The organism is Terasakiella sp. SH-1 (assembly GCF_004564135.1).
GTDB lineage: Bacteria > Pseudomonadota > Alphaproteobacteria > Rhodospirillales > Terasakiellaceae > Terasakiella.
In genome coordinates, this window is sequence record NZ_CP038255.1 from 32,501 (window position 1) to 146,955 (window position 114,455).

The following is a 114,455-nucleotide window of genomic DNA, read 5'->3' on the forward strand; positions in this document are numbered from 1 at the left end:
GAACAGATAATAACCTAAACACAATCGTTACAAAAAAGCCGCCCAGATGGACGGCTTTTGCGTTTATATACCAACGCGGGGTGGAGCAGCCCGGTAGCTCGTCAGGCTCATAACCTGAAGGTCGTCAGTTCAAATCTGGCCCCCGCAACCAACAAGACCCTGTTACTTCATTGAAGTAGCAGGGTTTTTTAATGCCTACGGCGCTAAGTTTGACAGCGTGAATCTACCCTGATACAAAATGAGGCAAGGAGTTATTCAATGTCCAAATCCTATTTCACCGATGAATTTAAAATTGATGCTGTACAGCAGATTACGGAACGGGGCTATTCAGTGGCAGAAGTTTCCCGGCGTTTAATTCATCATTCTGATCGTGGCGTGCAATATGCTTGTAAGGATTACCGCAAAACCCTTAAGCGGCACCGCATGAAAGCCTCTATGAGCCGCAAAGGAAATTGCTGGGATAATGCTCCCATGGAGAGCTTCTTCAACTCCCTGAAGACAGAATGTGTCCACCGAAATCACTTCAAAACGCGAAAGCAGGCAAAAGCGGCCTTGTTTGAATATATTGAAATCTTCTACAATCGACAGAGGCTACATTCAGCCATCGGATATAAAACGCCTCTACAAGCTTGCATGGAAATGACCATGAAAGCAGCCTAACAAAAGACCATACTGGTCCGGGATTCTCGAAACAGGTCAGTTTCTGTTTATCATAAAGTATAGGTCAAAAGGGGGCTTTTACTTCTTTCGTCTAGTCGAAAGTTGGCAGGATATATGCTAAACTGTTGTTATAATTAAATATTGAAATAATATTACATTTTTTGGCGAAAAATTTTACATTTATGTTGCTAAATGATGTGTATTTGGTTACAAAAATAGCAACTAAAACGAATGCTATAAGAAATGAAGCGTCTAGGAGATCAAAATGGACCCGCAAATGGTATGGGACATGATGGACGAAAGCGAAGCAGAGGTGGATACCCACACAACGCTGTGTCAGTCTATTGAGCCTGAAGTTGAGCGAGAGAGTTTTGAAGAAAAGTCGGCAAGAAAGGTAAGTGCGGGCTGGATGGGGTTCCCTATGTATGGGTTGAACCGCTAGGCATTTATTGATTGAATTGATGAAAACCCCGTGCTGTTTGGTCTGGCGCGGGGTTTTCTGTTGAAAGAGGTTGAGTATGGAACCATCGCTATGGATTAAACGTTTTTCTTCTCTTGTCGAATCTGGAGGGAAAGTTCTGGATGTCGCTTGCGGTGGGGGACGCCATGGTCGTTTGTTTTTGCAACAGGGCCATTCAGTGGTATTCATTGATAAGAATATTGAAAAGCTTCATGACCTCGCGCAGCATGAACGTGCAGACATCAGGGAAATGGACCTTGAAGATGGCAAAATATGGCCGTTTGAGAGTCGGGCATATGATGCGATTATTGTCACAAATTACCTGTATCGCCCCCATTTAAACGCAATGGTAGGGAGCTTGAAAGAAGGTGGCATACTGCTTTATGAGACCTTCGCTGTCGGCAATGAACAGTTTGGTCGCCCTCGCAGTCCTGACTTTTTATTACAGGCAGGCGAGCTTTTGGAACTGGTTCAAGGCCGTTTGCAGGTTGTGGCCTATGAACATGGTATTGACGGTGAAAAAGTGGTGCAGCGCCTGTGCGCTGTTCATAGCGCTGCACCTGAGATGCTTAATCCGGTTTTAGCGTAAGAAGGGATTGCTGCGTTTTTCATCACCGATGGTGGAAAGAGGGCCATGACCAGGGATAAAGACCACATCGTCACCGAGCGGGAAAAGTTTGCTTTTAATGGCATTGATCAGGTCGTCATGATTGCCTTGGGGGAAATCGGTGCGCCCGATTGAGCCCTGAAACAAAACATCGCCCACAATGGCAACGCGTGTTTCTTGGTCAAAAAAGACCACGTGACCGGGGGTATGGCCGGGGCAGTGCAAGACATCAAGGCTGACATTGCCAAATGTGATGCTGTCCCCATCTTCCAGCCAACGGGTTGGGGTAAAGGTTTCAGTTTCAGGAAAACCAAATTGAACACATTGGTCTTTGAGTTGGTTTAACCAAAAACTGTCCCCTTTATGAGGGCCTTCAATGGGTAAATCTTGATAGACAGCCAGTTCTGCAACACCACCCACATGATCAAGATGACCATGGGTACAAAGAATCTTTTCCAGTGTGATGCCTTCCTTTTTCACGGCTTCCAGAATCGTTTCTACATCGCCGCCTGGATCAACCAGACAACCTTTCATGGTGTCTTCACACCAGATGAGAGAACAGTTTTGGGCAAAAGGTGTAACCGGGATTAATGTTGCTTTCATGGGATTAAAATCATTTCCAAATAATATCGTTGCGCTGCAGTATGAAAAGAGGGTTGATGAAAGTCAACGAAACTAGGGGCAGGACCTGTTCATTTATTGAATTTGGTTTGTAAAAAATGTCGCAAGGCAAGGAAAGGGCTTGCAGGAAGAGTATTTCTCTTTCAAAAGTCATTGATGTGGCTTTTGCGTCATTTTCTACAAATCCTGAAGGGACGGGTTAAAAATAAATAGGTCCTGACCCTAAGGCCGTAATTTGGATTATGGCCCAAAATCATATTAATTGGATGAGCAACGATTATGACACGTATTTTTCTGGATGTTGATGAACCCACGCAGGACTATCAAGGTCCGGCCCTTTTTGCATCCGGTCATCGGGTGTTTTTTCTTTTTGCCGCACTGAGCGCTGTTGTCTTTTTGGATTTATGGCTTCTGGCTTACATTGATTATATTGACCTTTCTTCGGCCTGGCATGGTCACGAGATGGTTTTTGGGTTTGCTTCTGCTGCGATTACAGGTTTTTTGATGGCAGCGGTACCAACATGGACCAATAGTGCAAAGTTTTTGGGGACAAAGGTCATTTTTATGGCCGCAATCTGGCTTTTGGGGCGTATCGCAATTGGCCTGGGGGAACTGGATGAAGCTTATGAAATGGTCTCCTGGCTTGATTTGCTCTATCTCCCTCTTCTCGCGTTTGAAATTATTAAACGTCTTGTTGGGGCTGGCAATAAGCGCAACTATATTGTTGGGGTGATTCTGGTTTCCCTGTGTATCTGTAATGTGATGTGGCATTTCGGAGACCAAGGCGCTGCGGTGCGTGGTGGTGTCTATGTGATTATTGCCATTGCTGCCTTGATCAGTGCGCGTGTCATTCCGGCGTTTACCCAAAATGCCTTGCGTATGAAACTGCAAACAGAAATCACCTGCTCTACCCCGCAATGGACACATATGGCCGCTGTGATTTTGGTCTTGTTAACGGCTTTATGTACCCTTGTGTCTGTTCCAGAAGACATTGCGGGCGCCATTGCTGCACTAACGTGTCTCCTCTTGTTTTATCGCATGTTGGGTTGGCATAGTTTTCGGACATGGGATAACCCGATTGTGTGGGTTTTACACGCAGCTTATGTCTGGCTACCAATTGGGTTTGGCTTGAAAGCACTGGCAGATTTTGGCCTGTGGCAGGATGCCAATGCTGCCTTGCACGCCTTGACAACAGGGGGAATTGGCGTGTTGATCCTGGCCGTTGCGTCTCGTGCGGCCTTGGGGCATTCAGGGCGTAAGCTGGAAGCATCCAAGACAACGGTGTGTGCCTATATTCTGGTTATTCTTGCTGCGATTACCCGAACCTTTGCGTTGGATGAAAACTGGGTCATGCTCTCAGGTACGCTTTGGGTTATTGGCTTTTTGTTATTTACCATTGTCTATACCCCAATCTTGGTTAAGCCCCGGATTGACGGTTTACCGGGTTAAATTCTTACAAGTTGATTAATTCGCTTGTTTGTAAATGTTATTGTTGTAAAAAGTAAGGCATCTGTTTCTCGGAGAGCCATGCAAACTGTATGTGTTCTGCCATTATTCGAGGTTTTGGATGCCCAAACGCCTGTTTATCTACCCGATCATTACGTTTGTCGGCATTTTGATACTATGCAGTTCTATCGTACAACTTTTTAATGAGATAAATAAACAGTCTCGTGAACAAGCTTTGTCATTTGCCAGTTCTGCCATTGCACAGGCTCTGCAACAGCAAATCGTTGTCGGAATTGCCTCAACCAGTATGCTTGAGGCAACATTACGGCTGGCAGATTTTGATACATCTGATTTTGAGAGCTGGGGGGCTGAAATTTTATCGACGAACCCCTCTGTCAGTACGGTGCAATTAGCCCCAAAAGGGGTGGTGAGGCAAATTTACCCGATGTCAGGGCATGAAAAAGCGGTTGGTCATGATCTGCTGGCTGATCCCCGGCGTTTGCGTGCGGCAATGGATGCCATTCAGGAACAGCGTTTGACAATGGTGGGGCCGCTACGATTGATCCAAAACAATCGCATGGCCATTATTGCGCGTAAGCCCGTTATGCAAAAAGTCGGGGGACAAGAGGTCTTTTGGGGCTTTTCCATTGCGTTGATCTATATTGAGGATTTGGTGGGCAAGGCGATGCATCGCCTTGATCCAGTAAAATGGAGCTATCGGCTAGAAGGGGATAACCCGGATACACCGGAACTTAAGCTGATCGCAAAATCAGAAACGAATGTGGGCCCCAATGCCAAGGAATTTCCCGTTCATGTTCCCAACGGTGTTTGGAAACTAACCGTTGATATGGTGGATGATACTGTCGTGTTTATGAACCAGTATCTGCTGTATCTCATGGTTTTTATTGTAGCCTGTTTTGCCACAGCTTTTGTTTTTTATCTGGAAAAGAAATCCTATCGTCAATCACTGGCCTTACGCCAATTAAATGCTGAGCTTCAAGAGGCAAGAGATGAATTATCCCGTGATAATATTTTAAAGGATAAGTTTTTCTCCATTCTGGCTCATGACATGAGAAATCCGTTCCAGTCCATGATGTTGGTGACGGAATTGATTAATCAGCATGCGGATAAAATGAGCAAAGAAGAAATCATCACCAAGGTCGGACGCATCCATTTGATCGGGGAGCGTATGGTCGAGCTGTTGGAAAACCTGCTGGAATGGGCTGGGGGACAGTTGGGAACGCAGGATTTACAGATAGAACAACTGGACTTGAATGAAATGATTCAGGGAAATGTCGAACTTGTCCGCCCCTTAGTGGAAAGAAAAGGCGTGATGTTGAAAACAGACCAGCAAACCTCAGTGGCTTATGGCAATCCCCATGCCGTCCAAACGGCCCTGCGCAATCTGATGAATAATGCCATCAAGTTTACCCCAGAAAAAGGACAGATCGAGGTAAAAACCCGGCCTTACGATGGTGGGGTTGCGATTATCGTGGGTGATAATGGTGTGGGGATGACGCCTGATCAGATGAAAAATATTTTTGCCCTGGATGAGAAAACATCAACAGCAGGGACAAGTGGGGAAAAGGGCACAGGGCTTGGCTTGCCGTTAAGCTGTGAGCTGCTGGAAAAAAGCGGGGCTAAAATGGTTGTGGAAAGTGAGGCTGGCAAGGGGAGTATCTTCCGGATTATCCTGCCACAGGGACCCAAGGCAGAGTATTGAGTCTAACCCTACGTATTTGTTGCGATTGAAACAGATGGATAAGCACGTCATAGTTCCAAAGCTTGAATGATGGGAGTTTGATGTGACACATAGCCCTTTGACCATGGTGTTTCGGGTGTTTCTACCCTTTGCCTTTGGTTACTTTTTGTCTTACCTCTACCGTGTTGTAAATGCGGTGATTGCACCTGATCTGGTTTCTGATTTGGGACTGGGGGCTGATGTGTTGGGGTTTCTAACAGCCTCTTACTTCCTGACCTTTGCGGCCTTTCAAATTCCCTTGGGGGTGTTACTGGATAAACACGGTCCACGCACTGTTGAGGCCGTGTTGTTGCTTTTTGCCGCAGCGGGTGCAGCCCTGTTTGCCATGGCGGAAGATAGTTTGTCTCTTATTGGCGGTCGTGCCTTGATCGGTTTTGGGGTCTCGGCTTGTCTGATGGCTTCTTTCAAGGCTTTTACATTGTTTTATGAAAGCTCGAAGTTACCTCTGGTCAATGGGTTTATTATGGCAGCTGGTGGGCTCGGCGCGGTGGCTGGAACAGCACCGACGGAGCTGGTCGTACAGGAATTTGGCTGGCGTGGTGGCTTTTGGGGCTTGGCTGGGTTGACGCTTCTTTGTGCATTATGTGTCTATCTTTTGGTTCCCCCCAGTGGACGGGTGGCTCAGAACACAAGCCTTCGAGATCAGATGGTCGGGGTCAAAGAAATTTTTACCAGCCGTTTTTTCTGGCGTGTGGCTCCCATTACCATGATGTCTCAGGCGAGTTTTATTTCCATCCAAAGCTTGTGGGTTGGCCCCTGGCATCGTGATATTGCCGGGTTGGAACGCGGTGATGTCGCCAATATGTTATTCTGGCTGGCCCTTTGTATGGTCGCAGGTTTTCTGGGCCTTGGGGTTTTAAGTGAACGTTTGGCCCGACGCGGGATCAGCACATCTTTTATTTCGGGCTTGTGCATGTTGATTTTTATGGTCTGTCAGCTGGCCGTTATTCTGGAATGGGCCGTGGATTACTCCCTGTTCTGGCTGGGCTTCGGCTTCTTTGGAACAGCCGGTATTTTGCAATATGCCATCCTTTCCCAACATTTTTCAGCTCATCTGGCCGGGCGGGTCAATACGGCAATTAACTTGCTGGTTTTCATCGCCATCTTCATCTTGCAATCCGTAAGCGGCTGGGTGATCAACCTGTGGGAACCAACCGCTGAGGGAACTTATGTAAGTGAAGCCTATCAGGGTGCCTTTGTGATGTTTTTGTTGCTACAGGTGGGTAGTTATATCTGGTATGTTTTACCGAAGAAATAGGTTTTGGCCCTAGGGTATTAATTCACTTGGCATGATGGTATTTGCGTTACTTGCGTCACCCAGAATGTTTCCCACCCTTTTGTATGGCTTGTGTTTGCAGTATGGATCACTTCGATGCAAGAGATATCGGAGAAACGTTTTGCAAACCCATCAGCCACCCATGGGGGAATGGTTCTGTCAGCTTTTCCTGCATAATGAATTTGGGGTATATTTTCTAAAGCTACAATATAATCAACCGGGTTCAGCGAATGCGAGATTGGTGATACGTTATGGTGGGTATTTATAGCCTCATGATCCAAATTTCCCGCAATGGTTCTAAGGGAGAGAACATCGCTTCGCGTTGCAGCAAGCAAGCTTGCAATGGCCCCACCACCAGAAAAACCAACAAGGTGATACTGCCCCTTAAGGTGATCCAAAATTTCCTGATAGCTGCTTAGGACTTCTTTTGAAAAACGGTGTGAGGTCCAAATCTTACGGGTGCAGTTTTTTTGTTGAGTAAGGTCCACATATTGGCACGGTCTTGCCAGGTATAGGAGGTTAGGAACAGCATCTAGGGCGCTAAGCTTCATCCCTATAGGGTTTAAGGGGGTAGGATTGGAAGAGATTGTGCGGCGATTGACCCAGGCGAAACCATCGCCTTCAATATAGACGGTCCATACAGGTAAAACAGAATGATGACGTTTTAAGCTGAAAATATCAAAAGAGGTCGTTTTGAAAGTTTGCGAAACCAAGTTTGTCTGCTGAGCAATTTTATCTGCAATATGAACACGATGTTCAAGAGAGACCGTTTGACAGGCTGATAAAATCACAAGCAGACACAGTAGCGTGAATGGTTTTACCCTTCTCATTTCAGCTTTTTAAATTGTTTGGTAAACCCCTTGAGGGAAACTTTAACCACGGCTGTTTTTGCACTGTTCCAAGGACGGAAGCCAATTTTCATAACCTCTCCATCCTTGAGAAAATCATGCAGAGCATTACCCGTGATTTTGAGCCCTGCATCACAGCCTTGTTGAAGGCATCGCAAAAAGGTGAGTTTGTGTTCTTTGCGGTTGTCAATTTTCAAGACAGCACCGGAACGAAGATCAATACCTAAAGGAAAACGAATACTGATAAAGGGTTTACGCCTTTTCGTCTTTTGATCTTCCGCATATTGCACGACAAGGCCAAGTAATTTGGAAACCTTTTCTTTGCCGTCTTTGACAAAGATGTTTTGGACCAATTGACATTTCTTTGGGTCAGGGTCACTACAATTCATGGCCCAATTGCTCTTGGTTTCTTCTGCGAAAACCGACAGAGGAAGCAGCAAACAAAAAGAGATCAGGATAAGTTTTATTTTCATCTTAGAAATTATAGCGGAGTTCCAAACGGGCACCATGGCTGATGTAATCAGACTTTTTGCGGCCATCATAGTCTGCTGTCAATTCCCACAAACCGTCCGCAGAATGCCATGTTACACCCGCCCCGTAAAGGATGCTGAATTGAGCGACGTCTGCCCCTTTGACCTGAAACGCATCGCCCCCACCAACAAACTGCTGATTTGACACCGCCCGATCTCCAGCGAAATCATAGGCTGCCATCAGTTTAAATTCAGGTGTCAGGGTGCCATTGTCAATTTGTGCCTGGAAAGCGTATTTGGCCCCCAAGACCAGTTCCGCAATGGTCGTGTCTTCATCATCAACGTTAAGATTAAGAGACTCTGCCCCAGTCTCAGTGTAGTGCATGAACAAAATGGAAATAGCCGTTGGGCGTCAGTTGATGGCCGTTTTCCAACAGCAAACGCGAACCGCCACCTAAGCGAATGCCGGCTTCATAACCGTATGTCTTACCTGTGGCAATACGGTCCAGACCGTTAAAGTTCATTCGCCGTGAAGACGAAATATCGTTATACGCAAAATTGGCTTGCCCTTCGAGGTAATAAGCCCCCATATCCACATCGCTATAAAGTCCGACACGATAGCTATCAAAATCTGTTTGGTTATTCCCACTACCTTTGCCATCGACATTCGTTCTGGAATAGGCAAAGCTTACTCCATAACGCCAGTCATCATGGGTCAGGCGATCCATCCCAATCATGAAACCAATGGTATTGGCATCAAAACCGGCAATGCCACCGCGATAGCCCTGATCAACTGTGGTGCCGAAGATACGCCCCCATGCCCCGCGATCACCCCAGCCCAATGTTTCATCACCTGTGGCAATCCCGGTATGGGAACGAAGAGAACCATCACGTAAAGAAGCCAAACGTTCACTAACCAGGTTAAAGCCTGTCACTGTATTAGCTGCTGCTGTTTGGTTGCCTGATGCCCCACCTGTTGGATCATTAAGTAGCATTTCACCAACCGTGTTGGCTTGTGCCACCGTTACCCCTTGGATCGCCGATTGGGCTGTTGGGTCACTCCCCGTTGCCCCCAAGGCTTGGGACAAGGAGTTTGTTGCATTGCCTGTCGTTCCTTGTGGAGAAGACAGGCTGACGATCTTGATTTTCAAATCTTGGGCATCGGAACTATCATCTTGTACATCGTAAAGCGCATAATCCTGTAAGATGATAGACCCGTTGCTCATCAGGGTTGCATAGCTGGTTGTCGCATTCTGGTCTGAATTGATAACCGTAATCGTATCCCCATCACTCCATGATTGACCTGCCGCTGTATCAAGCCCGATAGTTAGGGTTCCTGTGAGGGTAACAGTATCACCAGCAGCATTAATGACTGTTGTCGTATTGGGGTCAAATGTAGACGTTTTTTTGATCGTCAAAGTATTGGAACGGCTTGCTGCCCCAATAGTAATGTTATTGTTGGTGACAATTTGGTTACCAAGAGTGAAAGAACTATCTGATGTAGCGCCAAGGGTAATGGCATTCGTCCCTGCAAGAGTTAATGTTTTCGAAGCAGCGGTTAATTCTGTGGTGAACGTCCCATTAATCGTCAAATCACCTGTTGCCGTCATGGTCAGGCTATTAGACCCAGCAATGCTGCTTGTCCCGGCAATGATAATATCATCACCAGCGGTAATAGAGGCATTATCCGTTGCATTGGAGTTGATGGTGCCGTTGAGTAAAACATCTTGGGCCGCACTTAAGGTTGGATCGTTTCCACCCGTGAAAGTGACAGTCCCGTCAATATCCATGCCGCCATTGGTGTCTTGAACTGTTACAGCACCGTTGGTCGTATCAATAACCATGGTGCCATCAATGTCATAACCGTAATAACCTCGGCTGGCATTATTATCACTATGCGTGGTAACATTGGATTTAAATGTTGCTGTCGCTCCACTTGTAATGTTGATCTGATCTAAACGGCCCGTACCACCAATTACACTGTTAAACGTCACATTGGTTGCCCCACCCTCACCAATGGTCAAAATACCTGTACCGTTTCGAGCCGTGCCAGCACTAATGTCCATGGCATCAATGGTACCGGTAACCGTTTGGGCTGATGTTCCGTAAAATAGCAACGTCACGGTATCTGTTTCATCAAAGTCAGACTCAATCCAGATAGAACCTGCCCCAATATCAATATCCCCTTGAATCCCAACGACTACATCGCCATCGCCATCAATTGTCGAGCCACCGTTGTTTGTTCCGTATGTGCCATTACCTGAGTCGATATAGATATCGAGATCGTTTGCGTCGGTCCCCACATCACCACTGATGTCACCTGTTACATTGAAACGAAAAGTCGTGCCTCCATCGGCCCCACCATCAGTCGCATCCCCAAAGATTAATCGGTTGGTGCCATTATTATCCAAAACAGTGACAGATCCAATTTCACCGACATTGTTGGCATCAGTCCCATCAGCATCAATAAAAATAGAATCCGCACCTGTGGTGGCATCGTTGCTGATTGTGATAGAGGTTGCTTGCCCTTCACCATCATTGGTCGCGTCAATGGTAATGGTATCAGCGCCATCAACGTTAACCGCAGCCCCAGACTCAATTGACGTGCTCACATCAGCGGCTACCGTGTCGGTCGAAACGAGAGTAGCCAGAGCCGCCGCAGAAACACCTGCGAAAAGAACTTTACGGAAATTAAATATCAACTTCATTGCAATGAGTACTATTCTAATTGAAAGGACTGACGTTAACCTGAAAACGGATAACACCCTAAACTGTAGATTGCAATATGTACATTTCCCTGCTCTTAAAAGGATTCAGCGCTTGCTTGGTCTGTTAAAAAAGTTGGATGCCGGTTAAAAACTTATGGAACAGGAAGGCAATCAACTGATCCTGCCGTGTCTGATAAACAAGACCACTTAGACAAACTTGCTCGGACTGGACCTGTACGGAACAAGTGGAGTGCGTCTCCTGCTGACTACAGGAGAATATGATGAGTCGCAAACGCACCCCAGAATTTAGAGAAGAAGCCGCCTGTGTTGCTTTAAACAGTAACCAATCCCGCAAAGTGGTCGCCGCCGATTTCGGCATTAGTGTCGGCTCTTCGCCGTGAAGTACGAGAACTGCGGGAGGAGAGGGCTCGCGAAGCGGACGGAACGGCACATTCTAAAAAAGGCGGCTCGTTACTTTGCGAGCCAAAAGCCGTGAAGTTTCAGTTTGTTCACCAGCACCGTGATATCTACAGTATTGCAGGTCTGTGTCGTGCCATGAATATTTCTCAGAGCGGCTATTTTGCTTGGCGAAAGCATCCTGCCAGTAAACGCTAACGTAAAGGTATGGTTCTGCTTGCCCGCATCAAATCCATTCACTACGCTAATTATCAATCCTATGGACGAGGCCGCATGACAGATGAATTGCAGGAAGAAGGAATTTGCGTCGGTGAACACCGCGTTGCCCGGATCATGAAGCAGAACAATCTGCGGATCGTGCAAAGCCAGAAATTCAAACGCACAACCGATAGCGATCACAAACATAATATCTCGCCTAATCTGTTGGATGGTAATTTTGCTGCGACAGCACCGGATCAAAAATGGGCGGGAGATATCACCTACCTGTGAACGGGTGAAGGTTGGCTCTATTTGGCGGTTGTTATCGACCTTTATCTGGGGTCGCAAGACACCTTCTATGTCGGCACGTTAAAAGGTGTGGGACGGGTTTATCAGCAGACTTATGTGGACACCTATTCCAAGATTGCCTTTGCCAAGCTTTACAGCACCAAAACACCGATTACGGCGGCTGACACCCTGAATGACAAAGTCCTGCCGTTCTATGAGGAAAATGATTTGCCTGTCTTGCGTATCTTAACAGATCGCGGCACTGAGTTTTGCGGAAAAGCGGATCAGCATGATTACCAACTCTTCTTGGCAATCAACGATATTGAGCACACTAAAACCAAAGTCAAACACCCGCAGACAAACGGCATTTGTGAACGCTTCCATAAGACCATTTTACAGGAGTTTTATCAGGTCACATTCCGCAAGAAAATTTATGAAACCATCGAGCAATTACAAAATGATCTGGACGAATGGCTGGATTATTATAACAATGAACGCACCCACCAAGGAAAAATTTGCTGTGGACGTACACCCATGGAGACCTTGTTGGATGGAAAGCAAATCTGGCAGGACAAGTTTATAGGCTAAACTCGACCTGACAGTCACCGCATCAAAGCGGGTAAGTGTCAGATCACATCGGGACTACTACACATAAAAAAAACCGACCCACTTAGGATCGGTTTTTTTTTATGTCCAAGAAACCTCTGGGGCTCTTAGTTCAAAGAACATTCCTGCTCTTCTTCGATCACACCGGAATCAACGATTTCGATGATACGGCGGCTTTGTGCATCGGCAGGACAGCCACAAGAGTAGTCACCACTTGCTTCGTGCAAATCAGCTTGTTTCAGGTGCCACTTAGCTACTTTTCTGTGATCATCAGCTTTCATAATCTTACCTTAAAGTTCTTTTTTAAAATCGTTCTACCTTTAGAACATTGTCCAAAGGAAATCAACATGGTGTTCACCAAGTTTCACAAAAAACTTTAGGGGCTGCCCCAGATAACTACGCTAGCTCCTGTTTAACCCATTGTTTCAAAATATGTAATTGGCATTTAGGGTTCGGATTGTTAAAACGCCACTCACATTCCTCTAAAAATAGCGGAAAATGCTCCTTTGGGACACCATTGAATTTCCGCATATGTCGCTTCGCCTGATTCCAAAAGTTCTCAATGCCATTGATGTGATTTTGTTGTCTGCAAAGCGTTCTGAATGGTTGATACGGTAGTGTCTGAATTCGGACACATACAGCATGTTGTAACCGTGCCAACTGTCAGAATAAACGATGCTGTCAGGCACAACTTTTTGCTCAATAATCGGTAACGATCATAGATACGCTTGATCCATTTACTTTCGTCTTGGTTTTCAACCAGCATTCCATCTTGGATACGGTACCCAAAGGGTGGCGGTCCTCCGTGCAATAGCCACTTTGAACCTTCTTCAACTTACCGATCTGACTTCTTTCACGACGTAAAGCATTGTCGTACTGGCTGATCTCACTGAGTATGCCAAGCACTAAGTCATCCATTGGACTACTGAGTGAAATCACTCCCGATGGCGTATATAATCGAACATCGTTCTGTTTTAACTTCCACCTAATACCACCCCATGTCTTTTGGTTCCTACTTAAACGATCAGTATTGAAGACGAATAAGTGCGCGACCTTCCCTTCTTCAATTTCAAGCATCAGTTTGCGAAGCACTGGACGATTGTGGAGGTCTTCAAAGCGTGACGACCTTCCCCCTTCGTTCCAAAGTTTGTATTCGAAACCAAGTTCATTCGCCTTGGCGATACCCAGTTCTTCTTGTGACTGTAATGATGTTCCCTGCGCTTCCTGAACTGCCGATGAAACGCGGGTGTATATGTGAAGTATATCTGTCATAAAGCCCAGAATACCGGGCTTTTCAGATTTTCCGGAGAGAATTTTACGTGTCGCAGGCTATACCCATACATCATTTTGTGCAGTTAAATCGCCTCCACTCTCTCCTGTATTTACAACACCCCGTGGTTCAACAAGAAGGACGTGGCATTCCTGCTCTGCAACAGGCTTATGTTTAACCCCTTTAGGAACGACGAACATTTCGCCTTCGTTCAATTCAACGGTTTTATCTGTAAACTCAATAGACATCGAACCGTGAATAACCAAAAAAACTTCATCAGTATCTTGATGATCGTGCCATACAAACTCATCTTTGAACTTTGCCAACTTGAATTGATAATCATTCATCTCAGCAATTACACGCGGCGACCAGTGTTCTGAGAATTTGGTCAGTTTGTCTTTCAGATTAATAACGTTGCCGTCCATAGTGCTTGCTCCTATTAATTAATTCGAATGAAAAAGTAGTTTCAAACCAAGCCCTAAAAGGCAGGCTCCTGTGACTTTTTCTATCACTCGTTTGCTTTTAAGAATAACCGTTTCAAGACGATTGTGGGTCAAAAGTAAGGCTACGACCGCGAACCACATTAAATGTACCAATGCTATAAAAAGTCCCAAAAACAGTTGGTAGGATAATGTTGTCGTTGGTGAGACGACTTGTGTGAAAAGCGCAATGAAAAATAAGGCTGTTTTGGGATTTAATGCGTTACTCAAGAAGCCATTTCTAAATGCTGCCATTTTACTGAAATACTCACTTTGACCGACTTCGGCAGCACTCTTTTCTTCTTGTTTATTCGGAAGGAAAGACGAAATACCAATCCATGCAAGATAACATGCTCCCATAACTTTCATCGTTTCTAAAAGCCATGAATTTTCCAAGAGAATGTATGCCAACCCGAACACTGTATACGTGACATGAACTGAAATGCCACATGCGATACCAAGTGCAGTAAGCAAACCAGATGTGCGCCCATAACGAATGCTATTTCTAAGCGTCATCGCAAAGTCAGGACCGGGGCTAATGACTGCAAGGCATGTGATTGCAAGAATAGATATGACTTGAGCATCCATCTTTTATGTTCCCATTACTCATAATTCGGTTTCTTCATCTCTATTGAAACACTGATTTATGTGGGATAAAATTCATTATTTGTACGATTTATTGTGAGTTTTATTCACAGGTATGAAACCGCTACCTTCATTATCTTCACTTCAAAGTTTCAGCGTTGCCGCAAAACACCAAAGTTTTACAAAAGCAGCCAATGAACTGAACCAAACACATGGAGCCGTTAGCCGTGCTGTAAAGCAACTGGAAGACTATTTTGGCGTTTTGCTTTTCGAACGTCGAAATCGTCGTTTGTATATTACAAGCAAAGGCAAAAAGTTTGCTGAACAGATCACAATACTTCTGGAACAAATCGAAGATGCTTGCGAAGAACTCACGTCTTCACCATCGGACCACAAGTTAGCCATATCCTGTGAACCTTCGCTTGCCATGCGGTGGTTAATGCCCCGCCTTGAAGAATTTCGAACAATACACGCTGGATTGGATATTCACCTTTCAACTGCTGGCGGACCTATTGACCTCGCTGAAAACGGTATAGACATTGCGATCCGTCGATCAGATTTCAAATGGGCAGAAGATTATTGGGTTACTGATTTAGGTAATGAAGCGATTGGTCCCGTATGTAGCCCTTCATATATCGAAAAACATCCAGATTTAAACTGGACCCTACTACATACAAGAACCCGCACAGAAGCATGGCATGACTGGAAACAGTTATCTAATCAAGACATTCAATGTGATAATGAAAAGTTCTTTGACCATTTTTATTTCAGTTTACAAGCAGCCGTCGCAGGAATGGGGGTAGCGATTGGTCCAAAGATACTTGTTGAAGATGATTTGAAAAACGACCTCTTGATAGCACCGTTTGGCTTCAAAGAAACATCTGTCAATTACGTCGCTTTGTCATTAAAGAATCCCACTTCAAATGAAAAGGTTCATGCTTTCATCAACTGGATGCAAAACGCATCTACGACCGTGTTTCTGACAATCTAAACACTGAACGACAATCGGTACTGGAACAGTTGGAACAGGCTTCAATACGCTACGAACACCAAAGCAACGAGGACGGTTGGTTGTTGAATTTGCAAAGTCTGGTGGTTGATTTTGACCATTTAAACGCCTTCAACAAACGTATAAAACAAAAATGGCTGTCACAGGTTGGACCTGTACGGAAAAAGTGGAGTGTGTCTCCTGAGTTAACTATGCTGACTACAGGAGAATATGATGAGTTGCAAACGTACCCCAGAATTTAGAGAAGAAGCCGCCCGTGTTGCTTTAAGCAGTAATCAGCCGCGTAAAGTGGTCGCCGCCGATTTTGGTGTCAGTGTCGGCAGTTTGAACCGTTGGGTTTCCCAATATCGTGAACGAGAAGGTTCATCCCCTAACGATGATGCTCAAAAGGAGTTAGCCCGTCTTCGCCGTGAAGTACGAGAACTGCGGGAGGAGAGGGCTCGCGAAGCGGACGGAACGGCACATTCTAAAAAAGGCGGCTCGTTACTTTGCGAGCCAAAAGCCGTGAAGTTCCAGTTTGTCCACCTGCAACGTGAGAACCATAGCATTGCTGGTCTGTGTCGTGCGATGAGCGTTTCTGAGAGTGGCTATTTTGCTTGGCGTAATCGTCCTACCAGCAAACGCCAACGAGAAGATATGGTACTGCTGGCCCATATCAAGTCCATCCATTATGCCAATTACCAATCCTATGGGCGAGGCCGTATGAAAGATGAATTGCAGGAAGAGGGAATTTGTGTCGGTGAACACCGCGTTGCCCGTATTATGAAGCAAAACAATTTGCGGATCGTGCGAAGTCAGAAATTCAAACGCACCACTGACAGCGATCACAAACATAATATTTCGCCTAATCTGTTGGATGGTGACTTTGCCGCGACAGCACCGGATCAAAAATGGGCGGGTGTCGGAATTGTACCGTCGATATATGGATGATCCTGCAAGGCAACGGTCTCGCAAAACAGTGATGACTTATGAAAGCGTCTTTAAGGTTCTCGTCGAGGTGTTGGGCGAAGACAAGGATATTGGTGAGATTAATCGTGATGATTGTCGGTACGTGCTGGATGTGATCCGGTATCTGCCAGCAAATGCGAAAAAGAAGTTTCCAAAGAAAACGCTGGTGCAAATTTCTGAGATCGCACGGAAGCGGAAGATGTCACCGATGGCACCACTGACCATTAACAAATACATATCGAAGTTAGCAGCCATGTTGAGTTGGGCTGTAGAAGAAGAATTGCTGGATCATAATCCTGCGAAGAATTTGTCGGTGGCTGATCCAATTCATCAGCAGGGCAAGCGATTACCATTTTCGGATTGGCAATTGAAGAAGATATTCACTGCATTGGAAGGCAAGTCAGGGGCTGAATATTGGGTGCCTTACATCGGGTTTTACAATGGTATGCGGCTAAATGAAATCTGCCAGTTGAATGTTGAAGATGTGCAGCAGCATGACGGTATTTGGTGCTTTGCTATTACTCGTGATCGCACAATTGGTGTCGATGATAAAATTCTTAAAACGAAAGCATCAGAGCGAACAATTCCAATCCACCCACGGCTTATTGAAATGGGCTTTATGAAATATCTGAAACGATTTGAGCGAAAACCACGTTCAAAGTTATTTCCTGATATTCCTGCGGGTACCACGGGTTATCGTTCAGATACATTCTCAAAAAACTTCCGTCGCTTCTTACGATCTATTGAAGCAGATGCAGACCGGACTTCTTTTCATTCATTTCGCCACAATTTTCGTGATGCACTTCGCGAGGGTAATGTTAGGCATGAAATCGCAATGCTGCTTGGTGGCTGGTCAGACCGATCAAGATCACAGGCCACACAGATGTTTTATGGGCGAGGGTTTTCAATAGAAACAATTTACGAAGAATTGGCGAAAGTAGTTTATACAGAACTAGATAACTAATAACTAAGCAACATTTTTTATGAGTTACAAGATGTTGTAATTTCTCCAGTAGTAAGAATTTGGGAAGATTAAGACTTCTTGCGTTCAATCAAGGTCATTATTCAATCTGAGTCTCTAATTATTGTTAATATTTTCAATTATGCAATTAAAGGAGGTTGGCTCATTGCTATGCAATAAATCTTATGGCAGCATGGCGGCGAACAATGATATTAGGAGAAGTAATATGCCCCTTGATCAAAGCACAAATAAACAATCCGCTCGTGTATGGTCTGAACGTTTAAACGACTGGATCGAAATTTCCAATATTCAGGCTAAAGAAGCAGTCGATGAATTACTGTTAACTGGTGTTGGCACTCGGATGCTCGTTCCAGATTGGGATACTCCTAATACAGTAAAAGACTAAAGTTAACAGGTGAACTCGTACCTCTCGCTATTAACTGGGTGTGAAATGAATATAAAAAGCTTAAACTTCTTGCCTGATAATGGGCCTCGTCAAGTATATTTCACCCCCAGTTATTACTGTAACAGCGATTGCATTATGTGTGGTGTAGCTAAATGGAAGAGAGAGCAAAAACAAGGGTTCCCTATTGAAAAAGCAAAATTACTAATTGATAACATGAAGCTTTGCGAAGAGGATGCTGTAGAACTTTCTGGTGGAGAACCTACTGTTTACAAAGGCTTCAAGGAACTGGTTGAATATATAAAGCACAATTATGGATCACGTGTTGTTGTGCTCTCACATGGCAGAAGTTTAAAAAATAAGAAATTCGTTGAAAGCATTGCAAATTGTGGGATTGACCGTTTTGTTATTCCATTATTTAGTCATTTAAGCGATGTACATGATCAAATCACACAAGTTAAGGGAAGTTTTGAAGAAACGGTTTCGGGTTTTCGTGCGTTAGAAGAATTTAATATACCTTTTTCTCTAAAATTCATCACGATGAAACCTAATTTCCAACATGCGTTAAAAACTTACGAGTTTAAAAACCAAAACTTTCCAAATGCTCGATTTATCATTTCTGGGTATCAGTTAATGGGAGAAGCCATCACCAATGATAATGAAGTTTCAATTATGCATTCTCAGGCTGGCCCAGAGATTGAGAAAGTTTTGGAACAAGCTGAAAATAATGGAGAAGTCGTACCTGTTTTCATGTTCCCTATGTGCCACATTGACCCTTCTTTTTGGAAATTTTATGGAGTTGGTGTCTGGCATGAGGAGGTTGTTGCTCCAGATGCGGAAAATATCAATCTAAGTAGTGAACTGAATTATGAAGAGAAACACCCTAAATGCACAGATTGTTTAGTGAGCCAGAAGTGTGTATGGGCATGGAAAAAATACACTCAGCGTTTTGGTAGCAATGAATTGAAACCGTATGCGAGTTGATCCAAAAGTTAGTAGGAAGCAAAAAATTGAATATGTAATTTCCGTTATTATTATGGAAATTCGAAGACACACAGAAACCTCGGTAATGCCTAAGATTATTTCAACAAGAGGAAGAGGGGTGGTTCATTTATACCCTTTTGATCTTGTAGCCAAAATAAGCTTTCTTGATGAGTTTTGTGACTTAGGGGCCATATATAACGAAAATGCGATTTTCAACAAATTATATAAAACAGTCTCTTCCTTCCCTCAGCTTAAACCTATTCAAATAGACGAATGTCTAGTAACGTTTTCAAAATTTATACATGGTCGAACAGCTACAGAAGATGATCATTACATTATTTCAGCATCCTTAAAATGCATGCACAGATCATTAAATGAAATAAAATTTGAAAAACTCAATTATTTCTATTTTGAGGTTGAGCAACTCATACAGTTGATCAAACAATTTCACCCAGAAAAATTACCGTCTCTTCGTGAGCAGTTGAAACAATTATGTGAACGCATAATTTGTGAAACAGAAAGACACATTATTTGCCATGGAGACACCAATTTAGGGAATCTCCTAATTTCAAAGAATAAAGGCAATTGGATTGATTTTGAATGTGTGTGTAAAGCTCCTATCGAATGGGACCTCTGTATTCTAATCATCCACGGCCTTCCGGTATTGGTTTGAGACCAGAAGGTTACATCATTCATTTTTACAATGATGAACAGGATCAAAATCCTGCCAGCTACATGGCCGGAGATCATGATCGTTTGGTATTGCAAGGTACTATTCGGAGCAATATGCAGGATTATTTCTTGCCCATATCCGTGAATGAGTTGGTGGAGAATTTCCTGATTAATGACCGTCTTGTATTAGACGACGAAGATCAGGAAATACCACGATGGGCAGAACGCCTGTTTGATAAGGTCGTTAGTAGCCCACAAGACGTGCGTGACCATTTGGGGGAATATGCTTTATTTGCGGCTCGTTCTCAGACCAGTTGTATCTTTGGCGGAGAAGGTGCAGGCAAAACGACTTCGATAATGAAGGCCATTCCCCAATTTGACGAACCTCACGAGGGGCACATTATCATCGCATGCCAAAGCTACGATCAAGCTGAACAGAAGTGTCGTGAGTATAATGAACTGAACGACGGCGATGATTATCAAGGCATTTTTCTGCTTTCCTTGAGCCAGTATATCACAGACGGATGTCAGGTTTTGGATATTAAGAAGCCAACTTCCGCCATTATTGCCGAAGCCGGTTTTAGCAATATGCTGGACTACATCTACTGCCAAGGCGGTGCATTGGTTGATTACCTTGAGGATCGTAAGAAGGAATTGTGGGACTCTTTACGTATCGACGAAACCAGAAAGAAGCGACCTGTCTGGTTCACCGTACATAGTGTTGTTCAGAGATGGCACCTTCACGGTGGTACACGCCTGTGGCTACATCATGAATTTGCAAATGAATATGCCAAGGGAAAGAAAGATCGGGATACGGCCCGTTTATATAATGCCATGGCGGCACAATGGGTCATCCATGATGAAGTCCGTATGTCTGATCTTATGGTTCAGTATCCGGCACCGGAAGTGGATCGTGTCCGTGAACTTGGTGATGATTACCTAAAAATGAGGAATAGAGAACGACTTGCTCTTTGCCGTCAATTCGGTTTCAAAGACGAAGAATTTGATGATGTAAGGAAGGTTGCCGAATATCAGTTTACTGACGATGACATCATCACCATTGAACCTGATTGTGAAACCATCGGTGTCAAAACAGCAATCTCGCCATATGAAACGGTTAAGGGCAATACACATTACGCAAAGCTCAAGAATTGGTGGAATGAGAACCCGGCTCGCATCACGTTTCTAACGACAGAGCATCGTATTGCGAATGCCATGGACCATATGGATAACGGACCCGTCGTGTTTAATTTTGATCGACCTGAATTGTTCGGTGAAGAAGAAACCACTGTTAATCTCATTCTTGATAAAAACGCCCGGAAAGCTGATGTGAAGAAGCTAGTGAAGGAAATTCAACAGCAGCACCCGAATGGGTTAGTCATCTCAAATATGACAAATGGTTTGGCGAGCACACACGATAAAGCGAAAGGCTCAAATAATTTCAATCAGGGCAATGTTGATTGTGTCACATCCGTTTTTACCATGCTGGCTCCACAGCAGTATGAACAGTTACTGGTCGAGAATGCACTATTTGGAACCGAGAACATGGTTCAACTTTTCTACTTGGATCAGTTCAATCAGTCGTGTGGTCGCACACTTGGGTACCGCTATAAATCGAATATCAAAACTCAAGCTGTCATGTCCAAGCGTTTGTGGAAGGAAATAGCACTCGAAATTTACGCGAACAGTCGCTACCGGGTGCGATTATCTCCATAACGATTGCATCTTCAAAAATATATTATATTATAGTATAGTAATTTTTAGCACAGAAGGTTTTGATGCGGGTCTTTACATCACGGCAGTTCGATAAATGGTGCAAGCAAACCGATATCACTGATGCAAAGCTGGTTAAAGCTGCTTTAGAGGTCAATGAAGGACAATATGAGGCAAGTTTGGGCGGTATGGTCTTCAAGAAGCGGATCGCTGCTGTCGGTCAGGGTAAAAGCGGCTCGTACAGAACCATTATCGCATTGAAGATTGATGATAAGGCTTTCTTTATCCACGGCTTCAAGAAGAACCAAAAGGCAAATATTTCGAGTGGTGAAAAGCAAGACCTGAAAGCTGCCGCCAAGGTCATCATGCAATTGGATGAAAGCGGTTTGAAAGTGTTTCGGGAATTGGAGGTTATACAATGAGTGTTTATAAATCTGATCTATCAAAATCATTGCACGGCATGATGTCTGATCTTCATGCTGCCGGTGCCATTCCAAAAACAACCATGCGGGAGTTTGATGAACGCTGCTTGCACCAAGCTGACTTTGATCGAAAAAAAATCAAGGAACTGCGAGAACGTGAGCATATCAGCCAAGCTGTACTGGCAAAACTCATCGGTGTTTCTACGAAAACAGTTGTAAAGTGGGAGGCCAAAGACGGCACCCCGCCCAAGGGGGCTGCCGCCCGTCTACTTGATCTGATTGACCGTAAAGGGTTGGAAGTTCTGGCCTAACCTTTTTCATCCAAGCTCGATATGAAGTCATTGAGGCTGTCCGGGGTTACTTCTTCATAACGCCCGGCGGCAACATCATCCAGCCCTGCTTGAATACCACGCTCAATAACATCACGTTGTACCCGGCTCATTTCACGAATGTTATCAAACACAGTGACACCATTAACGCCATGACCAGCACCACAGTATGACCACGACGGTCTAAAAACGTTAATCAAAACGATCGTTGAAGAGGTTTTAGAACGTCATGCACCCAAGAAGGCATCCATTACGCTGGACGACCTCTACCATCGTTATATGGATGATCCGGCACGACAGCGATCACGCAAAACGGTTATGACATACCAATCTGTTTATAACGTGCTGATGGATATATTCGGTAAAGATCGATTGATTGAGGAGATTAAACGGGATGATTGTCGCCAATTCATGGATGTTGTGCGTCACCTCCCTGCGAATGCTAAGAAAAGGTTTCCACGGAAATCATTGTTGGAAATATCTACGTTGGCACGGGAACGTGGAATAAAACCGATGGCTCCGCTGACCATCAACAAATACGTAAACAAATTGTCGGCGATGTTAAATTGGGCGGTCGAAGAAGAATTGTTGGACCATAACCCTGCAAAGAATTTATCCGTCGCCGATCCCGTGCATGCTCAGGATAAACGATTGCCGTTCTCGGACCATCAATTACAGAAGATATTTTCGGCATTATCCGATAAATCAGGTGCTGAATATTGGGTGCCGCATATCGGTCTATATAACGGTCTTCGGCTCAATGAAATCTGCCAACTGAATGTCGAAGATGTAATCGTTCGAGATGAGGTCTGGTGCTTCAACATCACCCGTGAATCGGACCGTGGAATTGACGATAAAGTTCTCAAAACGAAATCATCGGAACGTGTGGTTCCCATTCATCCGCAATTATTGGAACTCGGCTTCATGCGGTATCTGAAACAGTTTCAACGTAAGCCAAGAGGGAAATTATTTCCTGACATTCGTGCTGGTACCACGGGCTACCGATCTGACCAATTCTCAAAGTGGTTCAGTAGGTTCCTCAAATCCATTGATGCCGATTCTGACCGTACGTCGTACCATAGTTTCCGACATAACTTCCGTGATGCATTGCGTGAAGCGGATGTTCGTCATGAAATTGCTATGTTGCTTGGGGGGTGGGCAGATGGTTCACGGGGAAAGTCGGCCCAGTTATATTACGGCAGAGGCTATTCATTGGACATCATTCTAAAGGAATTAACATTTATAAAGTTTTCCCTATAGAGAATAAGCTATCAAAAATAACAATTTTAAATTGCCAATAGAATCAAACTTACATAATCTATTCTATAATAGAAACTGAGAAGCAAATAAACTATAAGCTGTATATGGAGAGAGAGCGAGAATGGATTTAAGACACTCTTATAAAGATGAAAATATATTACCTGATCGCAAATTAGATGTGCTTTTTATCGCAGCACCATCTTTCTATAGAGACGCATCAATCCAGCACTACATCAAAGAAAAAGAAAGCAATATAACATCCAGAAGCGGTGCTTTATTAATGGGAGATCAAGACCATGAACCAAGTCATGGTATTTTTTGTTTGAAATCTAGTTGCGATCAGGCAGGTCTATCAACTTTCGCAATAGATATGAATTTGTTATACTTCTTGAAAACGATAAACGAAGATTTTTCGCCGAATCAATTTCTAGAAAATTGCATAAAAGCAGGTCAGCCCGATTTTATCGCTTTAACTTCGATGCGGTCAAATTATCAAGAGGCAGTCAAAATATTCTCGCTTATTAAGGAGTTGAATCACGAAATTCCAGTCATATTTGGAGGAAGTGCAGCAGTTGATACCACGCTTCCTTTTTCGGAAAAGTTTGATTACATCATTCGCGATCAGCTACATATGACTGTTGTAGCTAAAATATTTTCCATCGTTAACTCGTCTAATGGAAAGAATAATATTCTGAGTGAGTTAACCAAGGACACATTTCCAACGTATATAAATATACCTAAAGAAATAGATTTAATCCCAAGATTATTTCAAGCTACAGGGTGTCCTACTGGTTGTGACTTTTGTTTTCCTGCGGCATCCAAAAATTTCAAGGTATTTATGCATAAAAATGAGACTATAGAAACTAACATAAACAAATTGCATAAAGAATATGACTTTAGCTATTTTCTAATTGGTGATTTAACTTATTTTATAAATTCAAAGCCTTCAAAATTATTAAATGAATATATTGCAGCGAATAACTTCAAGCCTTGGTGGTGTCAAACACAAGCAAAGATGTTGAATGAAACTTCGATAAAGAGGTTGAAATCGGCAAATTGTCGTCAAATAGCTTTTGCTGTGGAGGATTTGGAAACATCAAATTCCTCTATCCGTTTAAAAAATAAAAGCTTTCGAGAAACAGAGAGAATACTTACAGATTTGAGAAGTGCTCAAATTGATAGCCAAATGTATTGGATATTTGGTTTACCTGACGACACTCATGCGTCTTGTATGAAAAAAATTGAAGATATTTCATACTTTGTATCAAGTGGCTTGGTCAGTTCGATGCATCTTTCATATCTGATGCCATATCCCGGAACGAGCTATGGTGACCAACCAGAACAATATGGCATCAGAATGATTAATACTCTTGATCACCATTTTGCAGGTGTCAAAACTGATTTCTATGATGTTCTTCCAATCTATGAAACAAAACACTTAAAGTGCCATGAAATTTTCCACTATTTCAACGAGGCTAGGCGTATTTGCTCAAGAAAATTGAGTGAACCTGCTTGATTTTTAAAAATACCCAGTGACGATTAATGCAGGTAAGGCACTCGCTTTTAATTATGGAAAAAACATGCTAATACAATCTAAGAGATGTTGAGGAGTGTCAGTTCGATAAGCTGCCGATTTTCAATTGGTTTTATTTTTTGAAGAACTATCGATTGTCAATAATAGCGAGTGGCAAATGCCGCCCCTCCAATATTGGCTATAGTAATTTCTGATTCCTTAGTACAATGGATTCAGTGTGTGGGAGGCATTGAGAGAGGCTATATGGAACTATCTTTTTTGCACGTCTCAGACGTTCATTTTGGTGTCACTGACAACGACGGTGAACACGAGAGAATCACAAAGGCCATTGTTACCGCAGTAAAAAACAATTCACTTTCTTATGACTACATATTGTTCACAGGTGACCTTGCACAAAAAGCGACTGCTACAGAATTCCAACAAGGACTTCACTGGCTAGAACAATTATCGGAATTTGCGAAAAAGGGTATAGTTCTGTGTCCGGGACATCATGACACCAATCGGACAAAAGTAGATTCAAAATGTTTACGATTGGCATACGGACAAGCTGAAAATTTCAATTTAAGTAAAAATACGATTGAGAACAGCCATGCTCATATGGAAGATTTCTTAAACTGGTGTAAAGATACTCACGATGAAAGAAGTTTCTTCCTAAACACATGGAATGATAACCCATTCATTGATCACGTAACCCATAGCACTGAATGTGGAACTGTACATTTCATTTGCTTAAATTCAGCAGTGTTATCCTGTGATAATGAGGATCATCAGAAATTATGCGTTGATATTAAAAGTTTAAATGAAGCATTAAATAAAACGAATACTAAAGAAGAACTTGTGGTTGTCTTAAGCCACCATCCGTCTGATTGGTTAGTGGAATGGAACAAAACGAAATTTAACACTTTGCTGGGGCAAGAAACAGGCCCACATATTTTTTGTCATGGCCATGTCCATGAAATTGATGTGATTTCATCTTCGAATTCGCAAGGGCAATCACTGTTTGTCTCAGGAGCAGGTGCTGCTTATCAAGGAAGTAAGTGGCCTCAGTTTTTCACGCATTTAAAGGTCGATTTTACAGCAAACCAAACTCATCCCACAGTTTTTAAATATTCGACAGAAAGTGGTCAATGGTTAAAGAACGATGAGAAATCTCGACCTGTAATGGTTCAGTTGCCAAAGATTAAGGCAACAAAACAAGAGGATGTTGATGGCATCAATGTCACAGAAGCGAACTATTCCCTTTTAATTAATCAACTTATCGAATTATACCCTAATGATTTGAAAGATTTTTTTTACAAAACAAGTAACAAGAGGCGTTTACCGTTTTACTTATCTGAATTTAAACCGTCTTTTCCATTTAATGTAGATCATCAGCAAAAGTGTTCTTCGCCTGATAGAGGAGAGACATCCTTAGCAGAACAGAGGAGGCAAGAAGCTCTAGCAAAGAAACGGGTGTTTTATCCGGGAAATATCTTTCGATTAGTAAGTATTAACAATGAAAAAACCATCATAGCACCGTCAAGATACGATCACATCCTTGATGATTGTGATTATTTACGAGAGAATATTTTTAAGGGATGGGGTGTTTGTAAAGATGAGACTGCTCAGAAATCTTTTTTAAAAAATGCACCTATAATTCAAGAGTGGTTAGAAAAAATTAAAAACATAAAGAAAGGTGATTTTTCAATTTATGAAGCCGGAATCGCCTTCACAATCCCAATCATAAGTCACGAAAACACAGGTAAACTTAAGCTTTTACGGGCAAAAAGTTCTGATGCCAAATCCGCAGGAGCTAAGAAATTCCACTGTTGTCCAGCAGGAATGCTGGAATTCAGTTCAATGGATCATTTTAAAGAAATTAACTTTAATAATTTTAAACAATATATCTTAAAAGAAGTTTTGGAAGAAACTCAAGGTCACAACGAACTAGAAAAGGAGACACGCTCACTTTTGGCTTTAAAAAGGCGAATCGATCAGATCGTATATAATAATAGTGAGCAAATTAACCCGGTTGAAATAATTGAAAAAGTTGTAGACCTTAAACAGTTGGACGAGGTCTACTTCATCGTTGATGCGTTTCGTCTAAGACCTGAATTTATTATACCAATAGACCTTATGGGGGGATTCGACGTTAATACTAATTGGGAATATCAAGAGCTTGAGGCAAACCCAGTGATAATTAATAGTGAAAATGATTTAGATATTTTGGCCAACGAATTTAACTTTTGGGCAGAACCCGGCATAGCTGCCGCTTATTTAAGTTTAGCGGAAAGACTTAAGCCGGAAGGTGACGCACAACATCCATGAATTGGCGACAATCATCCCGTTTAATCTCCTCAATCAATCGATCTTTACCGAATATATCCATCAGCACGTTATAAACAGATTGGTATGTCATAACCGTTTTGCGTGATCGCTGTCGTGCCGGATCATCCATATAACGATGGTACAGGTCGTCCAGCGTAATGGATGGTTTCTTCGGTGAATGCTTTTCCAGAACCTCTTCTACGACCGTTTTGATTAGCGTTCTGAGACCGTCTTGGTCGGATGTTGGTGGAGCTTTGACTGTAGCAAATTCCTGTAGCAAACCGGAGCAGTCGTAATCGTCGTTCAGACGTTGTTCTGATGCTTGTTGAAGTAACTGGTCAACATGGTCAATGACGGTTCGATAACGTTGTTTGGCGGTGCTGTAATCGGCAGTGTGTAAGGACTTGGTGATTTCGGTACGACCGACACGTTCACGCAGATGCAGCGGCACCCAACGACGATAATGCCAGATGTCACCACGACGATGTAGACCAGAGAACCTACGCATGGCGACCTCCACTGTAGCAGTCGCCTGTAGCAAATTCACGATTCTGACCTGAATTTGTCGTCAAATTACGCTGTGAAATACCGTCACAACCACCGTCGCCGACCGTCATATTCAGCAGCATTCTGCGGGTGATAACAAAAAACCACGCTGCGTCACCGCATGCGTGGTTTTGTATATTGGTGGAGCTATGCGGGAACATGAATGCAAGGCGTACAGTGGCTTTGCGAACTTCCGACGCAATCACACCACAGACGTTTTCAGCACCGTTCACACGCCATTTCTGACGATCTGACGGATATGTCATCGGGGTAAAAACAAAACAGCCACAGCACGTCACCGTGTCTATGGCTGATTGTATAATGGTGGAGCCTAGCGGGAACATTTCTGGATTGGGCCGGATTAATTCAACGGGGCCAAGAAAAACCAGAAGGCTTTGTTTTGAACGCCTTTCAATCTAACGGAATGAGTTCTGAACCAAATTCGTCCATAAAGAATTCACTACAGTTTTTATGGGAGACAAACACATTGCGGGTACATCCAATTGCCCAATCATCATCCACTGACAAAATGACATACTCATCGTCGCCAAAATCAACGTAGTAGTCACCAAACCCATTCTGCTTGGTCTTCATTAATTCCATCGAGATTGGTGGTTCCAAATCGTAGTAAGTAGACATTTTACTGTCCTTTCATTTTTTTTTGGGGGGGAACGAAGCCCTATCAGTTTTAATGTCCATCGACATACAGATCGAGAAGACGGTTTTGGTCATCCAGATAACGGACTGCCACACCAAGATCGCCGTATTCTTCTACGATCTCTTCGGCAACCATTTTAAGGTCAGCTTCTTCATCACTGAACGGACGTAAGAAGATACGTCCCGTGAGATAGGCGATGTCGTCATCACCTTCCTGAACACGGTAATTGGCCTGAATATCGAACTGACTATAACTCTTGCGGATTTGATATGACAGATCACTGAACGTGCGTTCTGTCGGCACAAAAGTAATGCGACGATCTGCACCATTCACATGTAAGTGTGGTGTTGCCGCCAATCGCACAGCATCACCATCAGATTGAACTGCGATCCGACCATATTCTTCTTCGATGCAAAATGGTCCTTTACAGATTTCTTGAAGCGCATCATGCCAATTGCCCAAGTTTTCTGGATCATCTGCAACAAAGAACTGATGCCAGCGATTGGTCGCGAGGGCATGGTTAAAAGGGTAATCTTGTCCCATGTGTTTCATCCTTCTTATTGGGAGGTTTATAACTGAGACAATGGTACGGCCGTGTTTAATCAAAAGTCATAAAAAATCGACCAAGTAAAAAAACATACCCCGGGATTAGACTGCTGCCTTGAGAGCGTTGTAATAAGTTGATTTACTGATGTTCAGATGACGGCATGTATCCATCATTGTTGTTGAGGGATCATCATGAGCGATCTGAATCTGACGAGCCAACGCGGTCGTTAGTTTCTTTGGGCGACCGAAGGTTTTACCATTCTCACGGGCGACTGCCTGTCCGGCTTTGGTGCGCTCAATTAAGAGGTTCTTTTCGAACTCTGCGACCTATACGATACACAAGGTGCAATCTTCGACGTTTCTGCCGTAGATACTCTTATTGAGCAACTTCATGATGCGTGGCAGACAACTTATGCGAAGAAGAAAGATAACCATCTGGTGTCATCAGCGGTGTTTAATCCAGCCCTTTCTGAAAAGACAGATCGTGGGTTAAAAAACGTCGAGAATACATGGGGTGTCTGGCTGGATAACGACGATCCAAACGGCATTGCATGGCAAGACTTCAAGAAGGTGTTTGCGCACTTGAAAATGGTCGGTTGCAATTCCCATTCTGGCAATGGTCGCTATCGGGTGTTTCTGCCAACGACAACGGCTATGACTGCCGAAGTCCACCAAATCGCCGTTGACCACATCTTCCAGATATTGACCGATCATGGGTTTAGGCATCACGGCTTTGATTTATCCAAACGTCATGCGGCATCACTTTTCTACCTCCCGTGTCAGGCAAAAGACGGTGATAGTTTCTTTGATGTTTGCGATGGTGATCTACTGGACCCGATTGCAGTTCTGAACGTGGTGGAATTTTCTGATAAACCAATGCAAAAACCGTCAGTGGGAAAAGCCGTGTCACCCCAATCCATCCAAGCTTCTATCGACCACTATCGGAATGTTCAGGCTGGAAGTGGACAGCGTAATGAAGAATTTTTCAAGCTTGGTTTTGTTCTTTTAAGGAAAGGTTGTGACCTCGCTACTATTGAGGAAGCGTTGGAAGCTGCTGACTACGATAACAGCCGTCGTGCAAAAGGACAGATTGTCAGCGTGATCAAAAGCCTTGAAACTGGCAAATATGGATACGTTGCTGCCATTTAAAACAACACGATCCAGTCTGCATAAATAGGTGTATCTAAAGAGGAGATACACCTATGCGATTAACTGAATTTGACTATCAGATTGATGAACCCAAGGGACCAAAATCAATTGATGTCTGGGCCGGACAGCAGACACGGATATACTGCATGTTCCTTCGTATCACGGGCGTAATTAATCTATCGTACCAGCCAGAACTTACCGAAATATGGATTGATCAATATCCAATCCATGAAACAGGTAGCAGCATCTCAATTAACTGTTTGGGAGGCAAAGACGGTTACACAGTTATATGCGACTGTTTTGGACTTTATCCGATGGTGATTGAACCGCCACGAGACTTCAAAACTGTGGAACTAAATTGTCGGGCCTTAGCCCCTGAATTGGTGACCGAACGTGACCGCTACAAAATCCCGGAAGCGGAAATCATTCTTGGTAGCTGCAATATGGTCGATTTTGATAACCGCTGCTCCATGACTTTGATCCGTAGTGCCGACAAGCGTGAAATCGATGGAGGCGAGTATGCGAATGTATGAATTTCTTCCCGAAGTCGCTTCAACGTTCATTTATGCTATCGAGTTTATGGAAGTCCCGGTGGATTTAAAGGACATAGATGATGAAGAGTGGCCTGTGGCACAAATTAACGGTTCAGATTGTGTGACTATCAGCAAACGGATTGATCACAAACAGCCCCACGGCTTTATGGTGAGGGTTTGCACATTTGGGAGCGATATTTCAGAAATTCAAAAGCACGTTCGCGCATCTGAGCTTCGTTGGGGCAAACAGCACTTTGACGGTGTTCGCTGTAATCCAACCTTGGCAAGTGATGTGATGGAGGTCAAGCGTATGGATTGGCACTCGACCGAGGTTGTTTACCATGACTTACGTCGCCAAATTGAGGAATTGGTGGATAAATTGTAAGCGAAGGCTGTAAGAAATGACAGATATTGAAGTTCCTGAATTCTTTGATCCTGCTAATGGGGCAAACAGGAGCTTCTCTCCTGCGTTGCCAGAGATTATGGGTCACGCCAAAGAATATGTGGCATCACACAACATTCAGAAGGCTCAAGCTGACAAAATACGCATTGAACTATTGCTTATTGATTGTCAGAAAGACTTTTGTTTCCCATCGGCATTTATTCCAGAAGAACGTGAAGTAAGCGAGAAAACCGTTCGCATTGTAGAATTTATCTACAGAAACCTGCCGCACATTTCCTACATCACCACAATGATGCGGAGCCATTTCCCTTATCAAATATTCCTGCCTTTATGGTGGATGGATAAGTGCGGTAGAAATGTCGAAGCTGCGACAGTTATTACCAGCGAAGATGTTTGGTCTGAAAAATACAAGCCTTCCCCCGAAGTTTCTCAGTTCGCGGGTGGTACTTACAATTGGGTGTGTAAACAATCTGAATATTACGCCAAATCAATTGAAAGTATGGGGCATCAACTTCATATCAAGCCTTTCCATTGTCTAATGGGAAGTGATGGTTGGAATTTGGCAGGTGTTATCCAAGAAGCCTGTTGGTTTCATGCCGTAACGCGAGGCATTCAGCCCGGTCTGCAATTGTATGACACGAACCCGTGGACCGAATGCTATTCCATATTTGGTCCCGATTGTTTGACTCGATGGGATGGTAAGGGAGCTTTAGATCAAAGAAACACCGCACTCTTCCAAAAATTACGGCATAACGATTTTCTTGTTTTTGCAGGTGGTTCGACCTTTCATTCGATTATTCCTACAGTCGATGATTTGATAAATGAAATCTTTTCAACGGACCCAATGCTGGCAAGAAAGGTCTACCTGTTAAAGGATTGCATAGGTTACGGGGAAGAAGAGAAAGGCAAGATATGCGAAAAGTATGAAACCGCTGGTATCAACGTTGTAAAATCGGCGGTATTCATAGAAATGTGTAATAAGAAATAAATCCCAGAACAATATGTTTTGTTCTTGTTCATTTCATTGACAACTACAACCTTTAGAGACTAATTTGCGAACTGGAGAAGTTGTCCAGTTTGGAGATTTAGAAGTAGTGTCTATCGACGATTTAAGTTCGGTTCAGTTTTCAGGTCATGAAACCTTTCCGTTGCGACACGGTTGGCTGACTAAAGCCACGACAGAGATTTATAAGAAAGAAACCGACAATCGCGGCATTTTTGCGGATGCCGACGCAATCGTGAGATTTGGCGTTGGTAAGAATATGGTGAGTTCAATTCGCCATTGGGCTACCGCTACTCAAATCATTGAAACACAGAATAATACTTGGAAAGTAACAGAGTTAGGTGATTTCCTGTTCGGTGAAGATGGTGTCGATGTTTACGCTGAAACCCACTCTACTCTTTGGTTGTTGCATTGGAAGCTTTGTTCCACACCAAATAAAAGCACAACGTGGTATTGGGTTTTTAATTTACTTTTAGATGATAAATTTGAAAAACATGATCTAATTTCTTCATTGCTGACATTTTGTTCTGATAAGAATATTTCCCGGACTTCTGAATCCACAATCAAGAATGATGTTGATTGCTTTATTGGTTGTTATGCCAAAAAGCGTGGGAAAACGGCAGGGGATGATCTCGAATCAGCACTCGGGGATTTGAATATTATTCAGCCTATTAAGCATGGGACGCGATACGTCCTACAAAAAGGTGATAAACCGACACTCCACTCTGCAATATTTAACTTCTGTTTGTTCGAGTATATGAAGTCAGCAGGTACATCGAATACAATTTCGGTTGATAAAATTGTTTATGGAGAAGGTTCTCCCGGTCGTGTCTTTAAGCTTGATGAACAATCAACAGTAAGACGTTTAGTAGATATTGCGGATAGTTCAAACGGTGTCTTCGAATGGTCTGAAACCGCCGGGTTAAGGCAAGTTGCTTTGGTGAATGAACCTTCCTCTCCAATCGAATTATTACGCCCTGCGTTTGAGATTTAAAATGCCAAAAGATCAATTAAGTCATAGCGTTAAAGTCGTTTCTCGGTTCCAGAGATCAATCCGTGTAGATACGGATATGTATGATACAGAAGCTTTGGAAGGTTATGTATGTCCTCCATCTGCTTCCAACGCATTAATCTCTATATCCAAACAAGTCGCTTCCGGCCCACAAAGAGCCTTTACACTCACGGGTCCATTTGGGGGCGGTAAATCAAGTTTGGCAGTCGTATTGGGAAGCTTGTTAGGCAAACGACAAGAAAATCATGACAAAGCTTGTTCCGTTTTGGGAGAGCAAACCACCACTCCTCTATTGAATAACTTACCCCGAGGAGAAGATGGATGGATCGTTCTTCCAATCGTAGGCTCCCAACAAACACCTGATGAAGCTATTGTAAATGCCCTAATCAAGTCTGAACTGATTTCAGAAAAAGACAGAAAGAAAGGTGCGCTTACATTATTGGAAGAAATCGCAAATAAAACCTCAGATCAAAATGGTGTAATCCTACTGATCGATGAAATGGGTAAGTTTCTTGAATATGCGGCAACGAATTCAGGTGATCTTTTCTTCTTTCAAGAACTTGCAGAACGTTCTGCTCGACATGAAAAGAAAATAGTTACTGTTGGTTTCTTGCACCAAGCATTTGATCAATATGCCAGCAAGTTAAGTCAAACTGCACGGGATGAATGGGCAAAAATCCAAGGTCGTTTCATCGATATTCCGTTCATTCAAACCCATGATGAAACGGTTGATCTCATTAGTCGCGCAATTGAAGCTGATGAAGTACCTACGAAGTTTCAAAATGTTACCGATGATGTTGCTAATGAAATCATAAAACGTCGACCGGGAACTACAGCCGATCTTTCAAACCGATTATGTGGGGCATGGCCGCTCCATCCTGTGGTTACAGCGTTACTTGGTCCAATCTCACGAAGACGCTTTGGTCAAAACCAACGTAGCACATTTGGTTTTCTCACCTCTGGAGAACCGGGTGCGTTCCAAGAGTTTCTAAGTAAATTCAGTCTTGAAGATAATCAATCCTTCAATCCTGCAAGGCTCTGGGACTACCTCCAACTTAACCTTGAACCACTGATCATTTCTTCACCGGATGGACACAGATGGGCAACGGCAAGTGATGCGATCTCACGGGTGAATAGTTTAGGTAGTGACCTCCATATTTCTTTGGCGAAATCAATTGGCCTAATCGAAGTGTTTCGTGGCCAAACAGGGCTTGTCGCCTCTTCTGAGATTTTGTCTGCATGTCATCCAAACGTTTCTATAAAAGAAGTCGAACAAGCACTTGAAGACCTTCGCAAATGGTCTGCTGCGGTTTATCGAAAACACTTAGGAGCTTTCGCTCTTTTCGAAGGTAGCGATTTCGATATTGAAGCTGCTATTGAAGAAGAAATTTTAAGTGGCTTATCAATTGAATTTGATGACCTTGAAGCTCGGGCTAACTTGCGTCCTGCCGTAGCTAAGAAGCACTATATCAACACGGGTTCATTGCGATGGTTCCGAGTGGAGCTTTGTGAATTCTATGAATTGAAAAAACGTGTTTCAGAATTCAAACCATCAGCCGGAGAAATGGGACTATTCTTATTGGCTCTAACGACTGATGATATTGAGCAAGAAAAGGTTTTTGCAGAAATAACCAAACTCACCAAAACACGAGCTAATTCATCCATTTCGATTGCTGGCCTTCCAAATGCAGATCAAATTCGTTCGTTATCACGCGAAAAGAATGCCTTGGAAAGCATTCTGGAGAACCACCCCGCACTACATGGTGACAGCATTGCACGAAACGAAGTAGACACTCGCATTGGTCAAACTGAACAAGCCCTTGCAGAAGCGTTAAACAATTCGATTTTGCAGGCTGACTGGTATTGGAGAGGTAAATCCCAAGGTATCAAACGTTTAGATACTTTGAGTCAGTTTGCTTCCGAAATTGCTGAAAGCTACTATAGTCAAACTCCAATCATCAGTAGTGAGCTATTAAACCGAGGAAAACCTTCTTCAAGTGCAGCGTCAGCACGACGTTCTCTTATGGAGGTCATGCTGGAACGAGAGCATGAAGAAAACCTTGGATACGAAGGCTTCCCTGCTGATGCTGGTTTGTATTATACGGTTCTCAAGGCTACAGGCTTACATTCCCAAACATCTGATAAACAATGGGAATTCACAGAAAAGAAATGTTCTGACAAGAACCTTCAAAAGCTATTCAAAAAGACTGATGAACTTTTGGATGACGGTCAACTGACAGACCTCACAGAACTATATAATTTGTGGTCATTGCCTCCTTTTGGTTTGGCAAATGGCGTTCTTCCTGTTCTTGCTCTCACATACATGCTTTCAAGACGTTCTGAACTTGCCATTCACTTGCACGGTAAGTTTAGGCCCCGCTGGGAAACGATCATTGTCCATGACATGCTGGCTGATCCTAAGCTTCTGACAGTCCGTAAAACCAAGCTGAGTGGTTTCCGTGAAAAGGTTCTTATAAACCTCCACGAAACAATGGAGCGTTTGCTCAACAAGAAAATCAAGCGAGAAGCTTTTGATGTTGCAAAAGCAATGGTGACTTTCTTCATGCGTTTACCTGAATGGGTCCATGCAACAAATGATTTGTCTGAAGATGCTAAAACTATTCGCGCAATATTAAAATTGGCATCAGACCCGAACAAACTCTTGTTTGAAGACTTAGCGTCAGCGTTTGAAAATGTTGCCGCTGATAACGAAGACATGGGCGCACAGTTGATTGCGCAAAAGGTTGGTGAAGCTCTTTCTGAAATGTCACAAGCTTATCCAACTATGATTCAAGGTCTTAAACAACATTTACTCATTGAAGTTGGTGCCGAAGGTGATGGTTTAACGAACCTTGCAGACCTACAAAATCGGGCAAAAGGCGTTGAAGAAGAAACAGGCGACTTCCGCCTCAAGAGCTTCGCCTCTCGTCTGTCTAATTTCTCAGGTGACAATAATCAGGTTGAAAGCATTGCAGGTCTGGTTGGTGAAGCGATCCCTAAGAAGTGGCGTGATGGCGATTTAAAGAAAGCGAAGATGGAACTGACTGCCATTGCAACCCAGTTCCGCCGTGAAGAAGCTTTAGCCCATGTCAAAACAGACATGTCAGAAGGTCATCAGGCAATCGCTGTAGTGGTTGGAACGGGTAAAGAAGCAGAAACCCATATGGAGTCAGCAAACCTTACTAAGCAGCAAGCCAAAGACGTTCAAATGTATGCTGAACAGTTGAATGATTTGCTTGGTAAACTATCTGATAACAGAACCATCCAGATTGCCACGTTGGCCGAGGCTGGATTAAAGATTATTTCGAGTAAGTAAGTTATGTCAGAAAAAAAAGAAGTGCATGTATTAGGTCTATCTGGTGGTCGTGATTCAGCGGCTCTCGCCATCTACATGCGCGATAACTACCCTGACATCCTGTTACAGTATTTCTTTACTGACACAGGAAGTGAACTCCCGGAAGTGCATTCCTATCTTCATAAACTGAGTGGTTATTTAGGTCAGGAAGTCAAACAACTAAACCCGGATCACGACTTTGATCATTGGTTGCGCCGCTACAATCACTTCTTACCTTCCGCACAAACCCGCTGGTGTACACGCCAGTTAAAACTCAAGCCTTTTGAAGAGTGGGTCAAAAGTGAATATCTGGAAAAAGGATATACGGTATATTCGTATGTCGCCATTCGAGGCGATGAAGATTATCGTGAGGGATACGCTGCGACCGATCCTAACTTGAAAGTGGTTCTACCGTTTCGTGATGATGACATCGACAAGGCTGGTGTTATTGATATTCTTGATTCATCCGGTTTGGGTTTGCCCGATTATTATCGCTGGCGTTCAAGAAGTGGCTGTACATTCTGCTTCTTCCAGCAGAAAATCGAATGGGTTCGTTTGATGCGTGAACACCCAGAAGCTTTTGAACATGCAAAAAGCCTCGAAAAAAATGCCGCTGATCACGGGTGCCCATTTACTTGGACCCAAGGTGAGCCCCTGACAGACCTTGAAAAACCCGAACGTATTCAAGCTATCGAAGATGATTTTGCCAAACGTGTAGAGCGTGAAAAGAAATTGCGCGAACGCTACCCCAACCCTCTTCTGGAAGACTTGGACCCTGAGTTAGAAATTGACGAACTCTACGGTGTCGATGAAGGGGCTGGAGCGTGCGTTGTGTGTCATAAATAGTTTTTTTAGTTGAGCCAAGGCCAAACGTGATCCCAACATAATTCTGCTATATTGCGCCCACGATTTACAACAATACTTTTATTCCACTCTTCAACATTTTCCAAAGGTTGTAACAGCGTTAATCGCGTTCCTTCTCGCATCAATTTTAAAGTAGAGTTTTTAAACACGATACCAGCAGCTTTTGCTTCTTCAACTCTTTGCCGTTGCTCTTCAAGGGTTGCTGCTGAAAAAGCTGAATAGAACTTTTTCTTCTTTTCCCAACTATCATTACCAATAGCAGAATTCTCTTTTGCAGGTAGTAATGCTAAATTTCCAAGGGAGTGGCGTAGAATATTATCAGAATATAACTCATCTGTATTCCATCCTCTCTCAGGCATAGTATCTGGCGCAATATGCTCGACTGTTGCATATGTGTTTGCACACCAAGTCTCATAATTCAAAAAGTTGTTTGCATTTGCATCGTGCCTAACCCCCTCTTTGCTCCATAAACCCGCGTTGATTGGGTCGGGGATTGCTTGGTGTGACGCCGTTAGCACCATGAATCTTACAAGTTCACGAGATTGTTCATATAATGGATTTGCAATCGCTTGGCTTACCCATGTTTCTTTGCTTAGAGATTTAATCTTATGCTCCAATAAAGTTCTAAACGCTGCTTTTAGGTCGTTTGGAGACAGAAGGGGGGTTGAATGATCAACTCCAGCATAGAGACCGTACTTACGCGTTGCTCCTCTACCCGTTTTAGGTGCCATAATGGCTCTAAAATCACTGTCAATGCCTGCGGTTCCCCCAGTAGCCGCCCTTCTTAATACTAAAAAAGCAGTCAAAGATTTCAGAACTCGTACAAAATCATTTTCACCATTTTCTTTTAAATCGGGGTTCCAGTACCTGAACAAAATTGGCAGGGCCAAGCTCGTCTTCATATCACGTATTAAAGACATAAGGAGTTGAACTTCATCAAGGGAAGAAGCCTGATGATACCGGCTCAGTTCTTCGATACCGTTTGGTTCCCAATAGTATCGTCTAAATAATGCTGATTGGGCTACGGCATGAACGAACTTACGAGCGGAGTTAGTTCCGTTTCTTGTAGCTCCGTCATAACTTGTTCTTAGAAAATTTCGTTGTGCTGCAAGGTCCTTTGGGAGTTTTTTACCTTCAAGGTATAGAGCAAATGTTACAATCAAATCTTTTGTTTCATTTTGTTTTTTCGAGGTTTCAGCAAAGCGTTTATCAATATATTTATCAATTATTTTGAAAGCTTCTTCTGATGGAGACCCCGCATATGCCCCATCTTTATTTTCATAGTTAATAACCCGAGGCTTTAGGGTTTCTAAGGCTGTCAGCGGTTCGCCTGTTGTATTAAGAGCATCAAAAATATCAAAGGCAGCAGACTCGTCCTCGGTTATCACTCGCGTTAATACAATACATTTACAGAAATACGCCGAGTAGAGTAATGTTCGAACCAATGGGTGTAATTTATTATTTGAGATGAGTTCTTCAATGGCTCTGCTAGCCTCAGCATCACCTTTCATAAAATCGGTTAAACGTCCCAGAAGTGTCCGACATTGACTGCGACGGAGCCAATCAATATCGAACTGTTCACATTCGCTGTCGTCTGAATACCAAGTGGGATTGTTTAACTGACTGATTAAATTTTGGATGATACTATAATTTACAGCGAGTTTTTCCGCATCAGTCCCTGTCCCTAATGCAGGCGGAGTGTAGATGGTCTTGTCACTATCAAAGTAGTCTGCAAAACCTTCGAGAAATTTTCCAAGAGGGGATGTATATTCTGAATTCGCTGTACTTTTACCTCGTGTATCGCATTTTCGAACCATTCGGGGGAAAGGAAACGATTGTGTTGAGCTTACTCGCTGTGCACCTATTGAGCATTCATATAAATCGTACAGCCTTGTATTGATTTCTTCATTGAGCCAGTCGTTAAGCTCAGCAGGTTCAATTATAGCTTTTTGGTGTCTTATTTCAGCAATCAAAGCACATGCAAAGAGCATTAAAGTAGTCAATCGTTGTTGACCATCAATTACGGCGACCGAAACACCGGAGAAATCGCTTTCTTGGTTTTGTTCTTCCACTAAAATCAAGGTGCCGAGAAATGTAAAAGCATTAGCATCTCCACTTTCAGAGAGCCTGTGGAAACCATTCAGTGAATCAAAATATAAACGTCTAATATTTTCTTCCGACCAATCATACTGACGTTGATATTCAGGAATCACAAAACCTACGCTTCCGTTATATAACATAGCGGTCTCTAACGGACTTGAAGCTTGAGCTTTGAATAAATCTCCTACTTTTTTCATTAATTTGCCCCCACTCATATTCAACACCTTTGTTTAATTTGACCAAAGAGAATTATCATACCCGCAAGAGTAAGGCCAGATAATACACGCTGTGATAGGTGTAAAAGATATTATGTGACTACCTACGTTTCTCCAACGCATCAACCAGCTCAGCAAGAACTTCAAGGTCACCATCAGGAAAGGTTTTGAGGGCATATTGAATTTTTTGTGCAGCTTTTGTGAGTTCTCTTTCCTCAGTCGGAAGTTCACAATCATCGAAAAAAGCCGAAATAGGACATTCGAGCTTCCTTGCAATTTCTTCCAGCGTTCCAATAGATGGGGAAACATGACCGTTTTCTATCTTGGAGATTGTCTCGACTGTTTTCAATGTAGCACGGGCGAGTTTCGCCTGTGTGAAGCCTTTTTGCTTTCGTAGTGCCTTTATGCGGCGACCAATCTGTTTTGTTAGTGAATCCATCATGTGATGGATATTGCTCTAATTATTCAACTTTAACTATTGACGCAATAAGTCATTATTTTTTATTGTCGCAAATATTCAACTTTTCTGATTGCTGAATTTATTCAAGTTCAGATAGGCAGGAGATGAAACTTCAAAAGACCCTCACGGTCATCACGGGGCCAATAATGAGTAATGTGCTACATTTTAAAAATCCAAACACCGGTGAAGTCAAAGTCTTGAAACCCGGTTTCAATTGGTTGGCTTTTGTGTCGCCGCTTCTTTTGGGAATTCCTTTGTTCATACGCCGTCAGTGGATGTTTGCGGTGTTGGCATTGCTGATTTTCCCGGTGACGCTTATCATGGGGGCTATGGCAGGTTTCAAACCAAGCCCGGCTATTACGATTGCTCTACTGTGCAGTGTAGGATTGGGAACGGCATTTGGTTTTCTTGCCCATGAAAATTACATCAAATCACTTATCGGGCGCGGCTTTAAACAAGTAAAACAAGATCAAGAAGATCATTCTCAAATTCAGCAGGAAACGACTGAAAAGCCAAAACGAAGACCCAAAATGGTCATGATCGGCGGGGCATTGACTGGTGTGGTGTTGATAGCTGTAGTGGTCTTTTCGCAAATGAATGACTCGGGTTCATCCTCAATGAAAGTTGATCCAAGCACGGGATTAATCGAACCAAGCCAATATACCATTGATAATCATTACCTCCCGCTTTGCCAGACCAAAATCGCAAACCTCATGCTTAACCCAGAAACGGCTGAGTTTTATGAAGCTGAATACCGCTATTGGGATAAGCCAAGACGCACCAGTATGCGCGGCGATATCACATTAACGGCTTTTGAAAACCTTCCTTCTGATGAACAGGATGAACGTCAGAAAAAAGAAATGGAGAGAGGCGGCTTGGTTTTTGCTCAAAACCTTTCAAACCTGCCCTTGGTGAACTTGAAAGTGCGGGTCAAAGGTCACAACCGCTACGGTCAGATGATTACGAGTTACGGCACCTGTAAGTTCAGGGAACGTGGGCAGCCAACTGCGGAATTGGAGGAATAGAAATATGATGAAATCAATAATGACTGCTATCGCATTTATGACCTTGGCATCAACCGCAAACGCATTTGAATGGTCATCTCAAGCACGAAAAGACTTTGCAGACCTGTGCCATGTACAAGGGTTCGAGAAAAATGTTTGTTCCTGCACGGCATCCGCGATGAAAGCCTACATCCCCGAAGATGGCATCCAAAAATGGATGGCGGATTACAACAGCAATGCCCTGCTTCCAAAGGGGCAAATTCCTTACATTTTCACGGCTTTGGCGTGTCGTAATGGGGATGACTGGCTGCAACGCGCAGGACGCACGGAATAAGAAAAAAGGAAATTTGAAATGAAAACATTACTGATAGCCTTTGCCTTCATACTGGCAACATATAATGCCAATGCAGAAGAAGTACGTGCGGGATGGATCATTGCAGAATTAGAAGACAAATGTATGAAACAACCCGGGGCAACAAGCTCCTTCTGTGGCTGTGCAATCAACAAAATCTTTGATGCAGGATACACAGACAAGCAACTTGAAATTTACCTTGGAGAATTTGACGATAATCAGCGTCATTTGATCAGGAAAATCAATGAATACTTCAAAGCGACGGCTAAGAATTCTTGTGCTTCAAAAAGAGGTTTTGTTCACACCAAGATGTACAATGTATGCAGCGGTTCTTTGGCAGACCAAATGTTTGAGCATGATAAATTCGATTTAAACACTGAGCAGATTTGTAACTGCCGTGCAGAAGAAGGCTTTGAACTCAGCATCACTGATATTCTCTACGATTACTTTACCTCAGATCGAAAACAAACCTTTGCAGGGCATGAAGGTTTAATCGCCATGCTTGAAGGTAAAGATGCTTCGGTGAATAAAAGATGCGGTGGCTTTTGATATGGCTGATTGCGTGGACGACCTTCCCCGTTCATGCAACCAGCGAACAAGAACTACTGGACCCTGACTATTGGCTTGAGCAACAGCGTCAAGCCAACGGTGGGGATCATGATGGTGAACATATCCGCCATCGGGCATTTTACTGTGATGAAGTGAAAAACCAGATCAGCGATACCTTTACGCGAAATGCAAACCGTGTCTGGTCTTTCTCGCAGTTCAAACCGAACGGCTTTATGACAATGACTGATATTCAGAAGTTTGAACGTAAAATGCGCTATGCCTCTGAGTACGCATATAAACAAATCAATAAAATCATGCACAACGGTTCAACCAAATCTGAGTGCGATGCACAGAGTGATGATGCAGTAAAGACAATGGCATGTATTATGAATATCCTGCCGCGTTTTCAGCCTGTTGGCATTAGTATGAAAGAATTCCAAGCTGCTGATTGCGCTTGGCAATTGAACCCAAACCGCCCTTAGCTTGCCAATTCCACAACATGCTGCCACACCCGGGTTTGCAATTTACGAAGCTCTTCCAACCCTGCAAAATATTCACTGCGTTCTTCATTAAGTGCGGTTTTAATAGCCGATTTGGTATCATTAGCAATCTCATTCAGAGCAAACCAGAAGCGAACCCATGCCCCTAAATCTGGTGAAATCCCTTTCGCGAATTGGGAACGAATTGTACTATCTCCATATCCGAATAAATTACTGAAACTATCGGCGTTATCGACAGTTCCAAGGTTACGTAAAACTTCATACAGTTCACGGGTGTCCATCATTTCATCTCCTTGATTTCTAAATATTTATCACCTCAGAACCGTTGTGCTGCCTCGGGAGCAGAAATTGATAAATAAAATCAGATAATTTTTTGAGGAGAAAAAAATGCACCATGAAGACTATGCTTCCAGCATCACTGACAAATACCCATATAGCTTCCACCTAGCCAATGCGCCTAAATTCCCCAAAAAGTCCAAAGCACAAATGGATAAAATGTGGGAGCAGGTTGCTGAGAATAAAAAGGCAAAAACCACACAGGAAGCCTTGCAAGGTTTGATGAAGAACCCGCTTTATCAGAAGAAGGATCAGGCTTATGTCAAGCATGTGCAAGATGAATTCAAACGCGCTTATCCCGGCAATGTACAATATGACGAAACTGGTAAAATGGTTGAGGTAGAATCCGCGATTGGTCCCCATGAGGTTCGTGCCTTCGCTCAGCCGCAACAGGTAAGTGCGGGGCATCCAACTCACTATTCTGAACAAACAGAAAAGGCAATTCGTGAGAAACGATATAGCGGCAATGAAGAAGAAGCCTTTGCCGATATGCAAAATATTCTGATGAAAGACCCGGATGGTTTCAAAAACTTCTCACAAGAAGATCGTGCGGCTTATCAAGCCTACCAGAAGAAACGTCGCCAACATTGGCGACCAGATCGCAAACCTCATGAAGAAGAACAGGTGAAGCGTAACGCCATTGAAGCATCACGGGATGCGGGTGCAGGGACACATATTGTTCCAGAGGCAAAACGCGAGTTCTGGAATAACGCTGCTGATGCTGCACATGGTGCTGTCGTTGTCTCTGGTGGCGGTCAGGATCAACTTGATGCCATTGAGAAGACACGTCAGCGTAAGATGGAAGAAAATCCACTGCCTGACATCTATAAAGGTCGTACACCGGGTCGTTTTGCTGATGATGTTGCCAATCTCAATCCATTGCAGGGAGCGTTAAGTGCTGCTGGTAAAGCGGCAAAGGATTTAGAGAAGATGGGTATTTCAAAGGATGGTCAGCAAATTGGCGGTGCCATTATGGGACTTGTTGGTCTTGGTGGTACTGGTGGAGCCAAACTTGGTGCGGGTGAGATTAAGGATTATCTCGCTAAACGGTTTGGCAAAAACTGGTCAAAACGTCTCACACCTAAAGATGTGGAGGTATTGAACGATCAATTGATCGGTCAAGGGCTTCAAGTTGGGACAAGTGCTAGCATACGTGCTGCTGGAAAAGATGACACGTTTGAGAACTAATCATCACAAGTTAGCCAGTCTTTATCCAATATCATGTTGTTAAAAAATACACATGCGATTTCGCTGAATTTAACAGGAGGAATATTATCATCCAAATTTGACATCCAAAGTGAAACTCTGGCTGTTGCATTATTTTGTGCAGCAGCCTTTTCCCCCCATAGCTGGGCTAACTTCTTATTGGTATCCATGTACCAAAACATTAGGCGAAGTTGGGCACGTAAGTGTGACTGTTCACCTGCTTTTGTAAGCCAATTAAGATGTTCTTTGATGTTCTCCTTACGGCCACCTAATTCATGAAAGCAATTGGCAAAGTTATATTGAGAAGGAACATACCCTGCCTTGGCTGCTTTCTCTAACCAGTCACATGCTTTTTTCCTACTTTTTTCAACAATAATGCCTTCATGGTGCCATTTCCCCATCGCGTTCATGGCTATTGGATCGCCTTGTTCTGCCAGTGAAGGTATGATGGCTTTAGCTTTTTCATAATCACCAGCATCATAGGCTTTGTAGCCATCTATAGCGGTTTGCGCAAAAGTGGTTGGAGCAATTAAAATCGTAAAAATGAAAAGCACAAAACGCATCTTATAGAACCTTTAAATATCCTGAACGGAACTATGGCAGGTTTAGGTGCTTTTTTACAAGAAAACTACTCCACTACCTTCAAATGCGGAACATGGCTGGGTTTGAGACGTGTCTTTTTCTGACCCTATATTTTTCAAACTCATCCTGAATAAATTTTCCGGTCACGATCCCACAATTGAATAACACTTATGACAATGATTTCTAATCATAATCTGTTTTGGCAAAAACAATGATCACCACCGCATTCGGTGGGCAGCATTCCGTATCAAAAGTTGGACTATCTGGAATAGCTAAATCCAGCCCATATTCAAAGGTAGAGCTATCTTTCGGAATTTCTTTCATAATTCGCGAAAAGTTATCGACCTTTTCCAATAACTCTTCCGAGGGAGTTCCGTTTTTTGCCTCAGCATTGAAACGTTTAAGGTCTCCATCCAGAAGGTCTAATTCAATGTACACCCAACCGATTTTGTCACTGCCATAAGGAGAGCTGTCATGCAGGTTAAAGTAAAAGCTTTCTTCATAGCTGACCTTGTTTTTAGGGAACTTTTTGCGCATTTGGTCAGCAAGGTCTTTAAGTACATTCTGGTCTTCGAAACGATGAAGGATGTATTGTTTCCTATCAAATGCGATCTTCTTTTGGTCCAGCATACGTTCCGCATCATTTTCTTGCAGCATTACGCGATTTTGGTTCACATAAAATCCTTCTTCGCAAAAAACTTCCAAGGCATCACAAACATTCATATCATTCCACTCACGGCCCGTGATCGTAAAGGCGATCCAAGACGAGTCATATTTTGTAGTTTGTTTAGTTTCTCGTACTGTCATATCAAGCACCCTTCTGACCAGATGGGGCATTACAATCGCTTTTAACCCGGCGGAAGATGGCCTTAACGAACCGTGGCTTGGCATATTTCTTCTGTTTGCCTGCGAGTGGACGAGAAATCATCTGCTGAAAAGTCAAAATAAGATTGGGGTCAGCATCAATCGAAACCTTGCCTTCCTCGACAAGTTCTTCAATCGCGTAAATCCCTTCGAGTGACATGAGCCAAATCAGGCGGTTCGACCCCACTTGTTGTTCGAACGGAAAAATCCCATCAGTTTCAGGAACCTCTTTCACTAGATTAGCTGGTAAAACTTCATCATGTTCTTGTAGATATTCCCATACTGCTCTTTTGATTTCTTCCTTTAAAGCGTCATCAATTTGAACACTCATAATCCAATTATCCTCATAAATCATAACACCCATCGAGGGCGTTTTCTGACTATGACGTTACCTGTGCAAACCAGTCCGTGCCAATATCTATTTAATTTGAAAAATCAATTGGTTATGATCAAAATAAAACGACAACTACACTTCAAAAAAACACTTGCATGCCTTTTTGAAATATAGATGTCTTCATTTGAAATGTAGTTGGGGAAACCCGGGGGAAATTATGAGGGCAATGACTTGAAGTGAGGTCCGTGTAATCGGTTATTTCGTGCCATTGGTGCCACAGTGATCTTAGAAAATAATGGTCAGTGAAATACAGGTAAAATGAAAATGTTTCCGCAAGTGAAATTCCACCAAGAATATCCTGATCTGATCATCACAGCAGAAATCCCGGTAATTCCGATTGATGATTGTCCGTTGCTTCTTGTGATCAGATATGGCGAAGAACGAGAGGTGGTGACATCGCCCGTGGAAATCACTACGGAATCATTCCCACTGATTTGTGGTGCGATTTGGGATAGGTATCACACAGATCCAAGTCATTTCTGGATAATGGAAGCTTTAGGTCAGTTATCACTGAAAATAAAGGCGTAGCTGGTTAGAAACTCACGCCTATATATTTGAATTATCTAATGCGTTACGAAAATACTATAGTAAGGGAATAACGTAACGTTTTTGTTCTGACAGACACCAATGCCCCCATCCATCTGCGTGAGCTTCTATTCATGATGTCATTTAAAAGGACAAAACCTTTCTTGCCGTGTCATTTAAAACAACACGCCCTTCTTTATGGGAACATCCCCCTTGTTCCCATAAATAGGTATTCCAAAAAATGAACACTTCTTGGAACCCGGCTTGGCCCCAGTGAAAATCGGCCGTACCATGTACAAAAAGTATGTCTGAAAAGTCATTGCTGATTTTTCTTTTTGGAAACGTTTTTTGGAAATGGGGTGTGTTATGTCCAGACTATTCGGTTATTCACGGGTCAGTACAAGCGATCAAGATTGGTCATTGCAAAAAGAAGCACTCTTGAAACACGGGTGTGATGAGCGCGATATTTTTTGTGAGAAAGCTTCCGGTACAAATGTTGATCGCATTGAACTGAACAAGGTTTTGGAGTTATTGCGCTCTGGTGACAAATTGGTGGTTTGGAGGTTGGATCGTCTGTGCCGCAGTCAGATGCAGCTTTTAAAAGTCTCAGAACAGATTGAAGCAAAGGGTGCTGAACTTGTATCCATCATGGATAATATTGATACATCCACTGCAACTGGAAAGTTGTTGTTCTCGATGTTGGGTGCGTTAGCAGAGTTCGAAAAGAACCTCTTAATTGAGCGCACCAAAGCCGGACAGGCAGTCGCCCGTGAGAATGGTAAAACCTTCGGTCGCCCAAAGAAACTAACGACCGCGTTGGCTCGTCAGATTCAGATCGCTCATGATGATCCCTCAACAACAATGATGGATACATGCCGTCATCTGAACATCAGTAAATCAACTTATTACAACGCTCTCAAGGCAGCAGTCTAATCCCGGGGTATGTTTTTTTACTTGGTCGATTTTTTATGACTTTTGATTAAACACGGCCGTACCATTGTCTCAGTTATAAACCTCCCAATAAGAAGGATGAAACACATGGGACAAGATTACCCTTTTAACCATGCCCTCGCGACCAATCGCTGGCATCAGTTCTTTGTTGCAGATGATCCAGAAAACTTGGGCAATTGGCATGATGCGCTTCAAGAAATCTGTAAAGGACCATTTTGCATCGAAGAAGAATATGGTCGGATCGCAGTTCAATCTGATGGTGATGCTGTGCGATTGGCGGCAACACCACACTTACATGTGAATGGTGCAGATCGTCGCATTACTTTTGTGCCGACAGAACGCACGTTCAGTGATCTGTCATATCAAATCCGCAAGAGTTATAGTCAGTTCGATATTCAGGCCAATTACCGTGTTCAGGAAGGTGATGACGACATCGCCTATCTCACGGGACGTATCTTCTTACGTCCGTTCAGTGATGAAGAAGCTGACCTTAAAATGGTTGCCGAAGAGATCGTAGAAGAATACGGCGATCTTGGTGTGGCAGTCCGTTATCTGGATGACCAAAACCGTCTTCTCGATCTGTATGTCGATGGACATTAAAACTGATAGGGCTTCGTTCCCCCCAAAAAAAAATGAAAGGACAGTAAAATGTCTACTTACTACGATTTGGAACCACCAATCTCGATGGAATTAATGAAGACCAAGCAGAATGGGTTTGGTGACTACTACGTTGATTTTGGCGACGATGAGTATGTCATTTTGTCAGTGGATGATGATTGGGCAATTGGATGTACCCGCAATGTGTTTGTCTCCCATAAAAACTGTAGTGAATTCTTTATGGACGAATTTGGTTCAGAACTCATTCCGTTAGATTGAAAGGCGTTCAAAACAAAGCCTTCTGGTTTTTCTTGGCCCCGTTGAATTAATCCGGCCCAATCCAGAAATGTTCCCGCTAGGCTCCACCATTATACAATCAGCCATAGACACGGTGACGTGCTGTGGCTGTTTTGTTTTTACCCCGATGACATATCCGTCAGATCGTCAGAAATGGCGTGTGAACGGTGCTGAAAACGTCTGTGGTGTGATTGCGTCGGAAGTTCGCAAAGCCACTGTACGCCTTGCATTCATGTTCCCGCATAGCTCCACCAAAATTCACAGGTACCGATGCTGCAACGCTCGGTACCTGTTTTACTTTTACCCTTATATTCTGCTGATTACAGACCGTTACAATGACGGTGTATGGACGATTCTTGATGCCGGTTTGAAGGCTATTTTCAATCAGAATCGGCAAAGTGATACACAAAACTGGTACACACCGTGTATCGGGAATGGTCATTATGGCTAATCTCCCCAACCTATATCGGCGTGGAAATATCTGGCGATACCGTCGTCGGGTGCCCCATGATATTCAAGATAATATTGGTCGCAAAGAGTTCCTTAAATCGCTGAATACTGCCGATTACAGTACCGCTGTGCGACGTTATCGAACCGTATGCAATAATGTTGAGCAGATCATCGCCGAAGCCCGTGGAGTGGTTTTAAATGACACAACTGAACGATACACGGTGATACACAAAAGTGATACACACGAACCACAAATCAAAGCTCCACCAACATCCGACGATGACGGTCTCAGAACGTTAATTCAAACGGTCGTAGAGGAAGTATTATCGGTATCTGCACCACGGAAGCCATCCCTCACTCTGGATGAACTGTACCACCGTTATATGGACGATCCGGCACGTTCCAGAAGCAGAAAGACCATCATGACGTATCAATCTGTTTATAACGTGTTGATGGAAATATTTGGTGACGATAAACCGATTGGAGATATTGATCGCGAAGACTGCCGTCAATTCATGAATGTTGTTCGTCACCTGCCTGCAAATGCGAAGAAACGCTTTCCACGGAAATCACTGGTGGAAATATCTGAATTGGCGAAAGAGCGTCGCATGAAACCGATGGCACCACTTACCATCAACAAATATGTCAACAAGTTGTCGGCGATGTTGAATTGGGCTGTGGAAGAAGAATTGTTGGACCATAACCCAGCGATTGGATTGAAAGTCGCCGACCCTATTCATGCCCAGGATAAACGATTGCCGTTCTCAGATCATCAATTGATTAAAATATTTGAAGGGCTAGCTGATAAATTTGGTGCCGAATACTGGGTTCCACACATCGGACTTTATAATGGTCTTCGTTTGAACGAAATCTGTCAGTTGAATGTCGAAGATGTTGTTCAGAAGGATGAAACCTGGTGCTTTAATATTACCTGCGAAACGGATCGTGGGATTGATGACAAAATCTTGAAGACCAAAGCATCGGAACGAGTCATTCCCATTCACCCGCAGTTATTGGAATTGGGTTTTATGCGATATCTGAAACAGTTTGAGAAAAATACCCGTTTAAAATTATTTCCTGATATCAAACTCGGGACCACAGGGTATAGATCAGATACATTCTCCAAGCGGTTCGCCCGATTTCTTAAATCAATTGATGCCGATGCCCCAAAAACATCGTTCCATTCGTTCCGCCACAACTTCCGGGATGCTCTGCGGGAAGCCGATGTGCGGCATGAAATTGCAATGCAATTGGGAGGATGGGCAGACGGATCACGCGGAAAGTCTGCCCAACTGTTTTATGGTAAAGGCTTTACCATAAAGGCTGTTCTGACTGAGCTGAATAAAGTCAGATATGTGATGTTAAATGACATTCGGCCATAACACATCAATGCCTTCAATGACATCATACCCCTTCTCCTTGAGGATTTCTGTCATCTCTTGAGCATGCTGATCGCTCTTGGCCAATAAAGCCATATGATGCCATGTAGGGTCATGACGACAGTCCAGGGAACAGTCGTTGTAAGCTGTTGTAGTGAATTCATCTACTGCCATTTCCAACTTAAGGGATTCGCCTTTACTGACAGAGCACGTCTGAAACGTACCCCAACATGTTTCATGAACATCTGAATGGACGAAAACATATTGGTTCTCGCCATCGTGGGGAAGATGGCTGCGATAAGGGGCTTCTTCGTGATGAATGATTTCTACCATCGGATTTACTCCTTGTTATTTTTTGTGTAACTCGATGGTATTTTGACGCAGCAATGCAAAGAAAGTCGATAAACTTATCTTCAAGTATAGATCGTCAAATACATGGAATTGGATTTTCTTGACGCAGGGATTTTAGTTTTGCGGCTTCTGTATTTTGTCGAGCACCCGCTGTCGGTTTTTCACCCTCTATTAAAATTCCGACAACGGTACAGGCTCTGAATGCATCTGAGTAGCTTGTGTGCTTGATCATAAAATTTCCATTCCAGTGATGAAATAGTTTATCAACTGGTCCCGGATGCGCGAAACAGGTCAATCTTTGGGTTTTTGTGATTTCTAAACCAAGCTCGTCTTTTCCCTTAAAGCCAATCTTTGATGTTGAAACTGGGAAAATCATAAAACCTGCGAATTGATTTCGTCGATTATCTGTCCTTCACGCCCTTCCATTAAAGCGCAGACCTTTCCTGTCGCTTTATAAGGTGCTTTCGTGGCAAGGCTTTTCGCTTTATCAACAAGATCGCTCATCTCGACTACTGGTAAATTTGCCGTTATCAAACGCTCTTTGAGGTTCTCACGCTTTGGATTAACAGCGATCCCATGATCTGTTACCAAAACATCTACTGTATCTCCAGGCGTTGTAATACAGCCTACTTTATCGGCAACTTTCGGATAGCCCCCACCTGTCAGGCGCGTCGTAACCACAGCCAAGCGGGATCCCGCAGCAGTATCTGGATGGCCACCAGGACCACCAATAATCCGTCCGTCACCACCTGTTGTAACATTCACATTGAATTCATGATCAATTTCAGCTGCCCCAAGCAACATAACCCCCAACTGATCCACAATTGCTTCAGAGTTTGCAGGACTCGCATATTTTGAAGCGGACATTGTTTCATGCCAACTGTCTATTTTATATGATTTAACGGCATCTTGGTCAAAGCTTTGAACATTGACGACTCTTTTAAAAATGCCCTTTTTAACGAGATCAATTTGCGATTTTGTTATACCACCAGCGATAAAGTCGCCTTTAATTCCACGCTCTTTCATCATTTCACCAATCTGTTTGGTGACTGCAAGTGAGATCCCACCTGCACCTGTCTGAAAAGAAAAACCCTCTGTCATTACGCCTGCGGCTGCAATTACTTCTGCTGCTTGTTCGGCAACTTTGACACTAACAGGATCGGTAGCAACTTGAGTTGCACCCGATTTGATTCCAGATGCATCGCCGATACTATCAACTTTAACAACATAATCCACTCGACTAGCAGGAATATCGACAACATCCAGAGCTGAAGTTTTCACTTCCTCTGTAATCACGACAACCTTATCGGCATAATCAACATCAACTTTTGGATATCCTAAAGGGCCACAAGCATTTTTACCAATTGCGCCTGAAATATTACCAAACATATCTGCACACGGCGCACCGACAAAAGCAATATCAATTGTATATTCACCAGTTTCAAGAGCCCGAGCTCGACCACCATGTGATTGAAATAGGGCGGGCTCTTTTAACGTTCCATTACAGATTTCATCTGCTACAGGCCCTAGAGCATAATCAGTTCGAATACGTGCGATCACTCCTGATCGAATAAGTTGAACCATAGGTTCATGTACGGGAAAGATTGAACTAATTGCGATGCAAAGGTCTTTAAGTCCTCTATTTTCTGCAACATGCAGAACCTGATTAACAACAGCATCGCCATTTCGTAAATGATGATGAAAAGAAAGTGTCATACCATCAGTTATTTTACATGCATCAAATGCATTTTCTATGCTTCCAAGGACTTTTCTTTCAAAAGCACGATCTGGCGTTTTGTCTATGAGATGAAACAAAACTTCTCTCCAAATTTTATTTGGGTGTTAACAAACGCAGGTATCATCGTTTGTGTTCCTTCGTCTATAATATTCAAGAACCTGCTCCCAAAAAAGCAGTCTATTCAGATTAAAACCTCATAGATGGTTTCTAAATTTGATAGATGCAATTTTGGAAGCAACAGCTCAAGAAGAGTCGTCTTACTTGTACCCTCGCATTTGATCGAAGAATTCCGGCAGGAAGAGGGAAATCTGCGGGATGTAGGTGATCAGAATGAGGAAGAACAGCAGCAGCGACAGCCATGGTAGGGCGGCTTTTACAGCCCAGCCGATGGAATGGCCCGTAATACCAGCGGTGACGAACAGGTTGAGCCCCACGGGTGGCGTGATCATACCGATTTCCATGTTTACCACCATGATGATACCGAGGTGGATCGGATCGATACCCAGCTGGACAGCAATCGGAAACAGGATCGGGGCCATGATCAGGATGATAGCAGACGGTTCCATGAAGTTACCGGCAGCCAGCAGCAGCAGGTTGACCACGATCAGGAAGCCCCACCAGGGCAGACCCCAGCCGACAATATATTCAGCAATAGTGTGCGGGATACGCTCTGTTGTCAGTACATGGGCAAACAGCATGGCATTGGCGATGATGAACAAAAGCATGATAGAAACTTTTGTGGCATCAATCAGGACCTTGCGAATATCCGGATCATTGAAACATTTCGGTAGAGCGATAATGGATTGAACGACGGAGCGCCCAAATGCACTGACAGCATTTTCTCCTTTATGAGACCAGTTCTTGTCTTTAAGAGGTCCCATGTCACGATAGACAAAACAGGATACCCAGAATGCATAAACAGCAGAGACAGCCGCAGCTTCGGTTGGGGATGCGATGCCGCCATAAATGGAACCAAGAACGATCACAATTAACATGATCCCGCCCAAGGCGGACAACAAAGAATTGAATAGTTCCTTGACACCGGGGAAAGGCTCAGACGGTAATTTCATGACGCGTGCAGCGATATAGATGGCAATCATTAGGATCAACCCCATCATGATACCCGGAATAAAACCAGCCATGAACATTTTGGAGGCAGAGACTTCGGTTGCTGCGGAATAAACCAGCATCACGATGGATGGCGGGATCAGGATACCGAGTGTACCGGCGTTGGCGATAACACCGGCACCGAACTTTTCCGGATAGCCGGATTTCACCATACCGGCAATAACGATGGACCCAATAGCGGCCACAGTGGCCGGGCTTGAGCCGGAAACTGCTGCGAACAGCATACAGGCGAGAACCGACGCCATCGCCAAGCCCCCTTTAATATGACCGACAAGCGCAACGGCAAAACGGATAAGACGTTTCGCCACACCACCTGTAGACAGAAAGGCAGACGACAAAATAAAGAAGGGGATTGCCAAGAGGGTATAGTGCTCAGACAGGGCTTCAAATAATTTGAGGGCAACAGAAGCCAACGAGTCACTGGAGAACAACAAAATTGTGCTGACAGAGGATAGGCCGAGTGCAACAGCAATCGGCATGCCTAGGAACATACAGCCGAACAGGGCGATAAACAGGAATGCGATGGTCATTATTTGGCTCCCTCTTTCATTCTATTTTCGTCTTCTTCATCGGAAATGATTTCAGCATCAATCCCGGCTTCTTCCAAAGCTTCTTTGGCTTCATCTGCCATATGCATGGAATGCCATTCACCGGTAGCCAGTTTCTTAAAAACTTCAAGAAAGCGATAACCCAACAGGATAAAACCGATCAGTAGTGGGCCATGAGCAAACCACATGGGCAGGAGCGGTTCTTCCGGGTCAATTTTAAACAAGTCCCACTGCAAGTCTTCCGGGATAAGCCAGAGAAAAACAGCTGGTGTCGGGGTGTCTTCCATGAAGAGACCGATTTTATAGACCTTGGCCAGATAGACCCAAGCGCCCATCAAGATCAGCGCGCAGTAAGCTAAGCAAAGAAGGACGGCAACGATACTGACAATACGTTTTACTTTCGGTGTCAGCAAACGGATGACGGCATCAACACCAATATGGGCCCCGACTTTGACCCCGTAGGACGCACCAAACAGAACAAACCAGGCTGACGCATGAAGGGTAACTTCCTGTGCCCAGTGGATACCGGTGTTAAAGCCAAAACGTAAGACAACTTCGATAAAGACGAGAAGGGTCATGAAAACGAGTAGAAAACTCAGAACACCTTCTTCTAACTGGCGTGTATAATTTGCAACCATCACAGTGCCCTTGAAAAAGTTTGTAAGTTATTTTGGATAAAAAACACCCCTTAGGCGAGTTCGCTCTTCCTAAGGGGTGTTTTAACTGGCAGCTTAGTTATTGGCTGCAATAGCGGCGTCTAAAAGATCTTTACCTACGGCACCTTCAAATTGAGACCAAACCGGCTTCATGGCATCTACCCATTGCTGACGTTCAGCATCAGACAGGTCGAGGATTTTAGAGCGTCCAGATTTTTCAATTGCTTTACGATCACCTGTTGCTTTTTGCGCAGCGATCATATTGCCATGTTCAATTGCTTCATCCAGTGCTTGTTTAACGTCACCACGGATGTCACTTGGCAGGCTGTCCCAGAATTCAGTAGAAGTCACAACCAGATAATCAATCAAGCCGTGATCGGATGCTGTGATGTAGTCCTGAACTTCGAAGAATTTCTTGGAGTAAATGTTAGACCAGGTGTTTTCCTGACCATCGATGGCTTTGGTTTGTAGCAGCGTGAAGACTTCTGAGAATGGCTTTTTAAGTGGAACAGCGTCTACGGCTTCAAACTGTGCAGACAGAACGTCAGAGCTCATGATGCGGAATTTCAGACCGGAAGCATCAGCAGGTACACGCAATGGTTTGGAAGCTGAAATCTGCTTCATACCGTTGTGCAGGTAACCCAGGCCAAGGATGCCTTTTTTCTTCATGGAGCTGAGAAGTTTCTGACCAGCTGGACCTTGTTGGAAACGCTCAGCAGCCGCCATATCTTTAAACAGGAACGGCAGATCGAACAGTTGCAGTTTCTTTGTGTACTTTTTGAATTTCGACAAAGACGGTGCAGCGATCTGAACGTCACCCAACAGCATCGCTTCCAGAACTTTGTTATCACCGTAGAGCTGAGAGCTTGGATAAACCTCAACCTCGACTTTACCGCCAAGACGTTCCGAAACAAGATCACGAAACTTATTGGCCATTTGACCTTTAGGTGTGTTCTCAGCAACAACGTGAGACAGTTTAATTACGATTGGATCAGCAGCTAATGCTACAGTTGAAGTCATCATGGCAGCCGCCATGAAAAGGCCAGCAGTAAGTTTACGCATATTTTTTCCTCCCAATTATGGAAAAGCACCGTATTTTATGACTGATTAAAAAGAACAGGTTATTCATCAATACGACGTTAGAATTACATTAAAGAATGAGATATTCATTCTCTGTTTCATACTGCATAAAGTTACGTTTTAGTGACTGCTGAAACAATAATCATTATTGTCTAACAGCTATATCCAGATTATATACCAAGCATGCAAGGTATGTATTTTTGAAAGAGGCAAAGAGGGGGATGCCTTAAAAGATCAGGCAGCTGATAAGAGAGGTTCTCTAGTTTTTTTGTTGCATACGATCTTAAAATCCCCATCAAAAAGTTCTATACCTTTTTAAGGATATTAACCCTCATCGGCTGTGAAAATTCATAACCTTTAAAGGTTTTTTGAGCGTGCTCATCAAATAAAGCCCTTATTTCTTTGTCTTTAGATTCAAAAATTCTTTTACGATCCTCATTCGGCGCAATAATCGCGCTTCTGAAGCTTTCATATGATTTATAAAAGACAGTATGTATGTACAAAATTTCCTGGTCTTCGCGGAGACCAATTTCTGCACAGCGTTTTATTTGCCGATAGGCATCAGCACGTACTTCTGTTTCGTCTTCGATGAGCTTCATCGTTTCAAAGTAGCTGCCTTGAGCTAAAGGCTCACTAATGTAGATAAGGCCAGTTTCATTGATGATTTCGGAAACGTTTTTCAAGGATGTAAAGCGAATATCTTCAGGAATATGATGAAGACTGTTAAAAAAGATTACGCTGTCGAAGTTACCTTTTTCAAAATCCAGATTTTCAGCACCACCGCAGATATAAGATGCACCGGGCACAGCTTCTGCGGCGTGAGCTTTTTCAAGTTGTAGGGGGGATGGCTCCAAGCCTGTTACAGTTGCCCCAAGCCGGGCCATAAAACGAGTTAATCCTCCATTGCCAGAGCCAATATCGAGGATCTTTTTCCCAGCAAAAACGATGTTTTCTTTGAGAACTTCACTATTCTGTTTTCTATCCATCCTGACATTGTAACAAGATTAATAAGCGAGCTGTCAATTGAGAATTCTATATAATTTATCTATATTTGATATTGAAAAATTATATACTTTTAAAGATGAAATATGTCGTAATTTTATACGTTTGATCGCATGATGGTTGTGGCGATAGCAAAAAATGGAAGACAGTTATGGATGTTAATCAGTTAAAAACATTAATCCATGTGGCGGAGTTGGGAAGCCTGAGTAAAACGGCAGATCGTTTAAATATTGCCCAACCCGCATTGAGCCGACAAATTCGACTTCTTGAAGAGGAGTTGGGTGTACAGGTATTTGAACGACATGGTCGTGGGATGGTGCTAACAAGTATGGGCGCAGAAATACTTGAACATGCAACCCATATCATGAGTGAGATGGATGCTATTAGGAATACGGCCCTGGATGGCAAGTCATCTTTTCGTGGTATTGTGAAAATCGGTGTAACCCCGACAGTCTCTCAAGTCTTAAGCGTGCCACTCGTTCAGAAGATTAGAGAAGCACACCCTCAATTAAAAGTGCGCATCATCCCTGTATTGAGTGGCTTTCTGATTGATTGGCTCAAACGTGGTGATCTGGATGTCATTGTTTCCTACAATCCGCCAGCTCAGCGATCTCTGCGGACCATTCCTATTATGATGGAGAATTTATTTCTCGTTGGTGGCGCAAGCAGTGGCTTAAGTCAGGATAAGGCGGTGCAATTCACTGAGCTTGCTGACAAAGAACTCATTCTGCCTTGTCCGCGTCATGGATTAAGAACTCTGATGGATGAATATGCACGACGGGCGGGAATTGAATTAAATATAAATGTTGAAGTTGATTCATTTTCTGCACTGGTAGGCTTGGCTCAGAATGAACTGGGTGTGACAGTCTTGCCGATTGCCTCTATTCACTCCTTAATTGATCAGGGTGAATTGCGTGTTGCGCCCCTGGTTGATCCAGCACCGGAAAGAAAACTTGTTCTCGCCTTTGCTGCGGATCATTCCATCAACCCTGCTGCACGCTTTGCCGGGGAAGTGATAATTGAGACTGCACGCGATCTTGTGAGGCGAAACCTTTGGTCAGGTCATATGTTAGACGACCCCAAAGGTATATAATTTCCTTATAGCTCCTTTTCAAAATAGATATTTGTTGTATCGATTTATCCTCCATATACTTACCGACAGATACACAAGATTAACAGGATAAGAGGCCTAGTCGAGAAAGCATAATTACTCGACAACATCGTCTCCTTATTCCCATCATGCTTCCGTTTCAAAGCAATGCAACATTGCTCATGTGTCAGGAAAGCATTTTTTGAGAAAGGTGAAAAAATGCAGTCTACTATTGGTGAAGGTTTTGACGATATTCGCGACGCAGTGCGTGCCCTTTGTGCAGATTTCCCTGCAGAATACCATCGCAAAATTGATGAAGATAAAGCGTACCCAGAAGAGTTTGTGGATGCACTAACCCGTGACGGCTGGATGGCAGCTCTTATCCCTGAAGAATATGGGGGGGCAGGTCTCGGTTTGACAGAAGCCTCTGTCATTATGGAAGAAATCAACCGTGCAGGCGGCAATTCAGGTGCCTGCCATGGTCAAATGTACAACATGAACACTTTGGTCCGTCATGGGTCTGAGGCTCAGAAAAACCTGTATCTGCCAAAAATTGCCAGTGGTGAACTTCGTTTACAGTCCATGGGCGTGACAGAACCGACAACAGGTACTGATACCACCAAGATCAAAACTACAGCTGTAAAAAAAGACGGTCGCTATGTTGTGAACGGACAGAAAGTTTGGATTTCACGTGTACAGCATTCAGACCTTATGATCCTTTTGGCCCGTACGACCCCGCTGAAAGATGTAAAGAAAAAATCTGAAGGCCTGTCCATTTTCCTTGTCGATATCAAAGAGGCGATGAAAAAAGGCATGGTGGTTCAACCCATTCCGAACATGGTCAATCATGAAACAAATGAACTGTTCTTTGATGACCTGGAGATCCCTGAAGAAAATCTGATCGGTGAAGAAGGTCAAGGTTTCAAATACATTCTAACCGGTCTGAATGCAGAACGGACCTTGATTGCTGCGGAATGTATCGGGGATGGCTATTGGTTCGTTGATAAGGTCAGCCAGTATGTTACAGATCGCGTTGTATTTGGCCGTCCCATTGGTCAGAACCAGGGTGTACAGTTCCCCATCGCCGAAAGCTTCATTGAAGTCGAGGCTGCAAATCTCATGCGCTATGAAGCCTGTCGTCTCTACGACAATGGCGAAGCATGTGGTGCGCAAGCCAATATGGCAAAATATCTGGCCGCAAAAGCATCATGGGAAGCAGCGAACGCATGTTTGCAATTCCACGGCGGTTTCGGTTTTGCCAATGAATACGATGTAGAGCGTAAATTCCGCGAAACTCGCCTCTATCAGGTTGCGCCAATTTCTACAAATTTGATTTTAAGCTATGTCGCAGAACATATTCTGGGTATGCCGAGGTCCTTCTAATGTCAGCAAATACACATCTTCCTTTAAAAGGCTTAAACGTTGTAGCTATTGAGCAGGCTGTAGCAGCACCATATTGTTCAGCTCGACTGGCTGATGCGGGGGCAAGCGTCATCAAAATTGAACGACCCGAAGGTGATTTTGCACGTGGTTATGATGATGCCGCCTCCGGCCAAAGCAGCTACTTTGTCTGGCTTAATCGTGGCAAAAAATCTGTTATTGTCGATTTGGCATCCGCTGAAGGGAAAGCCTCTCTTCGCGACTTGTTGGAAAATGCAGACGTCCTTCTGCAAAATCTCAAGCCCGGCGCGTTGGAGCGTTTAGGCTTCGGTTTTGAAGAACTCAGAAAAACCCATCCCGGTTTGATTATCTGCTCTATTAGCGGTTACGGTGAAACGGGCCCGATGGTGAACCGTAAGGCTTATGACCTTTTGATACAGGCCGAAGCCGGACTATGTTCATTAACAGGCAATGCTGATGCCCCTGCCAGAGTCGGGATCTCAATCGTTGATATTGCAACCGGCGCAGTCGCTTACTCTGCCATTTTGGAAGCCTTACTTGCACGTGGTATCAGTGGTGAAGGTGCCAATATCAGTGTCTCCATGTTTGATGTAATGGCTGATTGGCTGACGGTTCCATTGATGCAGTATGAAGGAACGGGTAAGCTACCGCCACGCATTGGCATGGCACACCCATCCATTGCCCCTTATGGCGTCTTTAAAACAAAAGATGATCAATTGATTTTAATCGCGATCCAAAGTGATCGGGAATGGGTCATTCTGTGTAAAGATTTTTTACACAATGAAAGCGCTGCGACAGACCCTCAGTTTAATACGAACGTGGCACGAGTTAAAAATCGTGAAGCTACGGATGTATTGGTACGAACGGCTTTTGCGAATATTGACATTGCTGAAGCACGAAATCTTTTGGATAAATCCAAAATTGCCTATGCATCGGTCAATGATATGGACGGTCTGTCCAACCACCCCCATTTACGCAAGGTTGAAGTTGAAACGCCAAATGGTCCTGTTTCCTATCCTGCACCGGCGCCTGTGTTTACAAATCAAACAAGAAGTTACGGTTCTGTTCCCGCCCTTGGGGCTGATAACTCCATTTTAAACAAAGGAGAGTAACGGTCGATGGTATCGCAAAATAAATCTATAAATATAGACCATTTAAGCAGCTGGATTGGCCGTGAGGAAAATGTGTCAGATGTTATTTCTCTGGATTTGGTAAACAAGTTCCGGGCAACAATAGGCTTACCAATGCAAGATACTGCTGTGGGGCAAGCGGTACCGAGACTTCTGCATTTTTGCTTGGCTCAACCCGTTCTTCCCGCAGATATGTTGGGGGGAGATGGTCATCCGAAAAAAGGCGGTTTTCTACCTCCCGTTCCTCTGCCACGTCGTATGTGGGCGGGGGGTAGTTTGGAATTCAATGGAGACCTCCGTGTGGGTGATACGGTTACACGTAAATCCACAATAGCCGACCTTAAAGTCAAGGAAGGCCGCACGGGAACGCTTTGTTTTGTGACAGTTGACCATAATGTTATGGTCGGTGAACAATCTATTCTTAGCGAACGTCAAAATATCGTCTATCGCGAAGAAGATACAGGCACATCTGCGAAAAAGGAATTACCTGTAGCAGAAAACGGCCAGCATCAACGCATGATAGTCCCGACATCAACGCTTCTCTTTCGCTATTCAGCGCTAACATTTAATGGCCATAGAATTCATTATGATCGCCCTTATGCCATTGAAGTTGAAGGCTATGATGGATTGGTCGTTCATGGCCCTCTTCAAGCAACCATGATGTTGCATTTTGCCGCTGAGCTGTATGGCAAGGAGCCTGATAAATTCACTTTTCGTGGTGCTACGCCGCTGGTTGATAATGAACCATTTTATCTTCATGCCCGTGAGGAGAATGGAAAAATGCAACTCTGGACAGCTCGTAAAAATGGTCCGATTGCCATGATGGGAGAAGCCGAATGGCACTGATCAAAATTGGTCTGTGGATTGAAGCTATACTAGCTTTTCTTCACCAGTATAGTACTGACGCGCCATCTGATTCATTTCTTGAACCCATCTTGACTATAGACTGCAATAACACCTTCATTTTGCGAATTGAAGAATAATAACTTTATGGGGAAGGACATGTCATGACACAGACTCATGATTTAGATTTTGTTGCTCCACTTTTTGTCCCAGCGAGCCGACCAGAAATTTTCGATAAAGCTGCGACTTCCGGGGCTGATGCAATTATTTTGGATTTGGAAGATGCTGTGGCAGATGAGGCAAAAGAAGAGGCACGCAAGTCCTTATCCAGTGATTTCACAAGTTTGCCGGTTCTTGTACGTGTCAACAGCATTTCCTCGCCTTGGCATGAGGAAGATATCAAAGCTGTATCCAAGTTATCTCTTAGTGCAATTGTTGTTCCTAAAGCCGAGCTAAGCCCTGAATTTGAACAGCTTTGTTCTTCGTTGGCAGAGGTGTCTCTACCAGTTATCGCCCTTGTTGAAACGGCAAAAGGGTTAGCCGATACGCGTCAACTGTCCGCCTTGGAAAACGTGAAGCGATTGATATTCGGTTCAATTGATTTTTGTGCTGATTTAGGTTGCGCCCATACACGTGAAACTCTGTTGTTTGCGAGAAACGAACTGGTTTTGGCATCGCGGTTAAACAACATCTTAAAACCAGTAGATGGGGTCACCACCTCACTCCAAGACGTTCAAGGAATCACAGATGATGCTCGTTATTCTTGTGATTTGGGTTTCGGTGGCAAACTGTGCATTCATCCAAAACATGTCTCCCCTACGCTCAATGGTTTTAAACCAAGTGAAGCTGAAATTGAGTGGGCGAATAGAGTACTTGAAGCAGGAGAAGGTGCCGTAACAGTAGATGGTGCCATGGTTGATAAACCTGTTCGCATACGAGCACGTAACATCTTAAAACGTAAATGAGGTAAAAAGTGATGAAGATCCTCGTCGCAGTAAAGCGCGTCATTGATTATAACGTGAAAATCCGCGTTAAATCAGACAACACAGGTGTAGAAACCGCCAACGTCAAAATGTCTATGAACCCGTTTGACGAAATCGCGGTTGAAGAAGCCATTCGTCTCAAAGAAGCAGGTGCCGCTGAAGAAGTTGTGGTTGTTTCCATGGGTGAGAAAAAATGTCAGGAAACCATCCGAACCGCTCTGGCTATGGGCGCTGATCGTGGTATTTTGGTTGAAATTGACGAAGACCTACAGCCGCTGGCCGTTGCCAAGCTGCTCAAAGGCATCGTTGAAAAAGAAAACCCGGATATGATCATCCTGGGTAAACAGGCAATTGATGACGACAATGGTCAAACCGGTCAGATGCTCGGCGCTTTGCTGGGTTGGCCGCAAGGCACATTTGCTTCCAAAGTCGAAATGGCCGACGGTTCCGTCAATGTCACCCGTGAAGTTGACGGTGGCCTGCAGACTGTGAAACTGGCCCTGCCTGCAATTGTGACAACTGACCTGCGCCTCAATGAGCCTCGTTTTGCATCATTGCCCAATATTATGAAGGCCAAGAAGAAACCGCTTGAAACAGTCACTCCAGCTGACTTTGGTGTGAATACAACACCAGGCCTGAAAACTCTGAAAGTTGAAGAACCTGCGACACGTTCTGCTGGCGTAAAAGTGGAAACAGTCGCCGAATTGGTCGACAAACTGAAAAACGAAGCGAAGGTGATCTAAGATGAGCATTCTTGTTATTGCGGAACACGATAATGCGTCCATCAAAGACGCAACGTTAAACACAGTTACGGCTGCAAAAGAGCTCGGTGACGTAACAGTTCTGGTTGCCGGTAACGGTTGTGCTGCTGCCGGTGAAGTCGCTGCAAAAATCGACGGTGTCGCCAAAGTATTGCTGGCGGATGACGCCGCTTACGATCATGAAATCGCTGAAAACATGGGTACCCTTGTTGTATCTTTGGCAGGCGATTACACACATATTCTGGCACCGGCGACAACAAACGGCAAAAACTTCATGCCGCGCGTTGCGGCCCTTCTTGATGTTGCTCAAATTTCTGACATCACCAAGATTGAGTCTGCTGACACATTTGTGCGTCCGATCTATGCCGGTAACGCCATGGCGACCGTTCAGTCTTCGGACGAAAAGAAGGTCATCACGGTTCGTACCACAGCCTTTGATGCGGCCGCAAGCGAAGGTGGTTCTGCGGCTGTTGAAGCTGTGGCATCCCAAGGTGACTCCGGCAAGTCTTCCTTCGTTGGTGAAGAACTGTCTGTTTCTGAACGCCCTGAACTGACATCCGCCAAGATTGTGATTTCAGGTGGTCGTGGTATGGGCAGCGGTGAAAACTTCAAGATCCTTGAAGCTGTTGCAGACAAGCTTGGTGCGGCCATTGGTGCATCACGTGCTGCTGTTGATGCAGGTTTTGTCCCGAACGACCTTCAGGTTGGTCAAACAGGTAAGATTGTTGCCCCTGAGCTCTACATCGCAGTTGGTATCTCCGGTGCGATCCAGCACCTGGCAGGTATGAAAGACTCCAAAGTGATTGTTGCGATCAACAAAGACGAAGAAGCCCCTATCTTCCAGGTGGCAGACTACGGCCTAGTTGCGGACCTCTTCGACGCGGTACCTGAACTGGAAAAAGAGCTGGGTTAAATTTGACAATTTCACCTGCGGCGCTCCCTAGACGCAGGAAACTACCGTATCTAGTCCTCGGGTTAGATACGGGATTTTCATAGAGTTGTACCTTTAAAGCAACTTATAGTACTGCACACGTTTTAAACTTTCTGAAAGCATGTGCCTGACTTACCCAAAGGCTAAAAGGTCGGTTCCCGTACTTCTTTTAGCCTTTGGACACCTTTTCAATTTCTAGAAGAAAAATGAATGTGCCTAAAGTCATTCTGACATGCAGGAAATGAGCCTTTAAAATGATCAATCGTCCCAAAAAAATTCGCCGTTTATTGGCAGCCAATCGTGGTGAAATTGCCATTCGTATTTGCCGTGCTGCTTCAGAGCTTGGCATTGAAACGGTGGCGATTTATTCCAACGAAGACCGATTTGCCCTGCATCGATTTAAAGCAGATGAGTCTTACCTCATCGGTGAAGGCAAAGGGCCAGTTGAAGCCTACCTAGATATCGAAACTATCGTACACATTGCCAAAGAAACCAATGTAGATGCCATTCATCCTGGCTATGGTCTGCTGTCTGAAAACCCGACCTTTGCGCGTCGTTGCCGTGAAGAAGGTATTATCTTTGTTGGGCCAAGCCCGGAAGTTATGGAAGGTCTGGGCAACAAGGTTTCTGCACGCGAGCTGGCGGTCAAAGCCGGTGCCCCGGTTGTACCTGCAACCAATGCCTTGCCGGAAGATGAAGAAATCATCAAAGCAGAAGCAGCTAAAGTGGGCTACCCGATGATCACCAAAGCGTCTTGGGGTGGTGGTGGCCGTGGCATGCGTGAAATCACGTGTGAAAAAGATCTGTTGCGCGAAGTCGATGCTGCCAAACGTGAAGCTAAGGCGGCCTTTGGTAATGACGAGATCTATCTGGAAAAATTGGTACGTCGTGCCCGTCATGTGGAAGTCCAGATCATGGGGGATGCCCATGGAAATATCGTCCATTTGTTTGAACGCGACTGTTCTGTTCAGCGCCGTAATCAAAAAGTCGTGGAACGCGCCCCGGCTCCTTATTTCTCAGATGAAAAACGCAAAGAATTGTGTGAGGCTGCGTTGAAAATTGCGCGCACGGCGGGGTATAGCTGTGCGGGTATTATGATAGTTTGCTTGAAAAAGTAACTGCCTGGGGCAAAACGCCGAACGAAGCGGTGGCCCGTATGGACCGTGCCTTGCGGGAGTTCCGCATTCGTGGTGTAGCGACCAACCTGTCGTTCCTTGAAAATGTCCTGTCTCATGAAAAATTCCTCACAGGCAGCTATACGACCAAATTCATCGACACAAGCCCTGAATTGTTTGATATGCCCAAACGTCAAGACCGGGCATCCAAACTGCTGAATTTCCTTGGTGAAGTTATGGTCAATGGCAATCCGGAAGTGGCAGGGCGCAAACATCCGGATTATATTCATCATCCCGTGGCCGAAAATTACAATGTATCATCCAAGTCGGGTCTGAAACAAAAACTTGCTAAAGAAGGTCCAAAAGCGGTGGCAGACTGGATACTGACCCAGGACCGCCTGCTTTTAACCGATACCACCATGCGAGATGCGCATCAGTCCTTGCTGGCAACCCGTGTACGTACTGATGACTTGGTTAAAATTGCTCCAACTTATGCAAAACGATTGCCCGAATTATTTTCGGTTGAATGTTGGGGCGGGGCGACTTTCGATGTGGCGATGCGTTTCCTCAAGGAATGCCCATGGGATCGTCTGGAACGCTTGTCTGCGGCTATGCCGAACCATCTAACACAAATGTTGCTGCGCGCTTCCAACGGTGTCGGTTACACCAACTATCCGGATAATGCAGTGAAGTTCCTGGTGAAACGTTCTGCTGAAGCAGGTATGGATGTCTTTCGTGTGTTTGATAGTTTGAACTGGGTGGATAACATGCGCGTTGCCATGGATGCAGTTAATGAAACCGGTAAAATCTGTGAAGCCGCAGTTTGTTACACAGGTGATATTCTGGACCCGAACCGGGACAAATACAGCCTGAAATATTATGTTGATATGGCGAAAGAGCTAGAAGCCGCCGGTGCCCATATTCTAGCGATCAAAGATATGGCGGGTTTGCTGAAACCGGCCGCGGCGACGCAGCTCTTTACCGCTTTGAAAAACGAAATATCCATTCCTCTTCATTTCCATACCCACGACACATCTGGCATTGCCGCAGCATCTGTTTTGGCGGCAAGTGAGGCTGGTGTCGACGTGGTCGATGGTGCGCTGGACTCCATGAGTGGTTTGACCTCACAAGCCAATCTGGGCTCTATCGTGGCAGCATTGCGTAATACCCCGCGCGACACCAGTATTAATCAGGGCGCGATGCGTAAAGTATCTGATTACTGGGAAGATGTCCGTGCCAACTATGTCGGTTTCGAAAGTGACATTCGTTGTGGCACATCTGATGTTTATAACCACGAAATGCCGGGTGGTCAGTATACCAACCTGCGCCAGCAGGCACGTAGCCTGGGGATTGAAGAGCATTGGTCAGAAGTGTCTGATGCCTATGCCGATGTCAACCAGATGTTTGGCGATATTATCAAGGTGACACCGTCTTCCAAAGTAGTTGGCGATATGGCTCTGATGATGGTGACGTCTTCTTTGACCCGTGATGATGTGGAAAAACCAGACAAGGAAATTGCCTTTCCAGAATCCGTTGTCAGCTTCTTCCGCGGGGAATTGGGCCAACCGACAGGGGGATTTCCCAAAGAACTGCAGAAAAAGGTTCTGAAAGGTGAAGAACCTATCACTGTCCGTCCGGGTTCTGCCATGGAACCACTTGACCTTGATCTGGCGCGCAAGACGGCTGAAGAGATGGCCGGACGTGACATCAGTGACAATGAACTGGCTTCTTACATCATGTATCCGCAGGTCTTCCGTGATTATGTCGCGCATCAAAACCAATATGGTGATGTGACAGTCCTGCCGACCAGCGCTTTCTTCTATGGTATGGAGCTGGGCGAAGAGTTGGTGGTGGATATTGAAAAAGGTAAAACGCTCTTCATTAGTTTCCGTGCGATTTCAGATGGCGATGACGAAGGTCGCCGCACCGTCTTTTTCGAACTAAACGGTCAGCCACGCAACGTCAAAATTACTGACACCTCACAGACGCCCAAAAAAGAAAGTGCGCCCAAAGCCGAAGATGGCAATGAAAACCATGTCGGTGCGCCAATGCCAGGACTTGTAGTATCTGTTTCTGTAAAAGAGGGAGACAAAGTCAAACGCGGCGATGTCCTACTGTCCATTGAAGCGATGAAAATGGAGACATCTGTTTTGGCAGAACGAGACGGGGTGATCGACAAAATCATTACAGGACCAGGATCTCAAATAGATATGAAGGATCTCCTTGTTGTGTTTACCTAGAATTTGGCTTTTACCATTTCACCCAATTTTCCATTGTGGATCAATTAGTCTCTCATTGTGTATTCCATCCTCAGGAATTGAATGCACCGAAAATTCCCAATTAGATCTTGGTTGTGCTGAAAGAGAGCTTTTGCGTTGCCCAACTCATCTCTACTCAAAAATGAGGAGTAATAAAGTGATAGATCTGAAAAAGGCTAACGGAAATGACCGGATTAGTCATGCTCCTTGCGTAAAACATAGAGCTGAAAAAGCTGCACATAATGAGAAAAACAAAAGAAAAGAGTGGTTAATGCTTCAAGGCTACGAAGGTGTTGCAAGTTTGTTCGATTGTTTCATTGAAACTCAGAAGAATGTTTAATTGTGGATCTTAAGATCACAAAAACCCAAAGATTGACCTGTTTCGCGCATCCGGGACCAGTTGATAAACTATTTCATCACTGGAATGGAAATTTTATGATCAAGCACACAAGCTACTCAGATGCATTCAGAGCCTGTACCGTTGTCGGAATTTTAATAGAGGGTGAAAAACCGACAGCGGGTGCTCGACAAAATACAGAAGCCGCAAAACTAAAATCCCTGCGTCAAGAAAATCCAATTCCATGTATTTGACGATCTATACTTGAAGATAAGTTTATCGACTTTCTTTGCATTGCTGCGTCAAAATACCATCGAGTTACACAAAAAATAACAAGGAGTAAATCCGATGGTAGAAATCATTCATCACGAAGAAGCCCCTTATCGCAGCCATCTTCCCCACGATGGCGAGAACCAATATGTTTTCGTCCGTTCAGATGTTCATGAAACATGTTGGGGTACGTTTCAGACGTGCTCTGTCAGTAAAGGCGAATCCCTTAAGTTGGAAATGGCAGTAGATGAATTCACTACAACAGCTTACAACGACTGTTCCCTGGACTGTCGTCATGACCCTACATGGCATCATATGGCTTTATTGGCCAAGAGCGATCAGCATGCTCAAGAGATGACAGAAATCCTCAAGGAGAAGGGGTATGATGTCATTGAAGGCATTGATGTGTTATGGCCGAATGTCATTTAACATCACATATCTGACTTTATTCAGCTCAGTCAGAACAGCCTTTATGGTAAAGCCTTTACCATAAAACAGTTGGGCAGACTTTCCGCGTGATCCGTCTGCCCATCCTCCCAATTGCATTGCAATTTCATGCCGCACATCGGCTTCCCGCAGAGCATCCCGGAAGTTGTGGCGGAACGAATGGAACGATGTTTTTGGGGCATCGGCATCAATTGATTTAAGAAATCGGGCGAACCGCTTGGAGAATGTATCTGATCTATACCCTGTGGTCCCGAGTTTGATATCAGGAAATAATTTTAAACGGGTATTTTTCTCAAACTGTTTCAGATATCGCATAAAACCCAATTCCAATAACTGCGGGTGAATGGGAATGACTCGTTCCGATGCTTTGGTCTTCAAGATTTTGTCATCAATCCCACGATCCGTTTCGCAGGTAATATTAAAGCACCAGGTTTCATCCTTCTGAACAACATCTTCGACATTCAACTGACAGATTTCGTTCAAACGAAGACCATTATAAAGTCCGATGTGTGGAACCCAGTATTCGGCACCAAATTTATCAGCTAGCCCTTCAAATATTTTAATCAATTGATGATCTGAGAACGGCAATCGTTTATCCTGGGCATGAATAGGGTCGGCGACTTTCAATCCAATCGCTGGGTTATGGTCCAACAATTCTTCTTCCACAGCCCAATTCAACATCGCCGACAACTTGTTGACATATTTGTTGATGGTAAGTGGTGCCATCGGTTTCATGCGACGCTCTTTCGCCAATTCAGATATTTCCACCAGTGATTTCCGTGGAAAGCGTTTCTTCGCATTTGCAGGCAGGTGACGAACAACATTCATGAATTGACGGCAGTCTTCGCGATCAATATCTCCAATCGGTTTATCGTCACCAAATATTTCCATCAACACGTTATAAACAGATTGATACGTCATGATGGTCTTTCTGCTTCTGGAACGTGCCGGATCGTCCATATAACGGTGGTACAGTTCATCCAGAGTGAGGGATGGCTTCCGTGGTGCAGATACCGATAATACTTCCTCTACGACCGTTTGAATTAACGTTCTGAGACCGTCATCGTCGGATGTTGGTGGAGCTTTGATTTGTGGTTCGTGTGTATCACTTTTGTGTATCACCGTGTATCGTTCAGTTGTGTCATTTAAAACCACTCCACGGGCTTCGGCGATGATCTGCTCAACATTATTGCATACGGTTCGATAACGTCGCACAGCGGTACTGTAATCGGCAGTATTCAGCGATTTAAGGAACTCTTTGCGACCAATATTATCTTGAATATCATGGGGCACCCGACGACGGTATCGCCAGATATTTCCACGCCGATATAGGTTGGGGAGATTAGCCATAATGACCATTCCCGATACACGGTGTGTACCAGTTTTGTGTATCACTTTGCCGATTCTGATTGAAAATAGCCTTCAAACCGGCATCAAGAATCGTCCATACACCGTCATTGTAACGGTCTGTAATCAGCAGAATATAAGGGTAAAAGTAAAACAGGTACCGAGCGTTGCAGCATCGGTACCTGTGAATTTTGGTGGAGCTATGCGGGATCGAACCGCAGACCTCTACAATGCCATTGTAGCGCTCTCCCAGCTGAGCTATAGCCCCATAAGTTGGTGGCGCAGAAGATAGCTGATTTTTATGGGGTTGCAAGATAAAAATGTGTCTTTGAGCAAAAAACTTTACAGGTTTTGGTCAGCAACCCCTTCGTCGATATGTTCCATGACTTCTGACATATCCATTTCATCACTGCCCACCAGATCGTCGGCATCTTCGATGAAGTCATCTTCACCTTCACGGGGCTCTAGATCTGTTTCAACATCTTCAAATTCAGCGAGGATGTCTTTGTTTTCTTCTTTGGGTGGGGGCGTGCTGTCATAGTCACTGGTTTTGGCCAGCAAGGCGGCTTCGTCATTGACGGGGGCATTGCATTTGGGACAGGTGGCATCCGGTTTGCGCATATCATAAAAGTGTGCGCCACAACCAGGGCATTCGTGTTTTTGTCCCCATTCCGGTTTCATGTTCAGCCCTCCTTCGCAAATCCTGACAAAGGCTGGTGAAGCGCGCAGATAAATATCTGTATGAGCCACCAGATTCAGGACATTTGCCCTTTAAAAAAACTGTTTGAAGCGGTTTGTTCGCCCGCTCCAATGACACGTACACATCTAATTCTCCAATACTGTAAAACGAAAATGACAAAAAGTCTCGTTTAGAGTGATCCTAATTTAAATTTTTCTGATTTTTCTTTAATTGACTTACGCGTCACACTGTACGAAAGTGCGCTGAATTTCTGACTTTATGTAAAGGCCCAAGCTGTGAAAACCGTTGCATCTCATCAAACTGAAAATCTTGCGGGCACAATCCGTGTCCCTGGTGATAAATCCATTTCGCACCGTTCTTTAATGTTTGGCGCGATGGCGGCCGGGCAAACGAAAGTGACGGGCCTGCTGGAAGGCGAAGATGTGCTGTGTACAGCCGCAGCCATGCAAAGCCTTGGGGCACAGGTTGAGCGTCAGGATGATGGCACATGGGTTATTCAGGGGCGTGGTGTTGGTGGCTTTTCTGAACCGACTGGGGTGCTGGATATGGGCAATTCCGGTACGGCTGCGCGTTTGTTGATGGGCGTGTTGGCGACGCAATCTTTCACCACTTTCATGACAGGCGATGCCTCCTTGTGTTCGCGCCCAATGGAACGGGTGATGAAGCCGTTGCGCCTGATTGGTGTTAATTTCGTGTCGCGTGAAAATGGCCGCATGCCGATTGCCATTCAGGGGACAGACAGCCCCATGCCGATTTCTTATGAATTGCCGGTGGCCTCAGCACAAGTCAAATCGGCTGTTTTGTTGGCCGGGCTCAATGCACCGGGCAAAACAACAGTGATTGAACCCAATCCCAGCCGTGACCATACCGAAAAAATGTTGCAGCATTTCGGTGCTGAGGTTGAGGTGGAAGAAACGGATAAGGGCGGACGTGTCATCACCTTGACTGGTCAGCCGGAGCTTGTTGCCCGTGATGTGGTTGTGCCGACGGACCCAAGTTCAGCAGCTTTTCCTGTTGTTGCTGCCTTGATCACACCGGGCTCTAAAGTCACGGTGGAAGCTGTCGGGATGAACCCGTTGCGCACAGGTCTCTTTACAACCCTGAAAGAGATGGGCGGTAAGATCACCGAAGTGAATACCCGCATTGAGGCAGGGGAAGAAGTTGCTGATTTGGTGGTGGAATATTCCGAACTTACAGGCGTGACGGTTCCAGCCTCACGTGCTCCTTCCATGATTGATGAATATCCAGTATTGGCCGTGGCAGCCTCTTTTGCCAAAGGCACAACCCATATGGAAGGGCTGGAAGAGTTGCGTGTGAAGGAAAGTGATCGTCTGGCCGTGGTGGTGGAAAGCCTGAAAGCCTGTGGTGTTGATGTGGAAGAAGGCGAAGACTTCATGATCGTTAAGGCCGATGGTCAGCCTGCCTTGGGTGGGGGCGAGATTAAATCGCGCTTGGATCACCGTATTGCCATGTCTTTCATCGTCTTTGGTTTGGCGTCTCAAAAGCCTGTAACTATTGATGATGCGTCACCGATTGACACCAGCTTCCCGGGCTTTATTGATCTGATGAACGGGCTGGGTGCGAAAATCAGTTAATTTACGTCATCCTCGCGGATGCGGGGATCTCTTTCAGTATGGATAAAGGCCCCCGCTTTCGCGAGGACGACGGAGAGTTTATATGGGCATTGTTGTTGCAATTGATGGTCCGGCCGCGGCAGGCAAGGGCACATTGGCGCGCCGAGTCGCAGCGGATTTGAATTTGGCTTATCTGGATACGGGGCTTTTGTACCGTGCCACGGGGTTTGCCGTTGTGCAGGCAGGTGGCGATCTGGAGAATGAAGCTGATGCGCTGAAAGCGGCACAAAACTTGAAGGCTGATGACCTGACAAACGAGAAATTACGCCATGACGAAGCCGCGCAAGCAGCCTCAAAAGTTGCTGTAATTCAATCGGTTAGAGACGAGCTGTTGGAGTTTCAGCGTCGCTTTGCCAAGGAACCACCACAGGGCAAGGTTGGGTCTGTTCTGGATGGGCGCGATATTGGCACAGTGGTTTGCCCGGATGCGGATGTGAAGCTGTTTGTGACAGCCTCAACAGAGGTACGTGCTCAACGTCGACTAAAAGAGTTGCAAGAGCGTGGCCTTGAAGCTATATACACGCAGGTTTTACAGGATATGAAAGACCGCGATGCGCGCGACAGCCAACGCAGCTCCGCGCCATTAAAGGCAGCTGATGATGCGGTGATTTTGGATACCTCTGATCTGGGGATTGAAGAAGTTATTGCACAGGCTAAATCAATCATTTCTGAAAAAGCCTGAATAGATACGTCTGTGAACTGACTTTTGACGCTTTCTTTTAGAAGGAAGTGCTGAGGGTCTTTTTCACTTTCATGAAGGTGGATCGGCAGTTAGTCACTGCGCTGTCTGGTCCTGATACCTTTGACGCAATTGCGGGTGACAGACCAACGGAACCAACCGTTTGGCATGAAACAACATTATTATAGGACTTATATATTATGACTGAAGCAGCTCCAGTAGTTGAAGATTTTGAAGCGCTTTTTAACGAAGCGTTCGGTGAAGAAGCCCTTTTTGAAGGTCAAGTACTGACAGGTACAATCATTCGCGTTGATAATGATTTCGCAATGGTTGACGTCGGTTTGAAATCTGAAGGCCGTATCCCCCTTAAAGAATTCGGTTTCGGCGAAGAAGCACAGAAACTGTCTGCCGGTGACAATGTTGACGTATTCGTAGAGCGCTACGAAAACAAAGACGGCACAGTTGTTCTGTCTCGTGAAAAAGCGAAACGTGAAGAAGCATGGAAAAACCTCGAGAAGCAGTTCGAAGCTCAAGAGCGTGTTAACGGTGTTATCTTCGGTCGTGTTAAAGGCGGCTTCACAGTTGACCTTAACGGTGCTGTTGCCTTCCTGCCGGGCTCTCAGGTTGATATCCGTCCGGTACGTGACGTAACACCGCTGATGGGCAATGCTCAGCCGTTCCAAATCCTGAAAATGGACCGCCAGCGTGGCAACATCGTTGTTTCTCGTCGTGCTGTTCTTGAAGAAGCACGCGCTGAAGCACGTGGCGATCTCATCAAAGGTCTGGAAGAAGGTCAGGTTCTTGACGGTGTTGTTAAAAACATCACTGATTACGGTGCGTTCATCGACCTTGGTGGCATCGACGGCCTGCTGCACGTTACTGACATTGCATGGCGCCGCATTGCTCACCCGTCTGAAGCACTGCAAATTGGCGAAACTGTTAAAGTACAGGTTATCCGCTTCAACTCTGAAACTCAGCGTATCTCCCTTGGTATGAAGCAGCTTGAAGCTGACCCTTGGGAAGGCGTTGACGGCAAATATCCGGTTGATGGCAAGTTCTCTGGTCGCGTTACAAACATCACTGACTACGGTGCGTTTGTTGAGCTGGAGCCGGGCGTTGAAGGTCTGGTACACGTTTCTGAAATGTCCTGGACGAAGAAAAACGTACACCCGGGCAAAATCGTTTCTACTTCTCAAGAAGTTGAAGTTATGGTTCTGGATGTGGATCCGGTTAAACGCCGTATCTCCCTTGGCCTGAAACAGTGTCTGGCAAACCCATGGGATGCGTTCCTGGCTGAACACCCGCAGGGTTCTGAAGTTGAAGGCGAGATTAAGAACATCACTGAATTCGGTCTGTTCATCGGCCTTAACGGCGAAATCGACGGTATGGTTCACATGTCTGATCTGGCATGGGAAGGCACACCTGAAGAAGCACTGGCTTCCTTCAACAAAGGTGATGTTGTGAAAGCGAAAGTTCTCGACGTTGACGTTGAGAAAGAACGTATTTCTCTGGGCATCAAGCAACTGTCTGAAGATCCTTTTGAATCTGCGTCTTCTGACATCAAGAAAAACCAAATCGTGACTTGTACAGTTCTTGCTGTTGAAGAAAATGGTCTGGAAGTTGAAGTTGACGGCGGCCTGACTGGCTACATCCGTCGTGGTGATCTGGCGCGTGATCGTGGTGATCAGCGCACAGACCGCTTCAACGAAGGTGACAAGATTGACGCCAAGGTAACTCAGTTTGACAAGAAAAACCGTAAGGTTTCCCTGTCTGTGAAAGCTCTGGAAGTTGAAGAAGAGAAGAAAGCAATGGCTGAATACGGCTCTTCTGACTCCGGCGCGTCTCTGGGTGACATCCTGGGTGCAGCACTGGAACAAAAGAAAGGCTAATTCGTTAGTTCCTTCTTTTTGAAGTTTAAGATCGACCCCTTCCTGTTCTTGCAGGAAGGGGTTTTTCTTTTATATTAGGGCGTAAACTCATAAAATAGACTTGTTTGGCGGAGATGTATTTGAGGATAGACAAGGCATGAAACCCGCAGAAGTGCAAGCACTTTAAGGGTTTTATAACGCAGTTCTATCCTCAAATACATCCCGTCCCTTACGGGATTTCCCAGAAATATAGGCATTACTGCGTTAAAGTCTTTTGAAAGTACAAGTACTTCCTGCAAGCCTTTGCCTTGTCTTGCCTATATTTCTGGGAAACCAAAGCAAGTCTATTTTATGGGTTTACGCCCTAATCATGTAGGTGTCTTGGTATGTCACCATGGAAAAAGGTCCCCGCCTTCGCGAGGACGACGAAGGAGAATTAAATGACCTTTTCAGCTGACTATCTTTTGGACCGTATTCGCCTTAAACGCCGCCTGCGCATTTGGCAGGGGATTGGTATTCTTGCTATTTGCGCAGCACTTTTGGCTTTGGCAGCACGTTTTGATGTGTTTGGTCATGGGGATCATATTGCACGGCTGTGGGTTGAGGGCATTATTCGCGATGATGTTGCTCGAGATGAGATGATTGCAGAACTCAAGCGCGACCCCAAGGTCAAGGCTGTGATCGTGCGCATTAATAGTCCGGGCGGGTCCGTTGTTGGAGGAGAGGCTCTTTATAGGAACTTGCGCGACTTGGCGAACGAAAAGCCCGTCGTTGCTGTCATGGGGGAAGTTGCGGCAAGCGCAGGCTATATGACTGCATTGGCTGCGGATTATATTGTGGCGCGTGAAGGGACGATTACCGGTTCCATCGGGGTGTTGATGCAATCAGCCAATGTGAAAGGTTTGATGGAAAAAATCGGGGTCAAGCCTGTGATTATCAAGAGTGCTCCACTTAAGGCTGCACCGAATCCTATGGAAGATTTGACACCGCAATCCAGAAAAGCGACAGAAGCGGTGATTTTGGATATGTTTGATATGTTCCAGTCCATGGTTATGGAACGACGCAATCTGAGCAAGGCCGAAGTCAGCAGGCTTGCCGATGGGCGTATTTATACGGGCAGGCAGGCCAAAAATGCACGCCTTATAGATGAAACAGGCAGTGAAGCTGCGGCTTTGGCGTGGTTGAAACGGGAAAAAAAGGTGCCCTCTACACTGGAGGTTATTGATGCCATTTATGGGGAAGAAGACTTGTGGGCAGGTGCACAAAGTGCAATTGCGAAAAGCTTTTTCGATAAAACATTGATTTCTAAGGGACTTAGTCTTGACGGCTTGATTTCTGTCTGGCAACCTGAATTGAAGTAATGAGCATTGTGTTAGGTCGATAAACCTACTTTGAAAGAAAGGGAGCAGGTGCCCATGACAAAATCGGAACTGATTGCACGTTTGGCTGAAGCTAATCCTCACCTTTTTCAGCGTGATGTAGAACGGATCGTGACAACGATTTTTGATGAAATCACGCAAGCCTTGGCTGAGGGCAATCGCGTCGAGCTACGTGGTTTTGGGGCTTTTTCGGTGAAAACACGAGGGTCCCGTGTAGGACGCAACCCGCGCACAGGTGAGTCTGTGGATGTGGGGGAAAAAGCTGTGCCTTATTTTAAAACAGGCAAAAAATTGAGAGAGCGCCTGAATACCGCCTAAAAGGAAAACGCCTTCTTCCCATTGTGGTAAGGGGGAATCTGGTGTAAACGACGTATGCTATTGTATGTCGTTGGTCATTGGTGTTGTGTTGAAAGTAGGCGCTTATGAAAATCTTATCTTGGCTGATCTTTATTCCCTTTGCTGCGGTTGTGGTCTTTTTTGCCATTTCAAACCGCGAAGAGATTGCTGTGAATTTCTGGCCCTTACCCTTTAGTCAGGATATCCCCCTTTACTTGTTGAGCTTGGGCACTTTGGCCTTTGGTTTTTTCTTTGGTGCACTGCTGACCTGGATGTCGGTGGCAAAGTGGCGTGTGATTGCCATGAGCCGAAGAAAAGACACGAAATATGCCGAAGCCGAAGTCGCACGCCTGCAAAAACAATTGCAGGAAGTTGAGAAAAAACAGCAGCCAAATCAGGAGGTTTTGCCTGCTGTTAAGCCAGATGTGGCATAAAAGGGAAAGGTCTTTGCATACGATGGAATGCATTGTGAGGCAGGGGTTTTAAAAGGATCATAAACCCGTAAGAAACCTTATTGACAGATGAACAACTGTGGGTCATATGGAATAGATATTGTGTCGTTATATCAGGAGTAACGAAATTGTCTTTAGTTTGGCAAGAAAGCATGTCCGTCGGCATTTCTGTCGTTGATGATGATCATAAAAAACTGTTGTTAATGATTGAACAGTTTCGCGGCCTTGTAGAGACGCTGAACGAAAAAGACCCTGATGAAGCCGCCATCGAATTGGATCAGGTTTTTTATCTTCTTCATGATTTCACCAAGACACATTTCCGCCGTGAGGAAATGATTATGAAGGCCCTTAAATTTCCAGATATTAAACGCCATATCATCTTGCATCAGGAATTGATTAAGCAGTTGATGGGGGCTTATGCCAAATTCAAGGAAGAACGAAAGAAAGGGCTTTTGGATAAGCCGATCAATGAATTGGCAACTCTTTTAAATCAATGGGTTGTGAATCATATTCTGCAAGAGGATTTGCAGTTGAAGCGTATGAGAAAATTTGCATCTTGATTGGGCTAAATCAATTTAAGGTTGATTATTTTCTCTGAAAACCGCAAAAAAATATTAGTATTCAACCAACCCATAGTGTATTAGACTTCCCTGTGGAAGAGTAGTGGTTATGACGTTGGTATAATTATGTTTATTGTAGCTGTTCTTAAGAACTCTGGACAAAAAAATTTCGAAGCTTTTTGGAATAAACAAGAAGCGGCTACATTTTGGTCAAATATTATTTCGAGTCGACGCAAGCTTGAAGGCGATGCTGTTCGCGAGGTGGTGCTTTATGAAAGTGAAACCTCTTCTATTGAACATGGTATCAAAGAAGCGCGTCAAAATCGGCTTCAGCCGATCAAAACCCATAAAATGAATGAGAACGTCCCGTTTTATGAAAAGATAAAACGTACAGGACCGGGGTGTGTCACACCTGAAACCATTATGGAAGCCGAACGCCAGATTAAGGCGGAAGGGGCCCGTTTTGTTGAAGTTACCAAAGAAACGGTTCAAAGCTTCCAGAAAAAGGTTGAAGCGCTGGCCTCTGCCAAGGAGGTCCATCCCCATCACAAGGTCGTGATGGACGAGATTTGCTATAACCTCAAGGCCCAAGGCGGGGGATATAGCTACACACTGATTACATTCGTCGCCGGCCATTTGGAAAAATACCTTAAGCGCGCCCAGGATGAAGATATGGTCAGTGAACGCGGGGTGAATATCCTGCGTGCCTATGTCACTACATTTGAATTTATCCTGAATAACCGGATCACAGGTACAGGCGGGGATTTGGGCCGCACGTTGATCAAGAAATTGGATGAAGTCATTAAAGGTGTGAACGCCGATATTGATGTGGCCGCTGTACGTGCGGCTGCCAAGCCAAAGCCGAAACCAAAACCGCAGCCCAAACCAGAGGTCAAGCCGGAAGTCAAGCCAGAGGTCAAGCCGACGCCAGAAGTCGCACCCACTGTCGAAAAACCGATCGAAGAAGAAATGCCTGCTGCACCTGTTCAGCCGAAGCCGGAACCTGGTGTTATTTCGCAGGAGTCTTTGGCAGAACTTTTCGAACAGAAGAAAGCCGAGCCTGAACCTGAAAATGCAGGCAAGGCCAATGAGGTCAATGAAAAGACCTTTGACTGGTCAGAGAAATATTCGGTTGGTATTCCAGAACTGGATGAAGACCATCGTTATCTCTTCCATTTGATGAAGCACTTCTATCTCACCAGCGAACGTGATGGCGGTTTGTATGAAGTGGATATTATTTTCTCCATCTTGAAAGCTTTTGCCCGTGTCCACTTTGGCCGCGAAGAAGCTGCCATGGCCATCGCAGGGTATGACAAGACGGTCGAACATGTGAAGCAGCATGAAAAGCTGATGGTCGAACTGGAAGAAATGCGTGACTATTATGTGATGTTGACGGATGAAGAAGCCGGTAAGAAAGTCAGTAATATGTTTGTGAAATGGTTAAGCGGCCATATTCAGGAAGAAGATTCAGGCTATCAGAATAGTATGCAGGCAAAATCTGAAAAGATTTCCAGCTTCTTACAGGAAATGGATATGCCCAAGGCGTGGATTGGGGAAGAAGAATAATGAAAAAATTCCAAAGCTACGGTTTTACGGATTTAACATTTTTGATTGTCGATGTAGACCGTTGGGCGGCGAATCTGACCGAAACCACTTTGCGGACATTCGGGGTGAAGAAATGTGTTTTTGCCACCAATGAATTCGATATGATGGAATCGCTGTTGCGTGACCGTCCAGATATCATTTTCATGGAATGGAAGCTCAAGTCAGATAGCGGTATTGATTTGGTGCGAAAGATCAGAACAGCATCTTTTGAAACCTATCAACATACGCCGATCATTATGGCAACGGCGATGACCGATATGGAAAATGTCGCAGAAGCCCGCGATGCCGGGGTCAACGAATTTATTGCGCGGCCATTTTCACCGGGAAATCTCTATAGCCGGATTTGTGCGATGGTTGCCAATCCACGCCCCTTTGTGGATTGTTCGACCTATAAGGGGCCGGACCGCCGCCGCCGCCGGATGCCCGTACCGATTGATCGCCGCCGCAAGTAAGCGTGATAAAGGGGGAGGGGAAGATGCATGTTATCGCAATTTTGGCACAAGCCGGTGATGATGAGTTTCTAGCCTTTGAAAAAAAGGGCCGGGCTTCCCAATATTGGTCAAACGCGGTTGATCAGGCAAAACGCGGTGAGGCATCCGTACAGGGAAAGCGGGCTTTCAAGCTGTTTGTTATTGATGGTGATGATGAAGAAGCCGCTCTTAGCCTTGCCAGAAAGGGGGAGGTTGAGGCCGTTAAGACCTTTGATGTTGAAAACTACGTCCCCTTGTCAGAAAAGGCTGCCGCAGATGAAACCATGCTGGCGATTGATTTTAACGATATCGCTGCCGCAGAAAAAGATGTTGAAGAGCTGACGGATACCTATCAAAGCTGGGTTAAATCCGATGTGAAACTTTTACAGGACCGGATTAATCTGATCAAAAGTACCGGCGACTTTGACGAAAACGATTACCGCACCATGCATGATATTGCCTATAACCTGACCGGGATGGGCGGGACGTTTAATTATCCGATGGTGTCATTTCTAGGGGTGCGGTTGATGTATTTCATCGAAACCCTGGAAAACAAGCCATTAACCAACGCACATCTCCAAATTCTCTCAGCCTATTTATCAGCCCTTAAAATCGTTGTGGCCAAAGGGATCAAGGGCAATGGCGGGGCGCTGGGTCGTAAGTTGCTGGATAATCTCAATAGCGTAATTCTAAAATTTTCTGGTCGGGAAAAAGCAAAAGCGAAACCAAAGCCTGAGCCAAAATCGGCGACGAAAACCCCTCAGGTCATACAAGATATTATTCAGAGTGAAAAAAACCTTGAAGAAAATAAGGTTAAGGTAGTAAAAAATAAACCAGAAGCCGCGCAGACCCGAAAGTCAGATGGGGTTGAGGTTGAAAAGCGGTCACAGGAAAAAACAGCGCCGAATGCTATGTCACAGGAAGAGCTTTCACGAATTCTTAACGACAAAAAGTGATATTTTCTCTGTATGAATGATGTAACTGGAAATACGCAAAATAATACGACTGGCTTAAATTTCCGCGATCTTTCTTTTTTGATTGTGGATAAGGATCGCCGCGCAGCCACGGTATTGCGCACCATTTTGCGGAACTTTTATGCCCGTGATATTGATTTTGCGCCCAGTACCATTCAGGCATATGCCCATTTACATGAAAAACATACAGATATCATTCTGGTTGAAAGTGATTTGGGCGGGGATGATACGGGTTTTGATCTGGTTAAGAAAATTCGAGCCTCTTCTTTTGAAGATTACCAGCATATCCCGATTATCATGATGACGGCGGACGCCAGTGAAAAAAATGTCAGCATGGCACGTGATATTGGTGTGAATGAATTTATGGTTAAGCCGGTTTCACCAAAAGAAACCTTTGACCATATCTCATCGGTTATCACCCATCCGCGTCCCTTCATCGAAGTTGAAAACTATGCCGGCCCGGATCGCAGGCGCAAAAAGGAATTTTTTGAGCAAGAACGCCGCAAAGAGAACCTTCAAAAGCAGGCACGCGAAGAGTCTGAAACCCTTGCTGAGACTCAGGTTGAGACTCAAGGTTAACTCTTTTTTAATCCCAAAATGGCACAATAAACTCGATCAGGAGACTCTGTGCGATTCTAGAATCGGATAGGTCTGTTGGGCAAGTTTAATGAACGCGTAAGACTGTGATGAGGCTTAGAATGGCTTTGTCCAGGGTAATGCGCATGTGTAAGGATTATGGTCTGATGCCAAATGTATACCACCTACAGAATTTAGGGATGGGCTCATCGGAATGGAATGCGTGGCGTGAATCCGAAAAAGGGATGACCCCGGACCTGTCCAATGCGGAGATCAGAGCAGTTAATCTGGCTCGCATTGACCTACAGGGCGCTGTCCTGACCAAAGCCAACCTTAAACGAACCAACCTGAACGGGGCCAATCTTTCAGGCGCCAATATGGCCGGATCCAACATGGAAGGGATCAACTTGGCCGGGGCCAACCTGGAAAGGGCCAACTGTGCAGGGGCTTACTTAATGAAAGCCAACTTGTCTGGCTGTAAGTTACGCTGGACCAACCTGTCAGGGGCTGCTCTTGTGGGCAAAACCAATATGACGGGGGCGGATTTAACCGGGGCGAACCTTTGTGGGGCGCGTTTGACCGGGGTTAATTTGTCCGGTGCAAATTTAACCCGTGCGAATTTGGCAGGGGCGGATTTCCGCGATGCTGATTTGACCGGGGCAAATTTTGAAAATACCGATACCAGCGGTGCCTTTTTTGGTGGGGCCGATCTTCGTGGGACGTTATTGGAACATTCCATTGATTTATACCTGCCAGAAGAAGACGAACCAGAGGAAATGATGGAGATGGGGCCTGTGCCACAACCGCAAGCCCAGCCCTATCCTTATCCTCAGCAGCCGCAACCTCAGCCACAGCCGCAGCCCATGCAAACGGCAACGGTTGAGCCTTTCCCGCAGCCACAGCCCGCACCGCAGCCCATGCCGGAACCGATTATGGAACCGGAACCTGTGGTACAGGTGGCACCCGAACCCGTCATGGAACCCGTGATGGAGCCGGAACCAATTCCTGAACCCGAGCCCGAGCCCATTCCAGAGCCTGAACCCATTGTTCAGCTTGCCCCGGAACCTGAGCCCGAGCCGGAACCTATGCCCGCACCCGCACCAGTGCAGGAAGTGATTGAACCTGAAAAGCCAGATGATGATGCCTATCAGGTTTATGAAACAAAGGATTTTGCGATCCTGACCCTGTGCTTACCGGGCTTTAGCGAGAAAAAACATGGGGAGGAAGAGGACCTTCTCGGACTGTTGCGTCGTTATAACCAGTATTTTATGGATGGCAGTGATCAAAAAGGGGTACCTATGGCAACCCGTGGAGATGCATTCTACGGTGCCTTTGAAAACCCTAATACGGCGATCACTTGTGCACGTGGGTATCTCAATATCCTGCGTGACATGAAAACCGATGCCTATGTAGGCATCAACTGGGGCAATGCGACCTCAACCGGGGAAGCCGGGTCTGAAATTAAGGATTTGATTATTTCCTCAATTTCACCCATGGCGCGGCTTATGCCTGTGGCTAATCCGGGGGAAGTTTTGATTTTGGATGAATTGTTTAATCGACCGGAAATCAGAACTGAAAGGTTTGAATTCACCAAAGTATCCCGGCGCTGGATGAAAGCCAGTGTCAAGGCAGACGGACCCACCATTGAGGTGCTCTGTTACGCTGTTAAGGAACGGGCTGAATAAGACAAGCCAATGAAGAGGGCTCCTGAGAAATCAGGGGCCTTTTTTCATGGCTTCAAGAAAGCACGAACGTGATAGCGTTTTGTATAAGGCGCAGCTTGACTCAGTTTCAAAATAATTAAAAAGGTGCATGTAAAGCAATTAAAGGTGGTTCGATTTCTACGTTAATCGGTGCAATTTATCTTTTTGGGTAAAAAAGTATATTTCAGAGGTATAATATAAGGCCGTATGCGCAAGCTCTTATGCTAATTATTAGTATCATTATAATATAATGAAGTAAAAGAGGGAATCTACGTAGTTGACAGTGCAAGTAAGTCGCAATACGATGCGAAAATTGAATACCTACATATGTATTCAATAGGGGAAACTGCTTAAAGTTTGGAAGGTAAGATATGGCGACTTTAGCAAATCTGGGAAAAGGCCAGCGGGCCTATATCAATCAAATCGGGGGCGATTCAACTCTGAAGCGTAAGCTCTTGTCTATGGGGATTGTCAAAGGCGTTGAAGTGTCTTTGTCTCACACGGCCCCATTGGGTGATCCACGCATCTATTCTTTGCTGGGTTATGATCTGTCTCTTCGCAATGACGAAGCGGCCAATATCACCGTTGACAGCACAAAGCCTTAATCAAGGCATTCGGAGTTACATTTCGTGAACACACAAACCAAGACCTTGACGGTTGCCTTGGCGGGGAACCCGAACTGTGGTAAAACGACCCTGTTGAATAAACTGACAGGCTCTCATAAAGGCGTGGGTAACTATGCCCGTGTGACAATTGACAAACAGGGCAGCAAGCTGACCCATAAAGGCTGGACGATCAATGTGATTGATCTGCCGGGGATTTATTCTTTAAGCTCCCAGTCCCCGGAAGAAATCGTTGGCCGTGATTTTATTCAGGACGAACAGCCGGATCTCATCCTGAACGTTCTGGATGCAACAAACATTCAGCGTAGCCTGTTTTTGTCCACCCAATTGATTGAAATGGGTGTGCCGCGCATTTACGACATCAACATGATTGATGAAGCCAATGCCAAGGATATCTCTTTTGACACCCTCGCGCTGGCTGAAATCCTCGGCAGCCCGGTGGTGGAGACAGAAGCGCGCAAAGGTTTTGGTTTTGAACTGCTGCTCGACACCATTGTTGAGATGGCGGAAAAAGGTCTGCCCAAAGACAGCATTAACATCAAATATGACAGCCACCTTGAAGAAGCCATCGTTGATGTACAGAAAATCATTTCTGACCTTCACCCTGGGGAGATGAATGAACATCAGACCCGTTGGTTGGCAATCAAGCTGATGGAAGGCGATGATGACCTGCTTAAACGTGAAGCAGAACATGCAGAACTGATTGAAGCGGTTGATGCCAAACGTGCAGAGATCGAACGCACCCATGGTGAAAGCACGGAAGTGATGTTTGCACAAGGGCGTTACGGTTTCATCAACGGTGTTGTTCAAGAAGCGGTGACTTTGCCTGCAACGTCTGAACAATCTTCAAGCCTGACACAAAAACTGGATCACATCTTCTTGCATCGTTTCCTCGGCCTGCCGATTTTCCTTGGCCTGATTTGGGCCATGTTTGAAGCAACCTTTACATTGGGGACTTACCCGATGGACTGGATTGATGGCCTGATGGGTGATTTCACCGATGTTGTTGCAGGCGCCATGAGCGAAGGCTTGCTGCGTGACCTGATGGTTGACGGTATCTTGGCCGGGGTTGGGGGCACGATCATCTTCCTGCCCAACATTGTGATCCTGTTCTTCTTTATGGCTGTGTTCAGCGAAACCGGTTATCTCGCCCGTTCTGCCTTTTTGGTGGATCGCACCATGCATGCCTTTGGTCTGCACGGGAAAGCCATGATCCCGCTGGTGATGGGCTTTGGCTGTAACGTTCCCGCCATTATGGCGTGTCGCACGATCGAAAGCCCGCGTGCACGCCTGATCGCCATTTTGGTGAACCCGTTCATGGCTTGTACAGCGCGTCTTCCGGTTTTCGTACTGTTTGCCGGGGCCTTCTTTGCCGATGTCGCAGGGACCATGGTTTTTGCCATGTATATGCTGAGTATCGTTGTGGCCATGCTGTCGTCGATCTTCTTATCTAAATTTATTATCAAAGGGCAAAACGAGTCCTTTGTTATGGAATTGCCGCCGTTCCGCGTACCCACATTCAGCGGCATTTTCTTCCATATGTTTGAAAAGGCCATGGGCTTTATCAAGAAAGTTGGTGGTATCATCCTTGTTGGTTCGATCATCATCTGGATCTTGCAAGCCTTCCCGCAGAATGTTGAATATTCTCAGGATTTTGAAGCGAACATCGAAGCGCTTCAGGCCCAGCCGGAAACAGAGGCTCGTAACGAGCAGATTACAGCCTTGTCACGCCAGCAGACGCTGGAAACAATGGAAAAAAGCTATCTGGGTCAAATCGGTGTAGCCGTAACCCCCGTGTTTGAGCCGCTTGGCTTTAACTGGAAAGACACCGTTGCGATCCTGACTGGCGTTGTTGCCAAAGAGGTTGTGGTTGCCACATATGCCGTGCTTTACGGTCAGGATGAGGAATCTACTGAAGAATCCGTCTCCCTTCGTGAAGCCATGACGGGCATTATGACGCCGCTTGTTGCCTTTACCTTCATGGTCTTTGCGCTTCTTTATGCGCCGTGCTTCAGCACATTGGCGGTGATCAAGCGTGAAGCCGGTGGCTGGAAATGGGTAGGCTTCTCTGTTGCCTTCTCCGTTACCGTTGCCTGGTCTTTGGCTTTCGTTATTTCGATTATCGGGAATATATTGATCTGATAATTAGACAGGCTTAAAAAAGGATCGTCGTGTGATTATTTACACCTCGATCCTTTTTTTGCTAATATCGCTTAAATTGAGACTTATTCTCATATCAAAAGGTAGTGACAATGGAAGCTTTAATCCTCACCATCATTTTTGCCGTCTGTGTTTTTCTGGCGATGCGTCATATCCGCACCAAGTTTAATCCCAGTGATGGCTGTGGCAGTGGTTGCGGGGGCTGTAGCTCTCAGCCGACCTGCAGCACGACTGAAAAAAAATAATCAAGAAGATCAAAAATGGACCTGCTTGGTAATACGCTTCACCTCTATCTAGAGGCTGCACCCTGGTTGTTATTCGGCCTGATTATGGCCGGTGTGATCAAAGCCTGGATGTCTGAAAAGGCCGTGCAAAAATATGTCGGCGGGCGGGGTATTGGGTCCATTTTCGGCGCAGCCTTGTTTGGGGCGCCTTTACCTTTATGTTCTTGTGGGGTGTTACCCGCAGCCGTCGGTATGCGCCGTGCAGGCGGCTCGCGCCCCGCCACGCTGTCTTTCTTGATCTCTACTCCGGAAACCGGGGTTGATTCTGTGGCCGTATCCTACGCTTTGCTGGGGCCGTTCATGGCAATTGTGCGCCCGATTGCTGCGGTAAGCAGCGCGGTCTTTACCGGGCTTTTGTCTTTGTTCCTTCCCGAAGAAGATCAAAAGCCTACGCCAGCCGCAGCACCATCGAGCTGCTGTACCAGCACCTGTTGCGGGTCTTCCAAGCCTGTTGAGCCGAAAAAGCCCAATGCCTTTGTCAAAACCTATGACGGAATTGCGTATGCACTCAGCGATATTCTGGATGATATCGCCCTGTGGCTTGGCATCGGCTTGCTGATTGCCGGTGTTGTCACCACCTATGTACCGGAACAGGCGCTGGTGGAATGGGGCAGCGGCCCGCTGGCCATGTTGGTCATGCTGGTGGTTGGAATTCCCATGTATATTTGCGCTACAGCTTCCACCCCTTTGGCAGCCAGTTTTTTGTTGGCGGGTGTGTCGCCCGGCGCCGTGATGGTCTTTTTACTGGCTGGTCCGGCAACCAACATGGCAACCATTGCGGTTGTACGCAACGAAATGGGCACCCGCACCATGTGGGTGTATCTGACAGGTGTGTGCGTTTCCAGTCTTGCCATTGGCTTTATCGTCAACCAATTGGTGAACCTGTGGGCCATTGATATTCAGGCTGAACTTGCAGCCAGTGCCCATGTTCTACCCGCCGGAATGGAAGAGGCGTGCGGTATTTTGCTGGCCTTGCTGTTTGTGAAACGCATCCCTGCCATTGTCAGTGCGAAGCTGGCCCCGAGTAACGGCTGACCCTTATCCCCACGGCCTGCGTTCTGTGTCGTTTAAGCGATAAAGCGGCAGGCGCGACAGGGTTAAAATCAGGAAAAACGCCACATCGACTTCCTGATCATCCAAGGCATGATGGATTTGCTTGCGCAAGGCCGCATCCAGATTATCCCCATACGTTTGGCTGAGTGTTGCCAGATAATCCTGCGGTGTGGTTGTGCGCCACAGGCTGGCCCCGCTTTTGCGTTCATCTGCGGTGGATTTGGTGGGGTCCGTATGGTCGCGCAGGGCGTCGATAATACGGTTAATGAAGATGTCGTAATCGTTGTTTTGGTCCAGATGCATGTCGCTTTTCCTTTTTAAAACTCCATCTCTGGTCACCAGAGTTTTTTCTGGTGACCGGGAGTTTAGCAACATGCTGTTAGACATGCGGACCTATTTCCCGAGGGTGTTATATTCAGCCCACTCCCGACCATAGGAAAAGCCTTGCATGCCGTTTTACAGACACACAAAGACCGCCCAGTCGGGGGCAGTAAACCGCTAACAGAACGTTGCTAAACGTCATCTTCACCATAAGGTGAAAAACCGTGGGGAACAAGGGGGGATTGGAAAAAGGTCCAAACCATCTGTCGTCATCCCGGATTTATTCCGGGACAATCCCGATGGGCCAGAGATTGCCTTTCCAAGGTTGTCGCGCAACAGGTGCGCGATGACGGGGATGAGGCGCGTCATCCCCAGCTTGACTGGGGATCTTTGTCCGTCATCAAAAAGGTCCCCGCATCCGCGAGGACGACAGGTGGGGGATGGGGGGGATGATCGGGCAACAAAAAACCGCCAGCAGACTGTTCTGAACTGGCGGTGTTTCGTGTGTGGGTTTTTCAGCTTTTAGGACATGGCCTTAAAAGGGCTGGAGGTGGATTTTACCGTGCGCGGGCCGTTTTTGGCAGAACCATCGGCATAGAATTCTTTATCCAGTTGCAGGGCCAATGTTTTGAGCGGCGCATCATTAAAGGCTGTTTTGGTCAGGTCGCCTTCTTTACACAGGGCCAGAGCATTTTCCACATCCTGGGCTGATTTTAAGACTTTGGCGATATCAGCGCGGACCAGTTCGGATTTCACACTCAGGTCGGCCAATGGCTTCACCCCATTTTTCGACGCGGCAATTTGTTGGGATAAAACGGTAAGGAAGACATTTTTTTCCCCCACGCTATAGGCACTCATCAAGCCTTGGACCAGTTGCAGGCTTTCTGTTTTGGGATGGCCGTTACCGTCCAGCAGGTTCACCAGCAAGCGGGTGGCGGAGACGTTGGTGTCGTTGAGGATAATGTCAAACATGCCCAGCAGGGTGGTTTGCTGGGTGATCGCCTTAAGCGGATCATTTTCCAGTTCTTCTTGTGCGCGTTTGGCGCGTTCATCGCGTTCTGTTTCCAGTTGCACCAGCATGGAAAGTTTATGTTCTATGGACCCCAGATCAGCATGATGGCTGTTCAGGGCCGAAGCAAAGGCACGGTGCATTTCCCCGTTTTCGATCAGCGCTTGTTGATTGGCTGTGCCGCTTTGGGAGATTTTCCCAAGCAGGTCTGACATGGCGGACAGGGCTTCGCTCTCTTTAACCTGATCGGATTTCAGTTGGGAAAATTCGTCTGATTGCGCTTTGGAGTGCAGGGCCAGCTTTTCGACCAGTTCTTTATTTTTTTGCAGGATGTCCTGATAAAAAGACAATCCGACCACAACAACAAACAGCAGGAAAGGTGGGAAGATAAAGGCAGATAAGACCCCGGCAACTTCATGGGGCAGGAGGTAGAAGAAGTTCCCCCAGCCCATGTAAACCGAAATGTAGCTTGCCCAAACGAATGTCCAAATCAGAGAAGGGACGATAAAACCCGTTTGAAAGGCTTTGCCTTGAAGAAGATGCTTGATCATGTCGATTTACCCTCACGCATGAAAAGCGCGACCCAAATTCGCGCTATAACCCTTTTCTAGACTTTATGCAATTACGCAGGGCAGTGCAATATTAAGAGGCGGATTTTATTCACTTTTCGCACTGTTTTGAAGGACATCACGAATTTTCATATCCTCTTCCATAATGTGGTGCAAAATCCATTCTTTTAAATAAGCGGTGAGCTTATTGGCAAAAGGTTCCAGATCCTCTTCATCCAGTAAAAGATATTCATCCATCAGCTCTTCAATTTTTACAAGGAAGGTGCGATGCTCTTTAATATGAAGGGCAAATTCAGGATAGCCTGCCTGATGCATGGTTTTTTCTTCAAAAGAAAAATGTTCCTGCGTGTAATCAGACAGATTATTCAGTGTGTCTGTAATTTCTTGCGTACTGAGCTTTTGCGAAAGATGGTCGTGAAGCGTATTAATCCACCCACAAAGTTGCCGATGTTGTTCATCAATGACTTGTACGCCCAGTAGATATTCGTCTGTGAGTTGAATAAACACCTTATACCTCAATGGGTTGTGATCATCTGTGAGGGTAGAATAGGCAGTCTGTTTTGTTTAAGTCAAGTCTGGCTATCAAAGGTTGGGCAAGCTATTGTAAGGGGGCATTGAGATGAAATGGGAAAGAATTTAAGATGGCTCTTTGGCAAAGTCAGCTGATTACAAAGACTTCTGAGGAAATCACACACGCGCAATATTATATGAACAATAGTTCAGATATTGCTGTCTGGTTTGTATTTTTTTTCCTGATTGCCCTGTTTGTTGCCTTGGGATATGCGGTGCATCGTTTTTTGCCCCCTTCTGTTTCACCGAAACCTGAAGAAGAAATTGAAACAGATATCAGCGAGGAAATAGAGGAGGAGGGGCCTTTGGTGCAGCCTCCCAAAATATCATTTGGGCATGTCTGTGTTCCTGAGGGTGCAATGAGTGTGACATGGGTGAATTTGGCCGGAGAAAGCTGTGCGGCGGTTGTGAAAAATATTACGACCAAAGAAGTAATTTTTGATGCGCCGAATTTTAATGGCGATACAATAAAGGAAATCACCGTCTCTCTCACTAAGCACCGCTTCATTGTTGAAGAGGCACATGTGCGCGATAGTGACGGGGATCAGGTAGTAATTGCTTTGGAACGATTTCAGGATAATGAAAACAGCTGGATGGCCTGGATCGAACTGCAAACACGCATTGACGGGGTATGATAATGCTTTCTGCGACTTATGCTTTTTGGACTTTTTTCGGAACGGCCGTTTTGATTCAGGCCGTTGATGAAAAACATAATATTACCGTGCGCCGTAAGGTGAAGGATAAAAAGAAACCGGACCTTTTACAAAAACAGGGGGCGCAAGGTGCGGCGCAAGCTTTTCAACCGATGACTGAAAAAGAGCGCGAGATGCTTAAGCAGGTGCAGGCCATGGAAAATGACCTGAATACCTATCGTGAACAAAAGCTGACAGAAATGAATGGGGCCTTGGAAGAACAAAAGAAAAGGGCGCTGGCCGAAGTCATGGACTGGTCGGTTGAAGAGAAAAAACGCCTCGAAGAACGCTTTAATCAGGACTATCAAAGCGCATTGGCGGGGATGCGCAATGAGGTGGTGCGTCAGATTGATGATGAGTTTGAACAAATCATTGTACATTTTGAAGAAATGGCTGTTGAAGACAAAACCATGGCGCAAAACCAGATTCGTGAATTTCTGGAGAAAAAGAAGAAAAAGCTTGTTTCCAGTCTTGGTTGAGAATGCGTTTTATCGAAAAAGATAAAAACCCCTAAGATTGGTGAGGTTTTAAAGGGGCGAAAAACACCGGAAAACTGCGGAAAACACCAGTGTTAATAATGACTTGCAACTGGCTTTTTGGGCTTTTTAAACTTGCTTAAAAGTGAATGCTTATGTATGTTAGGTGCAAATAAACATCTAGATTTATCGGGGGTACCTGAATGTTATTACTTAAAGCGGAACAAGCGAGATCAGTTCCTGCACTTGTTGGCAAGACATGGAAAGTCGGTGAAGTCACCAAAGCTGGTGGCGGCGCAAAAGGCTTGACCAACTGGCTGGTGTTGCACCCAGCAGGCTCTGGTGCGGGTTCCAAAACTGTTATGGTTAAAGTGACTGGTGCGGGCCAGCAATTGCCGTCTTTGGTGGGTAAGACTTTTACATTCGGTAAGTCTCCGGTTCTGGGCAACGCTGGCATGAAGTACATGGCGCTCTATCCGGCCAAGGCTGGTTCAGCAGCCGCTGGTGCTGCGGCAGCAGGTACAAAAGGTACGGTTGCGGTTAAGCTGGCAAACACAAAAGCAGCAGCTCAGCTGCAAGCGTTCCAAGGTAAAGCTTTCGTAATCGGTAAAGCGCCGGTTATGGGCAATAACCTTGCAAATAACATGCTGGTGCTTGAACCTCTTAAAGGTGCGGGTGTTAAGACTGGTGCGGCGGCTGCGGCCAAAGGTGGTGCGGCAGCGAGCAAAGGTTTGATGATCGGTAAGACGACAATCGGTTCTGCCGGTGTTGTAACAAAAGGCGCGGCTGCGGCAGCCCCAGTTGCGATTATCGGTGCAGATGCGGCTGGTAATGCAGCAGCAACAACTGTTGCCAAAACGGCTGCGACAAAAGCGGTTGCGACAAAAGCAGTAGCAACCAAAGCGGCAGCAGCGACAGCAGGTAAAGCAGCAGCTGGTAAGGCTGCGGCAGCTTCTGCGGGTGCGGCAGCGGCCGGTACAGCAGCAAGCGGTACAATTTGGACTGGTACAGGTCTGAGCCTTGGTCTCGGCCTCGGTCTTGGTGCGTTGGGTCCGGTTTTGTTGACAGCAGCGGCTGCAACAGGCGGGTACTTCCTGTACAAGCGTAATAAAGACGCCGAAGAGTGTGAAGCGGAAGAGTTGGATGCCACAGAAGCATTGATCAACCCGCCAGCACCAAGCGGTAATGTGGCTCCGGCCTAAATCTAGGGGAAAAAAAGGAATTTAGCGGATGGTTGCGATGAATGGTGGTAATGCAGCAGCTTGTGTGGCAGGTGCCGGTGCTGGTAAAGGCACTGGTGCTGCTAAAGCTGGTGCTGCGGGCGCTGCACGTCGTGAAATGGAACGCGAAGGTATGCGTAATGCAGGCGGTAAAGCCGGTGCAAAAGGCATGGCTGGCAAAGGTGCAGGTGCCAAAGGTGGTGCTGCGCAGGCCGCTCGCGGTGAAATGGAACGCGAAGGCATGCGTAATGCTGGCGGCAAGGCTGCGGGCAAAGGCATGGCTGCAAAAGGTGGCGCTGCGAAAGGTGCTGCCGGTAAAGGTGTAGCGGCAAACGGCGGTAAGGCTATGGCGGCCAAGGCAACAGCTAATGGTGCTGGTGCAACGGGTAAAGCTGCTGCAGCGACAACGGCAAAAGCTGGTGCAACCAAAGCAGCTACGGCGAAGGCGGCTGCGGCAACAACAGGCAAAGCGGCAGCAACGAAGGCTGCTTCTGGCACTGGGGCTGCTGCGGCGACAGCCAAAACTGTTGGTTTTGGTCTGGGGCTGAGCTTCTGGGCACCGGTTGCGGTTGCAGCTATTGGTGCTCTGGCGGTCTATGGTTATATGCGCAAGAAAAATGCGGGTATCGACCAGTCTGAAACAGACGCTGAAATTCAAGAGGCACTCAGCTAAGGGTAGGCTGAGTTTTGGGGGCTGGCCGTTTATTTTGGCGGCCAGTCGGAAGTAATATTTTAAGGAACCAATGGATATGGTTATGTCAACAGTTCAAAGTAATGGTGGGATGAAGTCTCGCATCATGGCAGCGATGAGCTATCTCGGTATTTTGTGCTTTGTACCTCTGTTTTCTAACAAAGATGACGAGTTTGTCTATTTTCACGCGAAACAGGGCCTGGTTATTTGGGTCTGGGGCGTTCTGGCTGTCTTTGCACTGCACCTGCCGGGTCTTGGCAAGTGGTTCTTCAGTGTGTCTGCCATGGCAATCGTCATGTTTTCTCTGATCGGTTTTGTATCTGTGATGCTGAACCGCGCATGGAAGCTTCCGTTTATTTATGGTGTTTCTACAAAGATTTAAATCTTGGTGAAGACCTGAATAACACAAGTCGCTTCAGCTGTTTTTTATCGGCTGTAGCGACTTTTTAATGTAAGAAAAACGAATCGACTAAAGAAAATTATGTCAGATCACTCTTTCGAACGAGAACAACGTAACGCCTTATATTTCCTGTCGGCGATCTGCATGGTCTTTATGACTTTGGCAATTGCTGTTCAGCCGTTGTTCTTGCGCAATGTTCTGGATATTTCTTTTGAAACAGCCGGTGCGGTAAATGCCAGCGTACAGGTTGTGACAGAGATCCTCGATCTCGCCTTGATCTTCTATCTGGGCTATTTGTCGGATCGTTTTGGCCGGGTGCCGATTGCCACAATCGGCTTCCTTGTTGCCGCCCTTGGTGCCTTGCTGGCACCTGCCAGTGCCCAAATCGGTGTCTGGACAGGGATCGGCGGTCTGGCATTCTATTATATCATGCGCATCATCATGTCCCTGGGCACAGGCGCGGTCTGGCCGCAAATCTCTGCTTTGGCAGGGGATGGGACAGATTTTGATAATCGTCCTCGCTTTATGGCGAATATGGCCTTTATGATGGCCTTGGGGGGAACCCTCGTTTACGCCATCTTGATGCAGATGCCACAATATACAGGCTATATCGTTGTCATGGTTTTGACCGCAGGGGTGGCTTTGATCGGGGCCTATGTTTCGCATCGTTGTCTGGTCGATATCGCGCCCAAGCTGGAAAAGAAAGCATTTCCGTGGAAGCGTATTCTTGAGCATCTCAAAAAAGATGATCGCCTGCGTCTGAGCTTTGCCAGTGCCTTTTTTGCCCGTGCTGACATGGTGTTCATCGGGCTGTTCCTGATGATGTGGTTTATCTACTTTGCCGATCTGGTGAAAATCGAACAGGAAGTGGCCGCTGCGGAAGCTGGTTCTCTCATCGGTCTGGTCGGTATTGTGGTTCTGGTTTCCCTTCCGGCATGGGGACGTGCCATTGAGGTCATGGGTCGTGTGAAAACCCTGGCTCTTGGTATGGCCTTTTCCGGTGTTGGATTCGTTGGGTTGGGCTTCATCGTCAATCCGTTTGAGTGGGAAATTGTCCCGTTTTTGGTTTTAGCTGCCTTGGGCCAGGCTGGCTGCCTTGTGGCGCCGCAGGTTCTGACCATTGATTTGACGCCAAAGGATATTCGCGGTTCCATGCTGGGCATGTTCAACGTGGTTGGCGGCATCGGTATTGTGATTTTTGTTCAGATTGGCGGCTTCCTATTTGACCATATTGGACCCCATGCCCCGTTTGTGCTAATCGGTGTGGCGAACTTCGCTGTTGTGACTTATGGCATTTGGGTGTTGCGCGGTGATGGAACGGACGAACAGATTTGTGAAGACACGCTGGAAGATGGGGAAGACATCAACAAGGTGTTTGAACAGTAAGAAATTTTGATCGCAAATTGACGATCAGCATTTTTTTGCAAAGTTTCTTCTTTTATTTATGAAGGAAGAAACAAAATGAGAGGATGACAATTAATGCCTGTCGTGATTTTTGGCCTGGTGGCCATTTCATTGGGTCTTTGGGCGATGGCTGCCTGGTGGTGGTCTGTAACCGAGCTAATGCGTGGCTTGGTGCCTATCATTCTCGTTATTTTGGGTATTGTCGCTGTTGCAGCTGGCCTGTCCAAAGTACGTGAAGACAAACCTGTCGATGACGAAGACCTACTTAACGGTGAAGGATAATTCACAGTGGAAGATCAAAAAGTATTATTGGATCTGGAAGACGAACTGGAAGACAACGTTCCAGAATATTGCAGCCTTGAAATCCGCAAATACCTTCTGTTTGTCGGTTTGATCGCTGCCATGATCCTTGTTGGTACCTTCTGGTATATCAACTATTACAAAGAAGGCATCGGTGTTGAAACCGCTGCTGTGGCACTGGGCAATGACACTGCTGTGACTGAAACGTCAAAGCAGTTTGCCCAGCCCACGGGTCCCAAGGCGCAGCTGGTGAACTGGTTCCCGCGCCAACCGGGTGGGGCTGCACCGGGCTTTGGTGTGTCTGTTCCTTCTATGGGGAACCCGCTGATCCCGGCTGCAATGCCGATGGGTCAAGCTGGTATGCCGGTTGCTATGCCTGTGGCGATGCCAGGTGGCAAGAAAGCACCTAAGGCGCTCAAGGGTGGTTTTGCCTCTGTTGCTGATGTGATCCACGATAGTGTGGTCAATATTTCAGCTGTTCGTGGGGTCGGTCCACAAGCACCACAAAATAAGCCTAATCCGGCTATGGGTAATATTTTCAGTAATCCGTTTTCCGGGCGTTCTTTTGAGAATATCGGTTCCGGCGTAATTGTGCGCGACGACGGATACATTGTAACGAACTATCACATCATCCGGGACGCTGGTTCCGTCACCGTAAATGTCTTTACGGGTGATTTGACAGATCGTTATCCTGCAACCGTTATCAAGCTCGATGAAGTGCTTGATTTGGCGTTGCTGAAAATCGAACCGAAAAAACCACTGACAGCAGGTATTCTGGCCAACAGTGATCTGGTCAAGGTTGCCGATGAGGTGATCGCTGTGGGCAGCCCCTTTGGTCTCAGCCAAACGGTCAGCCGTGGCATTATCTCTGCCAAGCGTAAATCATTGACCATTGAAAATATTACGCACGCGAACCTGTTGCAGACAGATGCGGCCATTAACCAGGGGAACTCCGGTGGCCCGCTTGTCGGTGCAATGGGTCAGGTCGTCGGGATTAATACGGCGATCTATACGCCAACAGGCTCTTTTGCCGGGATTGGTTTTGCTGTTCCCAGTAATCAGGTTCGTACTTTCTTGCTCGAACAAATCAATGGCCTGCCGACACGCGTTAAAAAACCGATGATGCAGACTGTGGCGATGCCGCAAGGGGGCGCGATGGCACCGCCGATTGCAGCCAATGCCAAGCCGCCGCATACGGATGGCCGTGAAATGATGGATTGTCAGACTTGTCACCAGATCACAGGTGGTGGTGTTGCGGCACAGACTGTGGCTTTGACCAAGCGTCAGATGCGTCAAGGCCCACCGATTGCAGCCAATGCCAAAAGCCCGCATGGCGATGAGCGTGATCAAATGAACTGTGCCATGTGTCACCAGATTAATGGGGGCCCGAAAACCGCAAATGGTAAGCGTCCGGGCATGCAGGTTGTGGCTTTGACCAAACGTCAGATGCGCCAAGGCCCGCCGATTGCACCGAATGCACGTAACCCGCATAATGATGAACGTGCGCAGATGAATTGTGCCATGTGTCACCAATTCACAGGCAACGGCCAGCAAGCCGCAGCAGGTGGTCAGCCTGCCATGCAAGCTGTGGCCTTGACCAAACGTCAGATGCGTCAAGGTCCCCCGATTGCGGCCAATGCGCGTAACCCGCATAATGATGAACGTGCCAAGATGAATTGTGCGATGTGTCACCAGATCAATGGCGGTGGACAGCCCGCAGGTCGTCCGGTTGCCATGACACAGCCCACTGGGGCACCGCCAATTCCGGCCAATGCCAAGCCACCCCATACAGATGGGCGTGAGACCATGAACTGTGCAACTTGTCACCAGATCATTGGGGCAGGTGGAGCAACGCCAGCGGCTTTTAACTATTCCTTTGCAGGTCCGAACAAATCCTTCGGCCTGAATGTAGCAGCCCCGCAATTCGGTGGTATGACAAAGGAAATGAATAAAGCTACATTGCCGGCCCGCGATTTTTTTATCCAGGGCGCTAGTGTTCTGCCAATCGATTCACCGTTGGTGCAGCACAATGGTCCCAGTCCGGGGCGAGGCGTCTTTGTAAATAAAGTTATGCCAAATTCACCAGCGGATATGGCTGGGATTAAAATCAGTGACATTATCCTGCGTGTGGATGGGCGTCGTGTGAATTCTCCGTTAGAGATGACGCAAGCGATGGACAAAATCCTTGTCGGGGATCCGGTGCGTTTGACGGTGATGCATAAAGGGCGTCGTGCTGATCTTGAATTGATCAAGAAAAAAGCTCCAACCCTGAAAGATATGCAGACCATGCAGCAAGCTGCGGTTCAGCAAAAGCCGAACACACCAACCTTGCGCAAAAAAGCACAGGCACAGATCAAACAACCTGTTCCGACAGAATTTAACTGGCGTGGCATTGAGGTTGAAAACTTCCGCCGTCCCACCCCGGCAGACTCTCCGATGGGTAAACAACCCGGTGGGGCCATTGTGGGGGATGTGACACGGGGCTCCCCTGCTGAACGTGCGGGGGTCATGCGCAATGATGTGATTCTTGAGGTCAATGCCCGTTCTGCCAAAAATGCGAAGAAATTCAATAAAGCGATTAAAAAAGCGCGAGAAGAGCGTATGATCGTTTTGAGAATTGATCGTGCAGGCCAAGAAAAGTTCCTTGTGTTGCGCTGATCAGCGTTAAACCATAAGCGAGCAGTTGGGATTTAGTCATGGCAAACGATCCGAAAGATCAGAAAGAGGCCCCTGAACAGGAGCAGTTTGATATGTTGGCAGGCAGTGAGCCGGAGCCAAAGCCCAAAGCTGCGCCTAAGAAGCCTCCGGCAAAGAAAACTGCCGAGGTAAGGGACGAGCCGAAAGAGGATTCTGAAACGGAAAGCAAGCCTGCATCTCCAAAAGCGCCGACAAAGCCCAAGGCAACGCCGCGTAAAACGGCAACGGCGACCAAGGCAGCTGCCAAAAAGGTTGAAGATGATAAAGCTGCGCAAGATAAGCCAGCGGCGAAGAAAGCGACAACAAGATCGACTGTAAAACCACAAGCAACTTCAAAAAAAGAAGAAGAGGCTGAGGTCGTCGAAAAAAAGTCTGCTGCCAAAAAAGAAACTGCGAAGACGCCAACAAAGGCAAGGACAGCCTCTTCAACAGTGAAGTCTACAACGACAAAGAAAACAACCAAAACCACAACAACTAAGGCGAAGCCAAAACCAAAGGCCGAGCCTGTTGAGGAAAAGAAAGAAGCTGTTGTTGAAGAAAAAAAGCCTGAACCTATTTCACCGCTTTTGATGGATGCCTTTAATGTCTCGCCTTGGGCCGGGGCACTCATGGGGCAGGGTGCACAGCCCATTATTCAGCCTGATGAAATTATCAAGGTGCCGGAAGCTGAACTGATTGTGGAAGAAAAGCCGCAAATTACACCTGAGACCCCCCCCGCAGATCCGGTCAATTCTGTTAGTGCAGAACCTATTCATGTGGAAACTGTCAAGGCCCCTGTTGCAGAAGAAAAAACGGTTGAAAAACAGCCTGAGCCCACAAAAGTTGAAGCCAAGGCCGAAGAAAATAAACCGGAAAAAACAGTAGAGCCTGCAAAAGTACAAGAACCAGCCAAGCCTGTGTTCAAAAATGCCAGTGGCGCAACAATTGATTCGCCCTGGAAGACGTTCAACAATGAACCTGCACAGCAAACCAGTGACAGCGAAACCATTACCTATAAGGCACACGCTAAACCAGTAGAGCCTGCTGTTGTCATTCGCAGTTCGACAACGCCAATACCTGCGCCTGCTCAGTCTTCTCCCCCTATGGAACCTGTAGCAACAGTCAAACGCCGCCTTAAACGTGGTGAACGTAAGGCCATGCGGGCTGAAAATATTGAACATTGGCTACATGAAAATGGGGATGGTGAGATTCCAACACGAACCCCTTCGCAGCCAACTGTAGGGGCTAAACAGCCAGCAGCCCCCGTTGAAAAAACGTCTGAGCCTGCACAAAAGCCGAAAGCATCAATTCCATGGCGTGAACCAGAAGCGGTTATTCCGCCAGAACTGGCCAAGGTGCAGATTGAACAGGCAGCTGCCAAGCCGCGTGTATCAAAACGTAAAAAGCCGACAGCGTGGGATGGGAATCCGGCGACAGAAACAAAACGATTATCTGAACGTCTGGCAGAAGAACAGCCGGAAAGACAGCCGCAGGATATCGCGGTTGAAGGTATGGCTATCGGTATTATCAATGCCCTTGGTGATGGGGTGGAGGCTGTTGTCGATACGGCAAAAGGGGCTGTGGCCTCAATCGGGGAGCAGCCGACACGTCATTTGGATAAGGATGAAGTCTTAGTTGAAAACATTGCCCGAGGCACGGTTGATGCCTTGGGAAGTGGGGTGGAAGCCATTGTGGATGCAGGCACCTGTGCGGTCAAAGGGATCGGCATGGGGATTGATTGCGGCGTGCAATCTGTGAAAGGCGGCGTAACCCGGATAAAAAATGCCGGAAGCGGTGCTGCACACGGTTTTGTGGATGGAATCAAAAAGCCTACATCTTCAAAGGATTGAGTCTGAATTATGTTAGACAAAAAAGGGTCTAACTGGTATCAAACATGGGGGTCCGGCCCAGCGTCGGATTTCTGAAAAAATAGGAACTGTATAATGGTCACTAAAGCAACAGAAACACAACAAGAAGCTGAGAAAACAGAAACAACTGACTCAGCTGAAAAAACAGCGACTACGCCAAAAGCGGCTGACAAACCGGCTGCGGCAAAAGCTGAACCTGCGGAAGATAAATCTGTTGAAACAAAGACTGAAGCAGCTCCAAAGAAAGCTTCTGAAACTGAAGCTGAGAATGCAGATGCACCCAATGGTCAGGAAATCCCGGTTGAGGATCTGGTCAACGGTGTGATCAATGTTCTTGGTGACGGTCTGGAAGCGATCATCAATTCAAGTTCATCTGCGCGTCAGAATGTTCTCCCTCATGCCAAAAGCAGCTTCAATGAAATGGTAAGCGGTGTGAAGGATGGCTTTACTGATCTGCGTGGATATGTAAATGACAAGCTCTCTTCCAATAAAGATGCTTCTGTTGAGGAAGAAATCGACGCTGCTGTTAGTGGGGATAACAAAGCGGACGAAAAGGCAGAGAGCGCTCCGCAAAGTTAACAGGTTTATTAAAGGTTTGAACATATGAGCAGTACACAAGACAGCTGGAACACTGGCAACGACACAACAAATGCAGGCGGTGAAAATGAACCACTGCTGATCGGCTTTGATTTCGGCACTTCTTATACTGCGGTGATGTCAAACCGTGGGCATCAGCAGGTTTTCCGTTCTGTTGTGGGTTATCCCAAAGATATGATCGGGGTAAAATTGCTGGGTGAACCTTATGTGGTGGGCGATGCAGCCTTTGAAAAACGTTCTTTCGTTGATCTGCGCAGCCCGCTGAAAGACGGTGTTCTGCGTGAATATGTGGAACGCGATATGGAAGTCGCGCGTGATTTCGTTGACCATACCATCAATGCCATTGCCAAAGAGGGCGATGAAGTTGCTGTGATTGTGGGTGTTCCAGCACGTGCGTCAAACACCAACAAGGACCTGATGGTTCAGGTCTTTGAAGATTTTGTTGATACGGTTCAGGTGATTTCTGAACCGTTCCTCGTGGCTTATGGTCGTGGTTCGCTGGTGAACAGCCTGGTCATTGATATCGGGGCAGGGACTGTTGACATCTGTGCGCTTAAAGGCGCCATGCCGGGTCAAAAATCCCAGATTACGATTAATAAGGCCGGTAATTTTATTGACGAACAGATCGAAGCCTTGATCATGCAGGCCCACCCGGAAGTTCAGATGAATATCCATATGGCTCAAGCCATTAAGGAAAAACATGGTTTTGTCGGTACGGCTGCGGAACCCGCCATGGCTGAATTGCGTGTAGAAGGTAAACCGGCACAGTTCGATATTACCCGCGAAGTCAGCGCGGCGTGCGAAATGATCGTTCCGGGTATCATCGAAGGTGTGGAAAAACTGATCCAGACCTGTTCACCAGAAGATCAGGCCACCATGTTGAATAATATCTTCCTGGCTGGCGGCGGCTCGCGCATTGGCGGTCTGGACAAGATGATTGCAGAACGTCTGGTTAGCTTTGGCGATGTGCAGGTGTCCCGCGTTTCTGATCCCACCTATGCTGTGGCGTCCGGTGCGTTGAAACTGGCACAAGAGCTGCCACCGCAATATTGGGACCAATTGGGCAGCGTGACAGACAACTAAGTCTGAGCTGTCTTACAGGTCATTTGGAGAATAGAACGTGGCAAAACTGATCATATATTTGATCTTGGCGATTGCTATCTTGTTATTTGCGCTGCAAAACAATGTGCCGGTGGTGATTGATTTGATCTTTTTGCCCCCTGTGCAGATGCCGATGATTTTGGTCCTTGCTCTGGCCTTTTTCAGTGGCTTCATTGCGGCACTCTTTAGTGTGGCGCGCATAACAATGAAAAAGAAAAACCGGGAACAGATCGAATATCATCCCAAATGAGATGATGTTTGCTTTGTTTCCAAATGACCTTTGAGACGACTTTAAAGACTTAGGATTTTAGGGAATGAAATACGATAAATGCGGTAAGTGCATAAAAACCATTGGCTGGGTCGGCTTGGTGGTCAATACCGTGCTGACTTTTCTCAAGGCTTTTGTCGGGCTGGTTTCCGGTTCCCACGCCCTCTTGGCCGATTCCCTGTATTCCTTTAAAGATGTGGTCAGCTCTCTTCTCGTCATTGTCGGCGGCAAGGTGTCTGAACAGACGTTGGATAAGGAACACCCGTACGGCCACGGCAAGATCGAATTTGTCCTCTCCCTCTTTGTCAGTGTGGTCTTTCTCGTCGTCACCGGCTTCTTGCTGGTTTACGCCATCTCCATGCTGTTTGGCGATAATATCCACGAAGCCCCGCACCTAATCGCGCTTTGGACCGCTGTGCTTTGTGCGGTTGTCAATGTGGTCATGTATGCCTATTCCAAATGTGCGGCTAATGAGAGCAACAGCCCGCTAATCAAGACCCTGTCCAAACATCATCACGCCGATGCCTTTTCTTCAAGCGCGGTTGCGGTGGGGATCGTTGGGGCACATTACCTCAATATGCCCTGGATTGATACGGGTGTGGCTGTGGTGGAAACCCTGCACCTGATGCATTTGGGCGGCCATGTCTTTAAAGATTCTGTCATGGGCCTGATGGACCGTCAGATCGACATGCCGAAACGCAAAATCCTCACCAATCTGGTGCTGGGTGTGGAAGGTGTGAAGCAGCTCAAAGAAATGCGCACACGCTATATCGGTCAGAACATCTCTGCGGAAATCACCATCGGGGTGGATGAAAACTGCACCGTCGATGAGGCCACGGCCATTGCCGATAAGGTGAAAGACACCATTGTCCATACGGTGGCACGCATTGGCGCGATTCAGGTCAAGGCTGAAGCACAAGGCAGCAAGGAAAGCACGGCTGCTGAAGAAGCCGCAGATGCCATGAGCTTGCTGGATGAGGGTCCCGCACCGCAAGGTGGAACGGCTTAAAAAGCCAAGTAGTGAATAGACGAAATTAAAGTGACAACCAACAGGTTGAGAAAGACATGAGCGAGAAAGAAAACGTAAAGAAACTGGCCTTTTGGGGCGATCGGGGATTTTGCGCAAGTCCGTGGCAAGGTTTGGCCATTGGCTTTACGGCTCTGGTCTTCTTGACCTTTGCCTGGGGCTTTGTCGTTCTGGATGGCTTTAAGGAAGACGATCATTTTGATCGTTTCCACGATCTTTCCATCCCTGAATTCCTCTTCCGTGATGCTGCGGGTGCCCCGCAAGCCATTGCCGATGCCTTGGCACCGGGGATTGTCGGGATCAGTGGTTCTCAACCCAATATGCCGATGATGGCGTCTGGTTCTATCGTGAGTGCTGAAGGCCATGTACTGACGGTTCTTCATCCGTTGAAAAACCTTGATCAGCTTTATGTCCATGTACGCACGGTTGAAGGCATTACACCCTTTAAGGCCGAAGTGATTGAGACCAATGCCAATCATAATCTGGCCTTGTTGAAGATTACATCGCCAGAACGTTTTCAATATTTCACGCTGGCAAATACCTCAAACCTGAAGGTCAAAACAACAGTTGTTGCCTTGGGCCAAACCCGCAATGGCAATATCGTTATTAACCAAGGCCAAGTGCAGACGCTGGATACATCCTTGAAAGTCAATGGTCGCCCGATGAAAGCATTGGCGGCGACCGACGCGGTCTTTTCCTGGCAGCAAACAGGTGGCCCGCTGGTCAATACCCGTGGTGAAATTGTCGGTGTCAACGTTGCCTTTAAGGGGCCAAACGGTGTTGTTGATGGCTTCATGATCCCCAGCTATGTGGTCATGACCCATTTTGGAAATATTGCGAAATTCAAGGTGGGCCAAGACGTTGTGGTTCCGGTGATGTGGAAACCTAAATCCCAAGTCGGTAATAACGCCCAAGTGACTGCCCCACCGATGTGGCAGATTACAGCAACACCGAACCCGCAAGTTCAAACGTTGAACCCGAGCCAAACCACGTCTAACACCTTTGGCATGAATGTGGTTGCCAATGGGGTGAACCACGCCATGACCGATCTGGAGCATCTGGGCGGCACGCGTATTTTGGGTTTTCCGCTGAAAGATATTATCGGCTTGGCCCTCTTGGGTCTGGGGGCTGGCTTGATCAGCGGGATGATGACTATGGGCGGCGGCATCTTGCATGTGGCCGGGATGATGATTGTCTTTGGTTATGGGATTTACCTCATTCGTCCGGTGGCTTATCTGACCAACTTGTTTATCTTCGGGGCCGCAGCACAGCGTAACCTGAAATCCGGTCTCGTCATGTGGGATACGGTGAAAAAGCTCCTGCCTTGGGCGGTAATTGGTATGGTTGGCGGTTACTTTATCGGTAACTATATCGGGGATGGTGGCATTGCCTTCTTGCTCGGTGCCTTCGCTGCGATTATGACCCTGAAGGGCTTGCATGAAATTTTTGTCCCTGTTCAGGAAAATATTCTGGTCAAAACAGGTGATGATAAAGAAGATAAAAACGTCATTCATGAAGGTATTGATGATGACGATTATATCGACGAGCTTCTGGCCGAAGAAAAAGACAAGCCGAAGATCGGGTCCTGGGCACTGGATATCAAGGATGTCTTGCTTGGTCTGCCCATCGGTTTGATCAGTGGTATTCTGGGTATTTCCGGTGGTGTTCTGGCCGTTCCGCTGCAACGCTTCTTTAAAGGCCAAGCCATTCAAAACGCCATTGCCAACAGCTCCATCGTTGTCTTCTGGGCCTCGGCCATGGGGGCATTGGTTGCCTTTATCCACGGCACGAGCGCGGGCCTGATTGATTGGGAAACACCGCTGATCATGACCATGATCATGGTGCCGGGTGCCTTTGCTGGTGGTGCGTTGGGTGCACGTTTGATGAAGGTTCTGCCTTCCATCTTCCTGAAATGGTTCTACACCATCATCATGGCGGCCATCGCGGTTCGTATCCTCTTCTTAAGCTAAGGAGAGGCTGATGACACGCAATGTCATATTGGCTGGTTTTACGTTAGGGGCGGTTTTGCTTGTTTTACTTGTTGTGTTTTTTGTCGATAGCTTCGGCTTTGGCAAGAAGGCGGCGGGTGATCAGGCTTCTGCAGCGACCTCTTCGTCGCTTGCTTCTCCTGCGCCTCAAGGCTCGACCTCTGTACCCTCCATGGCGGCGGTTCCGCCTGTGGCAGCCTATCAGAGCCCGTCTCTTCAGGGTAATGTGGGGGTGTCCCCGGTGCAAGGGGCGGTTCAGCCGATGAGCCCGAACGTGAACATTCAGTCACCGCAACAAGCTCAGGCACAGCCTGCCCCGGTTCAGCCGGATATGGCGGCGCAATCCAGCCCGGCCATCCAGTTTCAAAAGCCGTTGAGCCAGTTGATCCAGCCGGAAAAAGCGGCTGAGGTGCCGCCAAACTATATCCCCAAGACGGTGGAGCTGTTTGAAGCGCACTGGCAGGGCCTTGATAGCCGCGCCTGGACCGATGAGCTGCGCCGCAAACTTAAATATCCCAAGGGGCTGACGGGTATTCTGGTCGGTGAAGTCACGCTGAACGCCGCCGAAGCCGGTATTCTCGCAGGTGATATCATCAATAAGGTGGGCGATGTCAAAGTCAGCTCCCTTGAAGAATTCCAGATGGCGACCCGTGAAGTGCGCACCCAGACCAATGTGAAGCTGCGCCTCATGCGTCCGGGTAAGAAAAAGCAAGACGGCCGCTTCCCCATGCGCACGCTCACCCTGGTCATGATGGGCCAGCCGGATTTGGGTATGGCACAGGTGGAAGGGGCACCGATGATCCTGCCCGGTGATCCGCGCCCGCACCCGCACCGCGGAGTCTGTACCAATTGCCACACAGTGGGTGATGGTTTTGAGCTGAGCCCGGACCCGGATTTGGTCTCTGTCCCGCCGCCCGTTATCGATCATGCCACTGTGGTTAAGGGTATTCGCCCGCACCGCGACCGTGGCCCCTGTGAAGCCTGTCATTTGATTCGTAAAGACCAAAAAGGAAAGAACCCATGAGCATTATCAAAGGCGACCTGGTTGGGCGTTCGGAAGAATACGCTCAATATACCGCGATCATCTTAAAACGTTTGGGCACCAAACTGGTTGGGGGCTTCCACGACCTGTTTACCATCGATGATGAAACGCGCATGGAATATTTCCGTGACAAGGCCATCAATCTGGCGAAAGCCGGCAAGCACCAGCGTGCCGGCCAATTGCTGGAACAGCTTTATAAATCCAACCCGGAAGACGGCGAAGTCATGCTGCATCTGGGCGTGTGCTACCTTAAACTCGGCCATCGCAATGAAGGGATCGAGCTTCTGGAAAAAGCCAGCGATGAACATAAGGACGATATCAAACTCGCCACCGTGCTCGGCCTGTCTTACATTCAGAATGAAGATTTTGAAAAAGCCATCCCTTTGTTGGAAAAAGTCATTGAAGATACGCCGAACTCGGCCAATATCCTCTATCGTCTGGGTGTGGCTTACGACAATACAGGTAACTATCAGCGCGCGGTGGAATGTTTCCTCAGTGCGCTTGAGATCAAGCCGGATGAAGCGCGTATCCACCGCAGCGTGGGGTATGCCTTTGAACAGATGGATGATCACGAAGCAGCCATGGCGCATTTCAAACGTGCCAACGAGCTCGGCGGTGGGGAGTAATCGCTTTTAAAAGCGAAGGTTAGTGTGAACCATGGTGAATTTCTTTAATACCGGCAATCAGGCCCCGTCTCAGGAACTGCAACGGCTCAAACGCTCCGAAGCGATGCTGGCGCAGCTCTATCGTGATGAGACGGAACCGCGCTTTTCCGTGCCGTCCATGAAAGGGGTCAAAACCCTGTTTCTGGTCTCGGTGCTGGGGATTTTGCTGTTTTCCGGCACACTATTTTACAAGTTCAACGACTTCATTATTTTCCGTGAAGACGTGCTGGCCAAGGCCGGGAACCTGCAATCAGCCTTACAACGGCGCAAAGACTTGTTCTCCAACCTGGTCAACCTGACCCTGAACCATGCGTCTCTTGAACATTCCATTTTCTCCTATACCGCCAAAATGCGCACCGAGATCATCAAGAAAACTGGTGATGTGCTGCCACCCGAAGCGGTGAAAGATGCCTTGGGGAAAAACAAGGATCTGGCCAAAGGCTTAGGTGCCTTGGGTGTGGGCGAAGCCAATGGGGCAGACGGGCTGGATCTTAATGACATGGGGGCATCGCTTGGTCGCTTGCTTGCCGTTGTAGAAAAATATCCGGATATTAAATCCGCCCAGACTTATACGGAAGCCATGGTGGCTTTGGTGCAGATGGAAGACCTGATTACCCAGCGTCGTATGGATTATAACGAGTCCTTGCGGATTTATAATTCAGCCATCTCCAAATTCCCCTGGAAGATTTTGGCGGATTTCACCAACTTCCCGCGCTTTGAATATTTCAACGAGAAAACCATCACCGACAGCGCCCCGAAACTGGGTCTGGAAACCTATCGCCCGTTGGTTCCTTTCATCGATGAGGGAGGCGGACACTAATGTGGACAATGATCGCACGGGTGGGCACCTTAATGTCCTTAGGCGCCGCCCTGATGGAACTATACAATTCGCGCCATCGCGAAGTGAACTCAAGTAGGATTTATAACTCTACGGAAGCGGCCCGTTTTTTGGGTGTTGAACGTAAGGAAGTGATCCGACTTTTAGAACAGGGACGCATGCGCGGGCGCCTTGTCAATGGCAATTACCGCGTTCCCGGTAGCAGCATAATTGAGTATTTGAGCCATGATTCCTAATAAATGTAAGCAATGTAAAGAAGAAGTCGTCTGGTGGGCCATTGTCGTCAATATCTGCCAAATGACCTATAAGGGCCTGTTGGGCGCCATGACCGGATCTGTGGCTTTGGTGGCAGACTCGCTGCACTCTGGTGCGGACGTAATCGCCTCTATCGTGACCATGTTGTGTGTGAAAATCTCCAAGCGCAAGGCGTCTGATAAATATCCTTATGGCTTCGGGAACATCCAGTTTATCTCTTCGTCCATCGTCGGGATCATTCTGATTTTGGGGGCGATCTACCTGATGTATGAATCGATCCTCAAGATCATTGAAGGCAATATTGAAGCGCCAAGCTTCCTTGCCGTGCTCGGTGCCGGTATGTCTGTTGTGGTCAATGAGCTGATGTATCGCTACCAGCATTGTGTGGGCAAAGAAAACAACAGCCCGGCAATTATCGCGAACGCGTGGGACAACCGTTCGGATGCGCTGTCTTCTGTCGGGGTGTTGATCGGTATTTTGTTTGCGGTTCTTGGCTTCCCCATCGCTGACGTTGTGGCCGCCATGGTCGTGGCGATCCTGGTGGCACGCATCGGGATTGAGCTGAACATTGATGCCATTGACGGCTTGATGGATACTTCTGTTGAAATGGACGTTCTTAAAGATGTTTACAATATTGCCGCCAACGTGCCGAATATTGAAGAGGTCCGTCACCTGCGCGGTCGTAACGTGGGCGAAGACATCCATCTTGATATCTCCATCGGGGTGAGTGGCTCGCTTAAGGTCTATGAGAGTGATCTTATTGCTCAGGCCCTGAAAGAACGCATCTATGCCGAAGTCCGTCACGTCACCGACGTGCAGATTGCCGTTGTGAATAGTTAAAAGAAAGCGCAAGAGGTCTAGACATGAAGGCGGCTTAACAAAAAAACATACTGGTCCGGAATTCTCGAAACTGGTCATAATTGTTAATTCCCTAAGAAGATTGATAAAAAATTCAAAATATTCCCTCTAGTGTTTTCATATGACAAAGTGAACAATGAAAAGATGAAATCCCTTTTGAGCTGAAATTATGTATAGAGCTATCTTCACAATTCTTATCGTCGGACTATTGACCCCTGTAAATGCGGATGCGAGTTCTGAGCCACTTCCTAAAGGTAGCGCTTCTGAAATCCTATGGAAAAACTCAAGCCACTTTCACAGTGATTTTGACAAGGGTGTAAATGGGGATTGCGTCTCACTACTGTCTCGCCTTGAAAAAGAAATTCAGGACCCAAATGAAGACAGAGAATATGCAGCGCATGTTGTTTATGGGGAATTGTATGATCGTGCGATTTGTGTGCCGTTTGACCCTGACAAGGCATTTGACCATTTTAAACAGGCTGCGGATATGGGTGGACCAACTTATTATGCACAGGTCGGCTGGAAATATTTTCATGGTCATGGTATAGAGAAATCTGATGCTAAGGCACATGACGCATTCAAGTTATTGCTTATTCGAAATGCAACTTGGAAGCAGCCAACCAATGAGCAGCATTTCCATGAAATATTACGTGATAGAGGGATGCCAGATATCTTGGCTGCAGGTGTGGGTTGGTTCACTAAAATGACCAAGACTGACGAAAGTGCAGTGTCCTTGGCTCTTTCACTGATAGATGGGAGTGGACGATATTATGATGATACGGCACTTCCAATCGATAAATTGGCAGCAATGTATGCTCTTAACCAATTGAGTTCAGATAATAGAAAAGCTCGATATCATTTGGGGTTTGAAATGCTGAAAGGTACATTTGGAGAACCTCTTAAACGTGAAGGTGAGATGCATTTAATACGGTCTGCTAAATGTGGATATGTACCTGCAATGTTAAAGCTAGCGCATTTATCCCAAACTGGAGAGTTTGGTGCCCGGCAAAACAATAAGGATGCTTATGGTTGGTATTTAATGGCACAACGAAATGGAGCCAGCGTAAAAACTGAACTTGAAGAAGCAAAGAAAAACGCTGGCTCTTTCGCAGAACTAACTGTCCCGAATGACAAGAAATTTATGATCTCTTGTCATTGAGGCACTAACCTTGACGCCAGCCATAAATACGACAGTGATACGGCGCGGCTGCAGCTGTATCCTTGATGCGATCGCGTTCAGATATAAAGCCCTCATACTCATTGTACTTGGTGTCTGCTTTACTTTGGGCGGCTTTTTCTTTTTCGAAGCTATTATATAATGTCCATGCTGCGTTAACGATCTGAGCCCATTCTTCTGCATCTTCAATCATGTCTTCAATTTTATCTAAACCTGCTTGAGGTGAACCGTCCTTTATTCGCCCAAGGAGCAGATTGGACCTGTACGGAAAAAGTGGAGTGTGTCTCCTGAGTTAACTATGCTGACTACAGGAGAATATGATGAGTCGCAAACGTACCCCAGAATTTAGAGAAGAAGCCGCCCGTGTTGCTTTAAGCAGTAATCAGCCGCGTAAAGTGGTCGCCGCCGATTTTGGTGTCAGTGTCGGCAGTTTGAACCGTTGGGTTTCCCAATATCGTGAACGAGAAGGTTCATCCCCTAACGATGATGCTCAAAAGGAGTTAGCCCGTCTTCGCCGTGAAGTACGAGAACTGCGGGAGGAGAGGGCTCGCGAAGCGGACGGAACGGCACATTCTAAAAAAGGCGGCTCGTTACTTTGCGAGCCAAAAGCCGTGAAGTTCCAGTTTGTCCACCTGCAACGTGAGAACCATAGCATTGCTGGTCTGTGTCGTGCGATGAGCGTTTCTGAGAGTGGCTTTTTGCTTGGCGTAATCGTCCTACCAGCAAACGCCAACGAGAAGATATGGTACTGCTGGCCCATATCAAGTCCATCCATTATGCCAATTACCAATCCTATGGGCGAGGCCGTATGAAAGATGAATTGCAGGAAGAGGGAATTTGTGTCGGTGAACACCGCGTTGCCCGTATTATGAAGCAAAACAATTTGCGGATCGTGCGAAGTCAGAAATTCAAACGCACCACTGACAGCGATCACAAACATAATATTTCGCCTAATCTGTTGGATGGTGACTTTGCCGCGACAGCACCGGATCAAAAATGGGCGGGTGATATTACCTACCTGTGGACGGGTGAAGGCTGGCTTTACTTGGCGGTTGTCATCGACCTTTACTCCCGTCGCGTGATTGGTTGGTCTGCAAGTCGACGTATGAAAAAGGATTTGGTGATGGATGCCCTAAACAAGGCAATTGCCCTTCGCAAGCCACCTGCTGGTGTGATTTTTCATTCAGATCGCGGTTCACAATATTGTTCAAATAAATTCCGTAAACTGCTGGCAAAGTACAAGTTCGAACAGTCAATGTCCGGCAAGGGGAACTGCTACGATAATGCCGCTGTGGAGACATTCTTTAAGACCTTGAAAGCGGAAATGGTCTGGAAAATCGCCTTCCAGACACGCGACCATGCTAAAAAGGAGTTGTTCAAATATATAAATGGATTTTATAACGCAAAGAGACGCCATTCATATCTGAATGGCCTCAGTCCGATTAAATTTGAAAAACGGGCTGTCTAAGTGAGTGAGACGCACTCCACTTTTTCCGTACAGGTCCAACTTACCTTACCTCTCCCTTAAGCTCTCATCCTGATATTCTTGTAGCGGGGCGAGCAGGTATTCAATGAGCTTGCGTTTGCCTGTTTTAATCTCAACTGTCACAGACATCCCCGGTGTCAGGTCGACCATTTTGTTTCCAGAGTGTATTTGGGTTTCTGCCATGGAAATACGTGCGGGATAGACCAGTCCCTGTTGTTCATCTTCTACGGAGTCTAGGGACAGGCTGAGCAGTTTGCCTGCAATGGTGCCGTATTTGGTGAAGGGGAAGCTGTCGACCTTGATCTCCACTTCCTGATCTTCATGAACAAAGCCGATATCCTTGTTCAGCACCTTAACCTCAATCTCCAAACCGCTGTCAGCTGGCACAATGGACAAAAGTTCTTGGGCTGGCGTCACCACACCGCCGACCGTATGAATAGCCAGTTCCTGAACCTTTCCTGCCACAGGAGCAATGAGCTTTTGATGACGGGCACGTTCCTTGGCTTTGATGAGTTCCTGTTCCAATGTTGAGACCTGTTGTTCAGCCTCAACAAGTTCAGTCAGGATGGTGCGACGGAATTCTGCTTTGAGTGTTTGCAAGCGACTTTGCGCAGCGCCCAATGTGGCTTCTGTCTCAATCACTTTTGCGCGCTGTACAGCCAACTGGCCCTCATATTCAACCAGTTCCTGTTCAAGTTCCAGAAAGTCCGTGCGTGATGAAATCCCCTTATCAACGAGGGCGCGTCGGGCATTCACCCGTTGGCGGACTTTGGGCAGGATCTTGTCTAAACGATTGATGTCGGCATTAACTGTTACAAGCTCGGCTTGACGTTGGGCCACTTCTGCACGAATGGTTGCGGCTTCGGCCTTTTGTTTTTCCCACTGACTGAGCATTTGGGTCAAATACATCTCAGCCAAGCGTTTCGGCGCACCTTCAGGAACCTGATACGCCTTTTGCGGGGAGGTTTCCAGCAAGGCAGATAAACGCGCCACATTCAGGCGAGCATTAAGAAATTCTTTTTTTAGCCGTTCCAGGTCAGCTTGCGTATCTGTGGGGTCTAGCTCAATGAGTGTTTCCCCGGCCTGTACAACTTGTCCATCCCTGACGTGAATGGCACGCACAATACCGCTTTCCAACGGTTGAACGGTTTTGGTGCGTTCTGTTGGCACGATCTTTCCGGTGGTCGTCGCCACAATATCAATACTGCCAAATACGGCCCATAAAATGGCCAGTGTAAAGAAAGAGGCAATAGTCAGGGCTACGGCCCGGCCAATGGGATGGGCCGGGGTTTCCATAATTTCTAAAGAAGCCGGGAGAAAGGCCAGTTCATGGCGATCCTTTTTCACTTTCTCTTTTTCATTTTCCTGTTGCCAGGATTCACGGGCAATATGAGCATGATGCTTGGCCCCGGCGATCAGGCCAAATAGCCAATCTGGAAAGAAGCGTTCTTTCACATTTTCCCAAACACTCATGCTTATTCCCCCGCCTGTGGTTCAGCTTGTAAGCCTTTAAAGGGAACCGGATTGAGCTTGACCTCAGGCGTACTTGTTCCTCGTGGACCTGCGGCCTGATGGTTCCACAGTTTGGAATAGCGCCCCCCTGTTTTTAACAGCTCATTATGAGAACCATCTTCGACCACCTCACCGGCTTCAATCGTAATGATGCGATCACAATCGCGCACAGTTGAAAGGCGGTGAGCAATGACAAATACAGTGCGCCCCTTACTGATGGAGCGCATATTTTCCTGAATGATATGTTCGGACTCATAATCAAGGGCGGAAGTGGCCTCATCAAAGATCAAAATGCGTGGATTGGTGATCAAGGCCCGCGCAATAGCGATGCGTTGACGTTGCCCGCCTGATAAGGTTGAACCGCGTTCCCCCACTTGTGTGTCATAGCCTTCTGCCAGTTCCAAAATGAAGTCATGGGCCCCGGCCAATTGGGCGGCTTCAATGATCCGTTCCATGGGTAAAGAAGGGTCGGATAAGGCAATATTTTCACGTACGGTGCGATTAAACAGAGTGTTTTCTTGCAAGACCACACCGACTTGACGGCGCAACCAGGCGGGATCGACCATGGACAGGTCGGTGCCATCCACCAGCACCCGCCCGCTTTCCGGGACATAAAGACGTTGCACCAGTTTGGTCAGGGTCGATTTACCAGACCCAGATGGGCCCACGACCCCCACAACTTGGCCTGCGGGAAAATCAAGGGAGACCCGTTTTAAAATCTCTGGTCCATCGGGGCGATAACGAAAAGTTACCCCCTCAAAAGACACATCGCCCTTAATGGCCGGAAGGGCTGCGCGTGATCCGCCACCAAGTTCCTGTTTGGTGTTCAGGATATCGCCGAGCCGTTCCACAGAAATCCGCATCTGCTGGAAATCCTGCCACAGTTGAGCCAAGCGTAAGATGGGCTGAGATACACGACCAGACAGCATGTTAAAGGCGATCAATTGTCCCATGGTTAAATCGCCATCCATCACAAGTTTTGCGCCAAAATAAAGCGTCAGGGCCATGGTCAGTTTTTGAATGCCTTGTGTGGCTTGTGAAGCAATATTACCCAGGTTAGAGGTCTTGAAGGAGCTGCTCACATAACCTGCCAGCTTTTCTTCCCAGCGGCGTTGCATTTGCGGTTCAACCGCCAAGGCTTTAAGCGTTTCCACACCGGAGACACTTTCGGTTAGAAAGGCGTTGTTTTCTGCCCCACGCTGAAACTTCTCTTCGGTACGTTTGCGCAACACAGGGGTGACAATAATGGACAGTGTTATATAGCAGGGAATAGAGCCGACAACGATCCAGGTGAGCGTCGGGGCATAGTAAAACATGATGGCAAAGAAGACGACCGTAAAGGCGAGATCAATGATCAGGGTCAGGCCGGAACCGGTGATGAAATTGCGGATATTATCCAGCTCGCGCACCCGCGCAACCGTTTCGCCCACCCGGCGTGCGCCAAAAAAGGAAATGGGCAGGTTCATCATATGTTGGAAAAGACGTGCCCCCAACTCCACATCCACCCGGTTGGTCGTATGGGAGAAAATATAGGTGCGCAAACCACCGATCAGCACTTCAAAAATACCCACGGCAATCATGGCGATGATGAGCACATCCAGACTGGTCAGGCCACGATGAACCAGAACCTTATCAATAATAACCTGAAAGAACAGGGGCGAAATCACTGCAAATACTTGCAGGAAAAAAGAAGCTAGTAAAACTTCGCCAAACAGGCGGCGGTATTTCATAAAGGCCGGGATAAACCAGGAAATATCGAACTTGCGCTGCTCCCCGGCGATCTGCGCACGCGTGGTCAGCAAGATCAAGGTCCCATCCCAGGCTTCCTCAAGTTCATCACGAGACAGTTGTTCCGGTTGTCCCGCCTCCGGACATTGGATCAACACTTTGTTTTCGGCTGCTTTCGCTAGAACAAAGAACCGCCCGTCAGGACGACGTGCAATGGCAGGCAGCGGTGTTTTTGCCAGGCGATCAAAACCTGTCTCCACCATCCGCGCCTTGAATTCCAGCCCCTTGGCTGCGAGCAAGAGATCATCGGCTTCAAATGCCTTTTGCAGCCCCATGGAATGACGGATTTGTTCGGCCTCAGCAGGTCTCTCAAAAAACTGTGACAACATTACCAGGCAAAGAAGCCCCGTGTCGAGAAGAGGGGGGGAAGTTTCTTCTTGTGCAGTCATTGAAATCTCTTTTCTCGCCAGATTGAATGAATTGCAACTTATAGAAATGCAATTAAAAAGGCAATAATCTGAAGTTAATTAAAATTTTAATAAATAATTTTTAGTTGCGTTTTGATTTTATATTGATACATAAGATTGGTTAATTCGTATTTATAATTGTATTTTATTGTTCTTTCGCTGCTAAACAGGAGGGGTGTTATGTCCGTTGAATATACCGGTGGGAATGGGTCTGAAACTATTATTGGTAGTGATGAGGCAGATACGATCGAGGCCAAAGGTGGCAACGATTATGTCTCCGGTGGCGATGGTGATGACCATATCCTTGGGGGCAGCGGCAATGACCGCCTCGATGGCAATGCCGGTGATGATGTGATCACTGGCGGTGACGGCAGTGATGTTCTTAATGGTGGTTCCGGTTCTGACACCTATGTGTGGAACAATGGCGATGACCGTGATGCCTATCGCGACAACGGCAAGGATGGTCAGGACACGATTGTCAGTACGTCGCAGAACTTTGATGGTCTACAGGCGAGCTTTAATGCCAAGAGCCACGGGATTGAAGCGATTGAACGCGATAATGGCGGTGATCTGACGGTTCGCGGTACGGACGGTAAGGAAAGCTGGAACTTCACTGGCGCAGATCTGCAAGACGGCAGCAAAATCAGCACCAAGGGCGGGAACGACACGGTCTATGGTTCTGCCAATTCTGAAACCATTGATGCCGGCAGCGGCAACGATTATGTC

120 protein-coding genes, 2 tRNA genes and 4 pseudogenes (1 of these 126 cut by a window edge) are annotated in these 114,455 nt (G+C 46.1%); 89 read left to right on the top strand and 37 right to left on the bottom strand.

Going from position 1 to position 114,455, the window contains the following annotated elements; translation table 11 throughout:
• Positions 1-74: 74 nt before the first annotated feature.
• The 5 genes and pseudogenes from E4K71_RS00140 (at position 75) to E4K71_RS00150 (ending at position 1,709) form a co-directional block, all read left to right on the top strand.
• A tRNA-Met gene (locus E4K71_RS00140) sits at positions 75-151 on the top strand.
• A gap of 107 nt (positions 152-258) precedes the next feature.
• Positions 259-314 (top strand): annotated as a pseudogene (locus tag E4K71_RS18380) (hypothetical protein); the annotation flags it as partial.
• A gap of 37 nt (positions 315-351) precedes the next feature.
• A pseudogene (locus E4K71_RS00145) lies at positions 352-660 on the top strand (IS3 family transposase); the annotation flags it as partial.
• A gap of 265 nt (positions 661-925) precedes the next feature.
• The gene (locus E4K71_RS18105) at positions 926-1,102 is read left to right on the top strand and encodes a hypothetical protein (protein WP_167730142.1); all 177 of its coding nucleotides are present in this window, start codon (positions 926-928) and stop codon (positions 1,100-1,102) included.
• 76 nt (positions 1,103-1,178) lie between these two features.
• Positions 1,179-1,709, top strand: coding sequence for a class I SAM-dependent methyltransferase (locus E4K71_RS00150; protein ID WP_135074783.1), 531 nt, complete (start codon positions 1,179-1,181; stop codon positions 1,707-1,709).
• Here the strand turns inward: E4K71_RS00150 and E4K71_RS00155 are convergent.
• Positions 1,701-2,330 (bottom strand): MBL fold metallo-hydrolase, encoded by a 630-nt coding sequence (locus E4K71_RS00155; RefSeq protein ID WP_135074786.1) that lies wholly within the window; start codon positions 2,328-2,330, stop codon positions 1,701-1,703. The genes E4K71_RS00150 and E4K71_RS00155 overlap by 9 nt on opposite strands.
• Before the next feature lie 297 nt (positions 2,331-2,627).
• Here E4K71_RS00155 and E4K71_RS00160 point away from each other — a divergent pair, with 297 nt between their 5' ends.
• From E4K71_RS00160 to E4K71_RS00170, 3 genes are all read left to right on the top strand, one after another.
• Positions 2,628-3,797, top strand: coding sequence for an NnrS family protein (locus E4K71_RS00160; protein ID WP_135074789.1), 1,170 nt, complete (start codon positions 2,628-2,630; stop codon positions 3,795-3,797).
• A 118-nt stretch (positions 3,798-3,915) separates the two neighbouring features.
• Positions 3,916-5,517, top strand: a complete 1,602-nt coding sequence (locus tag E4K71_RS00165) for an ATP-binding protein (RefSeq protein WP_135074792.1) — start codon at positions 3,916-3,918, stop codon at positions 5,515-5,517.
• 82 nt (positions 5,518-5,599) lie between these two features.
• The gene (locus E4K71_RS00170) at positions 5,600-6,814 is read left to right on the top strand and encodes an MFS transporter (protein ID WP_135074795.1); all 1,215 of its coding nucleotides are present in this window, start codon (positions 5,600-5,602) and stop codon (positions 6,812-6,814) included.
• A gap of 17 nt (positions 6,815-6,831) precedes the next feature.
• Here the strand turns inward: E4K71_RS00170 and E4K71_RS00175 are convergent, their stop codons facing one another.
• The 4 genes from E4K71_RS00175 to E4K71_RS00190 form a co-directional block, all read right to left on the bottom strand.
• A complete protein-coding gene (locus E4K71_RS00175; protein WP_135074798.1) occupies positions 6,832-7,662 on the bottom strand; it encodes an alpha/beta hydrolase in 831 nt (276 codons plus the stop codon).
• Positions 7,659-8,033: an invasion associated locus B family protein gene (locus E4K71_RS00180; RefSeq protein ID WP_240796851.1), complete on the bottom strand. Its 375-nt coding sequence runs from the start codon at positions 8,031-8,033 to the stop codon at positions 7,659-7,661. Before E4K71_RS00180 ends, E4K71_RS00175 begins: the two co-directional genes overlap by 4 nt.
• 121 nt (positions 8,034-8,154) lie before the next feature.
• Positions 8,155-8,535, bottom strand: a complete 381-nt coding sequence (locus E4K71_RS00185; protein WP_167730146.1) for an autotransporter outer membrane beta-barrel domain-containing protein — start codon at positions 8,533-8,535, stop codon at positions 8,155-8,157.
• Complete coding sequence (locus E4K71_RS00190) at positions 8,522-10,858, bottom strand: autotransporter domain-containing protein (protein WP_135074807.1); 2,337 nt, start codon at positions 10,856-10,858, stop codon at positions 8,522-8,524. The genes E4K71_RS00185 and E4K71_RS00190 overlap by 14 nt, the downstream gene beginning before the upstream one ends.
• Before the next feature lie 278 nt (positions 10,859-11,136).
• On the opposite strand from E4K71_RS00190, the gene E4K71_RS18520 reads away from it, so the two are divergent.
• Positions 11,137-11,259: a hypothetical protein gene (locus tag E4K71_RS18520; RefSeq protein ID WP_276321849.1), complete on the top strand. Its 123-nt coding sequence runs from the start codon at positions 11,137-11,139 to the stop codon at positions 11,257-11,259.
• Positions 11,260-11,524: 265 nt separating this feature from the next.
• Positions 11,525-12,349, top strand: a pseudogene (locus E4K71_RS00200) (integrase core domain-containing protein); the annotation flags it as partial.
• Positions 12,350-12,474: 125 nt separating this feature from the next.
• On the opposite strand, the gene E4K71_RS18110 reads toward E4K71_RS00200, so the two are convergent.
• The 5 genes and pseudogenes from E4K71_RS18110 to E4K71_RS00220 form a co-directional block, all read right to left on the bottom strand.
• On the bottom strand, positions 12,475-12,648 hold the full coding sequence (locus tag E4K71_RS18110) for a hypothetical protein (protein ID WP_167730148.1): 174 nt from the start codon (positions 12,646-12,648) through the stop codon (positions 12,475-12,477).
• A 115-nt stretch (positions 12,649-12,763) separates the two neighbouring features.
• Positions 12,764-13,080 (bottom strand): annotated as a pseudogene (locus tag E4K71_RS00205) (IS1595 family transposase); the annotation flags it as partial.
• Positions 13,067-13,639 (bottom strand): recombinase family protein, encoded by a 573-nt coding sequence (locus E4K71_RS00210; protein WP_135074813.1) that lies wholly within the window; start codon positions 13,637-13,639, stop codon positions 13,067-13,069. The pseudogene E4K71_RS00205 and the gene E4K71_RS00210, both read right to left, overlap by 14 nt.
• A gap of 57 nt (positions 13,640-13,696) precedes the next feature.
• Positions 13,697-14,062 carry a cupin domain-containing protein gene (locus E4K71_RS00215; protein ID WP_135074816.1) on the bottom strand — a complete coding sequence of 122 codons (366 nt, stop codon included), beginning with the start codon at positions 14,060-14,062 and terminating at the stop codon, positions 13,697-13,699.
• Between the two features lie 18 nt (positions 14,063-14,080).
• The gene (locus E4K71_RS00220) at positions 14,081-14,704 is read right to left on the bottom strand and encodes a LysE family transporter (protein ID WP_135074819.1); all 624 of its coding nucleotides are present in this window, start codon (positions 14,702-14,704) and stop codon (positions 14,081-14,083) included.
• 112 nt (positions 14,705-14,816) lie between these two features.
• Here E4K71_RS00220 and E4K71_RS00225 point away from each other — a divergent pair, with 112 nt between their 5' ends.
• The 9 genes from E4K71_RS00225 (at position 14,817) to E4K71_RS00265 (ending at position 22,124) form a co-directional block, all read left to right on the top strand.
• Positions 14,817-15,692: a LysR substrate-binding domain-containing protein gene (locus E4K71_RS00225; protein WP_135074822.1), complete on the top strand. Its 876-nt coding sequence runs from the start codon at positions 14,817-14,819 to the stop codon at positions 15,690-15,692.
• Positions 15,693-15,920: 228 nt separating this feature from the next.
• Complete coding sequence (locus E4K71_RS00230; protein WP_135074825.1) at positions 15,921-16,640, top strand: IS3 family transposase; 720 nt, start codon at positions 15,921-15,923, stop codon at positions 16,638-16,640.
• The gene (locus E4K71_RS00235; RefSeq protein WP_167730150.1) at positions 16,633-17,622 is read left to right on the top strand and encodes a site-specific integrase; all 990 of its coding nucleotides are present in this window, start codon (positions 16,633-16,635) and stop codon (positions 17,620-17,622) included. Before E4K71_RS00230 ends, E4K71_RS00235 begins: the two co-directional genes overlap by 8 nt.
• Positions 17,623-17,845: 223 nt before the next feature.
• Complete coding sequence (locus E4K71_RS00240; RefSeq protein WP_135074831.1) at positions 17,846-18,025, top strand: hypothetical protein; 180 nt, start codon at positions 17,846-17,848, stop codon at positions 18,023-18,025.
• A 45-nt stretch (positions 18,026-18,070) separates the two neighbouring features.
• Positions 18,071-19,006, top strand: a complete 936-nt coding sequence (locus E4K71_RS00245; RefSeq protein WP_135074834.1) for a radical SAM protein — start codon at positions 18,071-18,073, stop codon at positions 19,004-19,006.
• Entirely contained in the window at positions 18,996-19,679 is a 684-nt protein-coding gene (locus tag E4K71_RS00250) for a phosphotransferase (RefSeq protein ID WP_135074837.1), read from the top strand. Before E4K71_RS00245 ends, E4K71_RS00250 begins: the two co-directional genes overlap by 11 nt.
• Positions 19,631-21,394 carry a hypothetical protein gene (locus E4K71_RS00255; protein WP_135074840.1) on the top strand — a complete coding sequence of 588 codons (1,764 nt, stop codon included), beginning with the start codon at positions 19,631-19,633 and terminating at the stop codon, positions 21,392-21,394. The genes E4K71_RS00250 and E4K71_RS00255 overlap by 49 nt, the downstream gene beginning before the upstream one ends.
• A gap of 62 nt (positions 21,395-21,456) precedes the next feature.
• Positions 21,457-21,813, top strand: coding sequence for a type II toxin-antitoxin system RelE/ParE family toxin (locus E4K71_RS00260; RefSeq protein WP_135074844.1), 357 nt, complete (start codon positions 21,457-21,459; stop codon positions 21,811-21,813).
• Entirely contained in the window at positions 21,810-22,124 is a 315-nt protein-coding gene (locus E4K71_RS00265) for a helix-turn-helix domain-containing protein (RefSeq protein WP_135074847.1), read from the top strand. Before E4K71_RS00260 ends, E4K71_RS00265 begins: the two co-directional genes overlap by 4 nt.
• Here the strand turns inward: E4K71_RS00265 and E4K71_RS18115 are convergent.
• Positions 22,121-22,276, bottom strand: a complete 156-nt coding sequence (locus E4K71_RS18115) for a hypothetical protein (protein WP_167730152.1) — start codon at positions 22,274-22,276, stop codon at positions 22,121-22,123. The two genes, E4K71_RS00265 and E4K71_RS18115, sit on opposite strands and share 4 nt — an antisense overlap.
• 184 nt (positions 22,277-22,460) lie before the next feature.
• On the opposite strand from E4K71_RS18115, the gene E4K71_RS00270 reads away from it, so the two are divergent.
• The 3 genes from E4K71_RS00270 to E4K71_RS00280 all read left to right on the top strand — a co-directional run bounded on the left by E4K71_RS00270 (position 22,461) and on the right by E4K71_RS00280 (position 27,243).
• On the top strand, positions 22,461-23,402 hold the full coding sequence (locus E4K71_RS00270; protein ID WP_240796852.1) for a site-specific integrase: 942 nt from the start codon (positions 22,461-22,463) through the stop codon (positions 23,400-23,402).
• Between the two features lie 121 nt (positions 23,403-23,523).
• A complete protein-coding gene (locus E4K71_RS00275; RefSeq protein ID WP_135074855.1) occupies positions 23,524-24,918 on the top strand; it encodes a radical SAM protein in 1,395 nt (464 codons plus the stop codon).
• A gap of 237 nt (positions 24,919-25,155) precedes the next feature.
• Positions 25,156-27,243, top strand: a complete 2,088-nt coding sequence (locus tag E4K71_RS00280; protein WP_135074858.1) for a metallophosphoesterase — start codon at positions 25,156-25,158, stop codon at positions 27,241-27,243.
• Here the strand turns inward: E4K71_RS00280 and E4K71_RS00285 are convergent.
• The 4 genes from E4K71_RS00285 to E4K71_RS00300 form a co-directional block, all read right to left on the bottom strand.
• Positions 27,212-27,751, bottom strand: coding sequence for a DUF6538 domain-containing protein (locus E4K71_RS00285; RefSeq protein WP_135074861.1), 540 nt, complete (start codon positions 27,749-27,751; stop codon positions 27,212-27,214). The genes E4K71_RS00280 and E4K71_RS00285 overlap by 32 nt on opposite strands.
• Positions 27,744-28,055, bottom strand: coding sequence for a hypothetical protein (locus E4K71_RS00290; protein ID WP_135074864.1), 312 nt, complete (start codon positions 28,053-28,055; stop codon positions 27,744-27,746). The genes E4K71_RS00285 and E4K71_RS00290 overlap by 8 nt, the downstream gene beginning before the upstream one ends.
• A gap of 145 nt (positions 28,056-28,200) precedes the next feature.
• Positions 28,201-28,428 (bottom strand): hypothetical protein, encoded by a 228-nt coding sequence (locus E4K71_RS00295; RefSeq protein ID WP_135074867.1) that lies wholly within the window; start codon positions 28,426-28,428, stop codon positions 28,201-28,203.
• 49 nt (positions 28,429-28,477) lie between these two features.
• Positions 28,478-28,990 (bottom strand): hypothetical protein, encoded by a 513-nt coding sequence (locus tag E4K71_RS00300; RefSeq protein WP_135074870.1) that lies wholly within the window; start codon positions 28,988-28,990, stop codon positions 28,478-28,480.
• A gap of 453 nt (positions 28,991-29,443) precedes the next feature.
• Between E4K71_RS00300 and E4K71_RS00305 the strand changes: the two genes are divergently transcribed.
• From E4K71_RS00305 to E4K71_RS00335, 7 genes are all read left to right on the top strand, one after another.
• Positions 29,444-30,142: a hypothetical protein gene (locus E4K71_RS00305; protein ID WP_135074873.1), complete on the top strand. Its 699-nt coding sequence runs from the start codon at positions 29,444-29,446 to the stop codon at positions 30,140-30,142.
• A gap of 53 nt (positions 30,143-30,195) precedes the next feature.
• A complete protein-coding gene (locus tag E4K71_RS00310) occupies positions 30,196-30,675 on the top strand; it encodes a hypothetical protein (protein WP_135074876.1) in 480 nt (159 codons plus the stop codon).
• The gene (locus E4K71_RS00315; RefSeq protein ID WP_135074879.1) at positions 30,668-31,060 is read left to right on the top strand and encodes a hypothetical protein; all 393 of its coding nucleotides are present in this window, start codon (positions 30,668-30,670) and stop codon (positions 31,058-31,060) included. Before E4K71_RS00310 ends, E4K71_RS00315 begins: the two co-directional genes overlap by 8 nt.
• A gap of 16 nt (positions 31,061-31,076) precedes the next feature.
• Positions 31,077-32,066: a hypothetical protein gene (locus E4K71_RS00320; protein WP_135074882.1), complete on the top strand. Its 990-nt coding sequence runs from the start codon at positions 31,077-31,079 to the stop codon at positions 32,064-32,066.
• Between the two features lie 106 nt (positions 32,067-32,172).
• Entirely contained in the window at positions 32,173-33,075 is a 903-nt protein-coding gene (locus E4K71_RS00325; RefSeq protein WP_167730153.1) for a DUF4007 family protein, read from the top strand.
• A 1-nt stretch (position 33,076) separates the two neighbouring features.
• Positions 33,077-36,409 carry a hypothetical protein gene (locus E4K71_RS00330; RefSeq protein WP_135074888.1) on the top strand — a complete coding sequence of 1,111 codons (3,333 nt, stop codon included), beginning with the start codon at positions 33,077-33,079 and terminating at the stop codon, positions 36,407-36,409.
• A gap of 3 nt (positions 36,410-36,412) precedes the next feature.
• Entirely contained in the window at positions 36,413-37,273 is an 861-nt protein-coding gene (locus tag E4K71_RS00335; RefSeq protein ID WP_135074891.1) for a phosphoadenosine phosphosulfate reductase family protein, read from the top strand.
• Between the two features lie 5 nt (positions 37,274-37,278).
• Here E4K71_RS00335 and E4K71_RS00340 read toward each other — a convergent pair whose 3' ends face one another.
• Positions 37,279-39,606, bottom strand: coding sequence for a DUF262 domain-containing HNH endonuclease family protein (locus E4K71_RS00340; RefSeq protein ID WP_135074894.1), 2,328 nt, complete (start codon positions 39,604-39,606; stop codon positions 37,279-37,281).
• A gap of 100 nt (positions 39,607-39,706) precedes the next feature.
• Complete coding sequence (locus tag E4K71_RS00345; RefSeq protein WP_135074898.1) at positions 39,707-40,048, bottom strand: helix-turn-helix transcriptional regulator; 342 nt, start codon at positions 40,046-40,048, stop codon at positions 39,707-39,709.
• A gap of 122 nt (positions 40,049-40,170) precedes the next feature.
• On the opposite strand from E4K71_RS00345, the gene E4K71_RS00350 reads away from it, so the two are divergent.
• From E4K71_RS00350 to E4K71_RS00365, 4 genes are read left to right on the top strand one after another with little or no spacing between them, the layout of a single operon-like run.
• On the top strand, positions 40,171-41,091 hold the full coding sequence (locus tag E4K71_RS00350; protein ID WP_135074901.1) for a DUF2628 domain-containing protein: 921 nt from the start codon (positions 40,171-40,173) through the stop codon (positions 41,089-41,091).
• Positions 41,092-41,110: 19 nt separating this feature from the next.
• Positions 41,111-41,404, top strand: coding sequence for a hypothetical protein (locus E4K71_RS00355; RefSeq protein WP_135074904.1), 294 nt, complete (start codon positions 41,111-41,113; stop codon positions 41,402-41,404).
• 18 nt (positions 41,405-41,422) lie between these two features.
• Positions 41,423-41,971 carry a hypothetical protein gene (locus tag E4K71_RS00360; protein WP_135074907.1) on the top strand — a complete coding sequence of 183 codons (549 nt, stop codon included), beginning with the start codon at positions 41,423-41,425 and terminating at the stop codon, positions 41,969-41,971.
• Positions 41,956-42,453, top strand: a complete 498-nt coding sequence (locus tag E4K71_RS00365; RefSeq protein ID WP_135074910.1) for a hypothetical protein — start codon at positions 41,956-41,958, stop codon at positions 42,451-42,453. The genes E4K71_RS00360 and E4K71_RS00365 overlap by 16 nt, the downstream gene beginning before the upstream one ends.
• On the opposite strand, the gene E4K71_RS00370 is transcribed toward E4K71_RS00365, so the two are convergent.
• A complete protein-coding gene (locus tag E4K71_RS00370; RefSeq protein ID WP_135074913.1) occupies positions 42,450-42,755 on the bottom strand; it encodes a hypothetical protein in 306 nt (101 codons plus the stop codon). The two genes, E4K71_RS00365 and E4K71_RS00370, sit on opposite strands and share 4 nt — an antisense overlap.
• A gap of 103 nt (positions 42,756-42,858) precedes the next feature.
• Here E4K71_RS00370 and E4K71_RS00375 point away from each other — a divergent pair, with 103 nt between their 5' ends.
• Positions 42,859-43,995, top strand: coding sequence for a hypothetical protein (locus tag E4K71_RS00375; protein ID WP_135074915.1), 1,137 nt, complete (start codon positions 42,859-42,861; stop codon positions 43,993-43,995).
• Here the strand turns inward: E4K71_RS00375 and E4K71_RS00380 are convergent.
• The 3 genes from E4K71_RS00380 to E4K71_RS00390 all read right to left on the bottom strand — a co-directional run bounded on the left by E4K71_RS00380 (position 43,992) and on the right by E4K71_RS00390 (position 45,790).
• The gene (locus E4K71_RS00380; protein WP_135074918.1) at positions 43,992-44,576 is read right to left on the bottom strand and encodes a tetratricopeptide repeat protein; all 585 of its coding nucleotides are present in this window, start codon (positions 44,574-44,576) and stop codon (positions 43,992-43,994) included. The two genes, E4K71_RS00375 and E4K71_RS00380, sit on opposite strands and share 4 nt — an antisense overlap.
• Positions 44,577-44,778: 202 nt before the next feature.
• Positions 44,779-45,402 (bottom strand): hypothetical protein, encoded by a 624-nt coding sequence (locus E4K71_RS00385; RefSeq protein WP_135074921.1) that lies wholly within the window; start codon positions 45,400-45,402, stop codon positions 44,779-44,781.
• 1 nt (position 45,403) lies between these two features.
• Positions 45,404-45,790: a hypothetical protein gene (locus tag E4K71_RS00390; protein ID WP_135074924.1), complete on the bottom strand. Its 387-nt coding sequence runs from the start codon at positions 45,788-45,790 to the stop codon at positions 45,404-45,406.
• Positions 45,791-46,117: 327 nt separating this feature from the next.
• Between E4K71_RS00390 and E4K71_RS00395 the strand changes: the two genes are divergently transcribed.
• From E4K71_RS00395 to E4K71_RS00420, 6 genes are all read left to right on the top strand, one after another.
• Positions 46,118-46,381 carry a hypothetical protein gene (locus E4K71_RS00395; protein ID WP_135074928.1) on the top strand — a complete coding sequence of 88 codons (264 nt, stop codon included), beginning with the start codon at positions 46,118-46,120 and terminating at the stop codon, positions 46,379-46,381.
• 363 nt (positions 46,382-46,744) lie between these two features.
• Positions 46,745-47,311, top strand: coding sequence for a recombinase family protein (locus E4K71_RS00400; RefSeq protein ID WP_167730156.1), 567 nt, complete (start codon positions 46,745-46,747; stop codon positions 47,309-47,311).
• 105 nt (positions 47,312-47,416) lie between these two features.
• On the top strand, positions 47,417-47,929 hold the full coding sequence (locus tag E4K71_RS00405) for a hypothetical protein (RefSeq protein ID WP_135074870.1): 513 nt from the start codon (positions 47,417-47,419) through the stop codon (positions 47,927-47,929).
• 48 nt (positions 47,930-47,977) lie between these two features.
• Positions 47,978-48,205 carry a hypothetical protein gene (locus tag E4K71_RS00410; protein ID WP_135074867.1) on the top strand — a complete coding sequence of 76 codons (228 nt, stop codon included), beginning with the start codon at positions 47,978-47,980 and terminating at the stop codon, positions 48,203-48,205.
• A 145-nt stretch (positions 48,206-48,350) separates the two neighbouring features.
• A complete protein-coding gene (locus E4K71_RS00415) occupies positions 48,351-48,674 on the top strand; it encodes a hypothetical protein (protein WP_135074934.1) in 324 nt (107 codons plus the stop codon).
• Entirely contained in the window at positions 48,667-50,055 is a 1,389-nt protein-coding gene (locus E4K71_RS00420) for a site-specific integrase (protein WP_167730158.1), read from the top strand. The genes E4K71_RS00415 and E4K71_RS00420 overlap by 8 nt, the downstream gene beginning before the upstream one ends.
• On the opposite strand, the gene E4K71_RS00425 is transcribed toward E4K71_RS00420, so the two are convergent.
• The 7 genes from E4K71_RS00425 to E4K71_RS00455 form a co-directional block, all read right to left on the bottom strand.
• On the bottom strand, positions 50,035-50,385 hold the full coding sequence (locus tag E4K71_RS00425; RefSeq protein ID WP_135074940.1) for a hypothetical protein: 351 nt from the start codon (positions 50,383-50,385) through the stop codon (positions 50,035-50,037). The two genes, E4K71_RS00420 and E4K71_RS00425, sit on opposite strands and share 21 nt — an antisense overlap.
• A gap of 94 nt (positions 50,386-50,479) precedes the next feature.
• Complete coding sequence (locus E4K71_RS00430; protein WP_135074943.1) at positions 50,480-50,779, bottom strand: hypothetical protein; 300 nt, start codon at positions 50,777-50,779, stop codon at positions 50,480-50,482.
• Positions 50,776-52,218, bottom strand: a complete 1,443-nt coding sequence (locus E4K71_RS00435) for a citrate lyase subunit alpha (protein ID WP_167730160.1) — start codon at positions 52,216-52,218, stop codon at positions 50,776-50,778. The genes E4K71_RS00430 and E4K71_RS00435 overlap by 4 nt, the downstream gene beginning before the upstream one ends.
• 180 nt (positions 52,219-52,398) lie before the next feature.
• Complete coding sequence (locus tag E4K71_RS00440) at positions 52,399-53,799, bottom strand: TRAP transporter large permease subunit (protein ID WP_135074949.1); 1,401 nt, start codon at positions 53,797-53,799, stop codon at positions 52,399-52,401.
• Positions 53,799-54,455, bottom strand: coding sequence for a TRAP transporter small permease (locus tag E4K71_RS00445; protein ID WP_135074952.1), 657 nt, complete (start codon positions 54,453-54,455; stop codon positions 53,799-53,801). The genes E4K71_RS00440 and E4K71_RS00445 overlap by 1 nt, the downstream gene beginning before the upstream one ends.
• A 93-nt stretch (positions 54,456-54,548) precedes the next feature.
• The gene (locus E4K71_RS00450; RefSeq protein WP_135074955.1) at positions 54,549-55,535 is read right to left on the bottom strand and encodes a TRAP transporter substrate-binding protein; all 987 of its coding nucleotides are present in this window, start codon (positions 55,533-55,535) and stop codon (positions 54,549-54,551) included.
• 323 nt (positions 55,536-55,858) lie between these two features.
• Entirely contained in the window at positions 55,859-56,539 is a 681-nt protein-coding gene (locus E4K71_RS00455; protein WP_135074958.1) for a class I SAM-dependent methyltransferase, read from the bottom strand.
• A 167-nt stretch (positions 56,540-56,706) separates the two neighbouring features.
• Between E4K71_RS00455 and E4K71_RS00460 the strand changes: the two genes are divergently transcribed.
• The 11 genes from E4K71_RS00460 to E4K71_RS00505 all read left to right on the top strand — a co-directional run bounded on the left by E4K71_RS00460 (position 56,707) and on the right by E4K71_RS00505 (position 68,103).
• The gene (locus tag E4K71_RS00460; RefSeq protein ID WP_135074961.1) at positions 56,707-57,648 is read left to right on the top strand and encodes a LysR substrate-binding domain-containing protein; all 942 of its coding nucleotides are present in this window, start codon (positions 56,707-56,709) and stop codon (positions 57,646-57,648) included.
• A gap of 216 nt (positions 57,649-57,864) precedes the next feature.
• Positions 57,865-59,028 (top strand): acyl-CoA dehydrogenase family protein, encoded by a 1,164-nt coding sequence (locus E4K71_RS00465; RefSeq protein WP_135074964.1) that lies wholly within the window; start codon positions 57,865-57,867, stop codon positions 59,026-59,028.
• Positions 59,028-60,158, top strand: a complete 1,131-nt coding sequence (locus E4K71_RS00470) for a CaiB/BaiF CoA-transferase family protein (RefSeq protein WP_135074967.1) — start codon at positions 59,028-59,030, stop codon at positions 60,156-60,158. Before E4K71_RS00465 ends, E4K71_RS00470 begins: the two co-directional genes overlap by 1 nt.
• A gap of 6 nt (positions 60,159-60,164) precedes the next feature.
• Positions 60,165-61,022, top strand: coding sequence for a MaoC family dehydratase N-terminal domain-containing protein (locus E4K71_RS00475; protein WP_135074970.1), 858 nt, complete (start codon positions 60,165-60,167; stop codon positions 61,020-61,022).
• Positions 61,023-61,183: 161 nt separating this feature from the next.
• Entirely contained in the window at positions 61,184-61,984 is an 801-nt protein-coding gene (locus E4K71_RS00480) for a CoA ester lyase (RefSeq protein ID WP_135074973.1), read from the top strand.
• A gap of 11 nt (positions 61,985-61,995) precedes the next feature.
• On the top strand, positions 61,996-62,745 hold the full coding sequence (locus tag E4K71_RS00485) for an electron transfer flavoprotein subunit beta/FixA family protein (protein ID WP_135074976.1): 750 nt from the start codon (positions 61,996-61,998) through the stop codon (positions 62,743-62,745).
• A 1-nt stretch (position 62,746) separates the two neighbouring features.
• Entirely contained in the window at positions 62,747-63,676 is a 930-nt protein-coding gene (locus E4K71_RS00490; protein ID WP_135074979.1) for an FAD-binding protein, read from the top strand.
• 272 nt (positions 63,677-63,948) lie between these two features.
• The gene (locus E4K71_RS18585; RefSeq protein WP_346504510.1) at positions 63,949-64,812 is read left to right on the top strand and encodes a biotin carboxylase N-terminal domain-containing protein; all 864 of its coding nucleotides are present in this window, start codon (positions 63,949-63,951) and stop codon (positions 64,810-64,812) included.
• The gene (gene pyc / locus E4K71_RS00495) at positions 64,797-67,049 is read left to right on the top strand and encodes a pyruvate carboxylase (RefSeq protein WP_346504511.1); all 2,253 of its coding nucleotides are present in this window, start codon (positions 64,797-64,799) and stop codon (positions 67,047-67,049) included. Before E4K71_RS18585 ends, pyc begins: the two co-directional genes overlap by 16 nt.
• 175 nt (positions 67,050-67,224) lie before the next feature.
• A complete protein-coding gene (locus E4K71_RS00500) occupies positions 67,225-67,407 on the top strand; it encodes a hypothetical protein (RefSeq protein ID WP_135074981.1) in 183 nt (60 codons plus the stop codon).
• A 345-nt stretch (positions 67,408-67,752) separates the two neighbouring features.
• Entirely contained in the window at positions 67,753-68,103 is a 351-nt protein-coding gene (locus tag E4K71_RS00505) for a hypothetical protein (protein ID WP_135074984.1), read from the top strand.
• Here E4K71_RS00505 and E4K71_RS00510 read toward each other — a convergent pair.
• The 3 genes from E4K71_RS00510 to E4K71_RS00520 form a co-directional block, all read right to left on the bottom strand.
• Positions 68,083-69,516, bottom strand: coding sequence for a site-specific integrase (locus E4K71_RS00510; protein ID WP_135074937.1), 1,434 nt, complete (start codon positions 69,514-69,516; stop codon positions 68,083-68,085). The two genes, E4K71_RS00505 and E4K71_RS00510, sit on opposite strands and share 21 nt — an antisense overlap.
• A gap of 144 nt (positions 69,517-69,660) precedes the next feature.
• A tRNA-Ala gene (locus tag E4K71_RS00515) sits at positions 69,661-69,736 on the bottom strand.
• A 74-nt stretch (positions 69,737-69,810) separates the two neighbouring features.
• Positions 69,811-70,149: an FYDLN acid domain-containing protein gene (locus tag E4K71_RS00520; protein WP_135074987.1), complete on the bottom strand. Its 339-nt coding sequence runs from the start codon at positions 70,147-70,149 to the stop codon at positions 69,811-69,813.
• A 294-nt stretch (positions 70,150-70,443) separates the two neighbouring features.
• On the opposite strand from E4K71_RS00520, the gene aroA reads away from it, so the two are divergent.
• From aroA to E4K71_RS00600, 16 genes are all read left to right on the top strand, one after another.
• The gene (gene aroA, locus E4K71_RS00525; protein ID WP_135074990.1) at positions 70,444-71,763 is read left to right on the top strand and encodes a 3-phosphoshikimate 1-carboxyvinyltransferase; all 1,320 of its coding nucleotides are present in this window, start codon (positions 70,444-70,446) and stop codon (positions 71,761-71,763) included.
• Between the two features lie 82 nt (positions 71,764-71,845).
• Positions 71,846-72,484 carry a (d)CMP kinase gene (cmk, locus tag E4K71_RS00530; RefSeq protein ID WP_135074993.1) on the top strand — a complete coding sequence of 213 codons (639 nt, stop codon included), beginning with the start codon at positions 71,846-71,848 and terminating at the stop codon, positions 72,482-72,484.
• A gap of 197 nt (positions 72,485-72,681) precedes the next feature.
• Positions 72,682-74,370 carry a 30S ribosomal protein S1 gene (gene rpsA, locus E4K71_RS00535; protein WP_135074996.1) on the top strand — a complete coding sequence of 563 codons (1,689 nt, stop codon included), beginning with the start codon at positions 72,682-72,684 and terminating at the stop codon, positions 74,368-74,370.
• A gap of 419 nt (positions 74,371-74,789) precedes the next feature.
• A complete protein-coding gene (gene sppA / locus E4K71_RS00540) occupies positions 74,790-75,710 on the top strand; it encodes a signal peptide peptidase SppA (RefSeq protein WP_135074999.1) in 921 nt (306 codons plus the stop codon).
• Positions 75,711-75,764: 54 nt separating this feature from the next.
• On the top strand, positions 75,765-76,046 hold the full coding sequence (ihfB, locus tag E4K71_RS00545) for an integration host factor subunit beta (RefSeq protein WP_135075002.1): 282 nt from the start codon (positions 75,765-75,767) through the stop codon (positions 76,044-76,046).
• A gap of 104 nt (positions 76,047-76,150) precedes the next feature.
• On the top strand, positions 76,151-76,498 hold the full coding sequence (locus tag E4K71_RS00550; RefSeq protein ID WP_135075005.1) for a LapA family protein: 348 nt from the start codon (positions 76,151-76,153) through the stop codon (positions 76,496-76,498).
• Positions 76,499-76,668: 170 nt separating this feature from the next.
• Positions 76,669-77,076, top strand: a complete 408-nt coding sequence (locus tag E4K71_RS00555; RefSeq protein ID WP_135075008.1) for a hemerythrin family protein — start codon at positions 76,669-76,671, stop codon at positions 77,074-77,076.
• 126 nt (positions 77,077-77,202) lie between these two features.
• Positions 77,203-78,642: a hemerythrin family protein gene (locus tag E4K71_RS00560; protein ID WP_135075011.1), complete on the top strand. Its 1,440-nt coding sequence runs from the start codon at positions 77,203-77,205 to the stop codon at positions 78,640-78,642.
• Complete coding sequence (locus tag E4K71_RS00565) at positions 78,642-79,133, top strand: response regulator (protein ID WP_135075014.1); 492 nt, start codon at positions 78,642-78,644, stop codon at positions 79,131-79,133. The genes E4K71_RS00560 and E4K71_RS00565 overlap by 1 nt, the downstream gene beginning before the upstream one ends.
• A gap of 23 nt (positions 79,134-79,156) precedes the next feature.
• Positions 79,157-80,107 (top strand): hypothetical protein, encoded by a 951-nt coding sequence (locus E4K71_RS00570; RefSeq protein WP_135075017.1) that lies wholly within the window; start codon positions 79,157-79,159, stop codon positions 80,105-80,107.
• A gap of 12 nt (positions 80,108-80,119) precedes the next feature.
• Positions 80,120-80,704, top strand: a complete 585-nt coding sequence (locus E4K71_RS00575; RefSeq protein ID WP_135075020.1) for a response regulator — start codon at positions 80,120-80,122, stop codon at positions 80,702-80,704.
• A gap of 164 nt (positions 80,705-80,868) precedes the next feature.
• On the top strand, positions 80,869-82,386 hold the full coding sequence (locus E4K71_RS00580) for a pentapeptide repeat-containing protein (protein ID WP_167730162.1): 1,518 nt from the start codon (positions 80,869-80,871) through the stop codon (positions 82,384-82,386).
• 389 nt (positions 82,387-82,775) lie between these two features.
• Positions 82,776-83,009 (top strand): ferrous iron transport protein A, encoded by a 234-nt coding sequence (locus E4K71_RS00585; protein ID WP_135075026.1) that lies wholly within the window; start codon positions 82,776-82,778, stop codon positions 83,007-83,009.
• A gap of 24 nt (positions 83,010-83,033) precedes the next feature.
• On the top strand, positions 83,034-85,169 hold the full coding sequence (feoB, locus tag E4K71_RS00590; RefSeq protein ID WP_240796853.1) for a ferrous iron transport protein B: 2,136 nt from the start codon (positions 83,034-83,036) through the stop codon (positions 85,167-85,169).
• Between the two features lie 110 nt (positions 85,170-85,279).
• Positions 85,280-85,432, top strand: a complete 153-nt coding sequence (locus E4K71_RS00595) for a FeoB-associated Cys-rich membrane protein (protein ID WP_135075029.1) — start codon at positions 85,280-85,282, stop codon at positions 85,430-85,432.
• A gap of 15 nt (positions 85,433-85,447) precedes the next feature.
• Positions 85,448-86,506 (top strand): SO_0444 family Cu/Zn efflux transporter, encoded by a 1,059-nt coding sequence (locus E4K71_RS00600; protein ID WP_135075032.1) that lies wholly within the window; start codon positions 85,448-85,450, stop codon positions 86,504-86,506.
• Between the two features lie 3 nt (positions 86,507-86,509).
• Here E4K71_RS00600 and E4K71_RS00605 read toward each other — a convergent pair whose 3' ends face one another.
• From E4K71_RS00605 to E4K71_RS00615, 3 genes are all read right to left on the bottom strand, one after another.
• Positions 86,510-86,827, bottom strand: a complete 318-nt coding sequence (locus E4K71_RS00605; RefSeq protein WP_135075034.1) for a hypothetical protein — start codon at positions 86,825-86,827, stop codon at positions 86,510-86,512.
• A 540-nt stretch (positions 86,828-87,367) separates the two neighbouring features.
• Positions 87,368-88,405: a hypothetical protein gene (locus E4K71_RS00610; protein ID WP_135075036.1), complete on the bottom strand. Its 1,038-nt coding sequence runs from the start codon at positions 88,403-88,405 to the stop codon at positions 87,368-87,370.
• Between the two features lie 105 nt (positions 88,406-88,510).
• Positions 88,511-88,930 (bottom strand): bacteriohemerythrin, encoded by a 420-nt coding sequence (locus E4K71_RS00615; protein WP_167730165.1) that lies wholly within the window; start codon positions 88,928-88,930, stop codon positions 88,511-88,513.
• A gap of 134 nt (positions 88,931-89,064) precedes the next feature.
• Between E4K71_RS00615 and E4K71_RS00620 the strand changes: the two genes are divergently transcribed.
• The 20 genes from E4K71_RS00620 to E4K71_RS00715 all read left to right on the top strand — a co-directional run bounded on the left by E4K71_RS00620 (position 89,065) and on the right by E4K71_RS00715 (position 108,518).
• Positions 89,065-89,628, top strand: coding sequence for a hypothetical protein (locus E4K71_RS00620; protein WP_135075040.1), 564 nt, complete (start codon positions 89,065-89,067; stop codon positions 89,626-89,628).
• A 2-nt stretch (positions 89,629-89,630) separates the two neighbouring features.
• Positions 89,631-90,164 (top strand): hypothetical protein, encoded by a 534-nt coding sequence (locus E4K71_RS00625; RefSeq protein WP_135075043.1) that lies wholly within the window; start codon positions 89,631-89,633, stop codon positions 90,162-90,164.
• A gap of 200 nt (positions 90,165-90,364) precedes the next feature.
• Positions 90,365-91,363: a magnetosome protein MamD gene (gene mamD, locus E4K71_RS00630; RefSeq protein ID WP_135075046.1), complete on the top strand. Its 999-nt coding sequence runs from the start codon at positions 90,365-90,367 to the stop codon at positions 91,361-91,363.
• A 28-nt stretch (positions 91,364-91,391) separates the two neighbouring features.
• On the top strand, positions 91,392-92,054 hold the full coding sequence (locus tag E4K71_RS00635; RefSeq protein WP_206201929.1) for a hypothetical protein: 663 nt from the start codon (positions 91,392-91,394) through the stop codon (positions 92,052-92,054).
• An 82-nt stretch (positions 92,055-92,136) separates the two neighbouring features.
• Positions 92,137-92,454 (top strand): hypothetical protein, encoded by a 318-nt coding sequence (locus E4K71_RS00640; protein ID WP_240796854.1) that lies wholly within the window; start codon positions 92,137-92,139, stop codon positions 92,452-92,454.
• Between the two features lie 99 nt (positions 92,455-92,553).
• Positions 92,554-93,858, top strand: coding sequence for a magnetosome biogenesis transporter MamH (gene mamH, locus E4K71_RS00645; protein ID WP_135075052.1), 1,305 nt, complete (start codon positions 92,554-92,556; stop codon positions 93,856-93,858).
• A gap of 93 nt (positions 93,859-93,951) precedes the next feature.
• Positions 93,952-94,158, top strand: coding sequence for a magnetosome protein MamI (mamI, locus tag E4K71_RS00650; protein WP_135075055.1), 207 nt, complete (start codon positions 93,952-93,954; stop codon positions 94,156-94,158).
• 6 nt (positions 94,159-94,164) lie between these two features.
• Positions 94,165-96,834, top strand: a complete 2,670-nt coding sequence (locus E4K71_RS00655) for a magnetochrome domain-containing protein (protein ID WP_135075058.1) — start codon at positions 94,165-94,167, stop codon at positions 96,832-96,834.
• Between the two features lie 38 nt (positions 96,835-96,872).
• Entirely contained in the window at positions 96,873-98,702 is a 1,830-nt protein-coding gene (locus E4K71_RS00660) for a hypothetical protein (RefSeq protein WP_135075061.1), read from the top strand.
• A 93-nt stretch (positions 98,703-98,795) separates the two neighbouring features.
• A complete protein-coding gene (locus E4K71_RS00665) occupies positions 98,796-99,299 on the top strand; it encodes a hypothetical protein (protein ID WP_135075064.1) in 504 nt (167 codons plus the stop codon).
• A 24-nt stretch (positions 99,300-99,323) separates the two neighbouring features.
• On the top strand, positions 99,324-100,400 hold the full coding sequence (gene mamK / locus E4K71_RS00670) for a MamK family actin-like protein (RefSeq protein ID WP_135075067.1): 1,077 nt from the start codon (positions 99,324-99,326) through the stop codon (positions 100,398-100,400).
• 37 nt (positions 100,401-100,437) lie between these two features.
• Positions 100,438-100,668, top strand: a complete 231-nt coding sequence (locus E4K71_RS00675; RefSeq protein WP_135075070.1) for a LapA family protein — start codon at positions 100,438-100,440, stop codon at positions 100,666-100,668.
• Positions 100,669-100,732: 64 nt separating this feature from the next.
• Positions 100,733-101,695, top strand: a complete 963-nt coding sequence (gene mamM / locus E4K71_RS00680; RefSeq protein ID WP_135075073.1) for a magnetosome biogenesis CDF transporter MamM — start codon at positions 100,733-100,735, stop codon at positions 101,693-101,695.
• Positions 101,696-101,751: 56 nt separating this feature from the next.
• A complete protein-coding gene (locus E4K71_RS00685; RefSeq protein ID WP_135075076.1) occupies positions 101,752-103,683 on the top strand; it encodes a TSUP family transporter in 1,932 nt (643 codons plus the stop codon).
• A gap of 10 nt (positions 103,684-103,693) precedes the next feature.
• Positions 103,694-104,725 (top strand): magnetosome magnetite formation protein MamP, encoded by a 1,032-nt coding sequence (mamP, locus tag E4K71_RS00690; RefSeq protein ID WP_135075079.1) that lies wholly within the window; start codon positions 103,694-103,696, stop codon positions 104,723-104,725.
• On the top strand, positions 104,722-105,369 hold the full coding sequence (mamA, locus tag E4K71_RS00695) for a magnetosome protein MamA (RefSeq protein WP_135075082.1): 648 nt from the start codon (positions 104,722-104,724) through the stop codon (positions 105,367-105,369). The genes mamP and mamA overlap by 4 nt, the downstream gene beginning before the upstream one ends.
• 31 nt (positions 105,370-105,400) lie before the next feature.
• Positions 105,401-106,228, top strand: a complete 828-nt coding sequence (mamQ, locus tag E4K71_RS00700) for a magnetosome protein MamQ (protein WP_135075085.1) — start codon at positions 105,401-105,403, stop codon at positions 106,226-106,228.
• Positions 106,228-106,482, top strand: a complete 255-nt coding sequence (locus E4K71_RS00705; RefSeq protein WP_135075088.1) for a helix-turn-helix domain-containing protein — start codon at positions 106,228-106,230, stop codon at positions 106,480-106,482. The genes mamQ and E4K71_RS00705 overlap by 1 nt, the downstream gene beginning before the upstream one ends.
• Complete coding sequence (mamB, locus tag E4K71_RS00710) at positions 106,472-107,341, top strand: magnetosome biogenesis CDF transporter MamB (RefSeq protein ID WP_135075091.1); 870 nt, start codon at positions 106,472-106,474, stop codon at positions 107,339-107,341. Before E4K71_RS00705 ends, mamB begins: the two co-directional genes overlap by 11 nt.
• A gap of 187 nt (positions 107,342-107,528) precedes the next feature.
• Complete coding sequence (locus E4K71_RS00715; RefSeq protein WP_135075094.1) at positions 107,529-108,518, top strand: SEL1-like repeat protein; 990 nt, start codon at positions 107,529-107,531, stop codon at positions 108,516-108,518.
• Positions 108,519-108,522: 4 nt separating this feature from the next.
• Here E4K71_RS00715 and E4K71_RS00720 read toward each other — a convergent pair whose 3' ends face one another.
• The gene (locus E4K71_RS00720; protein ID WP_135075097.1) at positions 108,523-108,729 is read right to left on the bottom strand and encodes a hypothetical protein; all 207 of its coding nucleotides are present in this window, start codon (positions 108,727-108,729) and stop codon (positions 108,523-108,525) included.
• A gap of 127 nt (positions 108,730-108,856) precedes the next feature.
• On the opposite strand from E4K71_RS00720, the gene E4K71_RS00725 reads away from it, so the two are divergent.
• Positions 108,857-110,004, top strand: a protein-coding gene (locus tag E4K71_RS00725) for an IS3 family transposase (protein ID WP_135081939.1) whose coding sequence is annotated in 2 segments (ribosomal slippage) — positions 108,857-109,235 and positions 109,235-110,004 — 1,149 coding nt in all. Because the reading frame shifts where the segments join, the coding sequence is not laid out codon by codon here.
• Between the two features lie 45 nt (positions 110,005-110,049).
• Here the strand turns inward: E4K71_RS00725 and E4K71_RS00730 are convergent.
• On the bottom strand, positions 110,050-111,495 hold the full coding sequence (locus E4K71_RS00730; RefSeq protein WP_135075100.1) for an HlyD family type I secretion periplasmic adaptor subunit: 1,446 nt from the start codon (positions 111,493-111,495) through the stop codon (positions 110,050-110,052).
• A 2-nt stretch (positions 111,496-111,497) separates the two neighbouring features.
• On the bottom strand, positions 111,498-113,711 hold the full coding sequence (locus tag E4K71_RS00735; RefSeq protein WP_135075103.1) for a type I secretion system permease/ATPase: 2,214 nt from the start codon (positions 113,709-113,711) through the stop codon (positions 111,498-111,500).
• A 198-nt stretch (positions 113,712-113,909) separates the two neighbouring features.
• On the opposite strand from E4K71_RS00735, the gene E4K71_RS00740 reads away from it, so the two are divergent.
• Positions 113,910-114,455 carry the 5' end (the start) of an Ig-like domain-containing protein gene (locus E4K71_RS00740; protein WP_135075106.1) on the top strand. The gene runs 11,454 nt beyond the window's last position, so 546 of the gene's 12,000 nt are visible here — the first part of the coding sequence; it begins with the start codon at positions 113,910-113,912; its stop codon lies off the right edge, out of view.

Bases quoted from the DNA above. Each gene is read 5' to 3' on its own strand.
- E4K71_RS00635 (WP_206201929.1), top strand. From the start codon at position 91,392: ATGGTTGCGATGAATGGTGGTAATGCAGCAGCTTGTGTGGCAGGTGCC.
- E4K71_RS00585 (WP_135075026.1), top strand. From the start codon at position 82,776: ATGGCGACTTTAGCAAATCTGGGAAAAGGCCAGCGGGCCTATATCAAT.
- E4K71_RS00485 (WP_135074976.1), top strand. From the start codon at position 61,996: ATGAAGATCCTCGTCGCAGTAAAGCGCGTCATTGATTATAACGTGAAA.
- E4K71_RS00330 (WP_135074888.1), top strand. From the start codon at position 33,077: ATGCCAAAAGATCAATTAAGTCATAGCGTTAAAGTCGTTTCTCGGTTC.
- E4K71_RS00605 (WP_135075034.1), bottom strand. From the start codon at position 86,827: ATGCATCTGGACCAAAACAACGATTACGACATCTTCATTAACCGTATT.
- E4K71_RS00555 (WP_135075008.1), top strand. From the start codon at position 76,669: ATGTCCGTCGGCATTTCTGTCGTTGATGATGATCATAAAAAACTGTTG.
- E4K71_RS00550 (WP_135075005.1), top strand. From the start codon at position 76,151: ATGAAAATCTTATCTTGGCTGATCTTTATTCCCTTTGCTGCGGTTGTG.
- E4K71_RS00440 (WP_135074949.1), bottom strand. From the start codon at position 53,799: ATGACCATCGCATTCCTGTTTATCGCCCTGTTCGGCTGTATGTTCCTA.
- E4K71_RS00215 (WP_135074816.1), bottom strand. From the start codon at position 14,062: ATGGACGGCAACGTTATTAATCTGAAAGACAAACTGACCAAATTCTCA.
- E4K71_RS00160 (WP_135074789.1), top strand. From the start codon at position 2,628: ATGACACGTATTTTTCTGGATGTTGATGAACCCACGCAGGACTATCAA.
- E4K71_RS00560 (WP_135075011.1), top strand. From the start codon at position 77,203: ATGTTTATTGTAGCTGTTCTTAAGAACTCTGGACAAAAAAATTTCGAA.
- E4K71_RS00380 (WP_135074918.1), bottom strand. From the start codon at position 44,576: ATGCGTTTTGTGCTTTTCATTTTTACGATTTTAATTGCTCCAACCACT.
- E4K71_RS00450 (WP_135074955.1), bottom strand. From the start codon at position 55,535: ATGCGTAAACTTACTGCTGGCCTTTTCATGGCGGCTGCCATGATGACT.
- E4K71_RS00240 (WP_135074831.1), top strand. From the start codon at position 17,846: ATGCCCCTTGATCAAAGCACAAATAAACAATCCGCTCGTGTATGGTCT.
- E4K71_RS00665 (WP_135075064.1), top strand. From the start codon at position 98,796: ATGGTCACTAAAGCAACAGAAACACAACAAGAAGCTGAGAAAACAGAA.
- E4K71_RS00505 (WP_135074984.1), top strand. From the start codon at position 67,753: ATGGTAGAAATCATTCATCACGAAGAAGCCCCTTATCGCAGCCATCTT.
- E4K71_RS00720 (WP_135075097.1), bottom strand. From the start codon at position 108,729: ATGATTGAAGATGCAGAAGAATGGGCTCAGATCGTTAACGCAGCATGG.
- E4K71_RS00490 (WP_135074979.1), top strand. From the start codon at position 62,747: ATGAGCATTCTTGTTATTGCGGAACACGATAATGCGTCCATCAAAGAC.
- E4K71_RS00265 (WP_135074847.1), top strand. From the start codon at position 21,810: ATGAGTGTTTATAAATCTGATCTATCAAAATCATTGCACGGCATGATG.
- E4K71_RS00575 (WP_135075020.1), top strand. From the start codon at position 80,120: ATGAATGATGTAACTGGAAATACGCAAAATAATACGACTGGCTTAAAT.
- E4K71_RS00625 (WP_135075043.1), top strand. From the start codon at position 89,631: ATGCTTTCTGCGACTTATGCTTTTTGGACTTTTTTCGGAACGGCCGTT.
- E4K71_RS00430 (WP_135074943.1), bottom strand. From the start codon at position 50,779: ATGATTTTCCCAGTTTCAACATCAAAGATTGGCTTTAAGGGAAAAGAC.
- E4K71_RS00255 (WP_135074840.1), top strand. From the start codon at position 19,631: ATGGGACCTCTGTATTCTAATCATCCACGGCCTTCCGGTATTGGTTTG.
- E4K71_RS00735 (WP_135075103.1), bottom strand. From the start codon at position 113,711: ATGACTGCACAAGAAGAAACTTCCCCCCCTCTTCTCGACACGGGGCTT.
- E4K71_RS00565 (WP_135075014.1), top strand. From the start codon at position 78,642: ATGAAAAAATTCCAAAGCTACGGTTTTACGGATTTAACATTTTTGATT.
- E4K71_RS00260 (WP_135074844.1), top strand. From the start codon at position 21,457: ATGCGGGTCTTTACATCACGGCAGTTCGATAAATGGTGCAAGCAAACC.
- E4K71_RS00230 (WP_135074825.1), top strand. From the start codon at position 15,921: ATGATGAGTTGCAAACGTACCCCAGAATTTAGAGAAGAAGCCGCCCGT.
- mamM (WP_135075073.1), top strand. From the start codon at position 100,733: ATGAAATACGATAAATGCGGTAAGTGCATAAAAACCATTGGCTGGGTC.
- E4K71_RS00345 (WP_135074898.1), bottom strand. From the start codon at position 40,048: ATGATGGATTCACTAACAAAACAGATTGGTCGCCGCATAAAGGCACTA.
- E4K71_RS00685 (WP_135075076.1), top strand. From the start codon at position 101,752: ATGAGCGAGAAAGAAAACGTAAAGAAACTGGCCTTTTGGGGCGATCGG.
- E4K71_RS00705 (WP_135075088.1), top strand. From the start codon at position 106,228: ATGTGGACAATGATCGCACGGGTGGGCACCTTAATGTCCTTAGGCGCC.
- E4K71_RS00355 (WP_135074904.1), top strand. From the start codon at position 41,111: ATGACTGCTATCGCATTTATGACCTTGGCATCAACCGCAAACGCATTT.
- E4K71_RS00410 (WP_135074867.1), top strand. From the start codon at position 47,978: ATGTCTACTTACTACGATTTGGAACCACCAATCTCGATGGAATTAATG.
- E4K71_RS00365 (WP_135074910.1), top strand. From the start codon at position 41,956: ATGCGGTGGCTTTTGATATGGCTGATTGCGTGGACGACCTTCCCCGTT.
- E4K71_RS00310 (WP_135074876.1), top strand. From the start codon at position 30,196: ATGCGATTAACTGAATTTGACTATCAGATTGATGAACCCAAGGGACCA.
- E4K71_RS00245 (WP_135074834.1), top strand. From the start codon at position 18,071: ATGAATATAAAAAGCTTAAACTTCTTGCCTGATAATGGGCCTCGTCAA.
- E4K71_RS00275 (WP_135074855.1), top strand. From the start codon at position 23,524: ATGGATTTAAGACACTCTTATAAAGATGAAAATATATTACCTGATCGC.
- E4K71_RS00520 (WP_135074987.1), bottom strand. From the start codon at position 70,149: ATGAAACCGGAATGGGGACAAAAACACGAATGCCCTGGTTGTGGCGCA.
- E4K71_RS00570 (WP_135075017.1), top strand. From the start codon at position 79,157: ATGCATGTTATCGCAATTTTGGCACAAGCCGGTGATGATGAGTTTCTA.
- mamK (WP_135075067.1), top strand. From the start codon at position 99,324: ATGAGCAGTACACAAGACAGCTGGAACACTGGCAACGACACAACAAAT.
- E4K71_RS00375 (WP_135074915.1), top strand. From the start codon at position 42,859: ATGCACCATGAAGACTATGCTTCCAGCATCACTGACAAATACCCATAT.
- E4K71_RS00235 (WP_167730150.1), top strand. From the start codon at position 16,633: ATGGATGATCCTGCAAGGCAACGGTCTCGCAAAACAGTGATGACTTAT.
- mamQ (WP_135075085.1), top strand. From the start codon at position 105,401: ATGGTGAATTTCTTTAATACCGGCAATCAGGCCCCGTCTCAGGAACTG.
- E4K71_RS00270 (WP_240796852.1), top strand. From the start codon at position 22,461: ATGACATACCAATCTGTTTATAACGTGCTGATGGATATATTCGGTAAA.
- E4K71_RS00370 (WP_135074913.1), bottom strand. From the start codon at position 42,755: ATGATGGACACCCGTGAACTGTATGAAGTTTTACGTAACCTTGGAACT.
- E4K71_RS00400 (WP_167730156.1), top strand. From the start codon at position 46,745: ATGTCCAGACTATTCGGTTATTCACGGGTCAGTACAAGCGATCAAGAT.
- E4K71_RS00425 (WP_135074940.1), bottom strand. From the start codon at position 50,385: ATGGTAGAAATCATTCATCACGAAGAAGCCCCTTATCGCAGCCATCTT.
- E4K71_RS00185 (WP_167730146.1), bottom strand. From the start codon at position 8,535: ATGCACTACACTGAGACTGGGGCAGAGTCTCTTAATCTTAACGTTGAT.
- E4K71_RS00480 (WP_135074973.1), top strand. From the start codon at position 61,184: ATGACACAGACTCATGATTTAGATTTTGTTGCTCCACTTTTTGTCCCA.
- rpsA (WP_135074996.1), top strand. From the start codon at position 72,682: ATGACTGAAGCAGCTCCAGTAGTTGAAGATTTTGAAGCGCTTTTTAAC.
- E4K71_RS18520 (WP_276321849.1), top strand. From the start codon at position 11,137: ATGATGAGTCGCAAACGCACCCCAGAATTTAGAGAAGAAGCCGCCTGT.
- E4K71_RS00455 (WP_135074958.1), bottom strand. From the start codon at position 56,539: ATGGATAGAAAACAGAATAGTGAAGTTCTCAAAGAAAACATCGTTTTT.
- E4K71_RS00360 (WP_135074907.1), top strand. From the start codon at position 41,423: ATGAAAACATTACTGATAGCCTTTGCCTTCATACTGGCAACATATAAT.
- E4K71_RS00300 (WP_135074870.1), bottom strand. From the start codon at position 28,990: ATGGGACAAGATTACCCTTTTAACCATGCCCTCGCGACCAATCGCTGG.
- cmk (WP_135074993.1), top strand. From the start codon at position 71,846: ATGGGCATTGTTGTTGCAATTGATGGTCCGGCCGCGGCAGGCAAGGGC.
- E4K71_RS18585 (WP_346504510.1), top strand. From the start codon at position 63,949: ATGATCAATCGTCCCAAAAAAATTCGCCGTTTATTGGCAGCCAATCGT.
- E4K71_RS00660 (WP_135075061.1), top strand. From the start codon at position 96,873: ATGGCAAACGATCCGAAAGATCAGAAAGAGGCCCCTGAACAGGAGCAG.
- E4K71_RS00290 (WP_135074864.1), bottom strand. From the start codon at position 28,055: ATGACATATCCGTCAGATCGTCAGAAATGGCGTGTGAACGGTGCTGAA.
- mamA (WP_135075082.1), top strand. From the start codon at position 104,722: ATGAGCATTATCAAAGGCGACCTGGTTGGGCGTTCGGAAGAATACGCT.
- E4K71_RS00390 (WP_135074924.1), bottom strand. From the start codon at position 45,790: ATGAGTGTTCAAATTGATGACGCTTTAAAGGAAGAAATCAAAAGAGCA.
- E4K71_RS00595 (WP_135075029.1), top strand. From the start codon at position 85,280: ATGGAAGCTTTAATCCTCACCATCATTTTTGCCGTCTGTGTTTTTCTG.
- E4K71_RS00295 (WP_135074867.1), bottom strand. From the start codon at position 28,428: ATGTCTACTTACTACGATTTGGAACCACCAATCTCGATGGAATTAATG.
- E4K71_RS00600 (WP_135075032.1), top strand. From the start codon at position 85,448: ATGGACCTGCTTGGTAATACGCTTCACCTCTATCTAGAGGCTGCACCC.
- mamD (WP_135075046.1), top strand. From the start codon at position 90,365: ATGTTATTACTTAAAGCGGAACAAGCGAGATCAGTTCCTGCACTTGTT.
- E4K71_RS00620 (WP_135075040.1), top strand. From the start codon at position 89,065: ATGGCTCTTTGGCAAAGTCAGCTGATTACAAAGACTTCTGAGGAAATC.
- E4K71_RS00465 (WP_135074964.1), top strand. From the start codon at position 57,865: ATGCAGTCTACTATTGGTGAAGGTTTTGACGATATTCGCGACGCAGTG.
- E4K71_RS00210 (WP_135074813.1), bottom strand. From the start codon at position 13,639: ATGACAGATATACTTCACATATACACCCGCGTTTCATCGGCAGTTCAG.
- E4K71_RS00315 (WP_135074879.1), top strand. From the start codon at position 30,668: ATGTATGAATTTCTTCCCGAAGTCGCTTCAACGTTCATTTATGCTATC.
- E4K71_RS00285 (WP_135074861.1), bottom strand. From the start codon at position 27,751: ATGCGTAGGTTCTCTGGTCTACATCGTCGTGGTGACATCTGGCATTAT.
- E4K71_RS00715 (WP_135075094.1), top strand. From the start codon at position 107,529: ATGTATAGAGCTATCTTCACAATTCTTATCGTCGGACTATTGACCCCT.
- sppA (WP_135074999.1), top strand. From the start codon at position 74,790: ATGACCTTTTCAGCTGACTATCTTTTGGACCGTATTCGCCTTAAACGC.
- mamB (WP_135075091.1), top strand. From the start codon at position 106,472: ATGATTCCTAATAAATGTAAGCAATGTAAAGAAGAAGTCGTCTGGTGG.
- E4K71_RS00220 (WP_135074819.1), bottom strand. From the start codon at position 14,704: ATGGATGCTCAAGTCATATCTATTCTTGCAATCACATGCCTTGCAGTC.
- E4K71_RS00340 (WP_135074894.1), bottom strand. From the start codon at position 39,606: ATGAGTGGGGGCAAATTAATGAAAAAAGTAGGAGATTTATTCAAAGCT.
- mamI (WP_135075055.1), top strand. From the start codon at position 93,952: ATGCCTGTCGTGATTTTTGGCCTGGTGGCCATTTCATTGGGTCTTTGG.
- E4K71_RS00420 (WP_167730158.1), top strand. From the start codon at position 48,667: ATGGCTAATCTCCCCAACCTATATCGGCGTGGAAATATCTGGCGATAC.
- E4K71_RS00250 (WP_135074837.1), top strand. From the start codon at position 18,996: ATGCGAGTTGATCCAAAAGTTAGTAGGAAGCAAAAAATTGAATATGTA.
- E4K71_RS00225 (WP_135074822.1), top strand. From the start codon at position 14,817: ATGAAACCGCTACCTTCATTATCTTCACTTCAAAGTTTCAGCGTTGCC.
- E4K71_RS00155 (WP_135074786.1), bottom strand. From the start codon at position 2,330: ATGAAAGCAACATTAATCCCGGTTACACCTTTTGCCCAAAACTGTTCT.
- E4K71_RS00415 (WP_135074934.1), top strand. From the start codon at position 48,351: ATGACATATCCGTCAGATCGTCAGAAATGGCGTGTGAACGGTGCTGAA.
- E4K71_RS00475 (WP_135074970.1), top strand. From the start codon at position 60,165: ATGGTATCGCAAAATAAATCTATAAATATAGACCATTTAAGCAGCTGG.
- E4K71_RS00150 (WP_135074783.1), top strand. From the start codon at position 1,179: ATGGAACCATCGCTATGGATTAAACGTTTTTCTTCTCTTGTCGAATCT.
- E4K71_RS00445 (WP_135074952.1), bottom strand. From the start codon at position 54,455: ATGGTTGCAAATTATACACGCCAGTTAGAAGAAGGTGTTCTGAGTTTT.
- E4K71_RS00395 (WP_135074928.1), top strand. From the start codon at position 46,118: ATGTTTCCGCAAGTGAAATTCCACCAAGAATATCCTGATCTGATCATC.
- E4K71_RS00405 (WP_135074870.1), top strand. From the start codon at position 47,417: ATGGGACAAGATTACCCTTTTAACCATGCCCTCGCGACCAATCGCTGG.
- E4K71_RS00335 (WP_135074891.1), top strand. From the start codon at position 36,413: ATGTCAGAAAAAAAAGAAGTGCATGTATTAGGTCTATCTGGTGGTCGT.
- E4K71_RS00640 (WP_240796854.1), top strand. From the start codon at position 92,137: ATGTCAACAGTTCAAAGTAATGGTGGGATGAAGTCTCGCATCATGGCA.
- mamP (WP_135075079.1), top strand. From the start codon at position 103,694: ATGACACGCAATGTCATATTGGCTGGTTTTACGTTAGGGGCGGTTTTG.
- E4K71_RS18110 (WP_167730148.1), bottom strand. From the start codon at position 12,648: ATGAAAGCTGATGATCACAGAAAAGTAGCTAAGTGGCACCTGAAACAA.
- E4K71_RS00350 (WP_135074901.1), top strand. From the start codon at position 40,171: ATGAAACTTCAAAAGACCCTCACGGTCATCACGGGGCCAATAATGAGT.
- E4K71_RS00320 (WP_135074882.1), top strand. From the start codon at position 31,077: ATGACAGATATTGAAGTTCCTGAATTCTTTGATCCTGCTAATGGGGCA.
- E4K71_RS00175 (WP_135074798.1), bottom strand. From the start codon at position 7,662: ATGAGAAGGGTAAAACCATTCACGCTACTGTGTCTGCTTGTGATTTTA.
- E4K71_RS18105 (WP_167730142.1), top strand. From the start codon at position 926: ATGGACCCGCAAATGGTATGGGACATGATGGACGAAAGCGAAGCAGAG.
- E4K71_RS00610 (WP_135075036.1), bottom strand. From the start codon at position 88,405: ATGATCAAGCATCTTCTTCAAGGCAAAGCCTTTCAAACGGGTTTTATC.
- ihfB (WP_135075002.1), top strand. From the start codon at position 75,765: ATGACAAAATCGGAACTGATTGCACGTTTGGCTGAAGCTAATCCTCAC.
- E4K71_RS00580 (WP_167730162.1), top strand. From the start codon at position 80,869: ATGCCAAATGTATACCACCTACAGAATTTAGGGATGGGCTCATCGGAA.
- E4K71_RS00460 (WP_135074961.1), top strand. From the start codon at position 56,707: ATGGATGTTAATCAGTTAAAAACATTAATCCATGTGGCGGAGTTGGGA.
- E4K71_RS00730 (WP_135075100.1), bottom strand. From the start codon at position 111,495: ATGAGTGTTTGGGAAAATGTGAAAGAACGCTTCTTTCCAGATTGGCTA.
- E4K71_RS00165 (WP_135074792.1), top strand. From the start codon at position 3,916: ATGCCCAAACGCCTGTTTATCTACCCGATCATTACGTTTGTCGGCATT.
- E4K71_RS00190 (WP_135074807.1), bottom strand. From the start codon at position 10,858: ATGAAGTTGATATTTAATTTCCGTAAAGTTCTTTTCGCAGGTGTTTCT.
- E4K71_RS00470 (WP_135074967.1), top strand. From the start codon at position 59,028: ATGTCAGCAAATACACATCTTCCTTTAAAAGGCTTAAACGTTGTAGCT.
- E4K71_RS00385 (WP_135074921.1), bottom strand. From the start codon at position 45,402: ATGACAGTACGAGAAACTAAACAAACTACAAAATATGACTCGTCTTGG.
- mamH (WP_135075052.1), top strand. From the start codon at position 92,554: ATGTCAGATCACTCTTTCGAACGAGAACAACGTAACGCCTTATATTTC.